Here is a 115,343-nt window from a genome sequence, read left to right as displayed (position 1 = left end):
ATCCGCCGCGCTTCCTGGCACGCACGCCGCACGGCTACCACGATAAGGCGCTGATCCGTCGCGACCTAGAGGATGCGGGTTTCTCCGACGTTGCGATCGAGACGACAGCCGAACAAAGCCGCGCATCCTCGCCGCGCCTTCCGGCCGTCGCTTATTGTCAGGGCACCGTTCTTCGCAGCGAAATCGAGGCCAGGGACGCTGGAAAACTGGACGCCGCAACCGACTACGCGGCATCCGCCATTGCCGACAGACATGGCAGTGGCGAAGTTGCCGCCAAAATCCAGGCGCATGTAATCATGGCTGTGGCCTAAATGTTGGTATGTCTGCCCTACGGTGATCGGGGCCTCGGCCTTGCCAGGATGGGATCAGGCGGGTCCGGCCGAAGCGGGAGGCGCCCGTCGATGGACGGTATTCAACATGGCCGACACGTTTGTCGTGTGCCGCATTGACAAGCCAATGCATGAAACCTAAGCACAGGCACTCAGGGCCGGGGGGCTTTGGCATGTCGAGGAGAGCTTCTTGAAAGGAATTATCCTTGCTGGAGGCAGTGGAACGCGTCTTTATCCGCTAACATTAGCAGTCTCTAAGCAAATTCTTCCCATCTACGACAAGCCGATGATCTATTATCCGCTGAGCGTGTTGATGCTCGCGGGAATACGAGAGATTCTGATCATTTCGACGCCTCGTGATCTGCCGGCTTTCCGTGCTTTACTCGGCGACGGATCGGACTTCGGGCTGGCACTGTCTTATGCCGAGCAGCCGCAGCCCAATGGCCTCGCGGAAGCCTTCATCATCGGCCGCGATTTCATCGGCAAGGACAGCGTGTCGATGATCCTGGGCGACAACATCTATTTTGGCGACGGGCTGTCGCAGCTTTGCCGCGCCGCGGCTTCGCGCCAGAGGGGGGCTTCGGTGTTCGCCTACCATGTCGAGGATCCCGAACGCTATGGCGTGGTGTCTTTCGACAAGGCGACCGGAACCGCGCTGACGATCGAGGAAAAGCCACAGAAGCCGAAGTCCAACTGGGCCGTCACCGGTCTCTATTTCTACGACAACGACGTCGTCGACATCGCCCCGACCATTCGTCCTTCGGCGCGCGGCGAGATCGAGATCACGGCGGTCAACAATGTCTATCTCGAGCGCGGCCAGCTCCATGTTCACCGGCTGGGCCGCGGCTATGCCTGGCTCGACACCGGCACCCATGACAGCCTGCACGAAGCCTCTTCCTTCGTGCGCACGATCGAGCACCGCCAGGGCATCAAGGTCGCCTGCCCGGAGGAGATCGCCTTCGAACAGGGTTGGCTGACGGCGGACATGGTGCTGGAGCGCGCGACCCGCCTGGGAAAGAACGAGTACGCCGCCTATCTGCGCCGGCGTGTCGCCGATCTTTCGGAGGGCTAGATGCTGGAGGTGAGATCCCTGGGCATCGACGGGGTGCTGGAAATCGTTCCGAAACGCCATGGCGACGCACGCGGCTTCTTCATGGAAACCTACAATGCCGAGCGCTTTTCGCGGGCCGGCATCGATTTGACGTTCGTGCAGGACAACCACTCCTATTCCGCTGCCCCGGGCGTCCTGCGCGGGCTTCACTACCAGCTTGCGCCGCGCGCCCAGGACAAGCTGCTGCGCGTCATCCGTGGCAGCATCTTCGACATCGCGGTCGATATCCGCCGCGCCTCGAAAACCTTCGGAAAATGGGTCGGCCTCGAAGTGTCGGCCGAAAAAGGCAACCAGATCCTGGTGCCAAAGGGCTTCGCGCACGGCTTCGTCACGCTCGTGCCCGACACCGAGGTCCTGTACAAGGTGACCGACACCTATTCGCCCGAGCATGACCGCTCGATCCGTTTCGACGATCCCGCCATTGGCATCGAATGGCCGTCGCTGGCCGGCGGGTTCCAGCTTTCCGACAAGGACCTCAAGGCGCCGACGCTGGCCGCGGCCGAGGTGTTCGCCTGATGGAGTGTGTGGTGCATAAGGACGGCGGCATGAATTTTCTGGTGACGGGCGGTGCCGGCTTCATCGGTTCGGCGGTATGCCGGCATCTGTGCGCCAACCCGGCCTACCGCGTGACCAATCTCGACAAGCTGACCTATGCGGGCAACCTGGCCTCGCTGCGGCCGATCGAGAATGTCCACAATTACAGCTTCGCCCAGGCCGACATCTGTGACGAGAGGGCGGTGCTCGATCTCCTGCGCCGCGACGATATCGACATCGTCATGAACCTCGCCGCCGAGAGCCATGTCGACCGTTCGATCGATGGGCCGGGCGCCTTCATCGAGACCAACATCGTCGGCACCTACAAGATGCTCAATGCCGCGCTCGAATACTGGCGCGGCCTGTCCGGCGACAAAAAGGGCCGCTTCCGCTTCCACCACGTCTCGACCGACGAGGTGTTCGGCGACCTGCCTTTCGACGGCGGCATGTTCGTCGAGGAGACGCCCTACGCGCCGTCCTCGCCCTATTCCGCCTCGAAGGCGGCCTCGGACCATCTGGTGCGTGCCTGGCACGAGACCTACGGCCTGCCGGTCGTGCTCTCCAATTGTTCGAACAATTACGGTCCCTATCATTTCCCCGAGAAGCTGATCCCGCTGGTCATTCTCAACGCGCTCGACGAAAAGCCGCTGCCGGTCTATGGCGCCGGCGCCAATGTGCGCGACTGGCTGTTCGTCGAGGATCATGCGCGTGCCCTGGAACTCGTCGCCACGAAAGGCCATCCGGGCGAGAGCTACAATGTCGGCGGCAATTCGGAACGCACCAACCTCGCCGTCGTCGAGACGATCTGCGACCTGCTCGACACCAGGCGTCCGCGCGCCGGCGGCAGGCGCTACCGCGAGCTGATCTCCTTCGTCACCGACCGTCCCGGCCACGACCGCCGCTACGCCATCGACGCCACCAAGATAAGCCGAGAACTCGGCTGGACGCCGAGGGAGAATTTCGACAGCGGCCTTGCCAGGACGGTGGACTGGTTCCTCGACAACAAATGGTGGTGGGGGCCGATCCGCGAACAGCGTTATGCCGGCGAAAGGCTGGGCGAAGCACGCAAGGTGGGCGCGTGAGGCTCCTCGTCACCGGACGCGACGGCCAGGTCGCGGCGAGCCTGCTGGGGGCCGGCCGCGCGGGCACGGAGGTCGTCGCCCTCGGTCGCCCGGAGCTCGATTTGGCAAGACCCGACACCGTCATCGACGCCATCGCGGCGGCGAAGCCCGATATCGTCGTGTCGGCCGCCGCCTATACCGCAGTCGATCAGGCCGAGGACGAGCCCGATCTGGCCTTCGCGGTGAACGCGACCGGTGCCGGCAAGGTGGCCGAGGCCGCGGCGCGGCTCGGTATTCCCGTCATTCATCTTTCGACCGACTATGTCTTCGACGGAACCAGGGCCGGCGCCTATGTCGAAACCGACCCGACGGCGCCGCTCGGTGTCTACGGCGCCTCCAAGCTCGCCGGCGAGCAGGCGGTAGCGGCCGCCAACCCGCGCCACCTGATCCTGCGCACCGCCTGGGTCTACAGCCCGTTCGGCAGGAATTTCGTGAAAACCATGCTGCGGCTCGCCGCCGACCGCGACGAGATTTCGGTGGTGGCCGATCAATGGGGAAATCCCACATCGGCGCTCGATATCGCCGACGCGATCCTGCATGCGGCCGCCATGCTGCACCGTGACAAGGACTTCGCCGCGTTCGGCACCTATCACCTGGCCGGCACGGGCGAGACCAACTGGAGCGGCTTTGCCCGTCATATCCTCGACACAAGCCTGAAGTCTGGTGGCCCCTGGGCGCGGGTACGGGATATCACCACGATGGACTACCCAACCAAGGCCCGCCGCCCCGCCAACTCCCGGCTATCGAGCGCGAAATTCGCGGGCGTGTTCGCATGGAACGCGCCGGACTGGCGGAAGTCGGCGGAGGAGGTAGTGCGCCGGCTGGTGGTTGACGAGACCAAACGGGCATTGACCGCATGAACAAGCATCCTATGCCTGAGCGGCAAGCTATTGGTGAGGGCGGATCGAAAGCTGGGATAGAGTCCAAGCGAGCCGAAGCACGGGACAGTTCACTTCGTGACCTGTACAAAGCCCATAGTGGCAAGGTTTCGGACAAATGGTCGATCTATCTTGAAACATACGACCGAATTTTCGCGCAATATCGAAACAGGCCTGTTCGAATTCTGGAAATTGGGGTCCAGAATGGTGGTTCACTCGAGATTTGGCGAAAATATTTTCCCAACGCGGAACTTATCATTGGCTGCGATGTGAATCCGGCCTGCGCAAATCTGGTGTTCGACGATGAGAAGATTTCGATCGTTATAGGTGATGCCAATACCGATGAGGTGGAACGGGACATCCTTGCCAGGTCGCCGAAGTTCGATATCATAATCGATGACGGATCGCATTTGTCGTCCGATATAGTGCGTTCTTTCGCTCGCTATTTCCCGCATTCCACCGATGGTGGACTGTATATAGCGGAGGATTTGCATTGCAGTTACTGGCAGAGGTTCGGGGGCGGCCTCTACGATCCGCTTTCCTCGATGTCGTTCTTTAAACGCCTGCTTGATGTGATCAACCACGAGCATTGGGGACTGAAGCGTCTTCGAGTCGATGTCCTGACCACCTTTGCGGACAGGCACAAAGCTACATTCGATGAAGCTTCTCTCGCTTCGGTTCATTCCGTCGAATTCTTGAACTCGCTTTGCATCGTAGCTAAGCGGCCAATTCAGGAAAATGTGTTGGGCGCGCGCCTTATGGCGGGCCTGACTGCGCTCGTCGAAGGAAGCATCATGCCCTTGGACGGCACAGTGAGCAGGCCAGCCGATGAAACCGAGAGCGTTTGGTCGCTGCGCGCAGCGACTATGGAAGAGGAAATTGGGACCAATCGAGAACTGATAAAACATCAGGCGGCCCATATAGTGGCGCTTTCCGATAAGATAGCAGTAGCGCGCGAACAGATTCGAGCCGATGAACTGGCTATCGCTCAGCAGAAGGCCGAAGCCATATTGAACATCGCGGAGATCAAAGTCTTGCAAGGAGAACTGTCCCTAGCGCACACGGTGAAGTATGCGCTTGAGTCGAAGCTGACAGAACATGAAGTCTTAGTTCAAGAATTCAAAGACTCAACGAGTTGGCGGATCACCGCACCGCTTCGAACGCTTTCGACGAATCTTAGGTGGGTGCTACGGAATTTAAGTCCGGCTCGGGTGCTGGAATGGTGGCTAAGCTCAGGGAAATAGGCTGAGTTGTTCCTTTCCATCAGCGGTGCTGCTCGCTTAAAGCCATCCAGTTGCGCACGGTATACTTGGCGTCGATGATATATATTAGGTCGAATTGGTATGATTGGAATTTACGGCTCAAACGGCTTCATTGGTCGGCATCTGCTGAGGCGGTTAGCTCAGAATGGTGTGCCTGTCCGTGCAGTGTCCAGGCGATTTGACCCCGAACTCTTGGGTTCACTGGGAGCGCGCGCCGAGTTCGTAGAGAGCGACTTTCGTCAGCCGATAGCCATGGCGTCCTCGCTGGAAGGAGTCGAGACAGTCGTGCAACTCATTTCGACCTCAAGTCCTGGAATGAGGAACGATCACACCATTGCTGATATCGAGGAAAACGTAGTTCCCCATGTCAAATTCCTACATACATGCCTGCAGGCTGGAGTGAAGCGTTATGTATTCCTGTCGTCCGGCGGGACAATCTATGGACCGGATGCACCGGTTCCGACGCCGGAAACATCTATGCTTAACCCGATCAACTCGCATGGTCTGACGAAGCTCATCGTGGAAAAATATATCCAGATGTACGGCCACGTCGACGGTCTAGACTTTGTAATCCTGAGATTGGCAAATCCCTATGGGCCTGGCCAAATCTTCCGCAAAGGTCAGGGCCTTGTTCCTATGCTGTTGGACCACTGGCGCAAGGGGTTGCCCATCCGCATATTCGGCGATGGCAAGGCTATGCGTGACTATCTCTACATCGACGATGTGATCGACGCGATAGAGGCGGCTCTGGCACTTCCTGGTGCGCCGCGCGCAGTCATCAATATCGGCAGCGGCGAGACGCGCTCCGTACTGGAAATAGTGGAGGCGATCGAGGGTTTGACGGGTCACATCTTCCAGCGCGAATACGTTGGGTCCAGAAGCACAGATGTCGATATCGCCAGCCTGGACATTTCCCTTGCGGAGGAGATGCTCGGGTGGCGACCCACCACTCCATTTAGCGAGGGAATACGAAACACCGTCGCGCTTGCGAAGTGAGCTTAGGCCGGGCAGTACTGAAAAAGTCGGTCGTGGTCTGTGCCGTCATCGAAGATGCTGTCGTGTTCGTGCGGCGATCCTTTGTAGGTTGTTCTTCGCGTCTCCTTTGCTCAAAGCTGCCTGGCTTGAGCGGGCGCCAAATAGCCACCAATGTGGCGCTGTCATTTGGGGGGGGCGATTGACAGGTCGAGTTGCTTGCCCTGAATAGGGTTGTCCAAACCCGAGACAGATTGGGACAATATGCCGAAGCTATTCCTTCACGTCGGCGCAGGAAAATGCGCAAGCACGTCGATTCAGTCATTCATTTTCGAGAATGCCACACGGCTAAACGAGTACGGCATTCTGGTCTCCGATCAGAGCCTTGTTTTCGGCTCCCGAGGCGATAACCCGATCTTCTTCTTTCAGGACTTAATCGATCGGAACGATCTCTCCGGTGAAGCCGTTTTGCGAGCTGTTGAAAGGCTCGGACGACACGATGGCCTGATCGCTGCAGAGAACCTAAGCAACCCTGTCGCCGCTCAGCTATTCAAAGAGGTTGCCCAGTACTTCGATATCCATGTTTTCCATGTCATTCGAAGGCAGGACGATTGGCTCTACTCATCCTGGAAGCAATGGTACTCTAAGACAGGGCAAAGCCTTGGGGAATACATCGACGCTGCGATCCAGCGAGGGGAGCCTGGGTTTGCAAAAACGGTCTCTGCATGGGCCCGCGTTGCGAAAACCGTGAAGACAATTACGCTCGACACCAAGCCATCTTTGAAAGTTGAAACCCTAAACTGGCTCGGCCTCGCCGATGATGGAGGCTATTCAGAGTTTCCGAGCGAGATGAACCCCTCCTTTGACTTCCGAATTATTGATCTTCTATCTCGCTACAGGACCGTTTACGACGACGCGCATGATCGGAAGATTGAGCAGTTCGTGTCCACCTACTCAAGGCTTGGCGTTTCGGAAAGGTTCAAGCTTACGGCCGATCTATCAGCAAAGATCATGGACCGCTTTTACGATGAGAACGTTTCGCTGCTGGGAGCCGAAATTGCCAGCAGCCTCTTGGCGGAAGGGCGCGGCGAACGAACGGCGGTTAGCGGGTTTTCTCAGACAGATGAGCATGATTTTGCTATTGCCTGCCTGCTGGAAGGCATGGGGCGCATGGCTGAGGAGATAGCCCAACTCAGGGCCGATTTGAACGCAGTACATAAACGCACCATCGGCAAGTGAGATAAAATAGGAGAATTCTTTTCATGCACGAAACACTTGACGAGATTGGCGGCCGCCACGGCACAGATAAGCGCTCGGACCAGAACAACTTCCTCAACTTCTACGATCGATTTCTCGGCCCGTTGCGCGAAAAACCGGTGAAGCTGCTGGAGATAGGGGTACTAGACGGCGACTCTGTTAGAACGTGGCAGGACTACTTTCGCAATGGCAAGATCGTCGGTGTCGATATTGACCCCGGCACCAAGGCACATGAGCAAGACAGGATACGAATTGAAATCCTCGATCAGTCAAAGGTTCAAGATCTCGATTTGCTAGTAGCCAAAGGGCCGTTCGATATCATAGTCGATGACGGTTCGCACGTCTGGACCCACCAGATCCTGACGTTTCAGAAGCTGATCGGCACCGTGACGCCAGGCGGCTTTTACATTGTCGAGGACTTGGACACGAGCTATGGGAAATATGTCCCTCACTATCATGGAGGGGCAACCGAGTCCGCAGCGGCCTACCTCCAAAGACTTGCTCGGCTTGTTGTAGGGCAGCGGGTTTTGAATTTGACCGAAGAGCCTGACGCATTCCAGCAGTCGCTTTTCCCAAGAATTGATTTTATCACCTTCTATCGTGGCGCCGCACTAGTCAGGTTGAAGGAATGATAGACGCGGCTGCTTAGTCTAGCTCGTCGTCCGTGAACAATGAAGTGGGTCAGGCTGCGCTGGATCTGGGGCGGCTTTGGAGTGCTGTGATGAGAAGCCACAAAAGCAGCCTGAACCATTTGATCAGGAGCGAGAAGTTGTAGCCGGCGGCGGCGAGGATGGCGTTGATGGCGTCGCCCTGTTCGCCGGCGAGGTAGTTGCGGCCCATGCGGTGCTCGGCCTTGATGTGGCCGATGACGGGTTCGACTGCCGATCGCCTGCGCATCTGACGCTTGATGGCAGGTGTGACGCGGCGCTTCTGGCCGGCGGTGAAGACCCTGAGCTTGTGGCTTTCAGGTGCGTTGTGGCCGCGACCGGGCAGTGCCTTAGCGTGCAGGGCGAACTGGCCGCCCTTCGAGCGTTCGAGCGTCGTGGCGATCGAGACCTTGACGCCGAACTCGTAAGGGGCATGCGCCTTGCCCTTGCCGATGCACTCGACCTCATGGGCGTGCAGGCTGTAGATTTTGCGGCCGCGCTGGCGCTGACGTTGCTCCAGAACCGCCGAGGCCTGGTAGAGCGGCCACTTGAAGCTCGCCTCGAGGTCCGTTTGGCCGGTGATCCGGCGGGAGATGTCGCGAATGGTGCGGCCGAGATAGGTCTTGAGCTTGCGCAGCGCCTTGTTGGCCCGCTTGAACTGCTTGGCGTGCGCGTAGCGCTGGTGCTTGATCAGCGCCAGCTTGCCGACCCGCACGTAGGTCTGGCGCAAATCGAGCCCCGCCTTCTTGGCCAGCCGCACCAGCCGCTCGCGCGCCCGATTGACGAGCTTGGCGTCGGTGGGGAACATCACGTTCTTCTTCGGCTGCACGGTCGTGTCGACGATCACCCGGCGCGTATCGGCCGGCTTCATCGCTCCGCTCTTGACCGCCACCGCCAGGCTTTCTTGCAGGAGCGCCGTGATCGGCTCCTCGCCCATGCGCTGGCGCCAGCGCGTCATCGATGAGCGCTCGAAGGAGAGCTCGTGGCGGAAGAACTCTTCACCGCACAGATACTGGAAGTAGGGGTTCTCCACCCAGCGGGCGCACAGCTCCTCGTCCGACAAGTCGAAAGTGTGCTTCAGGATCGCAAGGCCCGCCATCAGTCGCGTCGGCAAGGGCGGCATGCCAGGACCGTCCGAATAGACCGCGCCGAAACGCTCCTCCAGCACCGGCCAGTCGATCGCCTGCGCCAGCCGCACCAACTCGTGCTTCATGTTGATGATCTGATCGAGCCTGGAGCGGAACAGGTCCTGCTCTCCCGTCTCGCGCTTCTCGCGTGGCCTGGACATTCGCCGTCCCCTCGATTCGCCCGCCAAAACGAGTGAATCACGCATCGGCGCACAAGGGAATCGTCAAATCGAATTGCAAGAAAACGGCAACCAGACACCGCAAATGTTGCAACGCTATTCCCGCATTCCTCGCCGATTAGGAAACCAGATCAAAGCCTTGCGGATAGTTCACCGACGACTAGCTCGGTTACCTTCCGCGCTCGGTCCCTCAGGGTTTCACTGAATCAATACTATCGATACGTTGTCCGCTCTAATTCACGACTTTCTTCAGGAAATTAGAATCGGAATCCAATAAGTGCATAGTGTCGTTGTAGATGCGAACGTAGTCTTTTGCTACGCTGGATATGCTGTAGCGTTCTCCAAGTTTTTTTGCGCTTTTTGCGCACTTCTTGCGCAAGGTGTCTGACAGCATGTCTTCCATCGCGGTTTCCAGCAATTGGATGAAATGGTCGGTATCGCGCACTGGATCTATGATGAGGCCGCATGGAGGATGTCCATGAGGAGCCACCATGTGTTCTATCTCTCCCACCCGCGTGGATATGACCGGAGTGCCGGTCTGCATGGCCTGGATTATGCACAGAGGGAACGACTCGCCTCCAAAGCGGCTTGGGACGAGAGCCACATCACTGATCCGATAAAGTCCAGGAATTCTCGACTGGTAGCCGAGAAAGGTGATACCTGGTTCGGAGCCGTAGGTGCGTTGGTGATTGGCGGCTTGCTCGCCATCGCCGCACAGTAGCAGGTGTAGCTGCCGCTCGGGATGACGGTCCCGAAGTTTGATGAAAGCAGAAATCGACGCCCTCCAGCCTTTACGCAGTATTCCCCTCGCTACGAGGGTAAATACGACGGCATCGTCGGCTATTCCCATTTCCCGACGAGTCTGCGGAAAAGGCATGTCGTCACGAGGCATGCCGTTGCCAAGTTTAGTCAGCTTGGTTTCAGGAATGGACACCGCTCTGAAGGGCTCCAGGTTACGATCCGCCGTGTACACCCAATGCGTCACGTCCTTGGCGAAGCGTTTCAGAAAGTCGACGCTCAGATCCGCGCTCTCATATGATCCATGCAGGCTCACGACGTAAGGAATGCTGGCCGTAAATTTCATATGCTCAAAGAAGAATATTTCGAGAAGCGCCATATGTGAGTGGATCAGCGAAACTCCTGCCTCTGCCACGAAGCGATCTGCACCGGCTTCCGCTACCTGATCGGCATCATAAACTGCGATGGCGGGATTGAGTGACTCCATCATGTGCTGATTGATGTTGCTCATGTCCAGCGCGAGCATGGAAACAAGATGACCTTGGGCGTGCAATTCATTCGCGAGGTTGATTGGGAATAGCTCCCCGCCACCGGTATGAAAGCCTAGAAATGCCAACATGATGTGTGGGCGCTGGCGCTTGACCGTCAGGAGCGCGTGCCTGTCGACATGCAAGCTCAATGGGCCGAGCTTTTGCTCAAGTTCGAAGTGCTTGTATTGAAACTCCACCTTTGACACGAAGCGCTCGACGGTCTCGTTGGGCACACCCCATGTCTTGCGGAGTAGCAGCATCAGTCGATGATGTTCTTTATAGTAGTGTGCGCTCTTAAATGCACTGACCGAGGTGTTCCGCCCGTGCTGTCGAAAATACGCTACTGAGTTAGGTTCATAGGCGACGTTTCCACCGCCGGCCAAATGACAGTACAGAAACCAGTCGCCGAGCACCGAGAATGACTCTGCTTCCGCCCAGACTGCGGCCGGCAAGATCTGACGACGCCAGAGGCATCCGCCAACATTGGCTATCAAATTATTGACGCCGAACCCGTGGGTAAACCACTCTGATGCCGGACGGACCATCGACTCATTCCAGATGCCAGCCTCGGCACCCTCGCGGTACTGATCAAGGCCGGCCCGCGGCCTTCCGTTTTGATCGCAGAACTGAATGCGACCGAAGGCCAAGTTAACGCTGCGATCACGAAGATGTGGAATCAAACGCTCGACAAAGTCGGGTTCACAGAAGTCATCGCTTTCGCAGATCCAAATGATGTCGCCTTCGCTTTGTTCGATACCCTTGCGCCATTGGCGAAAGACGTTGCCAGAATTCTGCGCATTGAAAAGCGATCGCACGCGATCGGGGTAGAGGTCGCAGTATCGCTGGATGATTTCGCGACTTTTGTCCTGTGAACAGTCGTCGAGAATGAAGATGTCTATGTTTTCGTAAGTCTGTGACAGTATCGACTCCAACCGCTGGTCAAGAAAACGAGCATGGTTGTAGTTGGGAACTATGGCTGTGACCTTAGGTCGAATTCCGCTTCGCCCCAAGCGCCGTTTGTAGGACAGAGCCGTCCGCTTTTCCGCCTGGCCATGCAAGACGTAATGGATGAACGGATTGATCCCTGCCCGCGCTATATCGGGATAGCGTTGAAGGTAATATGAGACTGAGAAGTCGGCTGAAGGATCGCGGTGCTCTTTCCAGCCATGGGCAAGAAAATGCGAGAGCGCATCTACGCCTGACGCTGCAATGTCGGGGTTGTTTCGAAGGTAGAATTCCCGATCGAACGCACTCTGGATACGGGAAACAGACTGAGCCTCGAGCGTCTCGGTCAGTTCGGAGAAGCTGGTCGGGTTGGAGAGCTTACCTTCGCTGATCAACCTCGGCAGTCGCCTGACGCCCCTCGCGATAGTCGCGGGAGTCAATCGTCTTTCTCGGATGAGATGAAGCGCGCCGGTTGCCACTGATCGGAACTCAGCGGTTTTCTTCTTAAGCGCGCGTATTGGACGGGTCATGCGCCATGATGTGCTAACGTAAATAGCTTGGAGGATGTCACGTACCTGTTGCTCTTCGGAGCGGGCTGTATCACGTGCCTGCGATAACGCCCTGACCTGATCTTGAAGCTCGACGTTCTCCCTCGTGATCTGCGCGTTCACCTTGTCGTTGTCAGCTGTTAGCCGCTGGAGAAATTCGCGCTCCTGGTTGATTCGGGTTTCAAGTTCGGTCACCGTGCCTCTAAGTTCTTGAAGTTCCCTCAAAAGTCCAGCTTCACGTGTTGCCATTACGGCGGCCCGGTTCTCACCGTCGGCTATCAGTCTGGCAAGCTCGGTTCGCTGCAGGTCCGATTGGCGGCACAACTCCTCGAGCGAAGCAATACGGGCGTCGTTGCCCTCGATTTTTCCGGCCAACGCTTCCATCTCGTCTTGGCGTTTTGCCGCAAGCCGCTCCAAACGCTCGCGGTTGAACGTCTCGCGCTGCTGGCGTACTGCCATCTCCTCGAAAAGTGCATCGGCGAACACAGGTACGCCAGCATCCAGTGCCGCTTTGGCGCGATCAAGCACTACAAGCGCCGAGTCGACCGACTCTGGATGGGAGAGAGCAAGGAGCGACTGATAGGTCTCCCTGACCGCACTGCCGACAAGCGACCTGGGGATGAAATCTGCGGGTGAAGCGGCGTGATGCTGAAGACTCCGGCGCAAGTGCTGATTGATCAATTCTGAGGCGTGATCGCCAACGGGCCAGTTGATGCCGAGTGCGGTCGCGATCTCGTTTGCCACCGACGACCAGTCATCCATCAGTTGCTCGTAGCTGACCAACACCCGGTCCTTGCTGCGCGTCGAAGTTTCGGCGTCCAATACGTGCCGCAGCCAAACCAGCGCCCCATAATTCGCGCAGATCTGATCGCGGCGATCGAGAGATGCCAGCACCGAGAGGGGATTACGATGAATGAGCACAAATCGGGTGGCCACACCCATCTCGGCCAGGATCGATTCATAAAATGGTGCGAATCGGCAGATTCGCGGATCCTTGATCACGAATAGCGAAGCATCTCCGAACTCGGCTGCAATCGCTTCTTTGATAGCGCTTTTGTAATGCGCGAGCTTCGCCGCGTCCAGAGTTGCAGGGTCAAGGGCGCGCCAATCATCCCAACGACTCGACAACTCCGTCAGCATGCTGTCATTGATCTGCACCAGCCGCGCAGGTTCCCAGTGACCCGCCTCATTAGTCGGCGTAGCGTTGATCAGGTGGTGAGGTAGGGCGGCTCCCAAAAGACTCAATACGCGCGTGATTGCACTCGTCCCAGAGCGGTGCATGCCTAAAACGAGGATGCAAACACGCTTCGGTAGAGCCAAGGGGACCATGAACTATCTCCGCATCATCGAACGTTGCTCCAACGATGCCTTCCCCAAATGGCACCCGGCGCATCGTCCATTCGATATGTTCTTTAGACTGCCTATGCTAGTCGAATATCTTCTCATCCGCCCCCGAACGCGAAAATCTTGTAGAAAGATTCTGTGCGTCGGCCAAGGCGGAATGGCGCGCGCCAATAAGATTGTTTTTGCCCGTCATTTTCCGGAAGATACTGGGAAATCTAAAGCTTAGCCACCTTTCCGGCGCGCTTGACCGGCGCCGTCGTCAGCGATTCTATCCGACCGCTCTTGAGCGTCAGTTTCTTCGTGCATACACTTTGTATGAGTGCCTCGCTGTGGCTGGCCAGCACGATGATGCCGGCCTTTTCCGCCAGTTCGTCCATGCGCCTTTTGGCCTTCTCCTGGAAAGAGGCGTCGCCGGCGCCTATCCACTCATCCATCAACAGAATCTCGGGGTCAAGCGCGGTCGCCGCCGAAAAGGCCAGTCTGGCGGCCATGCCTTGGCTGTAAGCCTTGAACGGCAGGTCGATAAAGTCGCCAAGCTCGCTGAAGGCGATGATGTCCTCCATCTTCTCTTCGATCTCGGCTTCCGTCCATCCGCTGATTAACCCGCGCAGCACAATATTCCGGCGCCCGGTGGCCTCCCGTCGAAAGCCTATGTTGATGTTGAAGAGAGCGTCGACCTTGCCTTCGATCGCTATGCTTCCCCCGGAGGGTTCGTAGATTCCATAGAGCACCTTGAGAAGCGTGGTTTTGCCAGCTCCGTTCGGGCCGACAAGGCCTAACCGATCCCCGGCACGGAGTTCGAAACTGACGCCATCGAGCGCCTGCACGAACTGCTTTCGGCCCGAGCCCTCAATTCTACCGCCAGGCCCACCCACGCGCCGATCCGGAGCGGACAGAGTCAGCTTGTCGTGCAGCTTGTAAACAAGGCTGACATTATCCAGCTTGATAGAGACCATGGAAAAACTCAGATGAGGAAGACGACTTGTTTGCGATATCGGCCGAGCAGCAGCAATGCTATCGCCCAGGTAACCAAGGATGCCATGATGGTTACGGCGAAAGCATGGGCTGGAAATTCTCCATTTATGACCGGCAGACGGACGATCTCCAGGAAATAAGTGAAGGGGTTCCATTCGTAGGCATATTTCTGGACAGGGTCTTGGCCCTTGTTCATCCAGAAGACAGGCGTGAAGAACATGCCGACGCGCAGCAGGTTGCCAACGATGAACTGGCTGTCAGGGAAAAAGGCTCCAAGAAACGCGAAGACAGTGATGAGAGGGGGAGTGGCGAACAAGATCAGGAACAATCCTGCCAGGGACCACAGCCATGGCATGCCGAGATGGGAGCCGCTGAATACCAGAATGACAACGCAACCTACGATCGCATAGCCGGCCCTAATAATAGACTGCAAAGCCAGCCGCATTACATATACAAACAAAGGAAGCGTCGTGCCCTCGATGAAGCTCTCTTCACGTTGGAAGAGCGCCACGCTCATGGACATTACTTCCATCAGGTAGAACCACACCAGAAGGCCGATCGCGACATAGGCGGCATAACCAGCGGCATCCTTGCCTGCGGGCTGGAACACGAAAACAAACGTTCCCACAAAGGCGACGTAGTTGACCAAGAGCCAAAGCGGCCCGAGTGTCGTGCGTCTGTGCTGGTCGCCAATGTCTTCATGGGCCAGCGCGACCCAGACCCGGTGTAATTTCATGGCTTTTGAGATGTCGTCAAAAGCGCCGTTTAGTGCCGCAATCATAGCTGGGAGTGTCGCAATCTGTTGTTTCGGCGCATTATCCTTCGCTGGCCATAGCGAACCACCAAGCCCCTCTCTAATAGTCATTTCGATAGGCATATGGCAACGCATTGCGTCGTAACGAGGTCTAAAGCAGAGTCAACTGCGGCAAAACTGGACACATGCTGATGACGTGCGGTCGTTTGTAAGCAATGTCTAATGCCGGCCTCGCAGCAGTTTTCCGCGAATGGGCTTCATGCTTTCCGTTGACCACTCGTTCTCCACAAAAAAACATCTGGCTATGCCTCGCAGCCCGCAGTATGCGATACAGCAGGCGGGGGCCGGAGATGCTACTTGGGAAGTGTGACGGTCGCGAATGATTCTCGTGTTCACACTTTGCTGGTGGTTTCGCCGACAGCCTGGAGTTTAGTACTGCCTAATGAATACTTCCCTGGAAGCTGTGTTCGGACTGAGGCCGGGCATGCGGCGGGCCTTCATCATGGTCCAGGATGTGGTCATGGTCCTGGTCGCGGTCGCGCTCAGCCTTGTCCTGTCGCGATCGGATCTTTCGTTCGGGGCGCTCTCCACGGAGGGGCTTCTCACCTGGGCAAGCATCGTGCTCATCAGCCATCTTCTGTTCAGATATTGCGGCCTCTACACCACGGTCTGGCGCTTCGCCTCGACGCCCGATTTCTTCAACATCCTGAAGAGCTGCGCGATCCTGACATTCGTGCTCTACGCCGTTTCGCTGGCCGTGCGTTCCTTCCAGCCCGTCGCGGGCCTCAACGAGCGCCAGTTCATCGTCTTCCTGCTCGTCTCCTTCACCGTCATCTCGGCGCCCCGGCTGTTCTACCGCTTCCTGCGTGACGGCGCGAGCTGGGGTATTCTGAACGGCAAGGCCGACACGGCGCGGACCAAGCAGGCCCTGTTCGTCGGGCGGCTCGGCGAGGCCGACCTGATCATTCGTTTCACGCGCACGGCGCAGCCCGCCGAGCATTCCATCGCCGGCATCATGGCGACCGAGCGCGGCGCGCCGCTCGGCACGCGCATCCAAGGGGTTCCGGTGGTGGCGACGCGGCCGCGCCTGATCGATGTCCTGGAGGACTATGCGACCGGCAGCAAGAGCCTCGATCTGCTGATCTTCGGCAGCGGCGCCGAGCATGAGATCGAGGAATATTCCGAGCTTGTCCGCGTCGCGCGTCACGGCGACATCGGGGTCGTGCAGTTCGCGGGGCTTTCACAGGTGGGCCAGGAGGGCAAGCTCGTTCTCGATGCCGTCGAGATGGAAACGATCCTGCGCCGCCCGACGGTGCCGTCCGACATCGAGCGCATCGGCGCCTTCGTCGGCGGCAAGCGCGTCCTGGTCACGGGAGGCGCCGGCTCCATCGGGCGTACGCTGGTCAAGCGGTCGTTGGAGCTTGGAGCCGAGGCGGTGCTGGTCGCCGACAATTCTGAATTCGGCATCTTCCAGTTGAGCCAGTATGTCGACGAGAAGGACCATGACCGCCTCAAGGTCCGCATCGTCGATGTCGCGGACAGGCGCCAGATGACGCGCGTCGTCGCGGAGTTCAAACCCGACATCCTCTTCCATGCCGCGGCGTTGAAGCATGTTCCGTTGCTGGAGGAGAACTGGGAATCGGCCATCCAGACCAATGTTTTCGGCACGCTCGTCTGCGCCGAGGTCGCCGCCAGATGCGGCGTGGCGCAATTCGTCATGGTCTCGAGCGACAAGGCCGTCGATCCGACCTCCGTGCTCGGCATCACCAAGCGGGCCGCCGAACAGATCGTCAGCGCCTTGCATGGAACGCCGGCCGGCGAACCGGACGGGCGCCGCGCCGCCACCAAGTTCATCGCCGTGCGCTTCGGCAACGTCTTCGGCAGCAATGGCTCGGTGGCGACCATATTCCAGGCCCAGATCGAGGCCGGCGGGCCGGTCACCATAACGGACCGGCGCATGACGCGCTATTTCATGACTGTCGCCGAGGCCGTCGATCTCGTCATCATGTCGGCGGCCGATGCCGCGTCGCGGCCGGCCGACCAGGACTACGCCGTCTACATGCTCGACATGGGCAAGCCCGTGCCGATCGTCGAGGTCGCCGAAACGATGATCCGCATGGCGGGAAAAAGCCCCTATACGGACATTCCGATCCGCTTTACGGGCATCCGGCCGGGTGAAAAGCTCCACGAGACCCTGCACGGCGAAGACGAGGAATTGGTCGAGCTCAGCATTGCCAAGATCTTTGGCCTCAGCACCGATGTCGCGCGGTGGTCGGATGTCCAGGCAGCACTCGCGGCGCTGCAGCAATCCATGAAGAACCAGGACAAGGCGGCCTCGCTCACCATCCTGGCCGATCTCGACCGCGCGACGAAGACAAGGGCGAACGCGCAGCAGGACGCGGTCCCGAAGACGGCCGGGCAGGCGAGCTAAAGCAATTCCAGGAAAGTCTGTGTTTCGTGGCTCGGAAAACCTCGTGCGCAAGGCGTTTGACATCGGTGGATAAGACAGATCTGCGCATTGCGGTCCTGATGGCCACGAAGGACGGCGCCGCCTTCATCGACGAGCAGCTGCAGTCGCTGCTCGCTCAGTCCCATCCTCTGATCGACCTCTGGGTATCCGACGACGGCTCCGTCGATGGCACGGCTGCCATCATCGAAGCCTGGAAGCCCCGCTGGGCAAAAGGTCGGATAAATCTGGTGGAGGGGCCGCGGCAAGGCTTTGCCGCCAATTTCCGGTCGATGATCCTCGACCCGCGCATCGATGCGGATTGTTACGCCTTCAGCGATCAGGACGATGTCTGGGAGCCCGACAGGCTTGAAAGCGCCCTTGGCTGGATGCAAGCATTCGACGCGGCGCAACCGCTGATGTTCTGCTCGCGAACCGCGACCATGACCGAAACCGGAAGCCTGGTCGGCCATTCGCCGCTGTTTGGCCGTCCGCCGACCTTCCGCAACGCGCTGGTGCAGAGCATTGCCGGCGGCAACACCATCCTGCTCAACCGTGCCGCGCGCGATCTGTTGGCCAGGGCCTCCGCCCGCACCGGTTTCGTCAGCCACGACTGGTGGGCCTATCTTGTTGTCACCGGCGCCGGCGGCGTCGTCCGCTACGATCCGCGGCCATTGGTACGCTACCGCCAGCATGCGGCAAACCTGGTCGGCGCCAATGCATCGTGGCAGGCACGGATCTCGCGGCTCGGCCGCCTGTTCAAGGGCCAGTTCGCGGACTGGACCGATGTCAATCTTGCCGGCCTTGCCGTCAATCGCGATCTCCTTACGAAGGAGGCGCTGGCATGCCTCGACCTGTTCGCGAAAGGTCGGCAAGGCAGCCTTTTCCAACGCCTTGGCGCGCTGCGCAAAAGCGGCGTCTATCGACAGACTTTTGCCGGGACGCTCGGGCTCTATCTCGCCTTCGTGCTGCGTCGTATCTGAATATCGAGACGGCGTGGCGCGCTTGGTCAGGAAGGCGACCTCGTGCTACCGCGTGAAGCCCTGGCAGGGAGCCCTATCGGCCACTCATGAAGACAGACAAGAAAATCTTCGATCTCGCCGGTGCGGCTGTGCTGCTGGTGGCAACCTCTCCCATTCTGTTGCTTGCCATTCTTGCCGTCCGTGCATCGTCACCTGGCCCGGTGATTTTTTCCCAAACGCGGGTTGGCTGCGAAGGCGCGCTCTTTCGCTGCCACAAGTTGCGGACGATGTACCAGGGCACGCCATCCTTGCCCTCGCATGAAACCCCGGTGAGCGCCGTGACATCGGTTGGAAAGGGCTTGCGGAAATTCAAGCTCGACGAGTTGCCGCAGCTCTGGAATGTCCTGCGCGGTGAAATGAGCCTGGTTGGGCCGCGCCCCTGCCTGCCGACCCAGACGGAACTGATCGAATGCCGCAGGCGGCTGGGGGTTTTGCGGGCTCTGCCCGGGATGACGGGCTTGGCCCAGATCAGGGGCATCGACATGTCGAACCCGCAACTTCTGGCCGAAACCGATGCCACCTATCTCAGGACCGCGTCGTTCTGGCTCGACCTTCGGATCCTGTTTGGAACGCTTTATCGCGGCTGAGCTGCCGCGCTATCTCGGTCAGCCGCTCCAGCGTGCTGGTTTCCGGCGCCCAGCCTTGCGAGGCAAGCAGCGAAGGGTCGCATATCTGTGTCGCGGTCAGGCCATCCCAGACCGCCCGCTTGCCAAGCAGTAAGGCGGCCGCCCGCATCGGCCCGGCCGGCACTGTCATCAGGCGCGTCGGCCTACCGAAACCGCGGCGAAAGGCACCGATGATGGCAGCGACGGAAACTGGCGGCACGTCGCTGGCGGTATAGATCTGACGAAGCGGCTGCGAATGGCAAAGCAGATGCCACACCGCCCGTGCCGCCGATTGCGATGACAGCAGCGAGCGGTTTGCCGTCAATGCGCCTGTCGGCATCGGCAGAGCCGTATCGGCGAGCCGCATCAGCGTCGCAAGGTTTCCTTTCATGCCGATCCCGTAGACCGGAGGCAGCCGCAATATGGCGGCGTCGGTGCGGCCATGCGAGGCATAGGCGCCCAGCACCGCAATTTCCGCTTCGCGCTTCGAGCGCCCGTAGGCGTCTTGCGGTTCGGGGACCGTGTCTTCGTCGATCGCTGCGCTGGCACGCGCGCCGATCACGGCCCGGACCGACGAAAGATGGATGAACCGTCCGCTTGCCTGCGTGGCTGCGGCATGCGCCAAACGTGCGCTCAATTGGGCGTTGGCTGCCAGAAAATCGGCTTCGGTGGCATTGCCCTGGTCATTGTTCAGACCCGCGCAATGGACGATATCCGTAACGTCCCTGGTCAGCGCCAGGAAAGCCGCGGCCGGTGCATCGAACCCCGGCATCAGCACGGCGCCGGTCCCCGCATCTAGTCTCTCCGGCTGGCGGGAGGCGAGGCGAAGCTCGACACCGGCCTCACGAAGCCGATGGACCACTTGGCGGCCGATGAAGCCCGTCGCGCCCGTAACCAGGACTTTCATCGTCTCGCCCGGACCGGCTATTGGGCGACTGGCGGAGATGCCAGGCCTTCCACTGCTGGAGCGGCTTGGCCCTTCGCTCGTGACATCGCCTGGGTTTCCACAACTGGTGGAAGGGCTTGCCCTTCCACCAACGCAACCTGGCGCCCACAGGCAAGATATGTTCCCGACACCAGGAAGACCATGAAGACCGAGTCCAGAATGTCATGACCGATCAGGATGCCCGTCATTCCGGCGGTCAGATAGGTGATCACGACGGCGACAATCATGGTGGCACCAAACCGCTCGATCGGATCGGTGCTGTCGCGAAGGACCCGGGCGGCATTTCTGGCGGCAACCACAAAGATCGCTGCCAGCGTCACCGCACCCAGGATCCCGGCCTGCACCAAGGCGGTCAGGAAGCCGTTGTGGAAATGATTGAAACCTTCATCCATCCCAAACTGATCCTGAAAGCCCTGCTTGATCAAGAGCCGGGTGGCGCCCACTCCATGTCCGAAAAATGGCATCTCACGAAATGCCTTCAGCCCGATATCCCAAAGGGCGACGCGCGATCCCAAAGCTGTCGCGTAGTCACCGTGGGCCGCCAGCGCATCCCAGTCGGAGTGCAGAAATTCGACACGCCCCGCTATCGTCTGGAACCCGAAAACCGCGATCGTGACGGCGATCGCGGCCAGCAGCAAAAGCACGCGAACGGCGTTTCTACCTCTCAGCCTCTGCTGGTTGATCAGCAGAACGGCGATACCGGCAATCAGCAGTGCCAGCCAGACAATGCGCGTACCGGAGTAGACGATGGCGATCGTTCCGCCGAGTGCGGCGCAGATGAGGGCGATCCTGTATCTCTCTATGCCGGATAGTGCAGCGGCCACGCAGGTTACCACCGCAAGGCAGAGGACCTCAGCGAAAACGATCGCATTCCCGGCCCCGCCCTCGGCGCGTATACCAAGCCGATACTGCTGGTAGACCGCCAGCAGCAACGCGCCAAAACAGGCCGCCATGCTGGCTAGCACAATGATGCGGACGAGCATTGTCTTTTGCGAAATGCTCCAGGTCGAATAGGAGATGGGAAAAAACAGAAAGGTGATCAGCGGGATAAGATGCCGCGCGTCCTTGACGATCGCGTGGTTGACGAGGGACGCCAGGACATTGCTTGCGCAATAGGCATAGATCGCGATCGTCAGCGCCATCATCGCCCGGTCGACATTGAAGCGTCTTCTCTTCAAGGCAATCAACAGGACGGACCACAGGCCGCCCCCATTGAACACGAAGCTGACCACCGATCCCAGGACCGGAGGGGAAAAGAAGCAGAGAATGGAGAAGTAGATATTGATCCGCGAAGGCGTGAATTGCTGCCTTATGGATGAAAGCCGGTTCAATTTTCGGACCTGCTATCCAGAGGAATTTTATGCGGCACATCGTGTTTGGTCAAACCGAATGCGCTCGCCTCGAAACTGCCCCATGCTTCATCACGCACTTGCCCGCTCTCGAAAAGCGTATAGCGGCTGGGTCGCTGTTTCGATAGTGCGCCAGGATCGATTGCCGCCGAAATCCCGCAGTCGGGCCCAACTGACCCCTGCAGCGTCGCCGCAGCGTCCCTTACAGGCAATATTTTCCCTGCCTTTTCCCGGCCGGAGGGCTTTCAAGCAGAAATTTCCGGGTTTTGCCACAAGCATGGAAAATTCATTCCCGAACGGACTGCTGCCGGGCTCGTCTTGCATTGTTCTGGGCCGCGACGATCTGCTAGAACGCCCGCACGAAACACTTTGTCCAGAAGCGAAGCTTGAACCGGGCGCAAAAGGCTCGATGATTTGATGCAGGATCTTCTGTTGCAAGGCATGAGAGAACGCTCACGGTCCATGATATCAGCGCTTACGCATCTGCAGCGGCTTGAAGCCGAATCCATTCACATATTCCGCGAGGTCGCGGCCGCCTTCGCCAAGCCGGTCATGCTCTATTCCGTCGGCAAGGATTCGTCGGTGCTGATGCATCTGGCGATGAAGGCGTTCTATCCGGCCAAGCCGCCATTCCCCTTTCTTCACGTCGACACCACCTGGAAATTCCGCGAGATGATCGCATTTCGCGATCAGATGGCGCAGAAGTTGGGCTTCGACCTTCTGGTTCATGTCAACGAAGACGGCGTGCGCGACAACATCAATCCGTTCGATCATGGTTCGAACACCCATACCCATGTGATGAAGACCGTGGCGTTGCGCCAGGCGCTCGACAAATACGGCTTCGATGCGGCCTTTGGCGGCGCCCGTCGCGACGAGGAGAAGTCGCGCGCCAAGGAGCGCATCTTCTCTTTCCGCAATGCCCAACATGTATGGGATCCGAAGAACCAGCGGCCCGAAATGTGGAAGATTTTCAACACACGTATCGCGCAGGGAGAATCGATCCGCGTCTTTCCCTTGTCGAACTGGACCGAACTCGACATCTGGCAGTACATTCTGCAGGAAAACATCCCGATCGTACCGCTCTATTTCGCCAAGCAGCGGCCGGTTGTCGAACGCGATGGCATGTTGATCCTCAAGGACGATGATCGCATGAAGCTGCTGCCTGGCGAGGTCGTGGAGGACCGGTTGGTGCGGTTCCGCACGCTTGGCTGCTATCCGCTGACCGGCGCCATCGAATCCGACGCCGACACGCTCGAAGCCATCGTTGGCGAGATGCTGACGGCACGCACATCCGAACGGCAGGGTCGCCTGATCGACCGCGATGAAGCCGGTTCGATGGAAAAGAAGAAGCGCGAGGGGTATTTCTGACCATGCGCCACATCATGGCAAAAAGCCTCGCTCCCACGGACGGCGTCCGCGATTATCTGTCCGCGCAGGAGAAGAAATCGCTGCTGCGCTTCCTGACCTGCGGTTCGGTGGATGATGGCAAGTCGACGTTGATCGGACGCCTGCTGTCCGACACCAAGCAGATTTTCGAGGATCAGCTCGCCGCGCTCGAACGCGATTCGCGCAAGCACGGCACGACGGGCGACGACATTGACTTCGCGCTGCTGGTCGACGGCCTAGAGGCTGAGCGCGAGCAGGGCATCACCATCGACGTCGCCTACCGCTTCTTCGCCACGCCAAAGCGCAAGTTCATCGTCGCCGACACGCCCGGCCACGAACAATACACCCGCAACATGGCGACCGGTGCCTCGACCGCCGATCTGGCGATCGTGCTGATCGATGCCCGGCAGGGGGTGCTGCGCCAGACAAGGCGCCATTCGATCATCGCCTCGCTGCTCGGCATCCGCCACATCGTGCTGGCGGTCAACAAGATCGATCTCGTCGATTTCGACCAGGCGGTCTTCGACGGGATTGTCGAGGACTACGGACAGTTCTCGCGCGATCTCGGTTTCCAGACCATCGCGCCGATCCCGATGTCGGCCCGCTACGGCGATAACGTCAGCGCCCGCTCCCAAAACACGCATTGGTATTCCGGCCCGACGCTGATCGAGCATCTCGAAACCGTCTCGGTCGACGAAGCCACGGCCGAGTTGCCGTTTCGCTTTCCGGTTCAGTACGTCAACCGCCCCAATCTCGATTTTCGCGGTTTTGCCGGCACCATTGCGTCCGGTACCATTGCGCAGGGCGACGAGGTCGTCGTCGCCAAATCGGGCAAGTCCTCGCGTGTCAAACGCATCGTCGCCTACGGCGGCGATCTCAAACAGGCGGTGGCCGGCCAGGCCATAACGCTCGTCCTTGACGACGAGGTCGAGGTTTCCAGGGGCAACATGCTGGTTTCGCCGGCCGCACGGCCGCAGGTCGCCGATCAGTTCGCCGCCAACATCGTCTGGTTCGACGAGCACGCGCTTCTGCCGGGCCGGTCTTACATCCTGCGCACCGAGACCGATCAGACCAGCGCCACCGTCACCGACTTGAAATACCGCATCAACGTCAACGACTTTGCCCATGAGGCGGCCAAGTCGCTTGAGATGAATGAGGTCGGTATCTGCAACATTTCGACGCGGGCGCCGATCGCCTTCGATCCGTTTGGCGAGAACCGTACCACTGGCGCCTTTATCCTGATCGATCGCATCAGCAACGCCACGGTTGGCGCAGGCATGATCGTGCACTCGCTGCGTCGCGCCGAAAACATCCATTGGCAATCGCTCGATGTCGGCAAGCGCGTGCGCGCCGACATGAAGAACCAGCGGCCCGCCGTGTTCTGGTTCACCGGGCTTTCGGGCTCCGGTAAGTCGACCATCGCCAACCTGTTCGAGAGGAAGCTGTTCGCCACTGGCCGCCATACCTATATTCTCGATGGCGACAATGTCCGTCACGGTCTCAACCGCGACCTCGGATTCACCGACGCCGATCGCGTCGAGAACATTCGCCGCGTCGCCGAAGTGGCCAGGCTGATGGCCGACGCCGGGCTGATCGTCATTGTCTCCTTCATTTCGCCGTTCAGCGCCGAGCGGCGCATGGCCAGGGAATTGATGGCAGATGGCGAGTTCATCGAGGTGTTTGTCGACACGCCGTTCGAGGAATGCGCCAGGCGTGATCCGAAGGGCCTCTACGCCCGCGCGCTGAATGGCGAGATCAAGAATTTCACCGGTGTCGATTCTCCTTACGAGGCACCGGAGAAACCGGAGATCCATCTGAAGACGCTCGGCAAGTCGGCTGAAGAGATGGTAGATGCCCTGGAACACTGGCTGAACGAGCGTGACATTGCCGAAGACCAATATGACAATGGCGGCGGCATCTGACGACACGTCGATGCTTGAAATCTTCGAGCGGCTGGCGCTAGCCGCCGGGCGCGAGGTCATGCGTGTGTTTCACGCCGGCTGCGCGGTCGACAGCAAATCGGATTCCTCGCCGGTGACCGAGGCGGACCGCGAGAGCGAGAAGATCATTCTCGCCGGCCTGCGCGCGGAATTCCCCGACATTCCCTGCGTGGCCGAGGAGGAAGCGGCGGCCGGTGTCTTGGCGGGCGAACTTGGCGAGGCCTTCTTCCTCGTTGATCCGCTTGACGGCACCAAGGAATTCGTCAACCGGCGCACCGACTTCACCGTCAACATCGCGCTTGTCCGCCATGGCGTGCCGGAAGTCGGCGTCGTCTTCGCGCCATGCAGCGGCCGCTTCTTTTCCGGTCTGCCGGGCAGGGCGGAAGCCCTCGAAGTCGATGGCGACTACCAGATCGTTTCTCGCCGGCCGATTTCCGTGAGAACGGCCGCGACGCCGCTGGCCGTGGTTGCCAGCCGCTCGCACAATACCCCGGAAACCGAAGCCTATATTCGCGACCTTGGTGCCGCCGAAATCGTCTCGGTCGGTTCGTCGCTGAAATTCTGCCTCCTCGCCAATGGCGAGGCGGATGTCTATCCGCGCTTCGGCCGCACCATGGAATGGGACACGGCGGCGGGTGACGCGGTGCTGCGTGCCGCCGGCGGCACGACACGCACGCTGGACGGCAAGCCCTTGGCCTATGGCAAGCGTAACCAGGGCGATGACGAGGACTTCGCCAATCCGCATTTCATCGCCAGCGGCAGGATTGCAACCGGAGGACGTATCGAACGTTGAGGTGCCTCCGTCGATGACCTATCCTGTATCGGCGTTCCCTGAGTCGGTAGTTGAATGTCCTTTTTTCAGAAATGCCATACCGTCATTTTGGGCGGGTTTCCGGTATGGACCAGCAGTCGTGACGAAATAGTCCTTAGGATGTTGCTGGGCCTCTACGCCCTCTCTCCCGCCCTTTTCGTCTTCATCGAAATGTCTCCGACGGCCCTGGCACTTGTCGCGGGTGTCATGGGCGCTCTTGCCCTTTTGACGAAGGGTGCACGCTTTGGCCGGGCTACGACAGGCCTTGCCGTCACTCTGGCCCTGTTGTCCGGCTTTGTCCTGTCGAGCGCCCTGTGGTCGGTCAACCCGAGCCGCTCTCTCATGGCGGCGAAGGACGTCTTTGGCTACTCGGTCGCCGCCATCCTGCTGTTCGAGTGCATTCTGGCGCTTCCGAGCGCTCAACGCGACCGGCTCGCGCGGGTCTCATTGGTCGGCATGCTGATCGGCCTGGTGTCGGTGATGGGTTGGGAACTGTATTTTGCGTTTTTGACCGAAGATCCACGATTTGTGGGAAATGTTTTCACCCTCCACAAGATCACGGTCTACGGAGCTTTTTTTGCCGTCATATTTCTTACCCAGCCGAGGCTGGTCTGGAAGGGGCTCGCGGCTCTCTTTGCCGTGCTGACATTGTTCTACGGTCAATCGACCGGCGTCAATCTGGCGATTGTCTTCGTGGCGGCGATGTTTGTCATGCCCGCGAAATACCGCCAACACGCCTTGGTCGGATTCTTCGCCGTCTACCTGTCTCTTGCCCTGATCGCCCCCTTCGTCGTCTCGCCGCTGTTCGCCTACCTCAAAACGACGGGATTGCTGACTTTCTATCCAGGAACGTTCGCCGCGCGCCTTGATCTTTGGCAGATGATCTCGCCCCACATTGCGGAGCAGCCGTTTCTCGGCCATGGCGCCAATACGATGAGAAACGCGGTCGGGGTTGTCGTGAGTCCAACATATTATGCGCAGATGGATCTCCCAAGCGCACACAATATCGTATTCGATTTGTGGTACGAGTTGGGAGCGTTGGGCATCATTGTGTACGGGCTGCTCCTGGGAGCGATCATAAGAATGATCGGCGGTTTGAGCGGCCCCGGACATTTCATAGCCAGCAGCTACCTGATCATAGCTGTGGTCGAACTGTCGGTCGACCATCGGATCTGGTTGTCATGGGTGCTGGGCACTTTGGTCTTCACAGCGGGCATCTGCATATTGCAGTGCCGTTCCGTGACCCGGCCGGGAATGGAAGACCGGATCGCAAGACGCGCGGCGAGCTTCTCAAAATAACGGCGCGAAGCGCACGTCCTGCGCCCCGCCACCCTGTGCCGACGAGGTGTCGGCCTTCTGGTATCCGACGCCTATTCGGCCGCGGCCTGCGCCGAGTTCGAGCCGATATAGTTGCGGATCGTTTCGATGATCCGGTCTTGGTCGGTCTCGCTGAGATAGGGATGCATCGGCAGGCAGAGGATACGTTTCGGCAGGTCCTCCGAAACGGCAAGACCGGTCGGTGTGCGCGGATAGTCGCGATAGGCGATCTGCTCATGCAGCGGCTTGACGTAGTAGATGACAGACGGGATGCCCTTTTCGCTCAGATGCGCTCTAAGGCCGTCGCGTTTGGGCGTTTCGATCGCGTATTGCGCCCAGGCCGAGCGGCTGCCATCCAGGTTGCGGGCGGCGGTGACGATGTCGCCGAGGCCTTCTGCGTAGCGCTGGGCTACCACCTGCCGCGCCACCATTTCTTCCTCGAGGATAGCGAGCTTCTCGATCAGGATTGCCGCCTGCAGCGTGTCGAGCCGTGAATTGATGCCGACGCGGATGTTGTCGTACTGCGTCTCGCCCTTGCCGTGGAAAGCAAAGGAACGCAGCGCGTCGGCCAGAGCATCGTCATTGGTGAACATCGCGCCGCCGTCGCCATAGCAGCCGAGCGGCTTGGCCGGATAGAAGCTGGTCGAGCCGACATGGCCGAACGCGCCGCACATCCTGCCTTCTAGCGAGCCACCCATGGACTGGGCGGCATCCTCGATCACCAACAAGCCTTCGCGATTGGCGATAGCCATGATCGCCTCATAGTCGGCGGCAAGACCGAACAGGTCGACGGGGATGATCGCCTTCGGCTTCAGTCGGCCTTCCTTCTTGATGGCCGCGATCGCCGCCTCGAGGCTGGCGATGTCGATGTTGTAGGTCTTCGGATCGACATCGACGAAAACCGGCTCGGCCTTGGCCAGCGCCACCACTTCTGCCGTGGCGGCGAAGGTGAAGCTCGGCACGAACACCGCGTCACCTGGGCCGATGCCGGCGGCAAACAGCGGCAAAAGCAGTGCGTCGGTGCCGTTGGCGCAGGCAACCACGTGCTTGACGCCGACATAGGCGGCGAGCTTCTTCTCGAATTCGGCGACCTGGGGGCCAAGGATGTAGCGGCCATCCTCGACGACGTGGTCGATCGCGGCTTTCAGCCGGTCGCGGATTCGTTCGCGCTGCGCGCCAAGATCGATGAACTGCATGTCGGCCTCAATACCTGCCAATAACCGGCCCGCTGGTACCAGACTTGGCGCGGCTGAAAAAGCCGGCTGCGGACCGGGCATCGGGTGCAAGTGTCGCAGCCCGTTACCGTGTTTCGCCGGCGCATTGCCCCAAAAAGCCCGGAATCCGGGATTGGCGGTGCAATTCAGGCCATTTTTATCGCGGTTTTCCGGCGCATCGAAACATAAAGTGATCGCGCTGGAGAGTCGATCAGCCGATCTCGTGCCGCCAGGGCGGATTGGCGCCGGCTCGTGATACCGTCACGGCCGCCGCCTTGGCGCCGAGCGCCAAGGCCTTGCGGATGGCATCTTCGGACAGGCCGGAAATCGCGGCCTTCGTCAACAGGCCTTGCTCATGCAGGGAGGCAAGGATGCCGGCGTTGAACGTGTCTCCGGCGCCGACGGTGTCCACCACCTTCACCGTCTCCGGCATGACTGTGACACGGTGTTGCTTGCTGTAGCCAACGGCACCTTGGCTGCCATGCGTGACGACGATCAGCTTCGGGCCGCGGTCGAGCCAATTGCGCACGACATCCTCGTGCGAACCGGCTTCGCCGAACCAGTTTAGGTCTTCGTCCGACAGTTTGACGATGTCGGCCATCGCCATCATCTCCCGGATGCGTCCGAGGTGCTTGGCCTTGTCGGGGATGAAGTTCGGCCGGATGTTGGGATCGAGCATCATCACTCGGGCCTCATGCTCGCGCCGCATGAATTCCTCATAGGCCGAGCCAGCCGGCTCCGAGATCAGGCTGATGGCGCCGAACAGCATCGCCTCGATCTCGCCGCCGAGTTGCGGCAGGTCATCGATGGTCAGCATGCGCCCGGCCGTGTTCTCGTCATAGAAGGTGTAGGTCGCCTGGCCGTTGTTCAGCCGCACGAAGGCCAGTGTCGTCGGCCGGGGCGAGGTGTGCGCGTAGGTTGAACTGACCTTGCTTGCCCCGAGCGCCTCCCTGAACTGACCGCCGAACAGGTCCGACGACAGGCCCGAGAAGAAGCCGGCCGGCGCGCCGAGCCGGCCGAGCGCGATCGCCGTGTTGAAGACAGCGCCGCCGACATAGGGAGCAAAGGCCGGCTCACCCTGCGTGGTGGTGCGCGGCAGCATGTCGATCAAGGCTTCGCCGCAGCAGAGGATCATGGCTTCTTGGTCTCCGGCGGATAGATCACGCCCTTGCGGATGATGATGTTGGCGTAAAGCCGCGGCTCGCTTGTCGCGACGATGGCATGCGCAGATTTGACCCGTGCATAGAAGTCGGCGCCGGCCAGCGCAACCACCTTGCGGCCCGGCGCGCGTTTGGCGCAGATCGCCTCCATTTCACGATGGACAGGATCGGCAAGCGACGGATCGCCTTTCACCGAGGCGCGAAACAGCGCCTCCGGAACGACATCGTCGACCGGAAGCAGCGTAAGTACCGCGTCGAGTACGGGAATGAGGGCATGGCCGTCGGTCCGGATGAGGCGCCTTGCCTGGTCCTGCGCCGGATAGTTCCCGTCGACGAGGGCAATCTCGTCACCATGGCCCATGGCGCGCAATGTTGCCAGAAGCTCCGGACCAAGCAGCGCCGGAATCCCGATCAGCATTTCAGGCGCTCCTGGAGATCGTCGTCGAACCGATCAGGAAGCGTTCGGAAAGCGGCAGGCTGGCGCCGCCGAGCGCCCGGGCATGGATGCCCACGCTTCCCTCGCGGACAGCCGGAAGTTTCAGCCCTTCGCCGTCGATCGCGGCGATTGCCGTCACCACCGCCTCGACCAGCCTGTGGCGCACGGCCTTCGGCATCCAGCCGTCGATCACCGCGGCCTCGAAATCGATGACCGAGGACGCTGCGACGATGGCGTAAGCAAGCGCCTGCGAGGCGCTGGCGATCCACTCGTCGAGTTCGGCGCCGATCTCACCCCAATCCTCGGGTGAGGTCCACAGATAAGACGCCTCGACGCCACGCGCGTTGAGTGTTTTTTCGAGCATGGCGATCGAGGCCACGTCGATCAGCTGGGTCGGCTTTCCATCTGGCCCGGGCACGGGCATGGAGCCGAGCGCGCCGGCATTGCCGGTGGGGCCGCCGAAGAGCCGGCCGTTGAGCACGATGCCGCCGCCGGCAAAGGCGCCGATGTAGAAATAGACGAAGTCCCGTGCCGCGCCCGTCTGGCCGAAGACCAGTTCGGCGCCGCAGGCGGAGGTGGCATCGTTCTGCAGATAGACCGGAAAATCGCACTGCGCCTGGATGTCGCCCCTGATGTCGCGGTGGCGCCATTCGTCCATGACGTCGCGAGGCGCGCCGGCCGTGTCGGCCCAGTTCCACAGTTCGAATGGCATGGCGATGCCGAGTCCGGCAATGCGCTTGTCCTGCGTCGGTGTCAACTCGCCACGCATCGTCTTCATGCCCGCTGTGACGAACTCGACCGTCTCGCGTGGGGCAGGGTAGCGGTAGGAATGCTGCAGCATCGCGCGCACCTGCCCGAGGAAATCGATCAGCACGAGTTCGGCGCTGCGGCGGCCGATCTTGAGACCGATGAAGAAGGCGCCTTCGGGGTTGAGCGCCATGGGGATCGAGGGCTGGCCGATCTTGCCGCGCAAAGGCGCCTGGCGCACGAGCAGGCTCTCTTCCTCCAGTTCGCGCATGATGACCGAGACCGTCTGCGCCGAAAGTCCGGTCATGCGGGCGATGTCGGACTTCGCCAGACTGCCATGCTGGCGCACCAGCGAAAGCACCAGGCGCTCGTTATGGTCGCGCATGCCGCTCTGGTTGGTCCCGCGGTGAATGAGGCTCTCATTCGCTTCGGGCGAACCATGCCTCGCAGTGGCGGTCTCCACCCTGTTCCTCCCGTCGTTTCCCCGGCAATGCTTTTGGGCCAGAATGAGTGAAGCACGCAAGGCTGTCAATAATAAATAAGAGTGATTTAATTATTGACAGATGCCTTGGTCTGGTGTCTGTTTGATCGGGCATCCGCGCTGGGAGAAGTCGCTTGGATGTCGTACGGTGCCGGTTGGCCGGCATTCGAAAATGTTCCACTGGGAGGAAATCGTGACCAATACAAAATTGTTGAAGTCCACCGTTTTTGCGGCGGCCGCGCTGGGTCTGATGGCGTTCGCTTCGTCCGCATCCGCCGCTGGCGTCGGCGCCTGCCTGATCACCAAGACCGACACCAATCCGTTCTTCGTCAAGATGAAAGAGGGCGCGACCGCCAAGGCCAAGGAACTTGGCGTCGATCTCAAGACCTATGCCGGCAAGATCGACGGTGACAGCGAGAGCCAGGTGGCGGCGATCGAAAGCTGCATCGCCGACGGCGCCAAGGGTATTCTGATCACCGCCTCCGACACCAAGGGCATCGTGCCGACGGTGAAGAAGGCGCGCGATGCCGGCCTGCTTGTGATTGCGCTGGATACGCCGCTCGATCCGGTCGACGCCGCCGACGCGACCTTCGCCACCGACAATCTGGAGGCCGGCAAGCTGATTGGCGCCTGGGCGGCCGCTACACTGGGCGACAAGGCTAAGGACGCCAAGATCGGCTTCCTCGACCTGACCCCCTCGCAGCCGACCGTGGACGTTCTGCGCGACCAGGGCTTCATGATGGGCTACGGCATCGACGTGAAGGACCCCAACAAGATCGGCGATGAGACCGATCCGCGCATCGTCGGTCATGATGTGACGAACGGCAACGAGGAAGGCGGCCGCAAGGCGATGGAAAACCTTCTCCAGAAGGACAACACCATCAACGTCATCCACACCATCAACGAGCCGGCCGCGGTCGGCGCCTACCAGGCGCTCAAGGCCGTCGGCCTCGAAAGCCAGGTGCTGATCGTCTCGGTCGACGGCGGTTGCCCCGGCGTGAAGTCGGTCGCCGAAGGCGTCATCGGCGCCACCTCGCAGCAATATCCGCTGCAGATGGCCGCACTCGGCATCGAGGCGATCGCCGCCTTCGCCAAGGACGGCACCAAGCCGAAGCCGACCGAGGGCAAGAACTTCTTCGACACCGGCGTCAACCTCGTCACCGACAAGCCGGCCAAGGGCGTCAAGTCCATCGACACCAAGGAAGGCCTCGCCAAGTGCTGGGGCTGATACTGGCCTGACCGGAACAAAACCGATCGGCCGGGGGCTTGATCCCCGGCCGCATCGGGAGGACGATGCATCACTGTAAACGCGAATAATCCCGGCGGCAGACCGGAAGGCGTGGACGGCGTCAGCGCGTGGCTGAAGCCCTACGGGGAGGAAACATGGCTCAAGCTCAAGAATTCGAGAAGGTTCTCTCGGCCAGCGATACAAGCGTAGCCGCTTTCGACGATCACAAATCAGCCGTCAAGCGCATCCAGCATTTTCTGCATTCGACGCCGGCCGCGGTGCCGCTGATCGTGCTGCTTCTGTCGGTCATCATCTTCGGCATCGCGATTGGAGGACGGTTCTTCTCGTCCTACACGCTGACGCTGATCCTGCAGCAGATCGCCATCGTCGGCATTCTCGGGGCCGCGCAGACGCTGGTCATCCTGACCGCCGGCATCGACCTGTCGATCGGGGTGATCATGGTGATTTCGGCGGTGATCATGGGCAATTGCGCGGTCAGCTACGGCATGCCGAGCGTGCTCGCCGTGGCGATCGGGCTCGCCGCCGGTGCGGCTTGCGGGCTGCTGAACGGGCTGCTGGTCGCCTATATGAAACTGCCGCCCTTCATCGTGACGCTTGGCACCTGGAACATCGTCATGGCCACGAACTTCATCTATTCGGCCAATGAGACGATCCGCGACACCGACGTCGACAATCAGGCGCCGCTCCTGCATCTGTTTGCCCTGAGCTTCAAGGTCGGCACCGCGGTGCTGACGCTCGGTGTCATTGCCACGGTCGTGCTCGTGCTGGTTCTTTGGTACGTGCTCAACCACACCGCATGGGGCCGTCATGTCTACGCCGTCGGCGACGACCAGGAGGCGGCGAAGCTGTCGGGCATCCAGACCAAGAAGGTGCTGATGACGGTCTACGCCCTTGCCGGGCTGATCGCCGCTTTCGCGGCCTGGGTCTCCATCGGCCGTAACGGCTCGATCTCGCCGTCCGCCGCCGTCACCGACTACAATCTGCAGGCCATCACCGCGACGGTGATCGGCGGTATTTCTCTCTTCGGCGGCCGCGGCTCCATCCTCGGCACCTTGTTCGGCGCGATGATCGTCGGCGTCGTCTCGATGGGCCTCAACATGCTGGGCGCCGATCCGCAATGGAAAGTGCTGCTCACCGGCGTGCTGATCATCGGCGCCGTCGCCATCGACCAATGGATCAGAAAGGTTTCGGCATGACCCAGGAACCCATCCTCACCGCGCGCGGTCTGGTCAAGCGCTATGGCCGCGTCACCGCTCTCGACAATGCCGACTTCGACCTTTACCCCGGCGAAATCCTTGCCGTCATCGGCGACAACGGCGCCGGCAAGTCGTCGCTCATCAAGGCGATTTCCGGCGCGGCCGTGCCGGACGAAGGCGAAATCCGGCTTGAAGGCAAACCCGTTTCCTTCAAATCGCCGATGGAAGCGCGCGAAGCCGGCATCGAAACCGTCTACCAGAATCTCGCGTTGTCGCCGGCGCTGTCGATCGCCGACAACATGTTCCTCGGCCGCGAGATCCGAAAACCCGGCTTCGTCGGCCAGTGGCTTCGCATGCTCGACCGTCCGGCAATGGAAAAGCGCGCCCGCGACAAGCTCACCGAACTCGGCTTGATGACCATCCAGAACATCAGCCAGGCGGTGGAGACGCTGTCGGGCGGCCAACGCCAGGGCGTGGCGGTGGCCCGCGCCGCCGCCTTCGGCTCGAAAATGGTCATCATGGACGAACCGACGGCGGCACTCGGGGTCAAGGAGAGCCGCCGCGTGCTCGAACTGATCCTCGACGTGAAGAAGCGCGGCCTGCCGATCGTGCTGATCTCGCACAACATGCCGCACGTCTTCGAGGTGGCTGACCGTATACACATCCACCGTCTGGGCCGTCGCCTATGCGTCATCGACCCCAAGCAATACACGATGTCCGATGCCGTTGCCTTCATGACCGGGGCAAAAACGCCCCCGGAGGCAGCATTGGCGGCCTGAACTGCCAAGTTGCCGCAGGGTAAGCAGGCAGGGGTGTGCTCTAATCGATTGAAAACATGCTGCAATGCACTAGGATGGGCTGGGAGAAACGGTGAAAGCCGGTATGATCAGGCTAACCGAACGAGAGGCGATATGACATCCGGCATGACGATCGAAGCCCCCGCTCTCGACAATCCCGATCCCAAGACGCTCGCCGAAGAAGTCTTGATGTCGCTCAAATACCGGGTCGGCAAGGACACCACCGTCGCGACCCAGTACGACTGGCTGACCGCCTCGATCAAGGTCGTGCGCGACCGCGTCGTCGACCATTGGATGCAGGCGACCAAGGAAGCCTACGACCAGAAGGAAAAGCGCGTTTATTACCTCTCGCTCGAATTCCTGATCGGGCGTCTGATGCGCGACGCCTTTTCCAATCTCGGCCTGATGGAGAACATGCGTGAGGCGCTGTCGTCGCTCGGCGTCGATCTCGACCTGATCGCGGCGCTCGAGCCGGACGCCGCCCTTGGCAATGGCGGCCTTGGCCGGCTCGCCGCCTGTTTCATGGAAAGCATGGCGACCGTCGACATCCCCGCGCATGGCTACGGCATCCGCTATGCCAACGGCATGTTCCGTCAGGAAATCCATGACGGCTGGCAGGTCGAACTGCCCGAGACCTGGCTTGATCACGGCAATCCGTGGGAGTTCGAGCGGCGCGAGCGCTCCTTTGAAGTCGGCTTCGGTGGTTCGGTCGAATCGATCACCTCCAGGGAAGGTCGCCTCGAACGCCACGTCTGGAAACCGAGGGAGCATGTTCTGGCGGTCGCCTACGACACGCCGGTGGCCGGCTGGCGCGCCAAGCGCGTCAACACGCTGCGCCTTTGGTCCGGCATGCCGATCGACCCGATCCTGCTCGACAAGTTCAACGCCGGCGACCACATCGGCGCGCTGGCCGAAAGCAACAAGGCCGATGCGCTGTCGCGGGTGCTCTATCCAGCCGATTCCCACATGGCCGGGCAGGAACTCAGGCTGCGCCAGGAATACTTCTTCTCCACCGCTTCGCTGCAGGACATCCTGCAGCGGCATCTGAGCCAATATGGCGATCTCAGGTCGCTGCCCGACAAGGCGGCGATCCACCTCAACGACACCCATCCGGCGATCGCCGTGCCCGAGCTGATGCGGCTCTTGATGGATGTCCACGGCATGGATTTCGACCTCGCCTGGGATATCACCAAGCGCACCTTCGGCTACACCAACCACACGCTGCTGCCCGAGGCGCTGGAAAGCTGGCCGGTGCCGCTGTTCGAGCGGCTCCTGCCGCGCCACATGCAGATCGTCTACGCCATCAACGCGCAGGTGCTGCTCGAAGCCCGCGCCACCGATCAGTTCTCGGACGAGCAGATCGGCCGTATCTCATTGATCCAGGAGAATGGCGACCGCCGGGTGCGCATGGGCAATTTGGCCTTTGTCGGTTCGCACTCGATCAACGGCGTGTCGGCGCTGCACACCGAGTTGATGAAGGAGACGGTCTTCGCCGACCTCCACAAACTCTATCCCGACCGCATCAACAACAAGACCAACGGCATCACGCCGCGGCGCTGGCTCATCCAGTGCAATCCGGGCCTCACCGCGCTTGCCCGCGAGGCGATCGGCGACCGCTTCATGGATGACATCGAGGCGATCAAGGGGCTCGATCCTCTCGCCGACGACTCTGCCTTCCGCGAAAAATTCGCCGCTGTGAAGCGCCAGAACAAAGTGAGGCTTGCCAATCTGGTCGCCGATCGCCTCGGCATCAGGCTCGACCCTTCGGCGCTCTTCGACATCCAGGTCAAGCGCATCCACGAATACAAGCGCCAGCTCCTCAACATCCTCGAGGCGATCGCGCTCTATGACCAGATCCGTTCGCATCCCGAGCGCGACTGGATGCCGCGCGTGAAATTCTTCGGCGGCAAGGCCGCGCCCAGCTACCACAACGCCAAGCTGATCATCAAACTGGCCAACGATGTCGCCAGGGTGATCAACAGCGACCCTTCGGTGCGTGGCCTGCTGAAGGTCGTGTTCGTACCGAACTACAATGTCAGCCTGGCGGAGGTGCTGATGCCGGCCGCCGATCTCTCGGAGCAGATCTCGACCGCCGGCATGGAAGCGTCGGGGACCGGCAACATGAAGTTCGCGCTGAACGGCGCGCTGACCATCGGCACGCTCGACGGTGCCAATGTCGAGATCAAGGAGCATGTCGGCGACGACAACATCTTCATCTTCGGCCTGACCACCGAAGAGGTCGCCGAGCGGCGCAACAATGGCTATAGTCCGCGTGGCGTCATCGAAGCATCCTCCGAACTGGCGCAGGCGGTCGCGGCCGTTTCGTCGGGCGTCTTCTCGCCCGATGATCCCAATCGCTATCGCGACCTCATCAATGGCCTTTACGACACCGACTGGTTCATGGTCGCGGCGGATTTCGACGCCTATGCCGCCTGCCAGCGCGATGTCGACGCCGTTTGGCGCAACAGCCCGGACTGGTACGCCCGCGCCATCCGCAACGTCGCCCGCGTCGGCTGGTTCTCCTCCGATCGCACGATCCGCCAATACGCGAAAGAAATCTGGAACGTGCCGGTCTGATGTGATTGCATAAGGCCACGAACGATGGCTGCAAAAACAAACACTTGGTGCCCGGGGAGGGCGACCGCCTGATGAGGAAGCCGCGCGCGACCGCTGCGACAAGCGGGCCGGACGGACTGGCGCCAGCCAGCGATGTTGCGGCGATTGTCGCCGGTACGCACGGCGATCCCTTTGCGGTTCTCGGTGTCCAGGAAGCCGGCAAGAGCCTGTTCGCGCGCTGCTTCGTTCCGCACGCGCAGTCGGTCTCCGCCTATACGCTGACCGGCATCGAGGCAGGCGAATTGACCAGGCGCGACGAAGCCGGTTTCTTCGAGGGCAAGCTGTCGATCAGGAAGCGCCAGCCGCTCCGCTACCACGCGCGCAATGCCGGCGGCGACTGGTGGCTGACCGATCCTTATTCGTTCGGTCCGGTGCTCGGACCGATGGACGATTACTACATCGCCGAGGGTTCGCATCTCAGGCTGTTCGACAAGCTTGGCGCGCATGTCATCGAGCACGAGGGCGCCACCGGCGTGCATTTCGCGGTGTGGGCCCCAAATGCCAGGCGCGTCTCGGTGGTCGGCGATTTCAACGATTGGGACGGACGCCGGCATACGATGCGCGACCGTCGCGACACCGGCATCTGGGAGCTGTTCATTCCCGATATCGGTGCCGGCCGGCCCTATAAATACGAGATCATCGGTCCAGATGGCGTGAGATTGCCGCTGAAAGCCGATCCGTTCGCCTTCAAGTCGGAACTGCGCCCGGCAACCGCCTCGGTAACCGCGGTGCCGCCGGCGCATGCATGGGGTGACGAGGCACATCGCAATTACTGGCGCAACGCCGACCCTCGGCGCGAAGCCATCTCGATCTACGAGGTCCACGCCGGTTCCTGGCAGCTTCGCGACGACGGCACCTTCCTGTCATGGGATGAACTGGCCGACCGGCTGATCCCCTATGTGGTCGAGACCGGTTTCACCCACATCGAATTCCTGCCGATCTCCGAGCATCCCTATGACCCGTCCTGGGGCTATCAGACCACCGGCCTCTACGCGCCATCGGCCCGCTTCGGCGATCCGGACGGCTTTGCCCGCTTCGTCGATGGCGCCCACCGTGCCGGCGTCGGCGTCATCCTCGACTGGGTGCCGGCGCATTTTCCTGTCGATGAGCACGGTCTGGTCCATTTCGACGGCACCGCGCTCTACGAGCATGCCGACCCGCGCAAGGGCTTCCACCCGGACTGGAACACCGCGATCTACAATTTCGGCCGCCGCGAGGTGGTATCGTTCCTCGTCAACAACGCACTGTTCTGGGCGGAAAAGTACCATGTCGACGGTCTTCGCGTCGACGCGGTCGCCTCGATGCTCTACCTCGACTATTCGCGCAAGCAGGGCGAATGGATCCCCAACGAAAAGGGTGGGCGCGAAAACCTCGAAGCGGTCAGCTTCCTGCAGAAGATGAACAAGGAGCTCTACGGGCACCATCCCGGCGTCATGACCATCGCCGAGGAATCGACTTCATGGCCAAAGGTCTCGGCGCCCGTCCATGAAGGCGGACTGGGCTTCGGCTTCAAGTGGAACATGGGCTTCATGCACGACACGCTGGAGTATTTTTCCAAGGAGCCGATTTTCCGCAAGCACCACCACAATGAGCTCACCTTCGGCCTGACCTATGCCTTCTCGGAGAATTTCGTGCTGCCGCTCTCGCATGACGAGGTCGTGCACGGCAAAGGCACGCTGCTCGGCAAGATGGCTGGCGACGACTGGCAGAAATTCGCGACCTTGCGTGCCTATTACGGCTTCATGTGGGGTTATCCCGGCAAGAAGCTGCTGTTCATGGGCCAGGAATTCGCGCAGCGCCGTGAATGGAGCGAAGCGCGCGCGCTTGATTGGAACCTGCTCGATTTCCGCCCGCATCGCGGCGTCTGGCAGACGGTTCGCGATCTCAATTATCTCTACCGTTCACGACCGGCCTTGCATGGCCGCGACTGCGAGCCGGAAGGATTTTCCTGGCTGATCGTCGACGACAGCCAGAATTCGGTTTTCGCCTGGGTGCGCAGCGCTCCCGGCGGCAATCCGGTCGCCGTCATCTCCAATTTCACACCGGTGCCGCGCGACAATTATCGTGTGCCGCTACCGACAGCCGGCAAGTGGCGCGAGATCATCAACACCGACGCTACCGAATATGGCGGCTCCGGCATGGGCAATGGCGGCGTGGTCGAGGCAAGGGCGGAGGGCAAGAGCATCTCGGCAACGATGCTTCTGCCGCCGCTGTCGACGATCATGCTCGAACTCGCCGCCGACTGAACTCGTTAAGGCTGGTCAACGCATAAAGACGAGTAACTTGGGAGGGTATAAATGGCAGACTTGAAAAGAACCCAGCCGCTGGCCCGCGACGCCATGGCCTATGTGTTGGCGGGCGGGCGCGGCAGCCGCCTCAAGGAACTGACCGACCGGCGCGCCAAGCCGGCGGTCTACTTCGGCGGCAAGACGCGCATCATCGATTTCGCGCTCTCCAATGCATTGAACTCCGGCATCCGCCGCCTCGGCGTCGCCACCCAGTACAAGGCGCATTCGCTGATCCGCCACCTGCAGCGCGGCTGGAACTTCCTGCGGCCCGAACGAAACGAGAGCTTCGACATCCTGCCGGCCAGCCAGCGCGTCTCGGAAACGCAGTGGTATGAAGGCACGGCGGACGCCGTCTACCAGAACATCGACATCATCGAGGCCTATGGCCCCGAATACATGGTCATCCTGGCCGGCGATCACATCTACAAGATGGATTACGAGATGATGCTGCGCCAGCATGTCGATGCCGGCGCCGATGTCACGGTCGGCTGCCTCGAAGTGCCGCGCATGGAAGCGACCGGCTTCGGCGTCATGCATGTCGATGCCAAGGACAACATCATCGCCTTCGTCGAAAAGCCCGCCGATCCGCCCGGCATTCCGGGTAATCCGGAATTCGCCTTGGCCTCGATGGGCATCTACGTCTTCAAGACCAAGTTCCTGATGGAACAGTTGCGCCGCGACGCCGCCGAGCCGGGCTCCAGCCGCGATTTCGGCAAGGACATCATCCCCTATATCGTCACGCACGGTAAGGCGATCGCGCACCGCTTCACCAAGTCCTGCGTGCGTTCTACGGCCGAGAACGAGGCCTACTGGCGCGATGTCGGCACGGTCGATGCCTACTGGGAGGCCAATATCGATCTGACCGACGTGACGCCCGAACTCGACCTCTACGACCGCGACTGGCCGATCTGGACCTATGCCGAACTGAAGCCGCCGGCAAAGTTCGTCCATGACGAGGACGGCAGGCGCGGTTCCGCCGTGTCGTCACTGGTTTCGGGCGATTGCATCGTCTCGGGCGCCTCGCTGAAGAAGAGCCTGATCTTCACCGGCGCGCGCATCAATTCCTATTCGACGCTGGAAGAGGTTGTCATGCTGCCCGACGTTCATGTCGGCCGGAACGCAAAGTTGAAGCGCGTCGTCATCGACCACGGTGTAAGGATACCGGAGGGGCTGGTGGTCGGCGAAGATCCCGCGCTCGATGCCAAGCGCTTCCGCGTTTCGGAAAAGGGTATCTGCCTGATCACACAGGACATGATCAACAAGCTGTCACTTTAGGGTGTTTTGTGCATGTCGCAGTCCCAAAGCCGCTGCGCGGTTCCGGGCGACATGGACCAGGAGCGGATCGTTAAGCGCATGCATGTTCTGTCGGTCACGCCCGAAATCTTCCCGCTGATCAAGACCGGCGGGCTTGCCGACGTAACCGGCGCGCTGCCCATCGCCCTCGCGGCCAAGGGCGTGACCATGCGCACGCTCGTTCCGGGCTTTCCCATGGTGATGGGCGCCTTCAAGAAAAAGAGGGCCGTCTATCAGTACCCCTTGCTGCAGGGCGGCAAGGCCTCGGTCCACGCCGTCGAGGTCGCCGGGCTCGACCTCTTCGTGCTCGACGCGCCGCATCTGTTCGACCGCCCCGGCGGTCCCTATGGCAACGCCTCAGGCGCCGATTGGCCGGACAATTGGCGGCGCTTCGCGGCGCTGAGCCAGGCGGGCGCCGATATCGCCGGCGGCGCCATCTCGGGCTACCTGCCTGACATCGTCCATGCTCATGACTGGCAGTCGGCGATGACGCTGGCTTATATGCGCTACGGCAAAGCCGTTGGCATACCCTCGATGATGACCGTCCACAATCTCGCCTTCCAGGGCCAGTTCGGCGCCGGCATCTTCGGCGAGCTCGGCCTGCCGGCCGCGGCGATGGCGCTTGACGGCGTCGAATATTATGGCGGTGTCGGCTTCCTCAAGGCCGGTTTGCAGGCCGCCTGGGCGATCACCACCGTGAGCCCGACCTATGCGCAGGAAATCCGTTCGCCGGAATTCGGCATGGGCCTCGACGGTCTCATCAACATGCGTTCAAGCGATCTCCATGGCATCGTCAATGGCATCGACACCGCCATCTGGGATCCGGCAACCGACAAGCATCTGGTATCGACCTATACGGCCGAAACGTTGAAGGCACGCGCGCCCAACAGGGCCGCCGTCGAGGACCGTTTCGGCCTCGACCGCGACGGCAGCCCGATTGTCTGTGTCGTCAGCCGGCTGACCTGGCAGAAGGGCATGGACATATTGGCGACGGTGGTCGACGGCATCGTCGCGACAGGCGCCAGGCTGGCCATCCTCGGCTCGGGCGACGCCGGCCTCGAAGGCGCACTGCTGGCCGCGGCCGCACGCCACCGTGGTCGCATCGGCGTGGTCGTCGGCTATGACGAGGGGCTGTCGCACATCATGCAGGGCGGCTGCGACGCCATCGTTATTCCCTCGCGCTTCGAACCTTGCGGACTGACGCAGCTTTACGGCCTGCGCTATGGCTGCGTGCCGGTCGTCGCCCGCACCGGCGGCCTCGCCGATACCATCATCGATGCCAATGAAGCAGCGTTTGGCGCCGGCGTGGCGACCGGGTTCCAGTTTGCGCCCAACAATGGCGGCGCGCTGCTCCACGCCATCCGCCGGCTGGCCGACGCCTACGGCAGTTCAGCAACCTTCGAGACCATCCAGCGCCAAGGCATGAAGAGCGATGTGTCGTGGGATCGAAGCGCCGAAAAATACGTCGAACTCTATCGCCTGCTGCTTTCGAAAAGGGTTTCCTGAAGCATGATACGCACCGTCCCCACCAAGCCCTATTCCGACCAGAAGCCCGGCACGTCGGGACTGCGCAAGAAGGTGCCGGTGTTCCAGCAGGAGCACTATGCCGAGAACTTCATCCAGTCGATCTTCGACGCGCTCAACGGATTTGCCGGCAAGACCCTGGTGATCGGCGGCGACGGCCGCTACTACAACCGCGAGGTCATCCAGACGGCCATCGCCATGGCCGCCGCCAACGGTTTCGGCAAGGTGATGGTCGGGCAAGGCGGTATCCTGTCGACGCCGGCGGCCTCACATGTCATCCGCAAATACAAGACCTTCGGCGGCATCATCCTGTCGGCCAGCCACAATCCCGGCGGCCCGCACGAGGACTTCGGCATCAAGTACAATGCCGGCAATGGCGGCCCGGCGCCGGAAAAGCTGACCGACGCCATCTTTGCCAAGACCAAGGCGATATCGAGCTTCAAGATCGCCGACATCGATCCGATCGACATCGATACGGTCGGGACCGTCAAGGCTGCGGGCATGACCGTCGAGATCATCGATCCGGTCACCGACTATGCCGAGCTGATGGAGAGCCTGTTCGATTTCGATGCGCTGCGCAAACTGTTCAAGTCGGGCTTTCGCATGCGCTTCGACGCCATGCATGCGGTGACCGGACCCTACGCCAAGGAAATCCTCGAGAACCGCCTCGGCGCACCGAACGGCACCTGCCGCAATTTCAAGCCGTTGCCGGATTTCGGCGGTCATCACCCCGATCCCAACCTGGTCCATGCCAAGCACCTCTATGACGAGATGATGGGACCGGATGCGCCGGATTTCGGCGCTGCATCCGACGGTGACGGTGACCGCAACTTGATCATCGGCAAGGGTATTTTCGTCACCCCGTCGGATTCGGTCGCCATGCTCGCCGCCAATGCCCACCTGGCGCCGGGCTACAAGGACGGGCTGAAAGGCATCGCCCGTTCGATGCCGACGAGCGGTGCCGCCGACCGCGTTGCCCACAAGCTCGGTATCGGCATGTACGAGACGCCGACCGGCTGGAAGTTCTTCGGCAATTTGCTCGACGCCGGCATGGCGACGATCTGCGGTGAGGAAAGCGCCGGCACCGGCTCCAACCATGTCCGCGAAAAGGACGGTCTGTGGGCGGTGCTCCTGTGGCTCAACATCCTGGCCGCGCGCGGCGAAAGCTGCAAGCAGGTCGTCACCGAGCACTGGGCGGCCTATGGGCGCAACTACTATTCGAGGCATGACTATGAGGAGGTCGAGAGTGAGCGCGCCAATGCGCTGGTCGACGACCTCAGGGCCAAGCTCGGCTCGCTGCCGGGAACCAGCGTTCGTGGCCTGAAGATCGCCAATGCCGACGATTTTGCCTATCACGACCCGGTCGACGGCTCGACGAGCGAGCACCAGGGCATAAGGGTGTTGTTCGAAGGCGACTCACGCGTCGTCTTCCGCCTCTCCGGCACCGGCACTTCGGGCGCGACCCTGCGCGTCTATATCGAGCGCTACGAGCCGGATAAGGCAAGGCACGATCTCGACACGCAGGAGGCGCTCGCCGATCTCATCGCCGCCGCCGACGACATTGCCGGGATCAAGAGCCACACCGGCCGCAACAAGCCCAGCGTGATTACTTGAGGGTGGCGGATGAGGCCGTCCCTTCTCCCACAAGGGGAGAAGGGAAGGCGCGCGCATGACGTCGCTCGGCGCCACCATCACCCCCGAAGGCATCCGCTTCGCCGCATGGTCCTCGTCGGCCCGTCGCCTCTGGGTTTCGGTCTTCGACGAGCACGGAAATCGCGAACACGATCGCCTGGAGCTGAAGCCGGAAGGCGACGGCGTGCACGCACTCTTCGTCTCCGGCCTGACCGCGGGCGTGCGCTATGGCCTGCGTGCCGATGGGGACTATGCACCCGAGCGTGGGCTGTGGTTCGACCCCGACAAGCTGCTGACCGATCCTTACGCCGTCGAAATCGACCGGCCCTACGCCTATCACCGGCGGCTCGCCGCGCGGCGCTATGAGGGCGCCGACACCGCGTCGCTGATGCCCAAGACCGTGGCCAAGGCCTTGCCCACGGCTCCGCCGGTCCTGCCGCCGCTGTTTCGTCCGGGCGGCCTGATCTACGAACTGAATGTCCGCGCCTTCACCAAGCTCCACCCGGATGTGCCGGAAGAAACGCGCGGTACGATCGCCGCACTTGCCCATCCAGCCATCATCGAGCATCTGCAAAGGATCGGCGTCTCCGCTGTCGAACTGATGCCCGTGACGGCGTCGATCGACGAGCGGCATCTGCCGCCGCTGGGCCTAAGCAACGCCTGGGGCTACAATCCAGTCACCTTCATGGCGCTCGACCCTCGCCTGGCGCCCGGCGGTCTGAAGGAATTGCAGGACACGGTCGCCGTGCTGCGCCGGGCCGGCATCGGCACCATTCTCGACCTCGTCTTCAACCACACCGGCGAAAGCGACAGGCTGGGGCCGACGCTCTCGCTACGCGGCCTCGACAACCAGGCCTACTATCGGCACCGGCCGGATGGCGGACTGGTCAATGATACTGGGACCGGCAACACGATCGCCTGCGACCATCTGATGGTGCGGGAAATGGTGCTCGACACACTCCGTCATTTCGTGCGCCAGGCCGGCCTCGACGGCTTCCGGTTCGATCTGGCCCCGGTGCTGGGCCGGGTCGATGGCGCCTTCGATCCGGAAGCGCCGCTGCTGCGGGCCATCACCCATGATCCGCTGCTTTGCGATCGCGTGCTGATCGCCGAGCCTTGGGATATCGGGGCAAACGGCTATCAACTGGGCAATTTCCGGCCCCCGTTCCTTGAGTGGAACGATCGCTACCGCGACGATGTCAGACGTTTCTGGCGCGGCGATGCCGGCATGGTCGGTGCTCTCGCCACGCGCCTTGCCGGTTCGTCCGACGTGTTCAACGGGGCAGGGGAGCCAACAAGCCGCAGCGTGAACTTTATCGCCGCCCATGATGGCATGACGCTGGCCGACATTGTCACCTATGAGCGCAAGCACAACGCGGCCAATGGCGAGCAGAACCGCGACGGCCATAGCGAAAACCTGTCCTGGAACAATGGCGCCGAAGGCGAGACGGACGGCGTGGCGATCATCAAGGCGCGCTTCGACGACCACCGCGCGCTGCTCGCCACGCTGTTCGCCTCTCGCGGCACCATCATGCTGACAGCAGGCGACGAGTTCGGCCGCACCCAGAAGGGCAACAACAACGCCTATGCGCAGGACAATGCCATCACCTGGCTGGACTGGGCAGGCCGCGACCAGGCACTGGAGCGTTACGCGTCGGCGCTGGCGGAACTTCGCCAGGCGGTGTCGGCACTGTCGGGCACGCGTTTCCTGACCGGAGAACCCGAGGCTTCGGGCGTTCCCGACGTCGCTTGGCTGACCGAAACCGGTGAGCTGCTAGACGAGAGCGGCTGGAACGACTCCAGCCGGCATCGCCTCGTCATGCTGCTTGGCGGCGAGGATGGCAGGCTTGCCGTCATGATCAATGGCGACCGCCGCCAATGCGTCTTCACTTTGCCGGCGCGGGATGGCTTCCGGTGGCGCCCGGCAATCGAGACGCAGGCGATCGACCTCCTGCGCCCGCTGCCGGGCCGCAGCGTCAATTTCATGATCGAGCGCCGGACCGGAAACGGCGGCGCAAGGAGGGTTTTTGATGACCGGTGAGAATGTGGAGCAGGGAGCCGAGTGGTGGCGAGGGTGCGTCATCTACCAAGTCTATCCGCGCTCTTTCCAGGACACCACCGGCGATGGTAGCGGCGATCTCGGCGGCATCACGTCGAGGCTCGCCCATATCGCTTCGCTCGGCGTCGATGCCGTCTGGCTGTCGCCCTTTTTCAAGTCGCCGATGGCCGACATGGGCTATGATGTATCGGACTATCGCGACGTCGACCCGATGTTCGGCACGTTGGCGGATTTCGACGCGCTGGTTGCCGAAGCGCACAGGCTCGGCCTGAAGATCGTCATTGATCAGGTGCTGTCGCATTCATCCGACAAGCATGAATGGTTCATCGAAAGCCGCGCCAGCCGCGACAATGCCAAGGCCGACTGGTACGTCTGGGCCGACGCCAGGCCGGACGGCGGCGCGCCCAACAATTGGCTGTCGGTCTTCGGGGGACCGTCCTGGGAGTGGGACGCGACCCGTCGGCAATATTACATGCACAATTTCCTCGCCTCGCAGCCGGATCTCAATTTCCACAACCCGGACGTCCAGGACGCGTTGCTGGACACGGTGCGGTTCTGGTTGGAGCGCGGTGTCGACGGCTTCCGGCTCGACACGGTCAATTATTATGTCCACGACCGCTGGCTGCGCAGCAATCCGCCCTTGGCTTCGAGCGTTGCCGGCACCAACACAGAGACCAATACCTACCTCTATCAGGAGCATCTGTTCGACAAGACGCAGCCGGAAAACCTGGCGTTCCTCAAGCGCTTCCGGGCATTGCTGGACGAGTATGAGGGCCGCGCCGCCGTCGGCGAGATCGGCGATGAAGGCCGCTCGCTGCAGACGCTCGCCGCCTACACCTCCGGCGGCGACAAGCTTCAGATGAGCTACACTTTCGACCTGCTCGGTTCGCAGTTTTCGGCGGCGCATGTACGCGGCTGCGTCGAAGCCTTCGAGAGCGCGGTTGCCGACGGCTGGGTCTGCTGGGCATTCTCCAACCATGACGTGGTGCGCCATGTCAGCCGCTGGATACGCCCAGGTGGCGATCCCGACCTTATGGCCAGATTCTCGATCATGCTGCTCGCCTGCCTGCGCGGCTCGATCTGCCTCTATCAGGGCGAGGAGCTCGGCCTTGAGGAAGCGGAGCTTGCCTATGAGGATCTGCGCGATCCCGTCGGCATCCGTTTCTGGCCCGGCGTCAAGGGCAGGGATGGCTGCCGCACGCCGATGGTCTGGGAGGCAGGCGCCGACAATGCGGGCTTTTCTACCGCAAAACCCTGGCTGCCTGTGCCGGCAAGCCATCGCGCCCGCGCGGTCGATGTGCAGAACGGCGAGGAGCAATCGGTGCTGTCGGCCTACCGCTCGGCGCTCGCTTTGCGTAAACAGCACCCTGCGCTGGTCGGTGGGTCGATCAGCTTTCTCGACACCGAGGGCGACGTGCTCGCCTTCATCCGCGAGGGTGGCGGAGAAAGGCTGCTCTGTGTCTTCAATTTCGCCGGAGAGCCGGCGACTTGGCCGTTGCCTGAGGATATCGGAACTGTCGCGGCCGTCCTGGGCGGGACCACTTCCGTCGAGGAAAACGCGCTCTCGCTGCCTGCTCTCGGCTGCTTCCTCGGTCGGCTCGACTGATTGGCGCTTCGGTTGTGGCCAAGCGGTCCTACTGAACGAGCACTGCCCGTCCGCAGGTCGCACCGGTGACGCGCACGTCGGCCTGGCCGACACCGACGCCCAGGGCTGACAACACATTGTAGAGCAGGTCGTCGACGGGCGCCGTCACAGTGTTGAGCAGGGCCACCATTGCCGGTTTGACAGTTCCGAGCAGGGCAGTCACATCGATCCCAAGGCCAAGCACATTGGCCGAAAGCGACAGGTTGTTGACCAGCGACGTGGTGAGCGGCTGCGAGATGTTTCGCGTCGAAACGGTCTTCACCGTCTTGTTGGCGATGTCGGTCGCGTTGAAGGTCAGGGTCTGCGGGCTGTTGTTGGTGATCGCGGTCGCGGCCGAACCCATCACCTGAATCAACGGCATCAACAGCAGCTTAACATCGGCGATGTCCGCGTTCGTAAAGGTCTGAGGCTGGCTGAAGTCGGCGAAGCCCGAGGGATTGTTGCTGTTGGCCAGGTTCAACTGGGCAATGCCGGGGTGCGCGGCGATGGAAACGCTGATGCTGGACGGGCCTGTCGGGCACGTGATGTCGGTCAGCTTGGCCTCGGCATAGGCGACTTCCACGTTGAGCGGCAGATTGACGGCGAGCAGGCTGATGCCGCCGGCCAGGCCGGGCTGCCGATACCGACGGAGGCCGTCAGTTTGATACGTGTCTGGGCGGTCCGCACGACAGTGCCGATGCCATCGAGCGCCAGCCATGGCGAGGATTGGATCGGCTCCCCGATGGCGATGCTGAGCTTGGTGGAGAGCAGTCCCGGGATGGTGGCGCCGAGATCGACCGCGGCCTGGTTGGTGCCGTTGGCGAGTACGGCCGCCGCCGTCAGCATCCCCATGGCGCTTGCGTCCACGCCAAGGCCGGATGGCTGTTGCCCAAGGCCCAGGCTGCCGACGGAACCAAGGTCGACAAGACTGCTGAGCGGGATCTTGACGGTGCTGGTCGACTTGGTGGCGATAGTCTGCAGGGCGACCTTGGCGGTGTTGCCGAGGCCAGGAACATTGGCCATGGCCGTGGCGATCTGGCCGACGGTCGCCTTCGAGGCCAGAACGTCGGAATAGGTGCCGGCCGTGATGTTCAGTTGTGTGCCGAGCGCACTGACGAAGGAAAGCACGCTGACATCGGCCGAGATCAGCCCGTTGTAATCCATGACGCTGAGCGAGATGTTGCCGCCGAGAAGTCCGCTCAAAAGTGCGTTGAGGATGCCGCCATTGACGCTGAGCAATCTCGACCCGACCGAGAATGTCGCCTGCGGCGTCATGCTGGCGGTGGCTTGGGTGCCGATGACCGGAGTGGGAATCAGCGAGCTTGCGAAGTAGCGCTTGGGGATCTTCGCCAAGGTGACCCGGACGGCATTGTAAGGCGTCACGCCCGCCTGGAAGCGCTGGCCGACATTGGCGGTCGATGACGCATATCGGCCCTGCGTAACCGTCACCACCGTCTTCCCGGCGGCTGCTGGGATGGTCTGGCCCGAGCCTTGAACGACGACGCCCGGCATGCCGTTGTCGGTGAGCGTGGTGACGACCGCTGTGTTGACGTTGTTGATGTTCGAGGCGGCGGTGATCGCCGCCAGGTCGACCATCGCCTGGGCTTCCCGGCGCTCGGTGTAGATGGAGGCTTCATCTATGGCCACAGCTGCCAGCGCCAATGCTACCGGCGCGCTCAATGCGGTCATGACGGCGAAGTTCGCCTTCCTGTCTCCCATCATCGACCGTGCAAGCCGGCCGATGCCCTTGCCCGCCCGCTGCAGCATTCAGATACCCCCGACCCTGATCGTTGACTGACGGTTGATGGTCGTCCCTGGCATGGCTATGCCCGGGAACAGATTCCAGATCGGCAGGTTGCGGGCATCCTACGAGACGGACACCACGAATTGGCTTCCGTCGGCCACGCTGTCATTGGCCTGGTAGGTCAGTTTGCTGGCGTCCACGAAGGGGTAGCCGCCAGCGTTGTTGGCGAGATAGCTGGCCACGAGCGTCTGCCGCTCGGTCTGGTTCACCCCGGCAATGGCCGTCCGGGCGGCGTCGGCTGCAATTTGCTGGATCGAGTTAGCGGCGCCAAAATAGATGCCGTATGCAACCATTCCGAGCAAAATAAGGATGAAAAGCGGTGACAGCAGGGCGAACTCGACCGCTGAAGTTCCCGAATCGTCTGTTCGGAACTCGCGCCTTCGGACCCTGGAAATGAGGTTGTGAACCATGGCACCAGCATGCTCAAGTTCGCATGCAGAAAGCGGAAACTCCGGGTGCAACCAAAGGATGCGCTCGATTGAAACGCCTCTCTAATTTAGCCGTTGCTTCTGCGATAATGAGGATTGACTTAGGGTCAATCAGTACTCGGTTGAAAAGAGCTTACCTCCTGTCTAGTCTCCTGCCACCAGCCGTCGGAGGGAACCGGCGGCGCGCTCAAAGGACCAGACATCGGTTCCGGGGCGTCAACACGTAAAGGCGCGCCGATGGCAGCGCCGACAGGGAGAACTTCATGCTGAAAAACATGCTGAAGGCGACGGTATTCGCCACGACCATGACCTTGGCTGCCGGTACGTTCTTGACGCCAGCCTTTGCGGAGACCGTCTATAACAGGGGCACCTCCGCTGAATCGGAGTCGGTCGACCCACACAAGACCTCGACGGTCTATGAAGCCAACGTGCTGCGTGACCTGTTCCAGGGGCTGGTCATGCAGGATGAGAAGGCCAATCTCATTCCGGGCGCCGCCGAAAGCTGGACAGTGTCGGATGACGGCACGGTCTACACCTTCAAGCTGCGCAAAGACGGCATGTGGTCGGATGGCAGCCCGGTGACGGCGGACGACTTCGTCTACTCCTTCCACCGGCTCGAGGATCCGGCGACCGGCGCCGAATACGCCTCGATGCTGTATCCGGTGAAGGGCGCGGAGGACGTCAACACCAAGAAGGGCAAGCCGGAGGACATGGGCGTCAAGGCGATCGACGCCAACACCCTGGAAGTGACGCTGAAGGCGCCGACGCCGTACTTCCTGGAGATGCTGACCCATCAGGCGACCTATCCGGTCAGCAAGGCCTCGATTGAAAAGCTCGGCGCCGACTGGATCAAGCCCGGCAATCTGGTTTCGAACGGCGCCTATACGCTGGCCGAATGGGTTCCCAACGACCACATGAAACTGGTCAAGAATCCGAAATTCTGGGACGCCGCGACCGTCAAGTTCGACGTCGTCAACTACATCCCGACCGAGGATCGTTCATCGGCGATGAAGCGCTTCGAGGCCGGCGAACTCGACAGCTATGACGATCTGCCGACCGAACAGCTCGCCGACCTCAAGACCAAGTTCGGCGACCAGATCCATGTCGGGCCGTATCTCGGCACCTACTATTATGCGATCAAGACCGACAAGGCGCCGTGGAACAATCCGGAACTGCGCAATGCCATCTCGATGGCGATCGACCGTGACTTCATCGCCGAAAAGGTCTGGCAGAACTCGATGCTGCCCGGCTATTCGATGGTGCCCCCCGGCATCGAGGGCTACACGCCCGCAATGGCCAAATACGCCGACATGCCCCAGATCGACCGCGAGGACGCAGCCAAGAAGATCTTCGAGAAGCTTGGCTACACGCCCGAGCATCCGCTGAAGATGGAGATCCGCTACAACACCTCGGAAAACCACAAGAACACGGCAGTGGCGATCCAGGAGCAATTGAAGCCGCTTGGCGTCGACGTCACGCTGCTCAACACCGACACCAAGACCCACTACTCCTTCCTCGAGCAGAAGGGCGACTATGACGTGGCGCGTGCCGCCTGGATTGCTGACTACAAGGATCCGGAAACCTTCCTCGGCATCACACGCAAGGCCAGCGGCAACAACTATTCGAACTACAACAGCCCCGCATACGAAGCGGCAATGGACAAGGCCGCGGCCGCCGGCGGCAAGCCAGAAGAGCGCATGAAGGACCTCGCCGAGGCTGAGCGCATCCTCATCGACGATGTCGGCCAGATCCCGCTTCTCTACTACAGCTACCACGACATCGTTTCCTCGAAGCTGCATGGCTTCGTCGACAATGTCATGGACGTGCATCCGTCACGCTTCATCAGCAAGGACTGATCCCTGGCCAAGCCGCCGCGCAACCGAATGCGCGGCGGCGCTGGTTTGCCATCGCATCGGCCCGGGAAGCGGAATCGATTTTCGGAAGGTTCGGTGCGAGATTTGAAGGCTGGAGCGCAATCGTCCGAGTGGACGGGCGTGCTCCGGATCAAGCGGGGCACCGATGCTGCGATACGTATTCCGGCGGCTTTTGACCGCCATTCCGACGCTGTTCGTCATCGTGACGCTGGCGTTCTTCCTGATGCGCGTCGCGCCAGGCGGTCCGTTCAACCAGGAGCGGGGTCTGAGCCCCGAGATCAAGGCCAATCTTGAAGCCCAGTTCGGCCTCAACGATCCGCTCTGGCTGCAATATGTCCACTATCTCGGCAATCTCTTACGCGGCAATTTCGGCCCGAGCTACAACATGCCGGACTTCACCGTCACCGAACTGTTTGCCAAGGGCCTGCCCATTTCCGTCCAACTCGGCTCCTCGGCGCTGATCCTGGCGCTGCTGCTCGGCAGCGTGCTCGGCACCATTGCCGCGCTCAACCAGAACAAGCTTGGCGACTATACGGTGATCGCCCTGGCGACCGCTGGCAGCACCATCCCCACCTTCGTTATCGCGCCGGTGATCCAACTCGTCTTCGGGCTGACCTGGAGGCTGTTGCCGATCGGGGGATGGGGCGACGGCGCCTTCATCAACAAGATCGGTCCGGTGCTGACGCTTGCTTTGCCGCAGATCGCCATCGTTGCCCGCCTGATGCGCGGCTCGATGATCGAATCGCTGCGATCCCATCATATCCGAACGGCCCGCGCGCTCGGCCTCTCCGACTGGTCGGTGGTGGTCAAGCACGCGCTGCGCGGCGCCATCCTGCCGATCGTGTCCTTCACCGGCCCGGCGGCGGCGGCACTGCTGACCGGCTCGGTCATCGTCGAGACGATCTTCTCCATTCCGGGCGTCGGCCGCTATTTCGTCGACGCTGCGCTCAACCGCGATTACACGCTGGTGATGGGAACGGTGGTGGTGATCGCCATTTTCACCATCGTCTTCAACCTGATCGTCGACGTCATGTACGCGGTCGTCGACCCGAGGGTGCGCTATGACTGACATCGCAGCCACGGCTCCCGCCATCGTTGGTCGTTCGCTTTGGGGCGATGCCTGGGCGCGCCTCAAGGCCAACCGCGCCGCCATGTTCAGTCTCTACTACCTCGTTCTGATCGGGTTCGTCAGCGTCTTCGGCCCCTGGTTCGTGCCGCATCAATACACGACCATCTACGCCGACTATGTGCGCATGCCGCCAAGCCTGTCGGCCTACCCGAAGCCCGATATGATCGAGACGGCGCTCACCGAAGCGATCAAACGTATGCGGGTCGACATCAAGGAGTGGCATCAGGAGGGCAATCAGGTCTTCGTCACGGTCAAGTCGACCAAGCCGATCGACGACCGCAACATCCGCTACCTCGACCGGTCCGATGCCTTCGACGACACCAAGATCGAGAGCAAGTCGCCGGACGGCCTCGAAGTGACGATGAGCGCATCGGTCAAGCAGCAGTATTTCCTGTTCGGAACCGACAACACCGGCCGCGATCTCTTGTCGCGCACGCTGATGGCCGGGCGCATCTCGCTTGCCATCGGCCTGCTCGCGGGCGTCGTGGCGGTGGTGATTGGTGTGATCTATGGCGCCGCCGCTGGCTTTTCCGGCGGCAAGGTCGACGAGGTGATGATGCGCATCGTCGATGTGCTCTATTCCTTGCCGTTCATCTTCTTCGTCATCATGCTGGTGGTGTTCTTCGGCCGCAACTTCGTGCTGATGTTCCTGGCGGTCGGTGCGGTGCTGTGGCTGGACATGGCGCGCATCGTGCGCGGGCAGGCGCTGTCGATTCGCCGGCAGGAATATGTCCAGGCGGCGGAAGCCATGGGGATCGGCCAGCGCGGCATCCTGCTGCGCCATGTCATCCCCAACCTGCTTGGCCCCGTGGTGATCTACATGACGCTGCTGGTGCCGCAGGTCATCATCCTGGAAAGTTTCCTGTCGTTCCTCGGTCTCGGCATCCAGGAGCCGATGACCAGCTGGGGCGTGCTGATCTCGGTCGGCGCCAAGAACATCGGCACTGCCAACTGGCTGCTCCTGTTTCCCGCCTTCTTCCTCGTCTCGACGCTGTTCGCCCTGAACTTCGTCGGCGACGGCCTGCGCGACGCACTCGACCCGAGGGATCGATAAAGATGGGGATCGCTGACATGGCCACTCCCGAAACGATCCTCAGCGTCAAGGACCTGCGCGTCCGCTTCCGCACGCTCGATGGCGCGGTCGAGGCGGTGAAGGGCATCAACATCCACGTCAACGCGGGCGAAACCGTTGCCGTCGTCGGCGAATCCGGCTCCGGCAAGAGCCAGACGATGATGGCGGCGATGAGCCTGCTGGCCTCCAACGGCGAAGCGTCGGGCCATGTCGACTATCGCGGCCGAAACTTGCTCACAATGAGCAAATCCGAGCTGAATAAGGTCCGCGGCCGCAAGATCAGCATGATCTTCCAGGAACCGATGACCTCGCTCGATCCGCTCTATTCGATCGGCAACCAGCTGATCGAGCCGATCCGCCGGCATCGGGGCCTGAGCGCCACAGAGGCGCATGAAGAGGCGCTCAAGCTGCTGCGGCTCGTCCATATTCCCGATCCGGAACGGCGGATGAAATCCTATCCGCACGAGATGTCCGGCGGCCAGCGCCAGCGCGTGATGATCGCCATGGCTCTCGCCAACGACCCCGACATCCTGATCGCCGACGAGCCGACGACGGCGCTCGACGTGACCATCCAGGCACAGATCCTGATGCTTCTGGCCGAGCTGCAGCGCAAGCTCGGCATGGCGATCGTCTTCATCACCCACGATCTTGGCATCGTTCGGCGCTTCGCCGACCGGGTCTACGTCATGCGCCAGGGCGAGGTCGTCGAGGAAGGCGAGGCGGAAGCGATCTTCGCCAACCCCCAGCATGCCTACACCAAGATGCTGCTGGCGGCCGAGCCGACGGGAACCAAGGCGCCTCCGCCAGCCAACGCGCCCGTGGTGCTCGAAGGCAGGAATGTCGAAGTCACATTCAGGATCGGCGGCGGGTTTCTCGCCGGTGAACCGCTGATGCTGCGTGCGGTCGATCACATCTCGATCCGGTTGCAACGCAACCAGACCATCGGCATCGTCGGCGAATCCGGCTCGGGCAAATCGACGCTCGGCCGCGCCTTGCTGCGGCTGTTGCCGAGCGATGGGCTCATTCGGTTCGGCGATCGCGACATTTCCACGGCCGACCGGCAGCAGATGCGGCCGCTGCGGCGCCAGATGCAGCTCGTCTTCCAGGATCCCTTCGGTTCGCTGTCGCCACGCATGACCGTCGGCCAGGTCATCACCGAAGGGCTGCTGGTGCATGAGCCGAACCTTTCGGGAAAGCAGCGCGACCAGCGTGCGGTCGAGGCCCTGCGCGAAGTCGGGCTCGACCCCAACGCCCGCAACCGCTACCCGCACGAATTTTCCGGCGGACAACGGCAACGCATCGCCATTGCCCGCGCCATGATCCTGAAGCCGAAGATGGTGGTGCTGGACGAGCCGACCTCGGCGCTCGACCGCTCGGTGCAGAAACAGATCGTGGAACTGCTGCGCAAGCTTCAGGCCGACCACGAACTGTCTTACCTGTTCATCAGCCACGACCTGGCGGTGGTGCGCGCCATGGCCGATTACATCATCGTCATGAAGCAAGGCAAGATCGTCGAGGAGGGGCCGACCGAGGCCATCTTCAGCAACCCGCAAGCGCCTTATACGCAGACGCTGATGAATGCCGCGATCGACGCCACGCGATTCCGGTTGAGCGCGTGATAAGCCACTGTAGGTGAGGCCTGTTCGCTCAGCCGGCCGCGCACTTGCGTGCGCGTACGGCGACAGCGGCATCCTGCTGTCGCTTCAACTGGTCGATCCTGGCCGTTTCACGATTGGCGACCGCCATCTTCACGCTCGTTCCGCCAAGCAGCCAACGCGGCACGCTGGTGTTGGCGACCTTGCCGCGGGTGATCGCGGCTTGCGAGATGTCGCTCGCGTTGCTTCCCACGGCGCTGTTGAGCTCCGTGCAGGTCATGCTCTCGTATTTGGCCGGATCGGCCGCCCTGCCCATCGATGAGCATCCGGCAACAAGAGACATCGCAGCCAGAAGAACCGGTGCCGACCCTGTCGTCGAGATCAAATTCATGTCCGCGTCCGGTTCGCCGTTTTACCGGCTCCCTCATATTCATCGATCAAACTAGGGCCGATGCCCATTTCGTCAAAGTTTGAACGGCCGGCCAGTGCTCGCGCTCGGCCGTCTATTCTATTCAATGTCATCGAAATTATTATGCTGCTTCGGCGGCCAATCCGTTCACGGGGACACAACTGCCGCCGAGCACCATTTGGGCAATATCGGTCGCGTTCTCGTCGACATGGGCCGTCACCAGCACAATCCCTTCGCCGACGCTTCGACGCTCAGGCCTTCCGGCGGCCGCGAGCCAGGCTCCGAGCAACCCGCCGAGGACGCAGCCGCAGAACGTGCCTGTCAGGGCTATCGCCGACAGGCCGGTCGTAAAAGGATTGATGCCGTGGACAGCAAAAGCGGCCAGGCATGCCAGCAGCCCGGCGGCAGCGCCAAGCATGACGGCGGGAGACTTCAGGACACGGATTTCGTCGTGGTAGGGCCCGATGATGACGATCTGTACGCGAGGAACCCCGGCCGCCAAAAGGTTGCCGGCGATCCGGGCTGCTTCGGAATGGGAGTCAAAAAGCCTGCTGATTGTTGGCATGGTCATTCAGGGCGTGTCGTGTCCGTCAGCACGTCGATGACGAAGGATGCGGCGATCAGATCGTCGCCATCGATCCGGCCCTGACCGTCCTCCATTACGGCCGCGACCTTTTGGAAGGTCTGGATTTCGCCCTCGGTGATGCGCGCGTCGCGCATCCTGCTCCTGAGATCTGCCACTCGCAGCTGCAAGGCATCGGATCTTGCGTTGTCACGATTCGAGATTGTGGTGGTCATCCATTTCCGCTTCGTTTTGATGGCCCTCGCGCCCAATCAACCGAACTTGGGGCGCGAGCAAACGTTCCAGGGCTGGGCTTCGGTCTGGTGGGACGAGGGACTTAAGTCTTGCAGCAAGACGCAAGGTGCTTGCCGGCGCGGAGCCCGGACCGCGCATGAAGCGTGCGCGTGTAGCGTGCCAGGGAAAAGTCGTCTGGTGGCCAGGCTTGATCGAGAGCCGAGCCACCAGGCGGCGATCAGTAACCGCCGTTTTCCATTACCACCGGACGATGGTGGCGGTGAGTGGAGACGGAGCCGGTGACAACGACGGTATCTCGACGATGATGCCTACGCCCCTGGTCGTAGAAGGCGATGGTTCCGTGGTGACGGTGATGGAGCCGCTGGCCCTCCTCATTGATGATCCTGACGTGGTTATGATGTCGATGATGGGTCCTGATGACAACGTCAGCCTCGGCGGCCGAAGCCAGGGTGGGCAATCCCACCGAAAGCGCCAAAGCGCAAATGATCATTGTTTTCATTGCAATTTCTCCAATGCCTTGATTAGCCCTTCGTTGGATACAACTGCTGCTGATCTCTTTGGTTCCGGGTTTCGCGGGACAACCGGGACCTGGGGCAACGCGAAGGGCCGGCCATCGCATCGCGCGACCAGACCTGGAGAAAAATCGCAATATTCGGCGGTAGACTCCTGCGGTTCCTAGCTCAGGGATGATCGCGCCATTTCGAAATCCTGTCAGCGGCGGAACATTAGGTAAAACTAATGGTTTTATCTCGACAGCAGGCATCACGGTTTGAGGTCCGCTGAAGATCAGCAGGCAAAGGCTGATCGGCCCGCGTCCTCGGCCAGAGGCGCGGGCTCATCGAGCAACAGGAGAGAGATCATGAACAATATAATTTGGCTCGTGGGAGCGGTGGTCATCGTGATAGCGATATTGAGCTTTTTCGGCCTCCGCTAGGCGACGACGCACACCGCGCGCCCCGTCGGAGTGTGATCAGTGACAGCGAACGCCCCCGCGGATTGACCGGCACGATGGGAGGAACTTCGTTGCCCATGCGTCGTGAGAGGAAAGGGATTTCGTGTCCGTTTCCTGTCCCGAAGGAACAGGCATCAGCCCGGACCAGAGCTCTATCTCAGGTGAATCTAGGGTGGCGCCAGTCGGGATGCGCTAACACATTGTATTTTCTGGTCGGAGTGGCAGGATTTGAACCTGCGACCCCCTCGTCCCGAACGGGCGGGTTAGCCAGCAAAAGCCCGGATTTCCGCCATTTCTGATGGCGTCCGAAGGCCAATGTTCACGTTTATTTCCGGTATATCTGTGGGGTAACTGTGGGGTAGGCGGAAACGTTCTCCTTCTGTGCTGTAAGCATTCTGCCTGTGGTTTTGGGCAGGTTTCGCAACCGCGACTTGGAGACGATCGCCTCGGCGGCTTGGGCCTGAAAATCGGGGTGATGATGGCCATAAGTCTGAATGAGCACTTGAACGCTCATGCCGAGGTATCCGGCCGCCGCCCAGGGGTCGGAACCCTGCTGCATTAGCCAGGTAGCCGCCGTGTGGCGGAACACGTGCGGGGTGATATCGGTGCGGAAGACGCACCGGACGCTACCATGCGGTGTCGCAACCTCCTCGTACCAGCCCAGTCCGGCCGCCTCGACCACCGCGCGGAAGGCCTTCTTGATCGACTGCACCGGTTTGCCATTCCACTCGACCACATAGTCATGGGCGACCATGCGGCCAATGCTGGCGCTTTTTCCGCGGCCCTTGGTTTTGATCTCCAGCGGTGTGCTCGCCCAGCGGCGCACATGTGCCAAGAGGCGATCAGGCAGCCTGACGGGCGGTTGACGCTTTTTGGTCTCGCGGCGACCGCTGGCGCGGCGGTAGAAAACGCCGCGTTCGATGTCGACATGTCCCGCGCCTTCTGTTCTCCGGACGGCTGCGCCGCAGATCGCGGCGGAGCGCGTGCCAGTGTAGAGAGCGACCAGGATGAAGCGCGCGACGTGGCGTGCGGTGCGACGATCGCTTGGCCTTCCCTTCCACGACTGGCGCATGCGCCACGCGGCGCGAAGCAGGGCGGCTGCCTCGTCACGGGTCAGCCAGCGGTCGCGCGGTGCTGCTTTCGCGGGCAGCACAATTGCTGGCGCAGAACTTACATAGCCCTCCCGATGATAATTGTTCAGCGCCGCTCTCAAATCCTCCAGCTGACGCCTGGCGGCAGCGCCGTTGCCGTGTGCCTTGGCGTAATCGCGGCACATCTTGCCATCGATGTCGCCGATTTTTGTGTCGCCAAACCACGTTAGCACAACGATCAGCCGGTCGGCGGTTTCTTTCGGCTTGGCGTGCGACGGCGCGACGTCGGTAAGGTATACACTTACGGCGTCAGCTACCGGGACCGTGGCGGGATCACGACCGCGCTCGCGGGCCGGCCGATATTTTTCCGTGATGTGACTGGCGAGCCGCTTTTCAGCGCGTTCGCGGTCGCCAGTGCCGCCACAAGCGCTGATGAAGGTTGCGCCATCGCGGATGAACCAGCCGGCTGCGTTGCGCAGCTTTCCGTCCGCCCTTCTGCTTTCGGCACGCCAGACGAGGCGCGCCCCTTTCGACGTCCGCGGCATAGCTCTCTCATTTTTGCGATCGCCGCCAAAGTGACGTATTCCTTGCCTGCGATCAACTCTGTCTGAAGACGGCCAGCATCTCGTTCTTTTCGCAGACCTGCCGCCCCCATAGAGCCGTCCGGAAAGGCGATATCGGCAGCTATGTTGAGCCGTAGCGGCGTATCGTCGTCCAACTGCTCTTGGATCGTCATGGCTTGCCTTTCCGCACGCGCAGAAGAATTAAGCTGCGCGCTACTGTTGAGGACTATGCCTCTGCGATGGATCCGACACCGATCAGTAAGCCGCTCGATCGCGCGATCTGGCCGGCAGTCGACCCCGACCATTGGACAATCGCTCTCGACCCTTTGGCGAAGGGACCGGTCCGAGAAGACTTCTCACCGCGAGGCGATTATCTGACCGGAAATGTAAGGGCATGAGAGCGATCTGTGAACGGGATCAAATCGCTCGTGCGGTGATTGGGACCCTCTGGCGTTAAAAACGGCGGGATCCACCATGATGTGCGGGCAGTCTCGCGATGCGACGAGTGCCGGCAACTCAGGCCTCCGGCCTCATGAGGTGCCTCGGGGGTGGGCTCCCCTCCTGCTGGCGATTCCCGATCTTCGAAAATCGAGAGTGAGAGTGCGAGCGGTTTTTTCGTGACGGGTAGAGAGCCGGAGGAGAGGCCTCCGACGCCCGTCGCGGAGAACCGCGATGTCCTATCAAAGCAATCGAGCCCGCGTCGTTGCCGACCGGACCAACCTCTATGACGACATCACCAACAAGATTATCGCCGAGTTGGAGGCAGGTCGTTTCCCTTGGGTCCAGCCGTGGGGGACCGCCGCCGCGAAGGCGCCGCTGTGTTTGCCGAAGAACGCCAGCACCGGCAGAGCCTATAGTGGGATCAACGTGCTCATCCTCTGGGGCGCCGTCATCGAGCGCGCCTATCGGACGCAAAGCTGGCTGACCTTCCGACAGGCACAAGTGCTCGGTGGGAATGTCCGGAAAGGCGAGCATGGCACCACTATTGTCTATGCGGATCGCTTTATCCCGAACGATGAGAAGAAGCGCGCTGGCGAGACCGGCGAGGATGCCAGGGCGGTTCCATTCCTCAGGCGCTTCACTGTCTTCAACATCGAGCAATGTGAAGGTTTGTCCGAGGAAATGGAAGTTTTGCCGCCACTCCCGGACGCCGGATTGATCGAGCCTCGGCTCAAGGCGCTGATCAAAGGCACCGGCATCGAATTCCGTATCGGCGGGAACAATGCCTTTTATGTGCCGGCAAGAGACTGCGTTCAGGTGCCGCCCCCGCAAGCCTATTTCGAGCCGATCAACTGGCATCGCACAGCGCTGCATGAGCTTGGTCATGCCACAGGTCATGCCTCACGCCTCGCCCGCGATTTCTCCGGCTCCTTTGGGACGAAGAAATATGCGTTCGAGGAACTCGTTGCCGAGATCAACGCAGCTTTCTGCTGCGCCGCGCTCGGCATCGTGCCCTCGGTACGGCATGCTGACTACATAGGCTCTTGGCTCGAGGTGCTGCGAGAGGACAACCGCGCCATCGTGCGCGCCGCCAGCCAGGCCAGCAAGGCGGCCGATTGGCTTCTCAGTCACCTACCTGAGGATGGCGCGCTGCCGTTTGAGATGGATGCGGGTGACGACAGGAGAGCCGCATGATCCTGCTGTGCCCAGACCCTACACGAGCGCCTTCTCGCCAATGGCCACCGCCGCGAAGCGGACCACGTCCCGGCTGTCCGCTTCTTCAATCCGCTCGGCGCCGGCGCATGGCTCGCGACTGAACTCGACGAGGATGGCGACACCCTGTTCGGGCTGGCCGATCTCGGTTTCGGCTGCACCGAGCTTGGCTCCTTCAGCCTCTCGGAATTGCAATCGATCCGCCTGCCATTCGGCATGACCATCGAACGCGATCTCCTTTTTTCCGGCCGACACCCGATCTCGGTCTATGCGGAGGCTGCCCGCGTGACTGGGAGCATCCCGGAGGGCGAACGCATCCTGCACGCCGCTGCTGACGGCAGCGGCGTGACGGGTCAAGCCCGAAGGAAGGAGAGGAAGAGGATTGAAGGGATTTCGTGACGGGTTCAGGACCGAGAGAGAGGCTCTCGGCGCCCGTCGTGGAGAAACCCCGATGGCCACTGCCGTTCAAAAGATCACCCTGTCGCCCTCGCGCGACATTCCCTTCAACAAACTTGTTCTCGCCCAGACCAATGTCCGGCGCATCAAGACCGGCGTGTCGATCGAGGACCTTGCAGCCTCGATCGCTCGGCGCGGCCTGATCCAGGGCATCCACGTCCGTCCCGTTCTCGATGCCGATGGCCAGGAGACCGGCATGTTCGAGGTGCCTGCCGGTGGCCGCCGCTACCGCGCCCTGGAAATGCTTGTGAAGCAGAAGCGGCTCGCCAAGACCGCGCCCGTTCCCTGCGTTGTCGGCGATTCTTCCAGCGCGATTCTCGCGGAGGAGGTCTCGCTAGCTGAAAACATGGATCGCGCTCCGCTCCCTCCGCTCGATGCGTATCGCGCCTTCAAGGAAATGCGCGACAAGGGCATGTCAGAGGAGGAGATTGCTGCCGCCTTCTTCATCTCGGTCAACATCGTCAAGCAGCGTCTCAAGCTCACCGCCGTGTCGCCGGCGCTCCTCGACATCTACGCCGAAGACGGCATGACGATCGCCCAGCTCGAAGCATTTTCGGTCCACAACGATCATGCGCGGCAAGAACAGGTCTGGGAGGCAGTCAAGACCAGTTGGTCGAAGGAGCCATACCAGATCCGCCGCATGTTAACCGAGAACACCGCCCGTGCCTCAGACAAGCGAGCGGTCTTCGTGGGTCTCGCCGCCTATGAGGCAGCAGGCGGCGAAATGCTGCGCGACCTGTTCCAGTCGGATGATGGCGGGTGGTTGCAAGATGTGCCGCTGCTCGATCGTCTTGTCACCGAGAAGCTGCAAGTGATGGCCGACGAAATCGCCAACGAAGGCTGGAAGTGGATCGAAGTCGCGGTGAGCTTTCCCTATAGCACGGCGCACGGCTTGCGCGAACTCGATGGTACGCCGGTCGACCTCTCCGGCGAGGAGCAGGCAACGCTCGGCGCATTGCGTGACGAGTTCGGCATGCTGCAGTCGGAATATGAGGAGGCCGACGAGTTGCCCGATGAAGTCGACCAGCGGTTCGGTGAACTTGAAACCGCGATCAAGGCGTTGGAGACGCGCCCCGCCCGTTTCGACCCGGACGACATCGCGCGCGCCGGCGTCTTCATCAGCGTGGAATCGGACGGCTCGCTTCTCGTCGAGCGTGGCTATGTGAAGCCGGAGGACGAAGCCCCCGGTGCGCCGGAGGGTGACAACGGTCCCAGCGTCGAGGCAGGCAACGAACCAGCGGCGACGGGCCCGGTCCGGCGGTCCGTCATCACCATCGACGGTAGCCGACTGGCCGAGCCGGAAGATGACGACGACGATGGCATCAAGCCATTGCCGGATCGGTTGATCATGGAGTTGACCGCCGAGCGTACGCTGGCGCTGCGCGACAAACTCGCAAACGATCCGGCGGCCGCTTTTCTGGCTGTGCTGCACAAGTTCGTCCGTGACGTCTTCTCTCGCTACAAGTCGCAAGGCGTGGCGATGGAAGTCTCTGTCCGTGGCACGGTCTTCTCGGCCCAGCCTCCCGAGCTTCGCGATACACCTTACGCACGCGCGATCGATGGTCGCCACAAGGCCTGGGAGACCCGTCTCCCAGGCAACGTCGCCGATCTTTGGGATGCGCTTGCGGCGCTCTCGGTCCCCGAGCAAGCCGAGTTGTTCGCTCACTGCGCGTCCTTCGGCGTGAACGCTCTCTATGAAAGGGTCGATCGGTACGGCAACGGCGCGACTTCCGCACATGGCGTGCAGCAGCGACTTGCCGAGGCCGACCACCTGGCCCGCGCAGTCGGGCTCGACATGGTTGACGCCGGCTGGCGGCCGACGGTCGGCAACTATCTCGGCCGCGTCACCAAGGCGCGTATCCTCGAGGCCGTGCGCGAGGGGGAAGGCGAGGGCGCTGCCCAGCTGATCGACCACCTCAAGAAGGCCGATATGGCCAAGGAGGCGGAGCGACTCCTGGCCGACAGTGGCTGGCTGCCTGAACCGCTGCGGCTTGCCGAGCTCGATGTGGAGGCGGCCAATGCCAACTCGGGTAGCGAAGAAGAGCCATTGCCCGAATTCCTCGCGGGTGACGGCGAGGACGGAGTGACTGACGAGGAGGAACCGCAGCTCGACGCCGCCGAGTAGGCACAGCATCCTTGCAGATCGACTGCCCGGCACTCGGAAGAGCGCCGGGCATTTTTTGTGCGCGGACGATCAGAGTGAGAGTCAGGCCGTGACGGGTTTGAGCCCGTCCGGTCAGAGAGAGCGCCGGCGGGCTTTCCGTTATCGCTCTCCCGAGGGCCTTCCCAATGAACGTTTTGTTTCCGACGGCGACTGTCAATCCAGTTGCACCTGCTTCCCTGGCTTCCGATCCAGCCGCTGCCATATACGCGGCGGCGCTGCTTCTCCTTCCCCATCTCGAACGCGGTCAGCGTATCGACACAGCCGATTTGCGCGCCGCAATGGAAGCCTCATTCGGCCGGTCCGACGCAAGTGGCGCCTGGGACTGGAAGACCGCCTATGACGCCTGCGAGGCGGCGACCGTTCTCTTTCTTCGCAAATACGGAAAGTCGCTTCTACGCAAAGCCGGATCTCCGGCTTGCGCCTTGCCGCTTTTCGGGAAGATTGGCGAGCTTCTGCCCACACATACACGCCGCTCCGAGGAGAGCCAGGCGTTCCAGCAGTTCTCGACTCCGATCCCGTTGGGCTTCGCTGCTGTCGCCGCGGCGGCCATTACCCCCACAGACCGGGTACTTGAACCTTCCGCCGGCACCGGGCTGCTCGCCATCCTCGGCGCGGCCGCCGGCGGTTCGCTCGTTTTAAATGAACTCGCCGAGATCAGAGCCGGCCTTTTGTCGACCCTCTTTCCAGCCCTCACGGTCACCCGGTTCGACGCCGCCCAGATCGATGACCATCTCGATCCGGCGATCATGCCGACCGTCGTGCTCATGAACCCGCCATTTTCCGTGCTCGCCAATGTCAAGGGTCGTGCCGCCGATGCAGCCTATCGCCACGTCACTTCAGCGCTTGCCCGGCTTGCCGATGGTGGTCGCCTGGTCACGCTCACCGGTGCGAACTTTGGGCCGGAGACACCTGCCTGGCGTGACGCCTTCATCCGTCTCCAGGAGCACAGTCGGGTCGTCTTCACCGCTACGATCGGCGGCTCTGTCTACGCCAAGCATGGCACGACGATCGAAACGCGGCTGACTGTTATCGACAAGGTAGCTGCTGGCGATTCCTCTCTCTTTCCGGCCTCTGCCGGTCTTGCACCGGATGTCGCGACGCTGCTCGGCTGGATAGACGAGCATGTGCCTGCACGGCTGCCGGTCCCTGATCAGGCCAACGTCGTGCCCACCATCGCGACATCCCGCACCGTGCGCGGCTATCTCGTGCGCGACGCCGCTGTGCCGGCTCGTCCGCAACGTTCCAAACTCGCCGGCGTCGAGCTCGCCTACGAGACGGTGGACTGGACGCCTGACGAAGGAGCCCGCCTGACCGACGCGATCTATGAGGAATACGGATCGCAGACGATCCGCATTCCAGGCTCCCAGGCGCACCCGACCAAGCTGGTGCAATCCGCCGCCATGGCCTCTGTCGCACCGCCCAAGCCCAGCTATCGACCGACGGTTCCCAGCGAAATTCTGAAGTCGCTCTCCGAGGCCCAGCTCGAAACGCTGATCCTCGCCGGCGAGGCCCATGCGGGCTTTCTCGCCGGATCGTGGTCGGTCGACGATACATTCGATATCGTCAACGCCGCGCCGGAGGATGCGGAAGGGGCTGTGCGCTTCCGGCGTGGTTTCTTCATCGGGGACGGCACCGGCCTCGGCAAGGGCCGGCAAGCGGCGAGTATCGTTCTCGACAACTGGCTGCAAGGCCGCCGCAAAGCGGTGTGGATCTCGAAGTCGGACAAGTGCTTGAGGACGCTCAGCGCGACTGGTCGGCACTCGGCATGGAACGTCTGCTGGTCACCCCGCTGTCGCGTTTCCCTCGAGGCCGCCCCGTCACGTTGCCGGAAGGCATCCTGTTTACAACCTATGCCACGCTGCGCTCCGACGACCGCGGGGAGAAGGTTTCGCGCGTCAGGCAGATCGTCGAATGGTTGGGCTCCGAGTTTGAGGGAGTGATCATTTTCGACGAAGCGCATGCCATGCAGAACGCCGGTGGGGGCAAGGGAGAACGCGGTGATGTCGCACCATCTCAGCAGGGCCGCGCCGGCCTGCGTCTGCAGCACGCTCTGCCGGGCGCACGTGTCGTGTATGTCTCCGCGACCGGCGCCACCACGGTCCACAATCTCGCCTATGCCCAAAGGCTCGGCCTGTGGGGCGGTGAAGATCTGCCATTCTCCACCCGTGCGGAATTCGTCGAAGCCATAGACGCGGGCGGCGTGGCAGCGATGGAGGTGCTCGCGCGAGACCTGCGCGCCCTTGGCCTCTATACGGCACGCTCGCTGTCCTTCGACGGCGTCGAATATGAGCTGGTCGAGCACGAGCTGACGCCCGAGCAGCGACGCATCTACGATGCTTATGCCGGTGCCTTTGCCGTCATTCACAACCATCTCGATGCAGCCATGCAGGCCGCCAACATCACTGGCGACGGCGGCACCTTGAACCGCCAGGCCAAGTCAGCCGCACGCTCGGCCTTCGAAAGCGCCAAGCAGCGCTTCTTCGCTCATCTGTTGACATCGATGAAGACGCCGACGCTGATCAGCTCGATTGATCAGGACCTCGACGCAGGGCATTCGGCGGTCATCCAGATCGTCTCCACCGGCGAGGCGCTGATGGAGCGCAGGCTGGCCGAGGTCCCGACACAGGAATGGAACGACGTCCGCGTCGACATCACACCACGAGAATATGTCCTCGACTACCTCGCGCATTCCTTCCCGGTCCAGCTCTACGAGCCCTTCACCGATTCCGAGGGCAATCTGTCGTCCAGGCCGGTCTTCCGCGACGGCCAACCGGTGGAAAGCCGCGAGGCGGTCGCGCGCCGCACGGCGCTGATCGAGAAGCTCGCCAGCCTGCCAGCGGTCCCCGGCGCGCTCGACCAGATCGTCCAGCGCTTCGGCACGGATATGGTGGCGGAAGTGACGGGCAGGTCACGGCGCATCGTCCGGAAGAAGGCACGGCTCATGGTTGAGAGCCGCGCTGCCTCGGCCAATCTCGCCGAGACGCAGGCCTTCATGGATGACATGAAACGCGTTCTGGTCTTCAGCGATGCTGGGGGGACAGGACGCAGCTACCACGCCGACGTGTCGTCACGCAACATGCGGCTTCGCGTCCACTACCTGCTCGAGCCGGGCTGGAAAGCCGACAGGGCCATCCAGGGCCTTGGTCGCACGCACCGGACCAATCAGGCGCAACCCCCGCTTTTCCGGCCAATCGCGACCAATGTGAAAGCGGAGAAGCGCTTCCTCTCCACCATCGCTCGCCGCCTCGATACGCTTGGCGCCATCACGCGCGGCCAACGCCAGACCGGCGGACAGGGCCTGTTCCGGCCAGAGGACAATCTGGAATCGCACTATGCGCGCGATGCGCTGCGCCAGCTCTATCTGCTGATCGTACGCGGCAAAGTGAGGGGCTGTTCGCTGCAGCGGTTCGAGGAGACGACCGGCCTAAAGCTGATGGACGATAGCGGCATCAAGGATGACCTGCCGCCAATCACCACCTTCCTCAATCGGCTGCTGGCGCTCACTATCGATCTGCAAGATGTCCTGTTCGCGGCCTTCGAGCAACTGCTCACCGCCAAGGTAGAAGGCGCCATCGCCGCCGGCATCTATGACGTTGGGCTGGAGACGCTGCAGGCGGAGAGTTTCGTCGTCACCGACCGGCGCACGATCTACTCCCATCCGGGCACAGGCGCCGAAACGCAACTCCTCACCATTGCCCAGCGCCAACGCAATCGACCGACGTCGTGTGAGGAGGCTGTCGCCTATTGCGACGATCCGCGTTCCATTCTGCTCGTCAACGAACGCTCAGGACGCGCCGCTGTGCAGATTCCAGCGCCATCGCTCATGCTCGACGATGGCGAGGTCGAACGTCGCGTCCGCCTGATCCACCCGATGGAACAACACCATGCTTCCCTCCGCATGATAGAGGAAAGTCATTGGAATCGGGTGGACCGCGACACCTTTGCAACCGCTTGGAATGCAGAGGTCGCCAACGTCCCGGCGTTCTCCGATACGATCATCCACGTCGTCGCTGGACTGTTGCTGCCGATCTGGAAGCGGCTCCCGAACGAGTCGAGCCGTGTCTATCGGCTTCAAAGCGATGACGGCGAGCGCATCATCGGCCGCATGGTCTCGGCAGTTTGGGCTGCTGGCGCTCTCGCAACGGGTGTGAGTACACTGACGGCAGACGATGCCTTCAACGCACTGATCGATGGCCGCACGACGCTCGACCTTGCCGAAGGACTTCATCTGCGGCGTGTCCGCGTCATGGGCGCCAACCGCATCGAGCTTTCGGGCTTCACCGACGCCATGCGCGAGCGGCTCTCGGCCTACGGGCTCTTCCACGAGATCATTTCCTGGAAGCTACGCATGTTCGTTCCCACCGATGCCGCGGGACCCGTCATCCTGGACAAAGTTCTCAAGCGCTATCCGGTGCAGCGCATCAGCGAGAGGGAGGCAGCCTGATGCGCCGTCGCGATGCTTCCGAACTGGCATCTCGTCTCGGCCAACAGGCCGAGGCAGTTTGCAGCCACTATCTCTCCAACGGTCATCGCCAAGGCCGTTACTGGCTGGTCGGCGATGTGCGCAATACGCCGGGGCGGTCCATGTTTGTCCGCCTGAAAGGGCCGGTGTCCGGCAAGGGCGTCGCTGGGAAGTGGACCGACGCGGCAACTGGCGAGCACGGCGATCTGCTCGACGTCATTCGGGCGTCGTGTGGCCTGGTCGACTTCAAGGACGTCGCCGACGAGGCGCGCAGCTTCTTGTCGATGCCCCAACCGATGCCCGATCCAACTGAACGCAGAAGGCAATCAGTTCCTGCTCCTTCCGGCTCTGCCGAAGCGGCGAGGCGGCTGGTTTCTATGTCGCAGCCGATCTCACGGTCGCTCGTGGAGACGTACCTGCGTGGACGTGGAATAACCGCCTTGCACGAAACCGGAAGTCTTCGATTCCATCCGCGTTGCTACTACCGGCCCGACGTGGAGGCGCCGACCGAGATCTGGCCCGCGATGATTGCGGCCGTCACTGACTTGACAGGCAGGCTTACAGGCGCACACCGCACCTGGCTCGATCCGGCCGGTTTCAGCGAGGCCCATCTCGGCAGAGCACCGATCGACACTCCCAGGCGAGCCATGGGCGATCTGCTTGGACACGCGGTCCGCTTCGGCATCGGCTGCGATGTGATGGCAGCCGGTGAAGGCATCGAGACGATGCTGTCACAGCGTACGGCGCTGCCTTTCATGCCGGTGATCGCGGCCCTGTCGGCAGCACATCTGTCCGCCATCCTGTTCCCCGACACACTGCGGCGTCTCTACATCGCCCGCGACAATGATCCGGCGGGGGACGGAGCAGTGGCGACCCTTATCGAGCGCGCCAACGCGGCGGGGATCGAGGCGATCGTGCTGCAGCCACAGCTCGGCGACTTCAACGAGGATCTGCGTCTGCTCGGTCTCAATGCCCTCAGGGCAATCCTGCGGGTTCAGATCGCACCGCAGGACGCTGAACGCTTCGTGGCACGAACAGCGGCCTGACCGGGAGGGGGGCGAGCGCTGGCCCCGTCCCTGTCGATGGTCGCCACAATGGCCAGCTCCTTTGCCGGAAGACGACATCCCACGGCCTTCCAGAGGGCGATCGGCGCGCCGGTCGGTCCGGATTGGCAATGGCTGCGCCCGGTTATTTTCCGGCGCGCCGCAGAGCGCGCGTTCCATCGCGAACAAAATAGCCGGGCTTCGCCATCCTCCACTTCCGTTCCGGCCCTGCGCTGGCGCTGCGGGTGCAGATCCGGACCGTCCGTCGCCGTCGTCGCCATGAAGGCCGCGATGGACGCGACCGATCCCGGAAAGGAAGGCACATGAACGACCACCATGATACGGACTTCGAACCGCCGCACGCGTCATCGCCGACCGACCACGTCCTTCACGAACTACAACTTTACGGCTACCGTCCCTTCGAAGACGAACCCGATCCGCGCCCGCTCCCCGAGGGCCACGTCATCACTGCCAGCATCGCCGACATCTTCGACGCCCTCGTGGTGGCGATGGCCGACACACGCCTCGAACCCGACCTCGAGGAACTGCTCTGGGGCACGGTCAACCTATTCCATCGCGCAACCAACCGGATCGAACGCCAACTCGACGACAACGAACTCTCACAGCGGCGCCTGCAGCGCGAACAGGATGGATCCGAGGTCAAGTCCGTCGAACTTGAACGGCTCACCGCCCAAGGTCAGACGCTCCTCGAAACCCGCATTGCCTTCGAGCTGATGCGCGACCAGGCCGCCGAGCATTTCGAGCGACACACCCATTCGATCTGGCGGCCGCGTTCGGGCTCCATGGTCAGCCACCGCAATCTCACCGCGTCAATGATCGACAGCCGCGATTTCCTGGCCGCCAAGAAATTTGCTGACAGCCAGGCGCTCGTGCCTCCTGGGCCGAAGGTCGCCTTCACCGGTGGGCTCGACTTCAATGACCATCGCCTCATCTGGGCCAAACTCGATCAGATACACGCCAAGCATCCGGGCATGGTTCTGGTCCACGGCGGATCACCCAGGGGTGCCGAGTTGATCGCCGCCAAATGGGCTCACAATCGCAAGGTGCCACAGATCGCCTTCAAGCCTGACTGGACCAGGCACGCCAAGGCCGCCCCCTTCAAGCGCAACGACGCAATTCTCGACACGATGCCAATCGGCGTCGTTCATTTTCCAGGCACGGGCATTCAGGACAACCTCGCCGACAAGGCGCGCGGGCTCGGCATCCCGGTTATGAAATTCGGCGCCACTTGAGGGGTCGCGTCCTGCCAACCCCGCACGAGCCTTACCCGTCCGACTGAGCGCCCCGAGACAAGGTCTGGCGATGGCCCTTCCCGGCATGGCTGCGATGAATGCGAACTCTTGAGCTTGGAATTTCGTCTCGCCGGCTGGAAGCGGGGATCGCTCCCCGTGTTCATGGGCGCGATTCCTTGGTCCGGACCGAAGGCCTGACGCCATCAACCCGTAAAGGGTCGGACTACGCAAAGCGTGCCGCCGTTTCGGCTGCGCCTGCACGGTGATCGCGGCCCTCGGCCGGACACATCGGGCGCCTGTCACGCGGGGAGCGATCCCCGCTTCCAAACAGGAGCCGGATCGATGTCACTTGCAGAAGCCAACGCCTTCGCCTTCAGCCTCGCTACCAGCTTGATGGTCAGCATTGTCATCTTCCGCGCCGGCGATGGCACGCTCACCGTCGTGCCGGCGGACGAATATGACGGCGATACCTCGGAGATCGTCGGTGAAATCGACCCCTACGCGAGGTGAACCGGCGTGACCTCGCGGCTGCGGGAGACGTTGCATTGCGCTTCATGCCGCAATGTAGAACTCAGGGAGATGAGACTCCGCCAACATCCGCGCTGTTAGCCACCCCAAAACAGCTAAGTGAGTCGCGCCCTCGTCGTCCTGGGCGTGGCCAGGAGAAGGCTGGTTTCGCTGCCGGTAATGCCGGGGATCAGCCTGATGCGGCGCAGCACCGCATCGAAATCGGTCAGCGAGGCGGTGCCGAGTTCGACCACAAGGTCCCAGCGGCCGTTGGTGGTGTGAACGGTGGAGACCTCGGGAAAGCCGCCGAGCGCCCTGATGACGCGATCCGCGGCATGGCCCTCGATCTCGATCATCATGACGCCGCGCATCCGCTGGTCGACCGCATCGGCGCGCAGCACTACCGTATAGCCGATGATCTCGCCCGATCTTTCGAGCCGCTCCATGCGCGCCCGCACCGTCGCGCGCGAGACGCCCAGATCGACCGCGAGATCGGAAATGCTGCGCCGCGCATCATGCCGCAGCAGCGTCACCAGCCGTTCGTCCAACGCATCCATGATTGTCCATTTCGATCAAGTCATATGCGCAATACGGTAGATTGCTCTTGCCGAAATGCCAATTCTTCCTGTTCAAACCGCCAGGCAGCGGTGGTTCAATTGTCCAATCAATCGCGAGGGCGGAAAGAAATCATGCGCTGCAGGATCGTTGGCGCGCCGGTACAGGACGGTGCGGGCAGGATGGGATGCGAGATGGGGCCGAGCGCGCTGCGCACGGCGGGGCTGGTCTCAGTGCTGGCCGATCTTGGCCATGAGGTCGAGGACTGGGGCGCGGTCGAGAAGGCCGTGGCCCGCCCGGTGGCCCATGGTAACCTCGCGCTGAAGGCGCTGCCCGAGATTTCCGCCTGGACGGCGGCGATCGCCGAGACCGCCTATGCGGCTTCGCGCGACGCCATGCCGATCTTCCTTGGCGGCGACCACTCGATCTCCGCCGGCACCGTCTCCGGCGTGGCGCGCCGCGCCGCCGAGCGCCGCCGGCCGCTCTTCGTGCTGTGGCTCGACGCCCATCCCGATTTCCACACGCTCGACACCACCACCAGCGGCAATCTGCATGGCGTGCCACTCGCCTATGCGAGCGGGCAGGCGGGCTTCAAGGGCTATTTCCCGGATCTGCCTGAAGTCGTCGACCCGGCCCGCATCTGCGCCATCGGCCTGCGCAGCGTCGATCCGGCCGAGCGCCGCGCGATCACTGAAGCCGGCGTCACCGTGCACGACATGCGCGCCATCGACGAGTACGGCATCGCGCCGCTGCTGCGCGCCTTCCTGGCCCGCGTCGAGAATGAGAACGGCCTCCTGCATCTCAGCCTCGATGTCGATTTCCTCGACCCTTCGATCGCGCCGGCCGTCGGCACCACCGTTCCCGGCGGCGCCACTTTCCGCGAGGCGCATCTGGTGATGGAGATGCTGTCCGACAGCGGCCTGGTCTCCAGCCTCGACCTGGTCGAATTGAACCCGTTCCTCGACGAGCGCGGCCGCACCGCGACCCTGATGGTCGACCTCACCGCCAGCCTGATGGGCCGCCGCATTATGGACCGCCCGACCCGCAGCCATTCCGGGAGCCTCTGACCATGAGCCAGCCTTCGCGCCTTGCCATCGTCCCTTTCGTCAGCGTCGACCGCATGATGAAGCTGGTGCACGCCATCGGCGTCGAGCGCTTCCTCACCGAGCTCGCCGCCTATATCGAGAAGGATTTCCGCCGCTGGGAGCTGTTCGACAAGACGCCGCGCATCGCCTCGCACAGCCATGACGGCGTCATCGAGCTGATGCCGACCAGCGACGGCCGGCTCTACGGCTTCAAATATGTCAACGGCCATCCGAAGAACATGCGCGAGGGCCGCCAGACGGTCACCGCCTTCGGCGTGCTCGCCGATGTCGGCTCCGGATATCCGATGCTGCTCACTGAAATGACGATCCTGACGGCGCTGCGCACCGCGGCCACCTCTGCCCTCGCGGCCAAATATCTGGCGCCTAAGGGATCGCGCGTCATGGCCATCATCGGCAACGGTGCCCAGTCCGAATTCCAAGCCATCGCCTTCAAGGCGCTCACCGGCATCGACCGGCTGCGGCTTTACGACATCGACCGCCAGGCTTCGGAAAAATGCGCCCGCAACCTCGCCGGCAAGGGTTTCGACATCACCATCTGTTCGACCGGACAGGATGCGGTGGAAGGCGTCGACATCATCACCACGGTGACGGCCGACAAGCAGTACGCCACCATTCTCACCGACAACATGGTCGGCACCGGCGTCCACATCAACGCGGTCGGCGGCGACTGCCCCGGCAAGACCGAGTTGCATCGCGACATCCTGCTGCGCTCCGACATCTTCGTCGAGTTCCCGCCGCAGACGCGCGTCGAGGGCGAGATCCAGCAGCTCGACGCCGACCATCCGGTGACCGAGCTGTGGCAGGTGATGACCGGCCAGGCTGAGGGCCGCAAGGCGCCCGAACAGATCACGCTGTTCGATTCCGTCGGCTTCGCCACCGAGGATTTTTCGGCGCTGCGCTATGTCCGCGACCAGCTCCAGGCGACCGGCCTCTACGAGGAGCTCGACCTGCTCGCCGATCCCGACGAGCCGCGCGACCTGTTCGGCATGCTGCTCAGAGCAGCGATGCAGCCGGCGGCTTGAGCAGCGTCCTATAGGCAAGGTCAATCGCTCGCTCGGTGGTAGGGCCAGCTTCGTCGATTTATTGCCGCTCAAGCCGCCCATCGTCATCTCCTAATGCCGGCTTGATCAAAGAGCGGCTTGATCGCAACGGGCGACGAGATCGCAGAGATTGCGGCGAGGCGCTCGGCGCGTCACTGGCAAATGCGACTAGGAGGCCTGGAAGCTTCCCGTGGTTGATGCCGATCGCGCTCACGTGGCTTTCTCTCTGAAGTCGGACTCAAGGCAGCCTTATCTCCTCGCCCAATCCTGTCGTTACGAGCAACACCGATAGCGGTCTCTTCGATTGGTGTTTCTGGTCTGAAGGACAGCTTCGCCTCGGTCGCCTGTGACGCAACGGCACATCGCGACTTTCTTCCCCTGCCGGCTGCGCCGTCATTCCTCGCGCAACAACAAAGTCGCTCCCGTGCCGTCCTCCGCTTCGCTTCGGCCCTTGGTGCGCCGGCGATCGCCTTCGGCCTTGCGACCACCATCGAGACCGCAATGGTGCGGCTCGAAGCAGACAGGATCAAGGAGAACTATCATGGCTACCATCGGCACCTTCAAGAAGTCCGGCAACAACGAGTTCACCGGCGAAATCGTCACCCTCAGCGTCCAGGCCCGAGGCGTCCGCATTGTCCCCGAAACCCGCGCCAACGGCGAAAACGCCCCCAGCCACCGCGTCTTCGTCGGCCGTGCCGAGATAGGCGCCGCCTGGTCCAAGCAGTCCAACGAGGGCCGCGACTATCTCGGCCTCAAGCTCGACGATCCGAGCTTCACCGCCCCGATCTTCGCCAACCTCTTCAATGACGAGGACGGTGAGGGCTTCAGCCTGATCTGGTCCCGCCCAACCCGCCGCAACGCGGAATAGGGACCCCCATCAGAGGTTCCGCCCGGACCGTCCGGGCGGAACCTCACCCGCCAAATCAAAGCCGCGGAGACCCGGGCGGCGGCGATGCCGGCATAGCATCGTGTGATGCTCTCGTAGCGGCTCCGCAGCCACCGTGACATCTGTAAGAATTGTGTTTTACGTCTCGCCGGTGGGGGAGTGCACATCATGATTGAGCCGTTCGACGACACCGCGCCAACGGGCGACGAACTCACCGACTACGATCGCCGCCACATCAAGCTCTACATGCGCTTGTTTGACGCCGACGCCGACGGCGCCGATTGGCGCGAGGTGGTCAGGATCCTCTTCGGGATCGATCCGAAAGAGGAGCCGCGGCGCGCGCGACAGGTTCATGACAGCCATCTGGCGCGGGCGCGCTGGATGACCAGAACCGGCTACCGCCATCTCCTGCGCAAGACCGACACCTAGGGAACACCGACACCTAGGGAACATTGTCGCCCGGGTGATGCTGAAAAAGCATCACGCGATGCCTCTCCAGAGTCTTCCGCTAATCGCAATCGCCCGGAATCGATTCAGGCACGACTTGCAGCCTGATGAGGACCGCACGATGAAGCCGGATACGTCGCGTTGGCGGGACAACACCAGCTACGACTTCTTCGACAGCTTACCAGTCGAAGGGCTGGCCTGGGAGTGTCTGCGCCGTTGGAATTCGTATCAACGGTTCTACGTGGCGCTGGCCCGTTCGGGAGCAGAGACGCAGCCGTTTCCAACAGAAGCGCAGAAACGCTGGGGGTTGCGATTTCGCAGCTCGCCCCGACCTGTCCGCATTGATGCAAGACGTTCTGTGGTCGCCTCTTGCCGACCCCGCGGTGCTGGCCCTGGTGCCTTCACCGGATTTCCTGTCATCCGACCCTCCCATGGCGCTCACAGGGATCAGTGCTCGCCATGACAGTCCGCAGGGGTCGCACGCCATCCATGACAACTACATCGCAACACAGCTTCTCCTCTTTCCAGGCGGCGAAGCGAGTTGTCCCCGCGCGGCTTTGATACCGCTGGATTCCGAGACCTTGGGGCGGGTCGAGGCTCTGGTCCGTTTCTGGCGCGGCTATAGCAGGCGGCCTGTGCCACGCGATACGCGAATGACTGTTCAGCAGAGGCGCCGTCTGCGCTTGATGATGCGGGCCGCCGACGGTAGCACGAACGGCGCCAGCTATCGTGAAATCGCGAGCGCTTTCTATGGGATGGGGCGTGTTGCCTCCAATCCCTGGAAAACCTCGTCGCTTCGCAGCGCCGTGATCGGTCTGGTCAAGGGCGGAAAAGCCATGATCGCCGGCGGCTATCTGCAATTGCTGCGCCATCGCAAGCGCTCATAGCGCTCTCGGGGGTGGGAATATTGCGCCCCCCGATCGTCCCCATCCCCTGCGAAGCCGCCCTTCCGCCACAGTGGTCGCCGCCCACCGCTGAACACCAGCGGTTCTCAAAACCCTACGGAGGCTCGATACATGCGACCAGACCTAGCCGTTTTGCCGCCGCGCTTTCTGCGCACCAAGGAAGCTGCCGACTTCCTCAGCCTGTCGTCCCGCACGCTTGAGAAACACCGTACTTACGGCACCGGTCCTGGCTATCGCAAGCTCGGCGGCCGTGTCGTCTACGCCGTGGACGATCTCCAGGCCTGGGCTGAGCGCGGCGCGGTGACCTCCACTTCGGACCCACGCGGATCTGTGCTTCCGGCCAAGCGCCATCCATCAGCGGCGCCAACGCCTGCCGGACGGTTTGGGCGCTGACCTGAGCCGGCGCGAAGGCGCCGCGGGTCCACCACGCCGGCATCACTTCAGCAACCGCATCACGCGGCTCTTCCCCGCGAAATCAGGAGACAGCCAAATGGGCCCTGTCGTCGACTTCCGTTCAGGCCGATCGGTGATCAGCGCGATCGACGAAGACGGCTTGACCCACGTCGAATTGACGTGGGTCGAGAAGAAGATCGAGTACTGGATCCGCTTCGGTTCGGTCGCCCAGGAGAAGATTCTCGACCGCCACCGGCGCATTGTCTCGTTTCATTCTGGCACCGTTTTTGCCTTCGTTCGCTGGGCCGCGAACGACTTCGGGACGATCATTTCCCGCATCGACATCGTGCGCGCTGTTGCCGAAGGCGAAGCACACCAGACGCTGCCTTTCGTGCGACCTGGCGGCGACATCCTGCTCAGGTCTGAGGGCTGGCCCAGGGTGGAGCGGGTGTTGCAGATGATCGATGGCATCGAGCAACTCGGCATCGATCCGGAAGCGGTCTCGACTGATCACTGGCGCCATGTCCACAACCGATTGACTGCGGGACAGGAGCCACGCGCCTATACGTTGGATCTTCACCGCGCCCACTTGCTCCGGCGGCGGGTCCAGCCATGACGCGGCCCGCAATCTTCCTCGCGACGGTGCTGGCGACGACGGCCATGCTCTGTCCCGCGTTCACCGCGGTGTCGCCAAGGCTCATCTGGAACGCTTCAGCCAGCACGCCAATCGGCCTGTACATGATCGAAGGCGGGGTGCCGCTTTCGGCGAACGATCTCGTTGCCGTTGAGCCGCCCGAACCGCTCGCAACATTGCTTGCCGACCGTGGCTATTTGCCGAAGGACGTGCCGCTCATCAAGCACATCCTTGCGGTTTCAGGCCAAACCGTGTGCCGGAGAGAGCTGGTCATTTCAGTCGATGGCACCGACGTCGGTATGGCGCTCAAACGCGATCGCGCCGGTCGCGATCTGCCGGATTGGCATGGCTGCCGGCGCATTCCCGTCGGCGCCGTTTTCCTGATGAACAGCCATGTCCGCGACAGCTTCGACGGACGCTATTTCGGCCTCCTTCCCACCGATCACATCATCGGCCGCGCGGTTCCGCTGTGGACGGACGAGCAGAACGACGGCCGCTTCCAATGGCGTGCGCCAGCGCGGTGAGCGCGCCACTGGCGGTGCCCTCGGTGCCGTCTGATCGTCGCCGCGACAACAAAGACAGGAGACAAGAAATGCCACAGATCGGCGAGTTCATCAGCCATCAGACCGGGTATTCGGGACGAATCCGCACGCTCAGCCTGAACCTCGAGATTGCGATCGTCGCGGCCGAAGCGAACGAGACAGACAATGCGCCCGACTATCGTGTGCACGCCGGTGGCGAAGACGGCATAGCAATCGGCGCCGGTTGGAAACACTCCAGCGAAAAGGCGGGAGAGTTCATATCGCTGCAGATAGACGACCCGACTTTCGCGCAGCCCATCCGCGCCTATCTGTTCCAAAACGGCGCTGACAAAAAATCTTGGTCTTTGCAGTGGTCGCGTCTGCGTGACCGCGTCGAGAAGGACTAGGCGATGTTGGCGCGCCGTCGGCCGACGAGCCAATTGCGAACGCCTGTGTTGACTCGCGCTATCCGACGTTCAGCTCTGTTAGTGCTTGCCGGGCTCTGCTTCAACTGCGTCGTTCCCGCAATTGCACCGGCGCACAGCCCGCCAGTCGCCACGTCGACGGCGCGCGGTCCCTACGAGACCCACATAGCGGAAGCGGCGCGCCGCTTCCGCCTTCCAGCGGCCTGGATCCGTGCCGTGCTTGGCGCCGAGAGCGCCGGCGATCAACGCGCCACATCGCGCAAGGGTGCCATGGGTCTGATGCAGATTGTGCCCAACACCTGGTCCGACCTGCGCGCACGGTATCGCCTTGGCCGCGATCCCTACGATCCGCACGACAACATCATCGCGGGCTCGGCCTATATCCGCGAGTTGGTTGATCGCTATGGATCGCCCGGCTGGATTGCTGCGTATAATGCCGGCCCAGGCCGCTACGAGGCGTCGCTGCGGGGCAGGTGGCTGCCTCGCGAGACGCGTGCTTACGTTGCCGTCGTTGCATCCGCCATACTCAACGACGGTGCACCGAAAGCTCTCAGTCCGGCAGCCACAGCGCAGCACGGCTGGAAGGACGCTCCGCTCTTCGCCGTGCAGCCTGTCAGCAAGCCGGACGATGGTTCGATGCAGCTGGAGCGTTCCCGCAATGATCCTTCGAAGGCTGTGCCTACAGAAGGATTGGCTGACGCTACGCCGCGATCGACCGGTCTGTTCGCGCCGCAAGCGAGCGAAAGGTCCGCGCAGTGAGCTTCCTCAACGCGCCTCGCACCATTTTGTGCTCCAGAGTGCCATGGCGTGCGGGGAGGGGAGATGCAGGCAACACGACCGAGGGATGGCTAGATAAAAGCCCGCACATTGTGCACCGGCCGGTCGGTTGTTTTTGGGGGATTTTCAAGTGCCATGCGCACATTGCGACCGTTCGGCGCAATGTGCATCGAACGCCCAACACTTTGTATCCTCATCCTCTTTTCCACGTTGCAGGATAGCGGCATGGCCGATGAGCGCGAGCTTCGCATTCGACCCGGACGCATTCGTTCCAACCGCGGTCAAGCTGCGAGACCGTTCATCGCACAGGCACTGGCTGCGGCGAAGAAGGCCGGTGGAAGCATCTCCCGCAGCGGTCAAATCAGTCCTGGCAATCGATCCCGCTTCGGCCGAGGCCGGATCGCCAACGTCCAGGCCAACCGTTTGTTGACCGGCCGCTCGCGCGTGACAGTAATCAAGACCCGGGTGGTTCGTCACTCCGCACGCTCCGTGCCGCTGACCGCGCATCTCAGCTACCTGCGGCGCGAGGGCGTGACCCGTGAGAGGGAACAGCCCCGCATGTTCGGCCCCGAGACCGATGACGCGAACGTCAAGGAATTTGCCGAGCGCTGCGATGGCGATCGCCACCATTTCCGCTTCATCGTCTCGCCGGAGGACGCCACGGAAATGGCTGATCTCAAATCCTTCAGCCGCGACCTGATGAGGCAGATGGAGAAGGATCTCGGCTCGAAGCTCGATTGGGTCGCGGCAGACCACTGGAACACCGACAATCCCCATATCCATGTCATCTTGCGTGGCCGCGCCGATGACGGGCGGGATCTGGTAATCTCACGCGACTATATCAAGGAAGGCATGCGCGCGCGCGCTGCCGATCTCGTTACGCAGGAACTTGGGCCGCGTTCCGATCTCGACATCCGCCGCAATTTGCAGCGGCAGATCGAAGCCGAACGCTGGACCCAGCTTGACCGGCAGCTGCTCCGCGACCTTTCCCACACCGGCTTCATCAATCTTGCCCCATATGCTCATAGGCCACCCGACGAGTATCACGTGCAGAAGATCGGCCGCCTGCGCAAGCTCCAAGCCCTTGGACTTGCCGATCAGCTCTCGCCAGGCCAATGGGTGATTGACGAACGGGCCGAGACGACTTTGCGTGAGCTCGGCGAGCGCGGCGACATCATAAAGCGAATGCATCGCGCGTTGACCGAGCGCGGGATCGAGCGTGGTTCGGGCAATTATGTTTTGGCCGCCGAAAGCCTCGATACACCCATTGTCGGTAGGCTGCTCGATCGCGGTCTCGACGACGAGTTGAGCGGCACTGCTTATGCCGTGGTCGACAGCGTTGACGGACGCACGCACCACATCAGACTTGGCGATCTGGAGGCAACCGGCGACGGGCCGCCGGGGTCGATCGTCGAACTGCGCACGTTCGAGGATGCGAGAGGCCAGCGGCGGGTCGCGCTCGCCGTCCGCTCCGATCTTGGTGTGCAAGAACAAATCACGGCAACAGGAGCAACCTGGCTAGATCGCCAGGCCATCGCGCGCGAGCCTGCCGCCTTGAGCGCAGCCGGCTTCGGCGCCGAGGTTGATCAAGCCATGGAACAGCGGGCCGATTACCTGGCCGGCGAAGGCCTTGCGAAACGTCTCGGCGGGCGCGTCGTTTTCAGCCGCGACCTGATCGAGACGCTGCGCCGCAGGGAACTCGAACGGGTTGGTGAGAAACTTGCAGCCGAGACCGGCCAGCCCTTCAATCGCGCCGCCGGCGGTGACTATGTAGCGGGCGCCTATCGCCAGCGGATCGTCCTGGCCTCGGGCCGCTTCGCCATGCTCGACGACGGCCTCGGCTTCCAGCTCGTGCCGTGGACGCCCTCGCTCGAAAAGCATCTCGGCCAGCATGTCTCCGGTGTCGCTCGCGATGACGGCGGCATCGACTGGAACTTTGGTCGCAAAAGGGGACTCGGCCTCTAACGCATCCAAGAAAGGACCCTGCCATGTCCGCCACGAAAATCCTTTGGGGCCAGATACTCACTGTCTGCTTGATAGTGCTGTTGACGATCTGGACGGCGACGCAATGGACGGCATGGAGGCTGGGCTTCCAGGCCCAACTCGGTCCGCCCTGGTTCGAGTTCGCCGGTTGGCCCGTGTACTATCCACCCGCTCTGTTCTGGTGGTGGTATTTCTACGATGCCTACGCCGCTGACATCTTCGTGGAAGGCGGGTTGATTGCCGTGTCCGGCGGCTTCCTTTCGATCATTGTCGCGATCGCCATGTCGGTGTGGCGCGCACGCGAAGCCAAGAATGTCCAGACCTATGGTTCGGCGCGGTGGGCGGACAGGAAGGAGGTGGAGACTGCAGGGCTGCTCGGCGCCGACGGGGTGGTGCTCGGGCGCTATGACCGCCACTACCTCCGCCACGATGGGCCCGAGCATGTGCTGTGCTTCGCTCCGACCCGGTCGGGGAAGGGTGTCGGCCTGGTGGTGCCTTCGCTGCTAACCTGGCCGGGGTCGGCGATCGTCCACGACATCAAGGGTGAGAACTGGCAACTCACCGCCGGCTTCCGCGCCGTGCACGGTCGTGTGCTGCTTTTCGATCCGACCAATTCGAGATCGTCGGCCTACAATCCTCTCCTGGAAGTTCGCCGCGGCGAATGGGAGGTTCGCGACGTCCAGAACATTGCCGACATTCTGGTTGATCCGGAAGGCAGCCTTGAGAAGCGCAACCACTGGGAAAAGACCAGCCACGCGCTTTTGGTCGGCGCGATCCTTCACGTTCTTTACGCCGAGAAGGACAAGACCCTGGCCGGTGTCGCCGCCTTCCTCTCTGATCCGAAACGCCCGATTGAGACTACGCTGGCGGCAATGATGAAGACGCCTCTCGGCGAGGCGGGTCCACATCCGGTCATTGCGAGTGCGGCGCGCGAACTACTCAACAAATCCGACAACGAACGCTCCGGCGTGCTTTCCACCGCGATGTCCTTCCTCGGTCTCTACCGTGACCCCGTCGTGGCAGAGGTGACCCGGCGCTGCGACTGGCGGATCAGCGACATCGTGGGCGGCAAACAACCGGCAACGCTCTATCTTGTCGTGCCTCCCTCGGACATCAATCGGACCAAGCCGCTCATTCGTCTTATCCTCAACCAGATCGGGCGTCGCCTGACCGAGGACCTGCATACGAAGACCAGCCGTCACCGGTTGCTGCTCATGCTGGACGAGTTTCCGGCACTTGGCCGCCTCGACTTCTTCGAGTCGGCCTTGGCCTTCATGGCAGGCTACGGGCTGAAGAGCTTCCTCATCGCGCAGTCGCTGAACCAGATCGAGAAGGCCTACGGCCCGAACAACTCGATCCTCGACAACTGCCATGTTCGTGTGAGCTTTGCCACCAACGATGAACGGACAGCCAAGCGTGTGTCCGACGCGCTCGGTACGGCAACCGAAATGCGGGCGATGAAGAACTATGCCGGCCATCGGCTGTCGCCCTGGCTCGGACATCTCATGGTGTCGCGGCAGGAGACGGCCCGCCAGTTGCTGACCCCTGGAGAAATCATGCAGCTTGCCCCGACCGACGAGATCGTGATGGTGGCGGGCACTCCGCCGATCCGGGCGAAGAAGGCACGTTACTACGAAGATCCCCGTTTTCGGGACCGCGTCTTGCCGCCACCCGAACTGGCCCGATCCGAAAAGGGCGATCTTGACGACTGGACCCGATTGCCGGCCCCAACCAGCACAGAGGTTGCCGAAAGTGCAGGAACGCCCCCGCAGGACGACGGAGATCCAACGGAGTCCGAGCGGCGACTGCAACCCGAACTCAATCGTTCGCGTCCAGTAGAAAAAATGGCTCCGATCGACAATGAGTTCGAGGTCGAGCCGCCCGACGACAGCGACGACGACGAAGCTGTCCGCAATCGACGCCTGGCTCGCCTCATGCAGGGCGTGGCGCGGCAGGTTTCGCTCGATCCCGATGACGGCATGGATTTGTAGGCGCCATGACCAGTCGAAAGAAGAAAGTGCAGATCTCTGTCTATCTCGATCAGGCGGTCATGGGGATGCTTGCGGACTACGCGGCGCGGCGTGAACAGTCCCAGTCCATGATTGCGGAGGCCGCCATCGCGTCATTCCTGTCGCCGGATGCCGATGAGCGTCGCGAGGCGGCGATCGTCAAGCGCCTCGACCAGGTCGACAGGCGGGTCGCCCGGCAGGAGCGCGATATCGGCATCGCGGTCGAGACACTCGCCGTGTTCGTCCGCTTCTGGCTCGCGACCACGCCAGCCTTGCCGGAACCCGCCGCCCAGGCGGCCCGCGCCAAGGCGGCCGAACGCTACGAAGCCTTCGTCACGGCCTTGGGCAGGCGCCTGGCGAAGGGCCCGAAACTGCGCCAGGAGATTTCGGAGGACGTCAATCCGATCGACGACAATGGCATGCAATGAAGGGCGATGGGTGTCTTCGTCATCATCATGGCGGCCGGCACCGCGAAGGGCAACGTCGGCGACGATGCCGATGATGATGATCAGCACAACGATGAGCAAAGCTCGCAGCCGTGACGCCTTTGGTCATCGTCACGCCATCAACGCTGATTGTATCTACGTGGATCGAGGCGTTCGGTCGCTTTGCATTTCTTCTTTGCCGACTTGATCAACTTGCGTCAGCAAGCAAAAGCGCTCGCTTGCCTATTGCCGACCTGACTGACCCGACAAGCTGTTCGGGAAAGCCGCGCCGCAATTTGGAGATCACGGCCTCGGTCTGCTTCTCCGCGTTTGCGGCAATGTCTTCGAAAATCCTGCGCATGACGGGCGTCCCCACGCCCGCAATGTCAGCGGTCTGCATGAAGTGGCGGGGCATAATCTCATGCACCGAATAGTGCCGGCTCTTGCCGACTGACATTGCCAGCTTGAATTTCTTGCGGGGAATCTGTCCGGCATCAAGGCTGGGCTGCGCTGTCAGTACGTCGTAGAGGGGCGTCATGCGAAACCGTCCGCCAGGGCTGAGAAAGATACTGAAGTTCTTGGCATGGCCGTCGGTTGCGCCAATCAGCCAGAATATTATGCAAGCGCGCAAGAAGACGGCGATGTCGTCTTCAGGCGTGTCACTGCCCTTCAGAAGCTCGACAATCTGAGCGATGCCAGGACCGCCCTCGGACTGATATTTGCGCGTGGGCGGCACTGATAGCGCTTGGCAGATATCCTCCTGCGGCAGGCGCAGGAGGCGGCCGTCACGGGCCCACAGCCTGTCGAAGCGCTCGACGATCAGCGTGCGGCGCTCCCCGAAATCAGCGATCTCTGCCCGGGCCGCAGGAACGCCGAACGCCTCGAGCAGCTTGAGGCACAGATACTCGTTCTCAACGCTATTGGATAGGTCGATGCCGTTGGGCAACCGGCCGATCTGCGGTTTCAGGATGTGGGTGGTCGCGGCCGTGCCTATCGGCTTGAACCAGCGTCCGTCAGTGTGCAAGAGCGCCGTCTTTTCCTGGGCACCTGCGATCGAGATGCGGAAATCCTCGTCCTCGCCAAGACCGAGAGGAGCGGCAGCGAGGTTCTTGATCATCTCGGCGATCTCTCTGTTGCTGACCGGCTTGCCATCGCTGCTGCCGGTATTGCCGGGATCGATGCCATCGGGCAGAAACTGCAGCGCGCCGACGCAGTCATGACCGACGGCGGCGAGCATGCTGTAGGCGTCAGTGCCTTCCGCGCCGACGCGTTCGGCAACGCGCTTGCGGATGGCTTCATTGTCGGGAAGCAGGTTGTCGAAGACATTGATCACAGGCGCGCCGATATAGCGGTCCTCGCGCAAAGGGAGCGAGAGCGACACTGGGAAGGTGCTGCGCCAGTCCAGCCATTCGGCGGCGTATTGGAAGTCTATTGCGCCCGTCGGTTCTCTGCGCAGCACGCCCACCAGGCGCCCGTTCAGAAAGACGTTCAGCGGTGCGTGCACCGGCCGCCGCGCCATCAGAACAGATCCTCGATGTCAGCGGCGCTGCCTTTGCTGCGCGCGCGAACGACGAGCTCAAGATCGAGAGCGGAGAGAGCCGCCATCAACGTGCGGAGCTGCACCGCCGGCTCGCCGGCTTCGAGGCGGGACACCGTGCCTTGGCGCAGGTGGATCTGGTTGCCAAGCGCCCCTTGCGTGAGATCGGCTTGCCTGCGGGCGCGACGCAGGATGGCGCCGAGTTGCTTTTCATTGCGAGCGATCTGGTCGGTCATTGTAGCCTCCAAACACCTGCATACGCGATTGCGTATAAAATGTCAATATACGCGGTCGCGTCTAAAGCAAGAATATACGCGCTTCCGTATAAAATATGGATATACGCGATCGCGTATGGTGTTCGACAACGGCTCTCACGGAGCCACCTTGCGGCGGTCCCCTTGAATAGGAAGAATGAGCGAGGCGCGCGACAGCCGTTGTAGCCAGCCGGTCAAGGGTGGGCTTGGGTGTCCCACCCGCCCAACGGCTCATGCCTGTCGCCTCTCAACTCACCGACTCGACCGCAGAGGCGTTCTCAGGAGGGCGATAGCGGCACCGCCGTTCTCCTGTATTTGTACGCCACGCTACTACGGCGATGGAAACTTGTTGAACCGGCCCGATTTCTGGCTCTCTTGATCATCCCCGAGCGGGGACGGCCTGAGTGGTTCCCGACTGAAACGGGGACTTGGTCGTGGTTTCGCACAACAATTCCGAAGGTCGCGCGCGCAGTTCGCGCATGCTGCGCACAGCGCTCGGAGCCGAGATAACACGGCTCCTCGACGATCCCGCAGTCGTCGAAGTCATGCTGAACCCCGATGGCCGTATCTGGGTGGACCGCCTTGCGGAAGGTCTGGCCGAGACGGGAGAGGTGCTGTCCGCCGCCGATGGCGACCGCATCGTCCGTCTGGTCGCCCACCACGTCGGCGCGGAGGTGCATCCGCGCTCTCCGCGGGTCTCTGCTGAATTGCCCGAAACCGGAGAACGGTTCGAAGGACTTCTGCCGCCGGTCGTTGCCGCGCCAGCCTTCGCGATCCGCAAGCCCGCTGTCGCGATCTTCACACTCGAAGACTACGTCGCGGCAAGCATCATGACAGCCGACCAGGCGGCGACGCTGCGCGCTGCAGTTGCTGCCCGCGCGAACATCCTCGTCGCCGGCGGCACATCCACGGGCAAGACGACCCTGACCAATGCCTTGCTCGCCGAAGTCGCGAAGGGGGCCGATCGCGTCGTCATCATCGAGGACACGCGCGAACTCCAGTGCGCCGCACCCAACCTTGTCGCCATGCGGACCAAGGATGGTGTCGCCACGCTCTCCGATCTGGTCCGATCCTCAATGCGCCTGCGACCAGACCGCATCCCGATCGGCGAAGTGCGCGGCGCCGAAGCTCTCGACCTTCTGAAGGCATGGGGCACCGGGCACCCCGGCGGCATCGGCACCATCCACGCCGGATCCGGGATCGGGGCGCTGCGCCGTCTCGAGCAACTCATCCAGGAAGCCGTCGTCACTGTCCCGCGCGCGCTGATCGCCGAAACAATAGATTTAGTCGCTGTCCTGGCTGGACGTGGTCCCGCGCGGCGACTGACCGAACTCGCACGCATCGATGGGCTTGGACCCGACGGCGACTACCGCACCTCCCAAGCCACCCCGAACAACACAGGAGACAATTCATGATCCGCAAGCTTTCGCGCGAGCACCTGGCTACAGCGGCCACAAGCTTCATCGTCTTTCTCATGGCAGCCCCGGTCGCCAATGCCGCCGGTTCGTCGATGCCGTGGGAACAGCCGCTGGAGAAGATCCTTCAGTCGATCGAGGGCCCCGTCTCCAAGATCATTGCCGTGATCATTATCATCGTAACGGGACTGACCCTTGCCTTCGGTGATACGTCGGGGGGCTTTCGGCGGCTGATCCAGATCGTCTTTGGCCTGTCGATCGCCTTCGCGGCATCGAGCTTCTTCCTGTCGTTCTTCTCGTTCGGCGGCGGAGTTCTGATCTGATGGCAACCGCTTTCGAACAACTCGACGCGGTGCCCGGTTTCGTGGTTCCCGTTCACAGGGCACTGACCGAGCACATCCTGCTCGGTGGCGCGCCGCGCTCCATCGCAATTCTGAACGGCACACTGGCAGGCGCGGTTGGCCTTGGCCTGCGTCTGTGGCTGCTCGGTCTCATCATCTGGGCGCTTGGGCACTTCACGGCGGTGTGGGCTGCAAAACGTGATCCGCTGTTCGTGGAAGTCGGTCGCCGACATCTGCGCCTCCCCGCTCATCTATCGGTTTGAGGGTGCGGACATGATGAACCTTGCCGAGTATCGCCCCACCGTGAGCCGTCTTGCCGACTACCTGCCATGGGTTGCGCTCGTCGCACCGGGGGTGGTGCTGAACAAGGATGGGAGCTTTCAGCGAACCGCCAGGTTCCGTGGCCCGGATCTCGAGTCCGCTGTCGCGGCCGAACTGGTCGCGGTGGCCTCCCGTATCAACAACGCCGTCCGTCGCCTGGGTTCGGGTTGGAGCATCTTTGTCGAGGCGCAGCGGCACGAGGCAGCGATTTATCCCGAGAGCCAGTTTCCAGACCCGGCCTCTCGGCTGGTCGACGCCGAGCGCAAAGCCGAGTTCGAGGAGGAGGGGGTTCACTTCGTCTCCAGCTACTTCGTCAGCTTTCTATACCTGCCACCGGCGGAGGATGCGGCGCGCGCGGAAACGTGGCTATACGAGGGGCGCGAACAGTCCGGCATAGATGCCAACGAAATCCTGCGCGCTTTTGTCGACCGCACTGAGCGCGTGCTCTCCTTGCTCGACGGCTTCATGCCGGAATGCCGGTGGCTCGACGACAGCGAGACGCTGACCTACCTGCACTCGACTGTCTCGACGAACCGTCATCGGGTGCGCGTCCCGGAGACACCCATCTATCTCGATGCGCTGCTGGCCGACCAGCCGCTGACAGGCGGCCTTGAACCGCGCCTTGGCGACCAGCATCTTCGCGTGCTCACCATCATCGGCTTCCCGACCGCGACCACGCCGGGTCTGCTCGACGACCTCAACCGGCTCGCCTTTCCCTATCGCTGGTCGACGCGCGCAATCCTGCTCGACAAGACTGATGCTGCCAAGCTGCTGACGAGAATACGGCGGCAATGGTTCGCCAAACGCAAGTCCATTGCAGCGATCCTCAAGGAGGTCATGACGAACGAGGCTTCCGTGCTCGTGGACACCGACGCCGCCAACAAATCCGCCGACGCCGACATGGCTTTGCAGGAGCTCGGGGCCGACGTGGCGGGCATGGCCTATGTCACTGCGACCGTCACCGTCTGGGACGAAGATCCACGCGTGTCGCAAGAGAAACTGCGCCTTGTTGAGAAAGTCATCCAGGGTCGAGACTTCACGGCCATGGTCGAAACCGTCAATGCCGTCGACGCTTGGCTCGGCTCTTTGCCCGGACATGCTTATGCCAATGTCCGCCAGCCGCCCATCTCGACACTCAATCTCGCCCACATGATTCCCCTCTCTGCCGTGTGGGCGGGGCCGGAACGGGACGAGCACATCGGTGCGCCCCCCTTGCTCTACGGCAAGACCGAAGGCTCGACCCCGTTCCGGTTGTCCCTGCATGTCGGCGACGTCGGCCATACCCTCGTTGTCGGGCCAACCGGCGCTGGCAAGTCGGTGCTGCTCGCGCTGATGGCCCTGCAGTTCCGCCGTTATGCGCGAAGCCAAGTCTTTGCCTTCGATTTCGGCGGTTCGATCCGCGCCGCTACACTTGCCATGGGCGGCGACTGGCACGATCTCGGGGGCGAACTCACTGAAGGCACGGAAGCCTCGGTCTCCCTCCAACCACTTGCCCGCATACACGACACTTATGAACGCGCCTGGGCGGCCGACTGGGTCGTGGCAATCCTGGCTCGCGAGGGCGTTCCCATAACTCCAGATGCCAAGGAACATATCTGGACCGCCCTGACGTCGCTCGCCTCGGCGCCAGTCGAAGAGCGCACCATCACCGGCCTGAGCGTGCTGCTGCAGGCGAACGATCTGAAGCAAGCCCTCCGCTCCTATTGCATCGGGGGTCCCTACGGCCGGTTGCTCGATTCCGAGGCAGAACACCTTGGCGCGGCATCCGTGCAGGCGTTCGAGATCGAGGGTCTTGTCGGTACTGGAGCAGCACCTGCGGTTCTCTCCTACCTCTTCCACCGTATCGGTGACAGGCTCGACGGGCGACCGACTTTGCTCATCATCGACGAGGGCTGGCTCGCCCTTGACGATGAAGGTTTCGCCGGCCAGCTACGCGAATGGCTGAAGACGCTGCGCAAGAAAAACGCCAGTGTCATCTTTGCCACCCAGTCGCTGTCCGACATCGACAATTCGAACATCGCGCCTGCGATCATCGAGAGTTGCCCAACCCGGCTGCTGTTGCCCAACGAGCGCGCGATCGAGCCGCAGACTACAGCGATTTATCGCCGCTTCGGCCTCAACGACCGCCAGATAGAGATCCTGGCGCGGGCGACGCCGAAACGCGACTACTACTGCCAGTCCCGGCGTGGCAACCGCCTCTTCGAACTTGGCCTGTCCGAAGTTGGGCTAGCGCTTTGTGCCGCATCTTCAAAAACCGATCAGTCTCTGATCGCCCGCATCGCCGCCGAACACGGACGCGATGGCTTCCTCGCAGCCTGGTTGCGCGCCCGAAACGCCGGCTGGGCCGCTGACCTTATTCCCGACCTCTCCACTTCCGTAACGCAAGCTGAAAAGGAGCTCCAATCATGAATAGTCGTGGGAACCACGCGCGCGCAGTATTGCTGGCCGCCGCCGTATTCGCCTCACCGTTTGCGATCTCGCTGATGGCGACTGCGCCGGCACGGGCATTCATCGTCTTCGACCCGTCCAACTATTCGCAAAATGTGCTGACGGCGGCGCGATCGCTCCAGCAGATCACCAACCAGATCACCTCGCTGCAGAACCAAGCCCAGATGCTGATCAACCAGGGGCGTAATCTTGCGAGCCTGCCCTTCTCCTCCGTGCAGCAGTTGCAGCAATCGGTGCAGCGAACACAACAGCTCCTGAGCCAGGCGCGGAACATCGCCTTCGACGTCCAGCAGGTCGACAAGATCTTCCAGCAGCAATATGGCGGTGTCTCGCTCTCCGCGTCTGATGAACAACTCGTCACGGATGCGCGCTCGCGATGGCAGAATACTGTCGGCGGTCTTCAGGACGCCATGCGCGTGCAGGCGGGGGTCGTCGGAAACATCGACACCAATCGCACGCAGATGTCGGCGCTTGTCGGCGCCAGCCAATCAGCGGCCGGCGCGCTCCAGGCAACGCAGGCCGGCAACCAACTCCTCGCCCTTCAGGCCCAACAGCTCGCGGATCTCACTGCCGTTGTCGCGGCCAACGGTCGCGCCCAGGCACTGACCGAAGCCGAACGCGCCGCCGCCGCCGACCAGGGCCGCGAGCAGCGTCGCCGCTTCCTGATCCCCGGCTCTGGTTACCAGGCCGGCGATGCCAAGATGTTCAACCAGTGAGTTCAGGGCCATGGATGGCAGGACCCTCGCTCGCATCGTCGCCGTCGTCTTCGTCGCGGTGGCCGTCACGGCGACCGCGCTCGAGATGACCCGGAAGGAGAAAAGACCGGACAACGTCGCTCCACAGGCGCTGACTGCTTTGGCGCCGAACCCGCTCAGCGAGGGCCTTCGCCGCTGCCAAACCCTCGGTGAGGCTGCTTTGCGCGACAGCGCTTGTCTGCACTTGTGGGCCCAACAGCGTGACCGGTTCCTCGGGCTCAAAACGCCGTTTGCGAGCTCGGCGTCCGGGATGGCCACCTCGTCGGAGGCGCGATAGGCATGGGCAACACCGGGGTCATCGACCAATTCCTCGCCACCTTCACGCGCTACATTGACAGTGGGTTCGGTCTGCTCGGCGGCGAAGTCGCATTCGTCGCCACCACCCTGATCGTCATCGACGTGACGCTTGCCGCGCTTTTCTGGAGCTGGGGCACCGACGATGACATTCTCGCGCGGCTGGTCAAGAAGACGCTATTCGTTGGCGTCTTCGCCTACCTGATTTCCAACTGGAACAGCCTTGCCCAGATCGTCTTCGAAAGCTTTTCCGGTCTCGGCCTGAAGGCGAGCGGCACGGGCTTTTCCGTCCAGGACCTGCTTCGTCCCGGCAAGGTGGCGCAAACCGGCCTCGATGCGGGACGACCGCTGCTCGAGGCGATCTCGGGGCTGATGGGCTACGTGTCCTTCTTCGAGAACTTCATCCAGATCGCCTGCCTGCTGTTTGCCTGGGCACTCGTCCTGCTCGCCTTCTTCATCCTGGCCGTCCAGCTCTTCGTCACGCTGATCGAATTCAAGCTGTCGACGCTGGCCGGCTTCGTGCTCATCCCGTTCGGCCTCTTCGGCAAGACAGCTTTCATGGCCGAACGCGTACTCGGCAATGTCATTTCATCCGGCATCAAGGTGCTTGTGCTTGCTGTCGTCATTGGTATCGGCTCCACGCTCTTCAGCGAGTTCACCCAAGGTTTTGGCGGGGAGAACCCCACGATCGACCAGGCGATGGCGATCGTGCTGGCGGCTCTGTCATTGCTTGGTCTCGGTATCTTCGGCCCAGGTATTGCCAACGGTCTTGTCTCCGGTGGGCCGCAGCTTGGCGCGGGGGCAGCCGTCGGAACAGGGCTCGCGGCAGGCGGCATGGCACTGGTTGCCGGCGGCACTGCCGGCCTAGCGATGCGGGGCGGAACGGCTGCTTTGTCTGCAGCCCCATTGGCGGCTCGGAGCGGCTCGTTCGTCGCAGGTGGTGCGTCGAGCGCCTATACCCTGGGCTCCGCCGGCCAAGCCGGCGCCGCCGGCATCGCCTCCGGGCTGGGCGGTGTTGCAAGCGCTGGTGTGTCTGCTGCTGCCTCGCCGCTCAAGCGCGCCGCCGCGCGCGCCAGCCAATCGATGAAGTCGAGCTTCGCTTCCGGCGCAAATTCGGCCGCTGCGGCCACCGGTGGTTCATCGACCCTGGGGACCGTCGGAGGTCCCGCCGGAGCTGCCAACGATCCGTCGTTTGGCCGCGACGGCCAGGCCGGCGGCTCGGCCAAGAGCCCACCCGACTGGGCCAAACGCATTCAGCGATCCCAGCGCCTATCGCACGGCGTCCAGACCACAGCGCATGCCGTGCGCGCCGGTGAAGCCCATGGCAGCGGCACATCGATTTCTCTCTCCGAAGGCAAATGACCAATGAACATCTTTCGTCGATCCGCCGTTCACTACGGCAAGACCCCTCAGCCGGAGACGCCTTATCAGAAGGCAGCGCAGGTCTGGGACGAGCGGATCGGCTCTGCTCGTGTGCAGGCCAGGAACTGGCGCACGATGGCCTTCGGATCGCTGATCCTATCGGCTGGGCTCGCCTGCTCGGTTGTCTGGATGTCAGCCCGAGGGTCAGTCGTGCCGTGGGTAGTCCAGGTCGATGCGCACGGACAGGCGCAGACGGTCGCGCCGGCGACCGCCGACTACAAGCCGACCGATCCGCAAATCGCCTGGCATCTCGCCCGCTTCGTCGAGCAGGTTCGATCGATCCCGGCCGATCCGATCATCGTTCGCCAAGATTGGTTGCGCGCCTATGAATGGACGACCGACCAGGGTGCGGCGGCGCTCAATGATTATGCCCGTGCGAACGAACCCTTTTCCAAAGTCGGCAAGAGCCAAGTGGCGGTCGAGGTCTCCTCGGTCATCCGTGCCTCCGCGGATTCCTTCCGCGTCGCCTGGACCGAGCGTCGTTACGAAAACGGTCAGCTCTCCACTACGGAACACTGGACCGCGATCCTGACGATCGTGGTCCAGCCGCCGCATGACGCCGAACGGCTTCGGGTGAACCCGCTCGGCATCTACGTCAACGCCATCAACTGGTCGCGGGAGATGAGCCAATGAGCCTCGCGCTGCATGCTGTCGCATTTCCAGCTGTTCGTGGATCCGCACTCGCGTCGGTGTTCCTCTCGGGGTTCGTGCTCACGAGCTGTGCCACGCTCCAGAAGCCGCCACGGATTGCCTATGATGCCTACGTGCCGCCGTTGCCATCCGTCCCGGCAAGGACTGCCGAGGAGAAACCCAAGCCGCCGCACATTCCACCGGGCTGGACACCAACGCTTGGGGGGCGGCTGGCGATACGCCGACTGCGCGCGTCGAGAACGCCAACGCGGCCGCGCGCGTCCAGCCTCGACGCGAGGGCTATTACAACGCCATCCAGATCTATCCGTGGAGCGAAGGGGCGCTCTACCAGGTCTATGCCGCACCCGGGCAGATTACGGACATCGCGCTTGAGCCCGGCGAAAACCTGACTGGTAGCGGCCCGATCGCGGCGGGCGACACCGCGCGCTGGATCATCGGCGATACCGAGAGCGGCTCGGGCATGACCCGGCGCGTCCATGTGCTGGTGAAGCCCTCGCGCGCCGACATCATCACCAACCTAGTCATCACCACCGACCGCCGCAGCTACATGATCGAGCTGCGGGCGGGCGAAAAGCCTTACATGCCGGCAGTGGCATGGGCGTATCCAACTGGCCCGGCCAGCCAGCAGCAGAGCATGCCCGCAAGGCCCATGATCCCGGACCTTGCCGGGCGAAACTACCGCTATGGCCTCACAGGTGACACGCCGCCCTGGAAGCCGGTCGCCGTCTATGACGACGGCAGACGCGTCTACATCGAGTTTCCGCGCGGGATCGTGCAAGGCGAGATGCCGCCGCTCTTCGTCATCGGTCCTGACGGCGAAGCCCAAATCGTCAACAGCCGGGTCTACCAAAACATTCTGATTGTCGATCGCCTGTTCGGTGCGGCCGAACTGCGTCTTGGCAGCGGCAAACGGCAACAGACCCTGCAGATTGTCCGAAGCGACGGGATCAAAATGGATCGACTGCCTTGGATGCCAACTCCCAATTCAGTGTCGAAAGCCACGAGTGCACCGAGGCAAAGGGGAGGGGAGCAGTCATGACCGAGAACGAAACCGCCACTGCGCCGATGCGACTTCGCGCCGAGCCGCCGCGCGTGACCCGTCTGTCGCGCAAGGCGATCGCCGGCGTCGTCTTCGTCGCGTCGCTGGGCATCGGAGGCGCGCTGGTGTATGCGCTTCAGACGCGCGATAGAGACACCCACGGCGAGGAACTTTATTCGACCTCCAACCGGCAGCCGGCCGATGGGCTCGCCAACCTGCCACGCGACTACACCGGCCCCGTCCTTGGGCCGCCGCTGCCGGGCGATCTCGGCCGGCCGATACTAGATGCCCAGAACAAGGGGCAGGCCGTCGTGCCGCCGAGCATTCCAACACCAACGGTTGACGAGGCTGAACAACGCCGGCGGGCTGAAGAGGAGGCGGCCCGCACATCGCGTGTCTTCTTCCAGACAGAAGCCAGGTCTGGGGCTACAGCCGAGCCTTCGGGTAATGTCGCTACACCAGACCTCTCCGGTCTGAATCCCTCCGGACAAGCCCCGCAGGATCGCCAGCTTGCGTTCCTCAATGCGGCGACCGACCGCCGCACCGTCGCGGCGGACCGTGTCGTGCCTCCGGCGTCGCCCTATGTGCTCCAGGCCGGAGCCGTCATCGCCGCCGCACTCATCACAGGTATCCGTTCCGACCTCCCCGGCCAAATCACCGCGCAAGTGACAGAGAACGTCTACGATAGTCCGACCGGTCGGACGCTTCTTATCCCCCAAGGGACCCGCGTCATTGGCCAGTACGATAGCGGAGTCGGTTTCGGGCAGCGCCGCGTGCTGCTCGTCTGGAACAGGCTGATTTTCCCGGACGGCCGCTCGATTGTTCTGGAGCGCCAGCCAGGCGCGGACGGGGGAGGGCTACGCTGGCCTTGAGGATGGCGTCGACTATCACTGGGGGGAATTGTTCAAGGCGGCCGCACTCTCAACCATACTCAGTGTTGGGGCCGAGGCTGGCTCGTCCGGTCAGGAGAGCGACATCGTGCGCGCGCTGCGAAACGGGGCTTCCGACAGTGTCAGCCAGGTCGGTCAGCAGATCGTCCAGCGTCAGCTCGAAATAGCGCCAACACTAACGATACGACCAGGTTTTCCTGTCCGCGTCGTCGTTACGCGCGATCTTGTCCTCGAACCTTACGGTGGCTGAAATGGCCAAGTTGAAGCTCGCGCCTATTGCCGATAACAAACCGGTCAAAGTCTCGGTGGAATTGCCCGCTCGACTGCATCGCGACCTGACCAGATATGCGGAGATTCTTGGAGGAGAAGCTGGGCTCCCTTCTACTGATCCCCTGCGCCTGATCGTGCCCATGCTTGAGCGATTCATCGCCACGGATCGTGGCTTCGCAAAGGCCAAGAAGGAGCGCAAGGCTTAGTCCAAAGCGGTTATGAAGAACGATCAGCGCCGCGCGATGCAGCGTGTAGCGGGAGAACAGTCGGTGCGCTTTGCGCTATCGGGTGAAAAGCAGACAGGATCGCCTCGAGAGCGACTTCCAATGCGCTGGAAAAAACCCTGCCTTTCTGCCAGACCGCCACATAGTGGTAGAGTGCGGATGGCTCCGCCGGCTTTGCCCCCAGTTCGAACGCCGCATATTCACGGGCAATGATTTCGTTGGTGATGGAGACACCAAGGCCGGCCGAGACAAACCCGACTTCGTAACCATGGGAGTCGTATTCCACCAATATTTCCGGCTCAATGCCGGCGAACCGCAGCGCGTTGAAGTTCATTTGGTGCGATGCAAACTGAGGGTCGATGTCGACGATCTTTTCCCCCGCCAGGTCGTGCGCCTCGACACATGTCTTTTTTGAAAAACGGTGGTTGCGTTGGAAGATGCACACGTTGCGTGCCGAGCCGATTGGTGCCCATTCAAACAGCCGGGTATCCAGAGGCAGCCTTGAAATTCCGAGATCTGCCCGCCCAGATAGGATATGCTCACCCACCTGCTCATAATTGCCCGAAATTGACCGGACACTCGAAGCCGTTTTCGAACGGATAGTCGCCACGACCTTTGGCAATGTCACGAATCCGAAGACGGCGGGGGCGGCAATCGCGATCCGCTGTTTCTCATCGTTCTTCATTGCAAAAATTGACGCCTCCAGCCGATCCAGAGACGTCAAGGCTATTTCTACATTGCGCAGGAGTTCCCAAGCCTCCCGCGATGGAAGGATGCGGTTGGTTAATCTCTCGAAGAGTTTGAGACCGAGCGCGGTCTCAAGTTGCTTCACCTGCTGACTTACCGCAGGTTGGCTTATCCCGAGCGCAGCAGCTGCTCGCCTGGTCGATCCGGTCCGCAGCACCTGACGAAACACCTGCAATTGTCGGAGCTTCAGGCCGCTCTGCAGCAACTCCATCTTGCGCCCTTTTGCTGAGACCCTTCACCGGCCACGAAGCGAGTGGCAGATGATGGAGGAGACCGATCCCGTGCAGCGGGCCTAGCAGACGAAGTCGACACAATCTCTGTGTCGACTTCTCTGAGCGACCCACGCCGGCCTACGCGGCTGATATCTCTCTCAGCCAATCATTTACATATTATAGTTGATAAACTCAAAGTATGTAAGTCGCGATCTTCCGGCGCATGGATATGCGCAAATTGGTCGGCCGGAACTTCGCCCGCCTGCGTCGAGAAAAAGGCCTGACTCAGGAAGAGTTGGAAGCGCGTTCCGGCTTCAGCCAGCAATATCTCAGCGGTCTGGAACGTGGTCGCAGGAATCCAACGGTAATTACGCTTTTTGAGCTGGCACAAGCTCTTGGCGTCGATCACGTTGAGCTTGTCCGGCCCGATAATGAGCTGTGACTGAGACTGCTGTGAGGATGATATCTCTGGCCGGCACATGCCTGCCACTGGGCGGTATCAGAGGGCGCGTAACGCAACGACGCGAGAGCGCTGAGATTGCCTCCACGGGCTGCGCAGAGGCGGGCAAACGAGATGGCGTTTAATCTTTCGGGACCAGAGAGAAAGGAGCGCTCGTATAATCATTCGTTATAGAGCGAATGTTAAAAATTATAGATTGAATGAAAAAACAGTGCCGGTAATTTAGAGGGCAATCCTGGAAATTTATTGCAGGATACCCTTAGTTGATTTCGCATTCTTCGGTCACCAGACAGAGATGTGCCGCTGAAAGACGCGGCGCATATTGCGAGATTGCGAACCGATGGAAAAGCGCCATGGGCGGCTTTACTGCTCAATTTGCTGCCGCCGTCATGGTTACCGTGAGTCTTGCTCTTGTCAGCGGACTGCTCGGCACCGTAGTCGGTCTGCTGTTGGCCATCTCAAAGGGCACGCCTGCGGCCCGTTTCAAAAGTGTGGTGACGGCTTACACGACCGTGGTTCGGGGCGTTCCAGAGCTCCTCATTATCCTCCTCGTATATTTCGGTGGAACCACATTCGCCAGTAAGATCGCTGGCAGGTATGTAGAGGTGAACGCTTTCACCGCAGGGGTCATCGCGCTCACTGTGGTCTTCAGCGGCTATGCGACCGAAGTCTTCCGCGGTGCGATCGCGGCTGTGCCCGCAGGCCAGACCGAAGCTGCGAAGTCGCTTGGACTGAATGCTTGGCAGCGGTGGCTGCTCATCGTTGGTCCGCAGATGCTGCGGCTGGCGCTGCCCGCCTATGGCAATCTTTGGATATCGCTTTTCAAGGATACGGCGCTCGTCTCTGTCGTCGGGCTGAGTGATATCATGCGCGTTGCCTATATCGGCGCCGGATCCTTGCGCGCGCCGTTGACCTTCTACCTTGCGGCATCCGCTTTCTATCTCTCCCTGACGACGATCACCTTGCTGTCGATCCGCTTGGCGGAGCAGCGCTATCCCGCCTTTGACCGATAGAAGGGGGCTCTCATGAACTTCGGCTTGATGATCGACGCCTTGCTGGTTCTGCCCTCGGGCATCGGTCTCACCTTGACCCTGACAGTCGCGTCGCTGACGGCGGGATTTCTTCTGTCAGTGCCGCTGGCGTTCGCCCGTGCGTTTGGACGCCCGAGCCTGTCGTTCTCGGTGCTCGCCTACACCTACGCATTCCGTGGAACGCCCATGCTCGTTCAGCTCTTTCTGCTCTATTATGGTCTGAGCCAGATTGAGGCCGTGCGCGCCAGCATCTTCTGGGTGATCCTGCGAGACCCTTTCTGGTGCGCCCTTTTTACCTTTTCGCTAAACAGCGCCGCACACACTACGGAGATACTGTGCCGCGGTCTCCAGTCTGTGCCGAAAGGCGTCGTGGAAGCCGCCAGGGCGCTTGGCCTGAAACGCTTGCAGATCGCCCGCCTTGTCACCTTTCCGATCGCTTTCAGGATTTCGCTTCCGGCTTACGGAAACGAAGTCGTGGGCATGATCAAAGGATCCTCTCTGGCAAGCACGGTAACGCTGCTCGAGATAACCGGAATGACCCGCCAGATGGTGTCGGCCACGTTCGCGCCCTACGAGATATTCATCGTCGCCGGAGCGATTTATCTGGCGCTCACCTCGGCCGCAGTGAAAGCGACGCAGGTTCTGGAGCAACGGCTTTCGACCGACGGCACGCCGAAGCAACGACGCAGGGCGCGGTTCCGGCCAGCCTTGCCTGACCACGAGATCACGACACCCGTGCCGTGACGCCGCAGCCTTACGGCTTCCCACCCAAACCAAACGAAAGAGGTGCCTTATGCGCATGCCCCTGGCTATTGCCATTTCTGTCGCGTCCTTGCTCGCAGCACTCCCGGCCGGTGCCGAAAGTGAACGCGCGATATCCATCGCCACCGAGGGTGCCTCGCCACCCTGGGACGGGACAGATGCGAATGGCGAGCTCTACGGGTACGACGTCGATGTCGGTCGCGAACTTTGTAATCGAATGAAGCTCACATGCTCGTTCGTCGCGCAGGATTGGGATGGGATCATCCCGGCGCTGCTCGTCGGCAAGTATGATGTCATCATGTCGGGCATGGCGATCACCGAGAAGCGAAAGCAGCAGATCGCGTTCTCGATCCCCTACGCCAGTGGCTTTAATCAATTCATCGTGCGCAAGGAGCTTGGGCTCGACGCCGGTGACACCAAGCAGAAGGTCAACCTCTCGACCATTGGTGACAAGGAGAAGGCAACCATCGAGCGGCTCAGGTCGGTCCTCAGCGGCAAAGCCATCGGCGTCTTGCGGTCATCGAATTCGGAGGCTGTCGTGAAACAACTGCTCGGCGATGTCGTGACTATTCGTAGCTATGATAGCCTCGACAACCTGAAGCTCGACCTTACCGCAGGGCGCGTTGACGGCGCGCTCGCTGACTATTTCACATGGCGCGATTTCTTGGAGGCACCTGGTGCCTCGGTTGCGATGTTTTTTGGACCGGAATTGAACGGTGGTCTCTGGGGACCGGGTGTGGGCGCCGGCATGCGGAAAGACGATGCAGAGCTACTCACCAAGTTCAATGCGGCGCTCGACGCTGCCACCAAGGATGGCACGATCAAGGCGTTGAGCCTGAAGTGGTTCAAGATGGACATTTCTCCGGCCGTTTCACAGTAGCCGGACAATCGTCAAACACCGCCTTCGCACCTGCAGGACAAATTCCATGAAAGATCCATTTTGTGCGGTCGTGACCGGCCAATCATTAATCACACATGACATCCGCAATGTTCAAGACGAACGGTTCGCTGAGGTTGAACGCTTCTTACGGCAAGGTGACGTCGTCTTCACCAATTTCGAGTCGACGATCCTCGGCAAACATGGCGGTTGGCCGACCAAGGGCAAGTACTTCGGCTATTCCACAGCCGAGGTGCTGGACGCATTGCAAGCCGTCGGTTTCAACGCGCTTGCTCTGGCCAACAACCACGCATTCGATCTTGGCCCTTGCGGGGTTCTCGCGACGTTGGAGGAAGTCGAAGCACGCGGCTTCCTGCATGCTGGGATCGGGATCGACGAGACCGATGCCGCGAAACTCGGCCATCGCACTCTGGGAGCCCGCCAGGTCTCTCTTCTTGCAATGGATGCAGGCCCCGGTCCGGCCAACATGTATGCCGAGAACCGGACGGCTTCGCGTCCGGCTCGACCTGGCGTCAACCGACTCAAAACCGTTCGCAAGATCGGGGTGCCGAACGGCCATTTCCGAAGGCTGGCAAGGCTTGGCGATCACTTGCAAAGCTCGCATCTTGAAATCACCAACTACGCGCAGCCGGAGGATCCGCCCCAGATGGCGAGCGGGAAGGAGCTGAATTTCTACGGAACCGTTTTCACCCAAGCCGCTGACTTCAGCCGCTTGATCGAGATCGATCCGCAAAGTGCAGATATTCAACTGTCCGCCATCCGGCAGGCGGCTGCGAAAGGCGATTTTGTTATCGCCTATCTGCACCACCACCATTGGGAACCAGGTTGGCAGGACGTGCCGCGCTGGGTACAGGCCTTTGCCCGTATATGCATTGACGCCGGCGCAGACCTTTTCGTAAGCCACGGTGCTCCCGTTCTTCAGGCGGTTGAAATCTACAATGGCTCGCCAATCTTCTACGGTCTCGGAAATTTCCTCTTTCACGTCCATCCGGATGAGGGCGAATGGGATCCTCCGGAAGTCTGGCAAAGCCTTGTCGCCGCTTGCCGCTACGATGCGAACGGAACCCTCGAAGCCATAGACTTTTTGCCCGTCGTGATCGGCGAGGCAAATCGGCGCCACGGATCCGAAACAGGCGGATTGGTTCCCGTTCCCGCCGGCGGACACGTGGCGCGAGATATTCTCGAGGGTTTCGCAAGCCGCTCGCGTGCTTTCGGTATAGGGATCGAAACGTCCGGATGCTCCGGCAGAATAATTGTGCCGCCTGCACGCAAATTTGGCTGACGATTACCCAGAAACCTAAGGCCATGCACGGAGAATGGTCTTTTGGAGCATCGAAAGCATTGTTGAACCCGAAACGCTCGAGCCCTTTTAGTGTAGCGCCAAAGCCAAAGATCGGGCGTGACCCTCACCCTGCTGATCTTCACGTCGGCAGACAGATCGCGGCAGTTCGAGTACTGTCGGACGTATCGCAGGCTCAGCTTGCCCGCTCGATAGGCGTCAGCGTCCAACAGCTACAAAAATACGAGAACGCAAGGAATCGCGTCAGTGCGTCCATGATCTACGAGATTGGCAAGTCGCTGGGCGTCCCCGCCAGTCGCTTTTTCGAAGGTCTTTCGGAGGATGGCGAGACCGACTGTGAGGCTTCCCCTCTGCCACCCGATGAGCGCATTGGCTTCATTGCCAGCTCAGAAGGTCAGCGGCTGATCTTACGTTTCATACTACTGCCTCCACGGGTACGCGCCAGGTTATCTGCCCTGATCACTGCGATCGGGGAAGAATTGACCGTCCCTCAATGACGAATGACAGCGAAGGCTGGGTGCGGAAAGACTCATCGCCATCGCGCCAAAATTGCGCCAAGGGCGCCGGTGAATGTGATCTTTTCGCTGCTCGGTGAAGACGCCGTTTCCGGATCGCTGCTGCCGGGCAGTAAACGACCCCCCTTCCAACCATATACAATGGCCGACCGTCGCCGACTGGCCCGGAGGTGTTGACGACGAAACACAAAAGCCGCCACTCCAGGTTCGCCCTTTGTACCTCGAAAGTTGTCTAATTGCGATGGGGTCGTCAACCGTCTTTTAGGCGTTTCGACGGCGCTGCCGGTGCATGGTTGTCTACGCGGTCGACAGGAGTCGCCGCACGATGGGGCTTCGCGGGAGGAGCCTTCCAATGTCGCATACGCACGCCACTCAATCAGCGTGCAACTTTCGAGGCGGAATGACTCTGCCCACGTCCCGGCAGGGACGTCTCAAGCGCTCGGATGTTGAACGCTATTCACAAAAATCTCATGCTGCGACTCCTCCGAGTTGCCGATCGAAGTATGCACTGGTCTTGAGCATTGCGAGCATCGTCACAGCTAATTTGCGCGCAACGGCTACAGCAGCACGTTTGAAGCCAACCCTTTCCTTGAGTTTGAGCCCCCATGTCCGCAGGCAACTGGCAGCCGAACTGCGGGTCAGCATGACCGTCGCAGCTTCGTAAAGAAGGGTGCGCAAACGAGGATCGCCCCGCCTCGAGATGTGACCATCATAATCAATCTCGCCCGATTGGTAGCGGCGGGTTGTCAGGCCGAGCCAGGCACCGACGGAGCGAGATGTCTTGAAGTTGCTCGGATCTTCGATGGCCGCCGCAAAGGACGTTGCAACAGTCACACCGACGCCGGGGATCGACATGAGAATTTTACAGGTCTCGCTTTGGCGCGCATCCACAATGAGTTGACGGGCGAGATCGGCAGCGCGCATGCGAAGGCTGCACCACGCTTTCAGCAGTGGCAGGATAACAGGAGCCAGTTGCTCTTGGTCCGCAAGGAGGCGTTGGACATGCCTCTCGAACATGTTCCCCTTGCCCGCCGGCACGATTATGCCGAAGGTCTTCATGAGCCCGCGGATCTGGTTGGACAGCTCAGTGGTCATGCGAACCAGGCGGGCGCGGGCCCCGACCAGCGTGCGGGTCAGCATGCTGTCGAATCCCTTGACGCGTACTTCACGATAGAAGCCCACCTCCGCCAGATGCGCCAAACCATCCGCGTCGTTGGCATCGGTTTTATTGGGCGCCATATCGAGCGCAGCCTTGGCATGACGTGCATCGATGCAGATTGCCGGCAACCCCTCAGCGCGAAGCGCATGATAGAACCATACCGACAGGGGGCCGGTTTCGAACACGACGCGTTTCACGTCCGGCGCGCGCTTGTGAACAAGCTCGGCAATGAGCTTCGGATCAGAAGCACATTTGCCCCGCCAGACGCGGGCGCCGGCGCGTCGAATTGAGATTGCCGTCTCTTTCATCGAGACATCAAGGCCGATATAAAATCATCCATGGCTGCTCTCTCCGATAGTTGCCTGGGCCCGTGCGAATCGTGAGCCCGTACGTCCATCTTATCGGGGGAGCAGCCACCTCCCATTTGGGATTGGTTTCATGGGGCTTCGCTCCCGCAATTACCCCATGTCGCATAAAAAGGCAGTGTGGAATTCTGACGTTCAGTCGGAAGCCTCGCCATCACGGTGTCATCGAAGCCCTGGTGACGTCGGTCCGATAACGATCGACTGCTTGTTACAGAATACCATCGTTGCGGCCGAAACACGACCAGGCTATTGCTTTGGGGAGCCGATCCACCAGTGCGCGGACGTGTATGGCATTGTGATGGAACATTCGGCAGCATCCGCCCCGAAGGTAACTCGCGCGCAACGCCACATCTTGCAACATGGCCGTCCCTCCGTCAAAGTGGCGCCATGTCGGTATCGCAATCTGCAGCGGGGCGCGCACTTGCGCCGCGCCGCCACGATGAAATCCTGAGACGTCTCGCTGCAGTCGGCTCGGTCGGGATCACCGATCTGGCCAATTTCTTCCACGTGTCGCGGGAGACGATCCGCCGCGACCTGAAACATCTGGCCGATCGAGGTCAGCTCGACATCGTCCATGGCGGGGCCACGCTGTTCGAGGCGACCGAACCGGCGCTCAACGAACGCAGCCAGGAGAATGCGGCCGGCAAGGCCGCGATTGGTCGGACCGCGGCCGGCCTAGTTGAGGATGGCATGGTGGTCTTCCTCGATTCAGGCACCACCACACTCGCCGTTGCGCACGCTCTGGACCGCCGGCAAAGCCTGACGATCTGCACGACCAGCTTGTCGATCGCGCTGCATATGTGTCGCCAGCCCAATGTGCGCGTTCATATGCTTGGCGGTGAGATCGACCCGGCCGAAGAAGCGGCCATCGGTATCGATGCGCTGGAGGCGATCAGCCGCTTTCGCGTTGACGTAGCATTTCTTGGTGGCGGCGGGCTGTCGCCTGACGGCGAGGTCACCGACTTCACGCGCAACGGCGCCGAGCAGCGCTCGCGCATGGTGGCCACGGCCAGTAAGGCTTATTTCGTGCTCGACAATTCGAAATTCGGGCGTCTGACGCCGCTGCGCATTCCACGCTTCGAACTGGCGGCAGGCGTCATCGTGGATGTACCGCCGCCCTCCTCCACCATCGAGGCGCTGGAGCGCAAAGGGCCAAAGCTCATAGTCGGCACTTAATGTGATTATTTGTTGCATTTTGTGTTGATATCTGTGCCCCTTTAGTTATGTTGACCCCCATCACCTTTGGGAGATCGTTTCATCGTGGCGCAGGAATTCCCGACTCAGGCTCGAATCGTCATCGTCGGCGGCGGCATCATCGGTTGTTCGGTCGCCTATCATCTGACCAAACTGGGCTGGAGCGATGTGGTGCTGCTCGAGCAGGGGCAGCTCAGCGGCGGCACCACATGGCACGCGGCTGGTCTTGTCGGCCAGCTGCGCAGCCATTCCAACATGACCAGCCTGATCCGATATTCCACGCAGCTCTACAGCGAACTGGAGGCCGAGACCGGTCTTGCCACGGGCTGGAAGAATTGCGGCTCGCTGTCGGTGGCGCGCACTGCCGACCGCATGACGGTGTTAAAACGCACGGCCGCGTCGGCGCGTGCCCAAGGGGTCGAGATCGATGTCATTTCGCCCCGCGAAGCCGCCGAGCTGTGGCCGGTCATGGCTGTCGACGACCTCGTCGGCGCCGTCTGGCTGCCCGGAGACGGCAAGGCCAATCCGACCGATCTCACGCAATCGCTTGCCAAGGGCGCGCGCCATGGTGGCGCCAAGATATTCGAGCGGGTCAAGGTCATCGGCATCAATGTCAGGAACGGCGTCGCCTGCGGTGTCGAGACCGACCATGGCGACGTCGCCGCCGAGATCGTCGTCAATTGCGCCGGCCAATGGGCGCGCAAGGTCGGGCTGATGTGCGGCGTCTCGGTGCCGCTGCATTCGGCCGAGCATATGTACATCGTCACCAGCCGGATAGAAGGCGTGCATCCGGATCTGCCCGTCATGCGCGACCCCGATGGCTTCATCTACTTCAAGGAAGAGGTTGGCGGCCTGGTCATGGGCGGCTTCGAGCCGCATGCCAAGCCGTGGGGCATGAACGGCATTCCCGAAAATTTCGAATTCGCGCTGCTGCCTGACGACTGGGATCAGTTCGAGATCCTGATGGAAAACGCGCTGGTACGCGTGCCGCAGCTGGCGCAGGCCGAAGTCAAGAAATTCTACAACGGTCCCGAGAGCTTCACGCCTGACAACAATTTCCTCCTCGGCGAGGCGCCGGAGTTAAAGAATTTCTATGTCGGCGCCGGTTTCAATTCGATGGGCATTGCCAGTGCCGGGGGCGCCGGCAAGGCGCTGGCCGAGTGGATCGTCAACGGCGCGCCGACCATGGATTTATGGCCGGTCGACATCAGGCGCTTCGCCTCGTTCAACAACAATCCGCGCTGGCTGCATGACCGCGTCAAGGAGACGCTCGGCCTTCATTACGCCATGCCGTGGCCGAACCGCGAATTGGACAGCGCGCGGCCCTTCCGCCGCTCTCCGCTTTACGACCGGCTTGCTGCCAAGGGTGCCTGCTTCGGCTCCAAGATGGGCTGGGAGCGCGCCAATTGGTTCGCGGCACCAGGAGAGAAGGCCGAGAACGACTATGCCTTCGGCCGCCAGAATTGGCACGAGGCGGTGCGGCGCGAGATGAAGGCGACGCGTGAAGCCGTCGCTGTCTTCGACCAGACCTCCTTCGCCAAGCTTCTTGTCCAGGGCCGCGACGCCTGTGTCGTGCTGAGCCGCATATGCGCCGGCGACATCGATGTGCCGATCGGCACGTCGGTCTACACGGGCGTGCTCAACGTGCGCGGCGGTTACGAAAGCGATCTCACCGTGATGCGGTTGGGCGCGGAAAAGTTCCTCATCGTCACCGGTTCCGCGCAGGCAGTCCACGACGCCGACTGGATCGTCAAGAACATCCCGGCGGGCGCGCATGCCGTCCTGACCGACGTCACCTCCGCCTATGCCGTGCTCGCCTTGATGGGGCCGCGTTCGCGCGACCTCTTGGGCAAACTGTCATCGGCGGATTTTTCCAACACTGGCTTCCCCTTCGCCACCATCCGCGAAATCGATATCGGCTATGCCACCGCCTATGCCAATCGCATGACCTATGTCGGTGAGCTCGGCTGGGAACTGATCGTGCCGACCGAATTCGCCGTCGGAGTCTACGAGGCGCTGCATGAAGCCGGCAGGGAGTCCGGTCTGATCGACGCCGGCTACTACGCGCTTGATGCCCTACGCATCGAGAAGGGTTTTCGCGCTTGGGGCCGCGAACTGACGCCCGACATCAACCCGTGGCAGGCGGGGCTTGGCTTTGCCGTCGCGATGGACAAGCCGGGCGGCTTCATCGGGCGTGATGCGCTCGCCGCCGCGAAACCCTCGTCGGCACCGGCCAGGCGCATCGTGCTGTTCACAACAGACGATGCCGAGCCGATGCTGTGGGGCGGCGAATTGATCCTGCGCGACGGCAGACCGGTCGGCGAGGTCCGCTCGGCCGCTTATGGCCATACGCTAGGCCGTTCGGTGGCGCTCGGGCTGATCGAGCACGAAGCGGGCGTCGACGCCTCGTTCCTGAGCAGCGGTCATTTCGAGATCGATCTGGCCGGTGTGCGCCACACCGCCACGGCGCATCTGCGCAGCCCCTATGACCCGAGGTCGGAGCGGGTGAAAGCCGATGCGGTGGAGATCAAGGTCGCGGCCTAAAGCATTATCCCGAAAAGTGGGAACCGGTTTTCGGACGAGATCATGCTCAACTAATCCGCCGACATCGAGCGCGCCATGTCGAGAAAGGCGCGCACCAGCTTGCCGCCGCTGCGCTCGCGCAGGCAGATCAGCGCCTCGTCCATCAAGGTCTCGGGCGCGTCGATTGTGATCGGCACGAGCCGCGAATCCTGGCCGAATTCGGCCGCCGAGACAAAGCCGATGCCGGCGCCCGAGGCGACGATCTCGCGCACGGCCTCGCGGCCCTCGGCCTCGATGACCGGCCTGAGCTCGACCTTCGACGCAGCGGCCAGGTCTTCCAGCTTCTGGCGCGTCTTCGAGCCACGCTCGCGCATGACCAGTGATTCCTGCGCCAGCTGTTTGAGCGTCAGCGATTTCTTCCCCGACAGCGGATGGTCGATCGAGGTGAAGGCGATGATCGGCGTCGAGTTCAGTTTCAGCACCTCGAAGTCGCGCCCGGCAGGCACTTCGCCCAGCACGCCGATGTCGGCATCGTAGCTGTAGAGGCTGCTGATCACAGTCTCGGTGTTGCCGGCGCGCACCGAAACCTGCACGCCAGGATAGCGGGCCCGGAAGCTGCCGAGGATGTGAAGCAGATGGTGCGCTGCATCGGCCACGATGCGCAGCGTACCGGAACGCAGGGCGCGTGACTCGGTCAGGAGTTCGAGCGCCTGCTGCTCGGTATCGAACATGCGGTGGGTTATTTCGAGCAGTTTCTGGCCGGAATGGGTCAGCGTAACCTGCTTCTTGTTCCGGTTGAACAGCAGGACGTCATACTCTTCCTCGAGCTTGCGCACCTGGTCCGATATCGCCGGCTGGGTCAGGAACAGCGCTTCGGCCGCCCGCGAAAACCCACCGGAGATCGCCACCTGATGAAAGGCTCGCAGCTGAACGTAGCGCATCCTGTGTGCCTTTCGGGTCGCGAAGTCGCCTGCACTTTATCATAAGCCTCGGTAGTCAAAAGGCAGGAATAAACGATTCCTCTGATGCCTGGGATGAACTTCCTATGTTTCACAACCGCGTCATGAGCAGCATGCAGCCTAAGCCCATACGCTCAGCGTCTATCGTTCCAATCGATACATCGATACAAAATAACGATTTTACAAATATGTCGTCTGGGCCAACAATGGCGCCACATCAAAAGACCTGTCGGAGGACATCATGCTCGCCGAGACGAAATTTGCCGCGGAGCCGCTGGCCAGGCCGGCCCTGGGAGAGCCTTATCTTTTGACCCCCGGGCCGCTCACCACGGCCTATTCGGTCAAGCAGGCGATGCTGCGCGATTGGGGATCGTGGGACGGCGACTTCCGCGCCATGACATCAGACATGCGCCGCCGCCTGCTGGCGCTGACCGGCGACGCGAAAGGCGAGTTCGACTGCGTGCCGATGCAAGGCAGCGGCTCGTTCTGCGTCGAGGCGATGCTGGGCTCGTTCGTGCCCAGGGATGGCAAGGTACTGGTGCTGGCCAACGGCGCCTACGGCCTGCGTGCCGCACAGACCATGCAGTATCTTGGCCGCGCCTATACACTGATCGACAAGGGCGACTACTTGCCGCCGCGCGGTGATGAGGTGGCGGCCGCCCTCGAGGCCGATCCTGCGATCACGCATGTCATCGCCATTCATTGCGAGACCAGCTCCGGCATTTTGAACCCGGTCGCAGAGATCGCCGAGGCCGTCCATGCCAAGGGTCGCAAGCTGCTCGTCGATTCCATGAGCGCGTTCGGCGCCGTCGCGCTCGACGTCAACGAGATCCGCTACGAGGCAATGGTCTCGTCCGCCAATAAATGCATCGAGGGCGTGCCAGGCTTCGGCTTCATCATCGCCCGCAAGAGCGAGTTGGAAGCCGCCAAGGGGCGCAGCCACTCGCTGTCGCTCGACGTCCACGCGCAATGGGCGCACATGAACAAGACCGGCCAGTGGCGCTACACGCCGCCGACGCATGTCGTCGCCGCCTTCCTTGAAGCCTTGCGCCAGCACGAGGCCGAAGGCGGCGTCGCCGGCCGCGGTGCCCGTTATGTCAGGAACCGCGACGTCATGGTGGCGGGCATGCGCGAACTCGGCTTCGAGACGCTGCTTCGGGACCGCTGGCTGTCGCCGATCATCGTCACCTTCTTCAACCCCGCTCACACTAACTTCGCCTTCGATCGCTTCTATGAGTTGATGAAGGACAAGGGCTTCATCATCTATCCCGGCAAGCTGACGGTCGTGGATTCCTTCCGCGTCGGCTGCATCGGCCAGATGGACGAGCATGTCATGCGCCGCGTCGTCGAGGCGGCGGCGCAATCGCTTGATGAAATGGGCGTCGACACCGCCGCTCCACCCGCCGCGGCAATCGCCGAGCGTGCCAAACTCGCCGCCTGAAGCGGCCGATTTCGAGGATACCAGATGAACCAGATGTCTCCGATCAACGTCGCGGTCAACGGCCGCACCTACGCTTGGCCGCGCGTGCCGGCCATCGCCATTTGCCTTGATGGCTGCGAGCCGGCCTATCTCGACGAGGCGATCAAAGCCGGGTTGATGCCGGCCCTGGTCAGGATCAAGGAGAAGGGCACGGTGCGCTTTGCCCACTCGGTCATTCCGAGCTTCACCAATCCCAACAACCTGTCGATCGCCACCGGTCGCCCGCCATCGGTGCACGGCATCTGCGGCAACTATCTCTACGAGCGCGAGACCGGCAAGGAAGTGATGATGAACGACCCGCGCTTCCTGCGCGCGCCGACCATTTTTCAGGCCTTCTACGATGCCGGCGCCAAGGTCGCCGTGGTCACCGCCAAGGACAAGCTGCGTGCGCTGCTCGGCAAGGGCCTCGCCTTCGGCGAGGGCCGCGCGCTGTGCTTCTCGGCCGAAAAGTCGGACACCACCACCGTGGCCGAGCACGGCATCGACAATGCCTCGAAGCATTTCGGCCTGCCGGTGCCGGAGGTCTATTCGGCCGAATTGTCGGAATTCGTCTTCGCCGCCGGCGTCCAGCTGCTCAAGGAATTCCGCCCCGACGTCATGTACCTGACGACGACCGATTATGTGCAGCACAAATACGCACCGGGTGTGCCCCAGGCCAACGCCTTCTACGAGATGTTCGACAAGTACCTGACCGAGCTCGATGCGCTGGGCGCCGCGATCGTCGTCACCGCCGACCATGGCATGAAGCCCAAGCACAAGCAGGACGGTTCGCCCGACGTTGTTTACGTCCAGGACTTGCTCGACGAATGGCTGGGCAAGGACGCCGCGCGCGTCATACTGCCGATCACCGACCCCTATGTCGTGCACCATGGCGCGCTCGGCTCCTTTGCCACCGCCTATCTGCCTGATGGCGCCGACCAGGCCGACATCATGGCACGGTTGGCCAAGATCGACGGCATCATGCTAGTCGTCGACAGCCCTGATGCCTGCGAGCGTTTCGAGCTGCCGGCTGACCGCATCGGCGACATCGTGCTGGTTTCGACCAAGAACAAGACGATCGGCACCAGCGAACACCGCCATGATCTCGCGGCGCTGAACGAGCCGCTGCGCTCGCATGGCGGACTGACCGAGCAGGAAGTGCCGTTCATCGTCAACCGCGTGCTGCCGGACCTGCCGAACGAACCCACGCTGCGCAACTTCGACGCTTTCTACTACGCGACCATGGCGGCGGCGCTGGCTTAGGCTGAGCCAGATGTCGACCCCCACTCCATCGAGCTTCGAGTTCGACAGCCCTGGCTCCCTTCCTCTCCCTCCGGAGGGGGGAGGTGGCGCCGCAAAGCGACGGAGTGGGTGAAGCCATTGCCGAGGCGCGATGCCGCTGCCTCCGAAAAATCAACACGGCCCTCTGAGCGCCCGGAAACACCGACATGACCAAGCTTGACCCTGCCATCAAAGTTCGCCACGAGCCGATGCGCATTGCCGGCAAGAAAGTCGATGCCGACAGCGTGGTCGAGGTTCGTTACCCCTGGAACGACACCGTCATCGGCACAGTTCCGGCCGGCCGTGCCGAGCATGCCCGCCAGGCGTTCGAGATCGCCGCCGGCTACAAGTCGAAGCTGACGCGCTACGAGCGCCAGCAGATCCTGTTCCGCACAGCGGAAGCGCTGGCGTCGCGCCGGGAAGAAATATCCGATCTGATTACGCTCGAGCTCGGCATCTCCAAGACCGACTCGCTCTACGAAGTCGGCCGCGCCTATGACGTGTTCACGCTTTCGGCGCAGATGTGCATCCAGGATGATGGCCAGATATTCTCCTGCGACCTCACTCCGCATGGCAAGGCGCGCAAGATCTTCACCACGCGCGAGCCCTTGAAGGCGATCTCGGCGATCACGCCGTTCAACCATCCCCTCAACATGGTCTCACACAAGGTGGCCCCTGCCATCGCCACCAACAATTGCGTTGTGGTGAAGCCGACCGAACTGACGCCGATGACGGCGTTGCTGTTGGCCGACATCCTTTACGAAGCCGGCCTGCCGCCGGAAATGCTGTCTGTTGTGACCGGCTGGCCGGCCGATATCGGCAACGAGATGATCTCCAACGACAACATCGATCTCATCACCTTCACCGGCGGCGTGCCGGTTGGCAAGATGATCGCGCGCACCGCGGGCTACAAGCGTCAGGTACTGGAACTCGGCGGCAACGATCCGCTGATCATCCTCAACGATCTCTCCGACGAGGATCTGGCCAAGGCCGCCGATCTCGCCGTGGCGGGTGCTACCAAAAACTCCGGCCAGCGCTGCACGGCGGTCAAGCGCATCCTGGTCCAGGAGAGCGTCGCCGATCGCTTCGTGCCGCTGGTGCTGGAGCGGGCGAAGAAAATCCGCTTCGGCGACCCGATGGACCGCTCGACCGACCTTGGCACCGTCGTGCACGAGAAGGCGGCGGCATTGTTCGAAGCCCGCGTCCACATGGCTGCGGAGCAGGGGGCTGAAATCCTTTACAATCCGGGCCGCCAGGGCGCGCTGTTGCCGCCGATCGTCATCGACCGCGTATCGCACACATCCGAACTGGTTATGGAAGAGACCTTCGGGCCGATCATCCCGATCGTGCGCGCGCCGGACGATGACGAGGCACTGATCGCGCTGTCCAACTCGACCGCCTTTGGCCTGTCGTCGGGCGTCTGCACCAACTCGTTTCCCCGCATGCAGAAATACATCGCCGGCCTGCAGGTCGGCACGGTCAACATCTGGGAAGTGCCGGGCTACCGCATCGAGATGTCGCCCTTCGGCGGCATCAAGGATTCAGGTAATGGCTACAAGGAAGGCGTCATCGAGGCGATGAAGAGCTATACCAATGTGAAGACGTTTTCGCTGCCCTGGTCATGACCGGGCGCGACTGACGAACCCAAAACAGGGGGAGCGGCCGTCGCTCCCTCATTCGCGTTTCGGAGAGGGTTATGGCCGCGATATCCGAGCTTGTGCATACAGAGGGCGATTCCAACACCACGGCGGCGCGCGGCCGCTGGGATGCCGGCCAGGACGATCCCCGCATTCGCGGCCTGCTCGATCGCGACGCGGCCGCGTTCATGCACCAGAGCCTGTCCAGCCCCTGCCTTTCGACGATCGCCAAGGCCGAAGGCATCTGGATCGAGGACACAGCCGGTCACCGTTTCATGGATTTCCATGGCAACAGCGTGCATCACCTTGGTTACGGCCATCCCAGGTTGGTCGCCGCGATCAAGAAGCAGCTCGACGAGCTCTGCTTCGCGCCGCGCCGCTTCACCTGCGAGCCCGCTGTCGAACTGGCCGAAAAGCTGGCAGCACTTGCGCCCGGTGATCTCGGCAAGGTGCTGTTTACTACTGGTGGCTCGGACGCCATTGAGGTGGCGCTGAAGATCGCGCGCGCCGCGACTGGCCGCTTCAAAACAGTATCGTTCTGGGATGCCTTTCACGGCGCCGGCTTCGGGGCGGCGAGTGTCGGCGGCGAGGCGACCTTCCGCTCCCACATCGCCGGACCCATGATGACCGGCACCGAGCACGTCGCGCCCTGGGACGGCTATCGGTGCCCGTACGGCCACGATTCGCTGGAAGCATCCGGGCTCGCCTGCGCCAACATGATCGCTTACGTGCTCGGCCGCGAGCAGGATGTGTCGGCGGTCGTTGCCGAGCCGATGCGCGCGACGCCCAATCCGCCGCCGGCCGGCTTCTGGAAGCGGGTGCGCGAGGCCTGCGACCGGCACGGCACGCTCCTGATCTTCGACGAGATTCCGACTGGCCTCGGCAAGACCGGAAAATTCTTCGCCCACGAACATGACGGTGTGACGCCCGACATCGTCGTCCTCGGCAAATCGCTCGGCGGCGGCATCCTGCCGATCGCCGCCGTCATCGCGCGTCGCGACCTCGACGTCACCGGCGGCTTTGCCATCGGTCACTACACCCATGAGAAAAATCCGGTGACGACGCGTGCCGCGCTGACCACCATCGACATCATCCTGGAGGAGGGACTGGTCGAGCGCTCGGCCGAGCTTGGCCGGCATATGCTTGGACGGATGCAGGACCTGATGGCGCGTTCGTCCCATGTCGGCGATGTCAGAGGCAGGGGACTGATGGTCGGGGTCGAACTCGTCGAGGACCGCGCCTCGCGCCAGCCGACACGCGACCTCGCCGAACGTGTCTTCTATGCCTGCCTGGAACAGGGACTGAGCTTCAAGGTCAGCCAAGGCAATGTGCTGACACTCTCGCCGCCTTTGGTCATTTCGAAGACCGATCTCGACCGGGCACTCGACATCGTCGAAGCCGCGGTGTTGGCGGCCTGACCATGAAGGCCGTCCGCACAGACCGGGAACTCGAATGTCCTGGCATTGACGTCGGCTTGCTGGCGAAGGGCGTCGACCTGGTGACGCTGCCGGACGGTCTTCCAGAAACCGAGCTCATCGAGGCAGTTGCCGACGCCGACCTTCTCTTGATGTGCTACACGCCGATCACCGCGCGGGTGATCGATGCCGCTCCCAAGCTGAAGGGCATCGTCAAATATGGCGTCGGCATCGATGCCATCGACATCCCCGCCGCGATGCGGCGCGGCGTTCCCGTGGTCAACGTACCCGAATATGCCGAGGAAACCGTTGCCGAAGGAGCCTTCGCGCTGATGATCGCGCTGGCCAAGCGGCTGCCGGCGATCACGCAGGCAATGTCGCGCGACGGCTGGATCTGGCCCGAACAGCGCTGGCTGGGGCGAGACATTTCCGGCGCCACATTGGGGCTGGTTGGCTGCGGCAAGATTGGCCGCAGCATGGCGCGCATGGCCGGGCAGGGGTTTCACGCTCGGGTTCTTGGTTTCGATCCCTGCGTCGATGCGGCGACGATGCACGCCGCCGGCATCGAAAAGGTCGACGATCTCCAAGCCATGCTGCGGACCTGCGACTTCGTTTCCATCCATTGTGTGCTGAACGACAACACGCGCGGCCTGATCGGCCAAGCCGAACTCGCTTGCCTCAAGCCTTCCGCCATCATCGTCAACGTCTCACGCGGTGCGCTGATCGAGGAGACGGCACTGATCGAAGCGATCGTTGCCGGACGCATAGGCGGCGTCGGGCTCGACGTCTATTCGGTCGAGCCTTTGGCAAAGTCGGGCCATCCGATGAGCGCATTGTTCGGCCGCGACAATGTGATCCTCTTTCCGCATCTCACATTCTTCACGCACGAAGCGATGCGCCGGCTTGAAGAAGACACGCTCGCCCGCTGCTTCGAAATCCTCGACGGCCGTCCGGTGACAGTCCGCTCGTTCGATCCTCGTCTGCGGGCGCAGACGGCAGGCGTTTTATTCTCCTGATTATCCCAGCGTTTTAGGGTTCGGGAGCTTGCTTGGCATAAAGTCTCGAAGGCTCGAAATGCGTCCACGACGTGCGACAGTTCTGTGACAAATATCAGAGGAAGTTTGTCTGTCATAAAATAAATAGATTTTACTTATCGATCCCCAGTCATCAGAGTTGTCACAACGACGACATCCAATCGGCTCAACGTCCGGCAGAGACCGATGCCGATTGGTCCTAGTGCATCGCAGAATGTGCCTTAAATCAAAAGGGGAACTGGTCATGAAATCACGAAACGCAACCATGGTCGCGGCCTTCGCCGCGTTGCTCACTTCGGCCGCTCTCGTCGGACCGGCCCTCGCCGACGGCGTCGTCACCATCTATTCCGCCGATGGCCTGCATGATGGCAATGGCAGCTGGTACGAAACCGAATTCGCCGCCTTCACAAAGGCCACCGGCATCACCGTTCAGTATATCGAGGCAGGCTCGGGCGGCGTCGTCGAGCGCGTCGCCAAGGAGAAGTCGAACCCGCAGGCCGACGTGCTTGTGACCTTGCCGCCTTTCATCCAGCGCGCCGCCGTAGACGGCCTGCTGCAGGATTACAAGCCCGAAGCCGCATCCCAGATCGACGGTGGCACCGACAAGTACCGGCCGCTGGTCAACAACTACATGGACTTCATCTACAACAGCGCCGTGCTGTCGGAAGCGCCGAAGACCTACAACGACCTGCTCGACCCGAAGTTCAAGGGCAAGATCCAGTATTCGACCCCCGGCCAGGCCGGCGATGGCACGGCCGTCATGCTGCAGATCATCCATGCCTTTGGCGGCGAGGACGCCGGCTTCGCCTTCATGAAGAAGCTGCAGGACAATAATGTCGGCCCGTCCGCCTCCACGGGCAAGCTGACCGCGCTGGTCAACAAGGGCGAACTGCATGTCGCCAATGGCGATCTGCAGATGAACATGTCGCAGATGGCCGACAATCCGAACATCAAGGTGTTCTGGCCCGCTGGTCCGGACGGCACCCGCTCCACCTTCGCCTTGCCCTACGAAATCGGGCTGGTCGCCGGCGCGCCTAATGCCGACAACGGCAAGAAGCTGATCGACTTCCTGCTCGCCAAGGAAGCACAATCGACTGTAAGCTCGGTTGCGCTCGGCATGCCGGCCCGAAAGGACGTAAAGCCCGATGATGCCAACTTTGCCAAGGCACAAGAGGCGATGAAGGGCGTCACCATCTGGTCGCCGAACTGGGACGAGGCGCTGAGCAAGCTTCCCGACTACGTCAGGAAGTGGAACGAGGCGACCGGAAGCTGACACCCGAGGGCAGAAATCGGGAGGACCATGCCATGTCGGCCGCAGCCTTTACTGGTACCAGTGTCATGGACATCGACGCCGCGAAAATTCGCGGCGCCGGCTCCAACGTCCATTTCGACAAGGTCAGCGTCGCCTACGGCGCGCATGTCGTCCTGCACCCGCTGACCCTGGATATCGCGCCCGGTGAAATCCTGGCGTTGATCGGCCCGTCAGGCTCGGGCAAGACCACCGCCTTACGGGCCCTTGCTGGTTTCGTGCGGCCGGCAAGTGGCCGCATCCGCATCGGCGCCACCGATGTGACCGACCTGCCGCCCTACGAACGTGGCCTCGGCATGGTGGTGCAGAATTACGCGCTGTTTCCGCATATGCGGGTCGAGGACAACGTCGCCTTTGGCCTGCGGGCCCAAGGCGCCGACAAGGCGCTGATTGCCGAGCGGGTCAAGGATGCGCTCGGTACTGTCGACATGGCGACTTTTGCCCGGCGTTATCCG

The 115,343-nt window shown here is 61.9% G+C and carries 97 protein-coding genes and 6 pseudogenes (2 of these 103 only partly in view); 79 read left to right on the top strand and 24 right to left on the bottom strand.

The window, feature by feature from the left end:
• The 9 genes from FJ970_RS26165 to FJ970_RS26125 all read left to right on the top strand — a co-directional run.
• Nucleotides 1-311, top strand: the 3' portion of a protein-coding gene (locus FJ970_RS26165) for a class I SAM-dependent methyltransferase (RefSeq protein ID WP_140760981.1). 502 nt of this gene lie to the left of the window's left edge; the window shows 311 of its 813 coding nt (coding positions 503-813); the start codon falls outside the window, past its left edge; its stop codon occupies nucleotides 309-311.
• Between the two features lie 208 nt (nucleotides 312-519).
• Nucleotides 520-1,401: a glucose-1-phosphate thymidylyltransferase RfbA gene (gene rfbA / locus FJ970_RS26160; protein WP_140760979.1), complete on the top strand. Its 882-nt coding sequence runs from the start codon at nucleotides 520-522 to the stop codon at nucleotides 1,399-1,401.
• Nucleotides 1,402-1,956, top strand: coding sequence for a dTDP-4-dehydrorhamnose 3,5-epimerase (gene rfbC / locus FJ970_RS26155; protein WP_140760977.1), 555 nt, complete (start codon nucleotides 1,402-1,404; stop codon nucleotides 1,954-1,956). It begins immediately after the preceding gene.
• Between the two features lie 29 nt (nucleotides 1,957-1,985).
• Nucleotides 1,986-3,056 carry a dTDP-glucose 4,6-dehydratase gene (gene rfbB / locus FJ970_RS26150; RefSeq protein WP_140761116.1) on the top strand — a complete coding sequence of 357 codons (1,071 nt, stop codon included), beginning with the start codon at nucleotides 1,986-1,988 and terminating at the stop codon, nucleotides 3,054-3,056.
• Nucleotides 3,053-3,955 (top strand): dTDP-4-dehydrorhamnose reductase, encoded by a 903-nt coding sequence (gene rfbD / locus FJ970_RS26145; protein ID WP_140760975.1) that lies wholly within the window; start codon nucleotides 3,053-3,055, stop codon nucleotides 3,953-3,955. Before rfbB ends, rfbD begins: the two co-directional genes overlap by 4 nt.
• On the top strand, nucleotides 3,952-5,217 hold the full coding sequence (locus tag FJ970_RS26140) for a class I SAM-dependent methyltransferase (RefSeq protein ID WP_140760972.1): 1,266 nt from the start codon (nucleotides 3,952-3,954) through the stop codon (nucleotides 5,215-5,217). The genes rfbD and FJ970_RS26140 overlap by 4 nt, the downstream gene beginning before the upstream one ends.
• A 99-nt stretch (nucleotides 5,218-5,316) precedes the next feature.
• Entirely contained in the window at nucleotides 5,317-6,231 is a 915-nt protein-coding gene (locus FJ970_RS26135; RefSeq protein WP_140760970.1) for an NAD-dependent epimerase/dehydratase family protein, read from the top strand.
• A gap of 240 nt (nucleotides 6,232-6,471) precedes the next feature.
• Entirely contained in the window at nucleotides 6,472-7,446 is a 975-nt protein-coding gene (locus tag FJ970_RS26130; RefSeq protein ID WP_140760968.1) for a hypothetical protein, read from the top strand.
• A 23-nt stretch (nucleotides 7,447-7,469) separates the two neighbouring features.
• Entirely contained in the window at nucleotides 7,470-8,096 is a 627-nt protein-coding gene (locus FJ970_RS26125; RefSeq protein ID WP_140760966.1) for a class I SAM-dependent methyltransferase, read from the top strand.
• Nucleotides 8,097-8,145: 49 nt separating this feature from the next.
• On the opposite strand, the gene FJ970_RS26120 is transcribed toward FJ970_RS26125, so the two are convergent.
• The 4 genes from FJ970_RS26120 to FJ970_RS26105 all read right to left on the bottom strand — a co-directional run bounded on the left by FJ970_RS26120 (nucleotide 8,146) and on the right by FJ970_RS26105 (nucleotide 15,374).
• Nucleotides 8,146-9,399 carry an IS5 family transposase gene (locus FJ970_RS26120; protein ID WP_227791918.1) on the bottom strand — a complete coding sequence of 418 codons (1,254 nt, stop codon included), beginning with the start codon at nucleotides 9,397-9,399 and terminating at the stop codon, nucleotides 8,146-8,148.
• Between the two features lie 250 nt (nucleotides 9,400-9,649).
• Nucleotides 9,650-13,507 (bottom strand): glycosyltransferase, encoded by a 3,858-nt coding sequence (locus tag FJ970_RS26115; protein WP_140763058.1) that lies wholly within the window; start codon nucleotides 13,505-13,507, stop codon nucleotides 9,650-9,652.
• Between the two features lie 230 nt (nucleotides 13,508-13,737).
• Nucleotides 13,738-14,478 carry an ABC transporter ATP-binding protein gene (locus FJ970_RS26110; protein WP_140763055.1) on the bottom strand — a complete coding sequence of 247 codons (741 nt, stop codon included), beginning with the start codon at nucleotides 14,476-14,478 and terminating at the stop codon, nucleotides 13,738-13,740.
• A gap of 8 nt (nucleotides 14,479-14,486) precedes the next feature.
• Nucleotides 14,487-15,374, bottom strand: a complete 888-nt coding sequence (locus FJ970_RS26105) for an ABC transporter permease (RefSeq protein WP_227791917.1) — start codon at nucleotides 15,372-15,374, stop codon at nucleotides 14,487-14,489.
• Nucleotides 15,375-15,693: 319 nt separating this feature from the next.
• On the opposite strand from FJ970_RS26105, the gene FJ970_RS26100 reads away from it, so the two are divergent.
• The 3 genes from FJ970_RS26100 (at nucleotide 15,694) to FJ970_RS26090 (ending at nucleotide 19,306) form a co-directional block, all read left to right on the top strand.
• The gene (locus FJ970_RS26100; RefSeq protein WP_181178759.1) at nucleotides 15,694-17,682 is read left to right on the top strand and encodes a UDP-N-acetylglucosamine 4,6-dehydratase; all 1,989 of its coding nucleotides are present in this window, start codon (nucleotides 15,694-15,696) and stop codon (nucleotides 17,680-17,682) included.
• A 65-nt stretch (nucleotides 17,683-17,747) separates the two neighbouring features.
• A complete protein-coding gene (locus tag FJ970_RS26095; RefSeq protein ID WP_140763052.1) occupies nucleotides 17,748-18,680 on the top strand; it encodes a glycosyltransferase family 2 protein in 933 nt (310 codons plus the stop codon).
• Nucleotides 18,681-18,766: 86 nt separating this feature from the next.
• Nucleotides 18,767-19,306, top strand: coding sequence for a sugar transferase (locus tag FJ970_RS26090; protein ID WP_140763049.1), 540 nt, complete (start codon nucleotides 18,767-18,769; stop codon nucleotides 19,304-19,306).
• On the opposite strand, the gene FJ970_RS26085 is transcribed toward FJ970_RS26090, so the two are convergent.
• Together FJ970_RS26085 and FJ970_RS26080 are read right to left on the bottom strand one after the other, a co-directional pair.
• Entirely contained in the window at nucleotides 19,245-20,231 is a 987-nt protein-coding gene (locus FJ970_RS26085; RefSeq protein WP_140763046.1) for an NAD-dependent epimerase/dehydratase family protein, read from the bottom strand. The two genes, FJ970_RS26090 and FJ970_RS26085, sit on opposite strands and share 62 nt — an antisense overlap.
• A 17-nt stretch (nucleotides 20,232-20,248) precedes the next feature.
• Complete coding sequence (locus FJ970_RS26080) at nucleotides 20,249-21,601, bottom strand: O-antigen ligase family protein (RefSeq protein ID WP_140763043.1); 1,353 nt, start codon at nucleotides 21,599-21,601, stop codon at nucleotides 20,249-20,251.
• An 82-nt stretch (nucleotides 21,602-21,683) separates the two neighbouring features.
• Between FJ970_RS26080 and FJ970_RS26075 the strand changes: the two genes are divergently transcribed.
• The 5 genes from FJ970_RS26075 to FJ970_RS26055 are packed head-to-tail and all read left to right on the top strand — an operon-like array spanning nucleotide 21,684 to nucleotide 27,055.
• Entirely contained in the window at nucleotides 21,684-22,037 is a 354-nt protein-coding gene (locus FJ970_RS26075; protein ID WP_140763040.1) for a hypothetical protein, read from the top strand.
• Nucleotides 22,038-22,081: 44 nt separating this feature from the next.
• Entirely contained in the window at nucleotides 22,082-22,987 is a 906-nt protein-coding gene (gene cysD, locus FJ970_RS26070) for a sulfate adenylyltransferase subunit CysD (protein WP_140763037.1), read from the top strand.
• A 2-nt stretch (nucleotides 22,988-22,989) separates the two neighbouring features.
• Nucleotides 22,990-24,927, top strand: coding sequence for a sulfate adenylyltransferase subunit CysN (cysN, locus tag FJ970_RS26065; RefSeq protein ID WP_181178758.1), 1,938 nt, complete (start codon nucleotides 22,990-22,992; stop codon nucleotides 24,925-24,927).
• Between the two features lie 10 nt (nucleotides 24,928-24,937).
• Nucleotides 24,938-25,738: a 3'(2'),5'-bisphosphate nucleotidase CysQ gene (cysQ, locus tag FJ970_RS26060; RefSeq protein ID WP_181178762.1), complete on the top strand. Its 801-nt coding sequence runs from the start codon at nucleotides 24,938-24,940 to the stop codon at nucleotides 25,736-25,738.
• A 54-nt stretch (nucleotides 25,739-25,792) separates the two neighbouring features.
• Nucleotides 25,793-27,055 carry an O-antigen ligase family protein gene (locus tag FJ970_RS26055; RefSeq protein ID WP_140763027.1) on the top strand — a complete coding sequence of 421 codons (1,263 nt, stop codon included), beginning with the start codon at nucleotides 25,793-25,795 and terminating at the stop codon, nucleotides 27,053-27,055.
• A 71-nt stretch (nucleotides 27,056-27,126) separates the two neighbouring features.
• Here the strand turns inward: FJ970_RS26055 and FJ970_RS26050 are convergent, their stop codons facing one another.
• The 4 genes from FJ970_RS26050 to FJ970_RS26035 all read right to left on the bottom strand — a co-directional run bounded on the left by FJ970_RS26050 (nucleotide 27,127) and on the right by FJ970_RS26035 (nucleotide 31,093).
• The gene (locus FJ970_RS26050) at nucleotides 27,127-28,269 is read right to left on the bottom strand and encodes a DegT/DnrJ/EryC1/StrS family aminotransferase (protein WP_140763024.1); all 1,143 of its coding nucleotides are present in this window, start codon (nucleotides 28,267-28,269) and stop codon (nucleotides 27,127-27,129) included.
• A gap of 229 nt (nucleotides 28,270-28,498) precedes the next feature.
• Nucleotides 28,499-29,422: a carbohydrate kinase family protein gene (locus FJ970_RS26045; protein ID WP_140763021.1), complete on the bottom strand. Its 924-nt coding sequence runs from the start codon at nucleotides 29,420-29,422 to the stop codon at nucleotides 28,499-28,501.
• Complete coding sequence (locus FJ970_RS26040; protein WP_140763018.1) at nucleotides 29,419-29,865, bottom strand: RbsD/FucU family protein; 447 nt, start codon at nucleotides 29,863-29,865, stop codon at nucleotides 29,419-29,421. Before FJ970_RS26040 ends, FJ970_RS26045 begins: the two co-directional genes overlap by 4 nt.
• A gap of 1 nt (nucleotide 29,866) precedes the next feature.
• Nucleotides 29,867-31,093, bottom strand: a complete 1,227-nt coding sequence (locus FJ970_RS26035) for an ROK family transcriptional regulator (protein ID WP_140763015.1) — start codon at nucleotides 31,091-31,093, stop codon at nucleotides 29,867-29,869.
• Nucleotides 31,094-31,283: 190 nt separating this feature from the next.
• Between FJ970_RS26035 and FJ970_RS26030 the strand changes: the two genes are divergently transcribed.
• The 10 genes from FJ970_RS26030 to FJ970_RS25985 all read left to right on the top strand — a co-directional run bounded on the left by FJ970_RS26030 (nucleotide 31,284) and on the right by FJ970_RS25985 (nucleotide 47,371).
• Complete coding sequence (locus tag FJ970_RS26030; RefSeq protein ID WP_411908787.1) at nucleotides 31,284-32,339, top strand: sugar ABC transporter substrate-binding protein; 1,056 nt, start codon at nucleotides 31,284-31,286, stop codon at nucleotides 32,337-32,339.
• Between the two features lie 155 nt (nucleotides 32,340-32,494).
• The gene (locus FJ970_RS26025; RefSeq protein WP_140763009.1) at nucleotides 32,495-33,556 is read left to right on the top strand and encodes an ABC transporter permease; all 1,062 of its coding nucleotides are present in this window, start codon (nucleotides 32,495-32,497) and stop codon (nucleotides 33,554-33,556) included.
• Nucleotides 33,553-34,335, top strand: a complete 783-nt coding sequence (locus tag FJ970_RS26020; protein ID WP_015318692.1) for an ATP-binding cassette domain-containing protein — start codon at nucleotides 33,553-33,555, stop codon at nucleotides 34,333-34,335. Before FJ970_RS26025 ends, FJ970_RS26020 begins: the two co-directional genes overlap by 4 nt.
• 132 nt (nucleotides 34,336-34,467) lie before the next feature.
• On the top strand, nucleotides 34,468-36,930 hold the full coding sequence (locus FJ970_RS26015) for a glycogen/starch/alpha-glucan phosphorylase (RefSeq protein WP_140763006.1): 2,463 nt from the start codon (nucleotides 34,468-34,470) through the stop codon (nucleotides 36,928-36,930).
• A 71-nt stretch (nucleotides 36,931-37,001) separates the two neighbouring features.
• Nucleotides 37,002-39,215, top strand: coding sequence for a 1,4-alpha-glucan branching protein GlgB (gene glgB, locus FJ970_RS26010; RefSeq protein ID WP_140763003.1), 2,214 nt, complete (start codon nucleotides 37,002-37,004; stop codon nucleotides 39,213-39,215).
• A gap of 51 nt (nucleotides 39,216-39,266) precedes the next feature.
• On the top strand, nucleotides 39,267-40,532 hold the full coding sequence (gene glgC / locus FJ970_RS26005) for a glucose-1-phosphate adenylyltransferase (RefSeq protein ID WP_140763000.1): 1,266 nt from the start codon (nucleotides 39,267-39,269) through the stop codon (nucleotides 40,530-40,532).
• A gap of 78 nt (nucleotides 40,533-40,610) precedes the next feature.
• The gene (glgA, locus tag FJ970_RS26000; RefSeq protein ID WP_140763064.1) at nucleotides 40,611-42,056 is read left to right on the top strand and encodes a glycogen synthase GlgA; all 1,446 of its coding nucleotides are present in this window, start codon (nucleotides 40,611-40,613) and stop codon (nucleotides 42,054-42,056) included.
• A 3-nt stretch (nucleotides 42,057-42,059) separates the two neighbouring features.
• Entirely contained in the window at nucleotides 42,060-43,688 is a 1,629-nt protein-coding gene (locus tag FJ970_RS25995) for an alpha-D-glucose phosphate-specific phosphoglucomutase (protein WP_140762997.1), read from the top strand.
• A gap of 55 nt (nucleotides 43,689-43,743) precedes the next feature.
• Nucleotides 43,744-45,747, top strand: coding sequence for a glycogen debranching protein GlgX (gene glgX / locus FJ970_RS25990; RefSeq protein WP_140762994.1), 2,004 nt, complete (start codon nucleotides 43,744-43,746; stop codon nucleotides 45,745-45,747).
• A complete protein-coding gene (locus tag FJ970_RS25985; protein WP_140762991.1) occupies nucleotides 45,737-47,371 on the top strand; it encodes an alpha-glucosidase family protein in 1,635 nt (544 codons plus the stop codon). The genes glgX and FJ970_RS25985 overlap by 11 nt, the downstream gene beginning before the upstream one ends.
• 28 nt (nucleotides 47,372-47,399) lie before the next feature.
• Here FJ970_RS25985 and FJ970_RS25975 read toward each other — a convergent pair.
• Both FJ970_RS25975 and FJ970_RS25970 read right to left on the bottom strand, forming a co-directional pair.
• Nucleotides 47,400-49,156 (bottom strand): annotated as a pseudogene (locus tag FJ970_RS25975) (hypothetical protein).
• A pseudogene (locus FJ970_RS25970) lies at nucleotides 49,157-49,603 on the bottom strand (TadE/TadG family type IV pilus assembly protein).
• 281 nt (nucleotides 49,604-49,884) lie between these two features.
• Between FJ970_RS25970 and FJ970_RS25965 the strand changes: the two are divergent.
• From FJ970_RS25965 to FJ970_RS25950, 4 genes are all read left to right on the top strand, one after another.
• Complete coding sequence (locus FJ970_RS25965; protein ID WP_140762988.1) at nucleotides 49,885-51,477, top strand: peptide ABC transporter substrate-binding protein; 1,593 nt, start codon at nucleotides 49,885-49,887, stop codon at nucleotides 51,475-51,477.
• A 163-nt stretch (nucleotides 51,478-51,640) separates the two neighbouring features.
• Nucleotides 51,641-52,564 (top strand): ABC transporter permease subunit, encoded by a 924-nt coding sequence (locus FJ970_RS25960; protein WP_140762985.1) that lies wholly within the window; start codon nucleotides 51,641-51,643, stop codon nucleotides 52,562-52,564.
• Nucleotides 52,557-53,678 carry an ABC transporter permease gene (locus tag FJ970_RS25955; RefSeq protein WP_140762982.1) on the top strand — a complete coding sequence of 374 codons (1,122 nt, stop codon included), beginning with the start codon at nucleotides 52,557-52,559 and terminating at the stop codon, nucleotides 53,676-53,678. The genes FJ970_RS25960 and FJ970_RS25955 overlap by 8 nt, the downstream gene beginning before the upstream one ends.
• Nucleotides 53,679-53,695: 17 nt before the next feature.
• The gene (locus tag FJ970_RS25950; RefSeq protein ID WP_140762979.1) at nucleotides 53,696-55,315 is read left to right on the top strand and encodes an ABC transporter ATP-binding protein; all 1,620 of its coding nucleotides are present in this window, start codon (nucleotides 53,696-53,698) and stop codon (nucleotides 55,313-55,315) included.
• A gap of 28 nt (nucleotides 55,316-55,343) precedes the next feature.
• On the opposite strand, the gene FJ970_RS25945 is transcribed toward FJ970_RS25950, so the two are convergent.
• The 5 genes from FJ970_RS25945 to FJ970_RS25925 form a co-directional block, all read right to left on the bottom strand.
• A complete protein-coding gene (locus tag FJ970_RS25945; protein ID WP_318013008.1) occupies nucleotides 55,344-55,607 on the bottom strand; it encodes a hypothetical protein in 264 nt (87 codons plus the stop codon).
• A 214-nt stretch (nucleotides 55,608-55,821) separates the two neighbouring features.
• A complete protein-coding gene (locus FJ970_RS25940; protein ID WP_227791913.1) occupies nucleotides 55,822-56,271 on the bottom strand; it encodes a hypothetical protein in 450 nt (149 codons plus the stop codon).
• A complete protein-coding gene (locus FJ970_RS25935; RefSeq protein ID WP_140762973.1) occupies nucleotides 56,268-56,498 on the bottom strand; it encodes a hypothetical protein in 231 nt (76 codons plus the stop codon). Before FJ970_RS25935 ends, FJ970_RS25940 begins: the two co-directional genes overlap by 4 nt.
• A 236-nt stretch (nucleotides 56,499-56,734) precedes the next feature.
• Nucleotides 56,735-57,016 carry a hypothetical protein gene (locus tag FJ970_RS25930; protein ID WP_140762970.1) on the bottom strand — a complete coding sequence of 94 codons (282 nt, stop codon included), beginning with the start codon at nucleotides 57,014-57,016 and terminating at the stop codon, nucleotides 56,735-56,737.
• 778 nt (nucleotides 57,017-57,794) lie between these two features.
• Nucleotides 57,795-59,105 (bottom strand): tyrosine-type recombinase/integrase, encoded by a 1,311-nt coding sequence (locus tag FJ970_RS25925; protein WP_140762967.1) that lies wholly within the window; start codon nucleotides 59,103-59,105, stop codon nucleotides 57,795-57,797.
• 690 nt (nucleotides 59,106-59,795) lie between these two features.
• Between FJ970_RS25925 and FJ970_RS25920 the strand changes: the two genes are divergently transcribed.
• From FJ970_RS25920 to FJ970_RS25885, 8 genes and pseudogenes are all read left to right on the top strand, one after another.
• On the top strand, nucleotides 59,796-60,758 hold the full coding sequence (locus FJ970_RS25920; RefSeq protein ID WP_140762964.1) for an ArdC family protein: 963 nt from the start codon (nucleotides 59,796-59,798) through the stop codon (nucleotides 60,756-60,758).
• Nucleotides 60,755-61,175, top strand: a pseudogene (locus FJ970_RS25915) (DUF2958 domain-containing protein). Before FJ970_RS25920 ends, FJ970_RS25915 begins: the two are co-directional and overlap by 4 nt.
• Before the next feature lie 52 nt (nucleotides 61,176-61,227).
• Complete coding sequence (locus FJ970_RS25910; protein WP_227791912.1) at nucleotides 61,228-63,357, top strand: ParB/RepB/Spo0J family partition protein; 2,130 nt, start codon at nucleotides 61,228-61,230, stop codon at nucleotides 63,355-63,357.
• 164 nt (nucleotides 63,358-63,521) lie between these two features.
• A pseudogene (locus FJ970_RS25905) lies at nucleotides 63,522-67,840 on the top strand (strawberry notch-like NTP hydrolase domain-containing protein).
• On the top strand, nucleotides 67,840-68,904 hold the full coding sequence (locus tag FJ970_RS25900) for a toprim domain-containing protein (protein ID WP_140765846.1): 1,065 nt from the start codon (nucleotides 67,840-67,842) through the stop codon (nucleotides 68,902-68,904). Before FJ970_RS25905 ends, FJ970_RS25900 begins: the two are co-directional and overlap by 1 nt.
• Before the next feature lie 48 nt (nucleotides 68,905-68,952).
• Nucleotides 68,953-69,228 carry a hypothetical protein gene (locus FJ970_RS25895; RefSeq protein WP_140765844.1) on the top strand — a complete coding sequence of 92 codons (276 nt, stop codon included), beginning with the start codon at nucleotides 68,953-68,955 and terminating at the stop codon, nucleotides 69,226-69,228.
• On the top strand, nucleotides 69,225-70,154 hold the full coding sequence (locus FJ970_RS25890; protein WP_140765842.1) for a DUF2493 domain-containing protein: 930 nt from the start codon (nucleotides 69,225-69,227) through the stop codon (nucleotides 70,152-70,154). Before FJ970_RS25895 ends, FJ970_RS25890 begins: the two co-directional genes overlap by 4 nt.
• A 342-nt stretch (nucleotides 70,155-70,496) precedes the next feature.
• Nucleotides 70,497-70,664, top strand: a complete 168-nt coding sequence (locus FJ970_RS25885; RefSeq protein WP_181178855.1) for a hypothetical protein — start codon at nucleotides 70,497-70,499, stop codon at nucleotides 70,662-70,664.
• Between the two features lie 113 nt (nucleotides 70,665-70,777).
• Here the strand turns inward: FJ970_RS25885 and FJ970_RS25880 are convergent, their stop codons facing one another.
• Nucleotides 70,778-71,218, bottom strand: coding sequence for an Lrp/AsnC family transcriptional regulator (locus tag FJ970_RS25880; protein ID WP_140765945.1), 441 nt, complete (start codon nucleotides 71,216-71,218; stop codon nucleotides 70,778-70,780).
• Between the two features lie 132 nt (nucleotides 71,219-71,350).
• Between FJ970_RS25880 and rocF the strand changes: the two genes are divergently transcribed.
• The gene (gene rocF, locus FJ970_RS25875) at nucleotides 71,351-72,283 is read left to right on the top strand and encodes an arginase (RefSeq protein ID WP_140765943.1); all 933 of its coding nucleotides are present in this window, start codon (nucleotides 71,351-71,353) and stop codon (nucleotides 72,281-72,283) included.
• 2 nt (nucleotides 72,284-72,285) lie between these two features.
• Nucleotides 72,286-73,344, top strand: coding sequence for an ornithine cyclodeaminase (locus FJ970_RS25870; protein ID WP_227791911.1), 1,059 nt, complete (start codon nucleotides 72,286-72,288; stop codon nucleotides 73,342-73,344).
• A gap of 411 nt (nucleotides 73,345-73,755) precedes the next feature.
• Here FJ970_RS25870 and FJ970_RS25865 read toward each other — a convergent pair whose 3' ends face one another.
• Nucleotides 73,756-73,905 (bottom strand): hypothetical protein, encoded by a 150-nt coding sequence (locus FJ970_RS25865; RefSeq protein ID WP_181178824.1) that lies wholly within the window; start codon nucleotides 73,903-73,905, stop codon nucleotides 73,756-73,758.
• On the opposite strand from FJ970_RS25865, the gene FJ970_RS25860 reads away from it, so the two are divergent.
• From FJ970_RS25860 to FJ970_RS25805, 12 genes are all read left to right on the top strand, one after another.
• The gene (locus FJ970_RS25860; protein WP_140765233.1) at nucleotides 73,904-74,230 is read left to right on the top strand and encodes a DUF736 domain-containing protein; all 327 of its coding nucleotides are present in this window, start codon (nucleotides 73,904-73,906) and stop codon (nucleotides 74,228-74,230) included. The genes FJ970_RS25865 and FJ970_RS25860 overlap by 2 nt on opposite strands.
• Before the next feature lie 186 nt (nucleotides 74,231-74,416).
• The gene (locus tag FJ970_RS25855) at nucleotides 74,417-74,677 is read left to right on the top strand and encodes a DNA -binding domain-containing protein (RefSeq protein WP_140765236.1); all 261 of its coding nucleotides are present in this window, start codon (nucleotides 74,417-74,419) and stop codon (nucleotides 74,675-74,677) included.
• A 37-nt stretch (nucleotides 74,678-74,714) separates the two neighbouring features.
• Complete coding sequence (locus tag FJ970_RS25850) at nucleotides 74,715-75,158, top strand: transcriptional regulator domain-containing protein (protein ID WP_321575744.1); 444 nt, start codon at nucleotides 74,715-74,717, stop codon at nucleotides 75,156-75,158.
• Nucleotides 75,040-75,582: a DUF2285 domain-containing protein gene (locus FJ970_RS25845; RefSeq protein ID WP_140765238.1), complete on the top strand. Its 543-nt coding sequence runs from the start codon at nucleotides 75,040-75,042 to the stop codon at nucleotides 75,580-75,582. The genes FJ970_RS25850 and FJ970_RS25845 overlap by 119 nt, the downstream gene beginning before the upstream one ends.
• Before the next feature lie 129 nt (nucleotides 75,583-75,711).
• The gene (locus tag FJ970_RS25840) at nucleotides 75,712-75,993 is read left to right on the top strand and encodes a helix-turn-helix transcriptional regulator (RefSeq protein WP_140765240.1); all 282 of its coding nucleotides are present in this window, start codon (nucleotides 75,712-75,714) and stop codon (nucleotides 75,991-75,993) included.
• A 97-nt stretch (nucleotides 75,994-76,090) separates the two neighbouring features.
• The gene (locus tag FJ970_RS25835; RefSeq protein ID WP_140765242.1) at nucleotides 76,091-76,609 is read left to right on the top strand and encodes a DUF2840 domain-containing protein; all 519 of its coding nucleotides are present in this window, start codon (nucleotides 76,091-76,093) and stop codon (nucleotides 76,607-76,609) included.
• On the top strand, nucleotides 76,606-77,151 hold the full coding sequence (locus FJ970_RS25830; protein ID WP_140765244.1) for a S26 family signal peptidase: 546 nt from the start codon (nucleotides 76,606-76,608) through the stop codon (nucleotides 77,149-77,151). The genes FJ970_RS25835 and FJ970_RS25830 overlap by 4 nt, the downstream gene beginning before the upstream one ends.
• Nucleotides 77,152-77,219: 68 nt before the next feature.
• Nucleotides 77,220-77,555, top strand: a complete 336-nt coding sequence (locus FJ970_RS25825; protein WP_140765246.1) for a DUF736 domain-containing protein — start codon at nucleotides 77,220-77,222, stop codon at nucleotides 77,553-77,555.
• Between the two features lie 81 nt (nucleotides 77,556-77,636).
• Nucleotides 77,637-78,332 (top strand): lytic transglycosylase domain-containing protein, encoded by a 696-nt coding sequence (locus FJ970_RS25820; protein WP_227791910.1) that lies wholly within the window; start codon nucleotides 77,637-77,639, stop codon nucleotides 78,330-78,332.
• A gap of 243 nt (nucleotides 78,333-78,575) precedes the next feature.
• Nucleotides 78,576-80,315, top strand: a complete 1,740-nt coding sequence (locus tag FJ970_RS25815; RefSeq protein WP_140765250.1) for a relaxase/mobilization nuclease domain-containing protein — start codon at nucleotides 78,576-78,578, stop codon at nucleotides 80,313-80,315.
• A gap of 23 nt (nucleotides 80,316-80,338) precedes the next feature.
• Entirely contained in the window at nucleotides 80,339-82,324 is a 1,986-nt protein-coding gene (locus FJ970_RS25810; RefSeq protein WP_140765252.1) for a conjugal transfer protein TraG, read from the top strand.
• Nucleotides 82,325-82,329: 5 nt separating this feature from the next.
• Entirely contained in the window at nucleotides 82,330-82,770 is a 441-nt protein-coding gene (locus FJ970_RS25805; RefSeq protein ID WP_140765254.1) for a CopG family transcriptional regulator, read from the top strand.
• A gap of 205 nt (nucleotides 82,771-82,975) precedes the next feature.
• On the opposite strand, the gene FJ970_RS25800 is transcribed toward FJ970_RS25805, so the two are convergent.
• Nucleotides 82,976-84,286: a type II toxin-antitoxin system HipA family toxin gene (locus FJ970_RS25800; RefSeq protein ID WP_140765256.1), complete on the bottom strand. Its 1,311-nt coding sequence runs from the start codon at nucleotides 84,284-84,286 to the stop codon at nucleotides 82,976-82,978.
• Nucleotides 84,286-84,540, bottom strand: coding sequence for a helix-turn-helix domain-containing protein (locus FJ970_RS25795; protein WP_140765258.1), 255 nt, complete (start codon nucleotides 84,538-84,540; stop codon nucleotides 84,286-84,288). Before FJ970_RS25795 ends, FJ970_RS25800 begins: the two co-directional genes overlap by 1 nt.
• A 497-nt stretch (nucleotides 84,541-85,037) precedes the next feature.
• On the opposite strand from FJ970_RS25795, the gene trbB reads away from it, so the two are divergent.
• From trbB to FJ970_RS25740, 11 genes and pseudogenes are all read left to right on the top strand, one after another.
• Nucleotides 85,038-85,973 (top strand): P-type conjugative transfer ATPase TrbB, encoded by a 936-nt coding sequence (gene trbB, locus FJ970_RS25790; protein WP_140765288.1) that lies wholly within the window; start codon nucleotides 85,038-85,040, stop codon nucleotides 85,971-85,973.
• Nucleotides 85,970-86,296 carry a TrbC/VirB2 family protein gene (locus tag FJ970_RS25785; protein ID WP_140765260.1) on the top strand — a complete coding sequence of 109 codons (327 nt, stop codon included), beginning with the start codon at nucleotides 85,970-85,972 and terminating at the stop codon, nucleotides 86,294-86,296. The genes trbB and FJ970_RS25785 overlap by 4 nt, the downstream gene beginning before the upstream one ends.
• Nucleotides 86,296-86,577, top strand: a complete 282-nt coding sequence (locus FJ970_RS25780) for a VirB3 family type IV secretion system protein (RefSeq protein WP_140765262.1) — start codon at nucleotides 86,296-86,298, stop codon at nucleotides 86,575-86,577. The genes FJ970_RS25785 and FJ970_RS25780 overlap by 1 nt, the downstream gene beginning before the upstream one ends.
• Before the next feature lie 10 nt (nucleotides 86,578-86,587).
• Nucleotides 86,588-89,044, top strand: coding sequence for a conjugal transfer protein TrbE (gene trbE / locus FJ970_RS25775; protein ID WP_140765264.1), 2,457 nt, complete (start codon nucleotides 86,588-86,590; stop codon nucleotides 89,042-89,044).
• The gene (gene trbJ, locus FJ970_RS25770) at nucleotides 89,041-89,799 is read left to right on the top strand and encodes a P-type conjugative transfer protein TrbJ (protein WP_140765266.1); all 759 of its coding nucleotides are present in this window, start codon (nucleotides 89,041-89,043) and stop codon (nucleotides 89,797-89,799) included. Before trbE ends, trbJ begins: the two co-directional genes overlap by 4 nt.
• A 10-nt stretch (nucleotides 89,800-89,809) precedes the next feature.
• Nucleotides 89,810-90,115: a putative entry exclusion protein TrbK-alt gene (gene trbK-alt, locus FJ970_RS25765; RefSeq protein ID WP_140765268.1), complete on the top strand. Its 306-nt coding sequence runs from the start codon at nucleotides 89,810-89,812 to the stop codon at nucleotides 90,113-90,115.
• Nucleotides 90,116-90,117: 2 nt separating this feature from the next.
• The gene (gene trbL / locus FJ970_RS25760) at nucleotides 90,118-91,494 is read left to right on the top strand and encodes a P-type conjugative transfer protein TrbL (RefSeq protein ID WP_140765270.1); all 1,377 of its coding nucleotides are present in this window, start codon (nucleotides 90,118-90,120) and stop codon (nucleotides 91,492-91,494) included.
• Between the two features lie 3 nt (nucleotides 91,495-91,497).
• Nucleotides 91,498-92,187, top strand: coding sequence for a conjugal transfer protein TrbF (trbF, locus tag FJ970_RS25755; protein ID WP_140765272.1), 690 nt, complete (start codon nucleotides 91,498-91,500; stop codon nucleotides 92,185-92,187).
• Nucleotides 92,184-93,244, top strand: a pseudogene (gene trbG, locus FJ970_RS25750) (P-type conjugative transfer protein TrbG). The gene trbF and the pseudogene trbG overlap by 4 nt, the downstream one beginning before the upstream one ends.
• A pseudogene (locus FJ970_RS25745) lies at nucleotides 93,241-94,384 on the top strand (TrbI/VirB10 family protein). Before trbG ends, FJ970_RS25745 begins: the two co-directional pseudogenes overlap by 4 nt.
• Before the next feature lies 1 nt (nucleotide 94,385).
• Entirely contained in the window at nucleotides 94,386-94,610 is a 225-nt protein-coding gene (locus FJ970_RS25740; RefSeq protein WP_140765274.1) for a DUF2274 domain-containing protein, read from the top strand.
• 10 nt (nucleotides 94,611-94,620) lie between these two features.
• Here FJ970_RS25740 and FJ970_RS25735 read toward each other — a convergent pair whose 3' ends face one another.
• Nucleotides 94,621-95,586 (bottom strand): LysR family transcriptional regulator, encoded by a 966-nt coding sequence (locus FJ970_RS25735; protein ID WP_140765276.1) that lies wholly within the window; start codon nucleotides 95,584-95,586, stop codon nucleotides 94,621-94,623.
• Between the two features lie 224 nt (nucleotides 95,587-95,810).
• On the opposite strand from FJ970_RS25735, the gene FJ970_RS25730 reads away from it, so the two are divergent.
• The 6 genes from FJ970_RS25730 to FJ970_RS25705 all read left to right on the top strand — a co-directional run bounded on the left by FJ970_RS25730 (nucleotide 95,811) and on the right by FJ970_RS25705 (nucleotide 100,535).
• Nucleotides 95,811-96,029 (top strand): helix-turn-helix domain-containing protein, encoded by a 219-nt coding sequence (locus tag FJ970_RS25730; RefSeq protein WP_140765278.1) that lies wholly within the window; start codon nucleotides 95,811-95,813, stop codon nucleotides 96,027-96,029.
• A gap of 371 nt (nucleotides 96,030-96,400) precedes the next feature.
• Nucleotides 96,401-97,060 (top strand): ABC transporter permease subunit, encoded by a 660-nt coding sequence (locus FJ970_RS25725; RefSeq protein ID WP_140765280.1) that lies wholly within the window; start codon nucleotides 96,401-96,403, stop codon nucleotides 97,058-97,060.
• 12 nt (nucleotides 97,061-97,072) lie between these two features.
• Nucleotides 97,073-97,822 (top strand): ABC transporter permease, encoded by a 750-nt coding sequence (locus tag FJ970_RS25720; RefSeq protein WP_140765282.1) that lies wholly within the window; start codon nucleotides 97,073-97,075, stop codon nucleotides 97,820-97,822.
• Nucleotides 97,823-97,871: 49 nt separating this feature from the next.
• The gene (locus FJ970_RS25715) at nucleotides 97,872-98,720 is read left to right on the top strand and encodes a transporter substrate-binding domain-containing protein (protein ID WP_140765284.1); all 849 of its coding nucleotides are present in this window, start codon (nucleotides 97,872-97,874) and stop codon (nucleotides 98,718-98,720) included.
• Between the two features lie 46 nt (nucleotides 98,721-98,766).
• Nucleotides 98,767-100,020, top strand: coding sequence for a CapA family protein (locus tag FJ970_RS25710; protein ID WP_140765286.1), 1,254 nt, complete (start codon nucleotides 98,767-98,769; stop codon nucleotides 100,018-100,020).
• Nucleotides 99,975-100,535, top strand: coding sequence for a helix-turn-helix transcriptional regulator (locus FJ970_RS25705; protein WP_321575697.1), 561 nt, complete (start codon nucleotides 99,975-99,977; stop codon nucleotides 100,533-100,535). The genes FJ970_RS25710 and FJ970_RS25705 overlap by 46 nt, the downstream gene beginning before the upstream one ends.
• A 486-nt stretch (nucleotides 100,536-101,021) precedes the next feature.
• On the opposite strand, the gene FJ970_RS25700 is transcribed toward FJ970_RS25705, so the two are convergent.
• On the bottom strand, nucleotides 101,022-102,020 hold the full coding sequence (locus FJ970_RS25700) for an IS110 family transposase (protein ID WP_265336197.1): 999 nt from the start codon (nucleotides 102,018-102,020) through the stop codon (nucleotides 101,022-101,024).
• Between the two features lie 444 nt (nucleotides 102,021-102,464).
• Here FJ970_RS25700 and FJ970_RS25695 point away from each other — a divergent pair, with 444 nt between their 5' ends.
• A complete protein-coding gene (locus FJ970_RS25695; protein WP_140762534.1) occupies nucleotides 102,465-103,253 on the top strand; it encodes a DeoR/GlpR family DNA-binding transcription regulator in 789 nt (262 codons plus the stop codon).
• An 84-nt stretch (nucleotides 103,254-103,337) separates the two neighbouring features.
• Nucleotides 103,338-105,815 (top strand): GcvT family protein, encoded by a 2,478-nt coding sequence (locus FJ970_RS25690; protein ID WP_140762537.1) that lies wholly within the window; start codon nucleotides 103,338-103,340, stop codon nucleotides 105,813-105,815.
• Nucleotides 105,816-105,865: 50 nt separating this feature from the next.
• Here the strand turns inward: FJ970_RS25690 and FJ970_RS25685 are convergent, their stop codons facing one another.
• Entirely contained in the window at nucleotides 105,866-106,735 is an 870-nt protein-coding gene (locus FJ970_RS25685) for a LysR substrate-binding domain-containing protein (protein WP_140607447.1), read from the bottom strand.
• A gap of 259 nt (nucleotides 106,736-106,994) precedes the next feature.
• Between FJ970_RS25685 and FJ970_RS25680 the strand changes: the two genes are divergently transcribed.
• The 7 genes from FJ970_RS25680 to FJ970_RS25650 form a co-directional block, all read left to right on the top strand.
• Nucleotides 106,995-108,194: a 2-aminoethylphosphonate--pyruvate transaminase gene (locus FJ970_RS25680; RefSeq protein ID WP_140762540.1), complete on the top strand. Its 1,200-nt coding sequence runs from the start codon at nucleotides 106,995-106,997 to the stop codon at nucleotides 108,192-108,194.
• A 24-nt stretch (nucleotides 108,195-108,218) separates the two neighbouring features.
• Complete coding sequence (gene phnA / locus FJ970_RS25675) at nucleotides 108,219-109,475, top strand: phosphonoacetate hydrolase (RefSeq protein ID WP_140762543.1); 1,257 nt, start codon at nucleotides 108,219-108,221, stop codon at nucleotides 109,473-109,475.
• A 185-nt stretch (nucleotides 109,476-109,660) separates the two neighbouring features.
• Nucleotides 109,661-111,118, top strand: coding sequence for a phosphonoacetaldehyde dehydrogenase (gene phnY, locus FJ970_RS25670; RefSeq protein WP_140762545.1), 1,458 nt, complete (start codon nucleotides 109,661-109,663; stop codon nucleotides 111,116-111,118).
• A gap of 71 nt (nucleotides 111,119-111,189) precedes the next feature.
• Nucleotides 111,190-112,548 (top strand): aspartate aminotransferase family protein, encoded by a 1,359-nt coding sequence (locus tag FJ970_RS25665; RefSeq protein ID WP_140762548.1) that lies wholly within the window; start codon nucleotides 111,190-111,192, stop codon nucleotides 112,546-112,548.
• A gap of 2 nt (nucleotides 112,549-112,550) precedes the next feature.
• Complete coding sequence (locus FJ970_RS25660; protein WP_140762551.1) at nucleotides 112,551-113,561, top strand: C-terminal binding protein; 1,011 nt, start codon at nucleotides 112,551-112,553, stop codon at nucleotides 113,559-113,561.
• A 262-nt stretch (nucleotides 113,562-113,823) separates the two neighbouring features.
• Nucleotides 113,824-114,852: a 2-aminoethylphosphonate ABC transporter substrate-binding protein gene (locus FJ970_RS25655; RefSeq protein ID WP_140762554.1), complete on the top strand. Its 1,029-nt coding sequence runs from the start codon at nucleotides 113,824-113,826 to the stop codon at nucleotides 114,850-114,852.
• A gap of 32 nt (nucleotides 114,853-114,884) precedes the next feature.
• Nucleotides 114,885-115,343, top strand: partial view of an ABC transporter ATP-binding protein gene (locus FJ970_RS25650; RefSeq protein WP_140762557.1) — the 5' portion only. 687 nt of this gene lie beyond the right edge of the window; only the first 459 of its 1,146 coding nucleotides appear in the window; its start codon is at nucleotides 114,885-114,887; its stop codon lies off the right edge, out of view.

It is taken from the genome of Mesorhizobium sp. B2-1-8 (genome assembly GCF_006442545.2).
In the GTDB taxonomy this organism is placed as follows: domain Bacteria; phylum Pseudomonadota; class Alphaproteobacteria; order Rhizobiales; family Rhizobiaceae; genus Mesorhizobium.
This window is presented reverse-complemented; position numbering and strand designations above follow the sequence as displayed.

Coding starts and splice junctions, on each gene's coding strand:
- rfbC (WP_140760977.1), top strand. CDS start 1,402: ATGCTGGAGGTGAGATCCCTGGGCATCGACGGGGTGCTGGAAATCGTT.
- rfbB (WP_140761116.1), top strand. CDS start 1,986: ATGAATTTTCTGGTGACGGGCGGTGCCGGCTTCATCGGTTCGGCGGTA.
- FJ970_RS26140 (WP_140760972.1), top strand. CDS start 3,952: ATGAACAAGCATCCTATGCCTGAGCGGCAAGCTATTGGTGAGGGCGGA.
- FJ970_RS26135 (WP_140760970.1), top strand. CDS start 5,317: ATGATTGGAATTTACGGCTCAAACGGCTTCATTGGTCGGCATCTGCTG.
- FJ970_RS26130 (WP_140760968.1), top strand. CDS start 6,472: ATGCCGAAGCTATTCCTTCACGTCGGCGCAGGAAAATGCGCAAGCACG.
- FJ970_RS26125 (WP_140760966.1), top strand. CDS start 7,470: ATGCACGAAACACTTGACGAGATTGGCGGCCGCCACGGCACAGATAAG.
- FJ970_RS26120 (WP_227791918.1), bottom strand. CDS start 9,399: ATGTCCAGGCCACGCGAGAAGCGCGAGACGGGAGAGCAGGACCTGTTC.
- FJ970_RS26115 (WP_140763058.1), bottom strand. CDS start 13,507: ATGGTCCCCTTGGCTCTACCGAAGCGTGTTTGCATCCTCGTTTTAGGC.
- FJ970_RS26110 (WP_140763055.1), bottom strand. CDS start 14,478: ATGGTCTCTATCAAGCTGGATAATGTCAGCCTTGTTTACAAGCTGCAC.
- FJ970_RS26105 (WP_227791917.1), bottom strand. CDS start 15,374: ATGCCTATCGAAATGACTATTAGAGAGGGGCTTGGTGGTTCGCTATGG.
- FJ970_RS26100 (WP_181178759.1), top strand. CDS start 15,694: ATGAATACTTCCCTGGAAGCTGTGTTCGGACTGAGGCCGGGCATGCGG.
- FJ970_RS26090 (WP_140763049.1), top strand. CDS start 18,767: ATGAAGACAGACAAGAAAATCTTCGATCTCGCCGGTGCGGCTGTGCTG.
- FJ970_RS26085 (WP_140763046.1), bottom strand. CDS start 20,231: ATGAAAGTCCTGGTTACGGGCGCGACGGGCTTCATCGGCCGCCAAGTG.
- FJ970_RS26075 (WP_140763040.1), top strand. CDS start 21,684: ATGCTTCATCACGCACTTGCCCGCTCTCGAAAAGCGTATAGCGGCTGG.
- cysD (WP_140763037.1), top strand. CDS start 22,082: ATGATATCAGCGCTTACGCATCTGCAGCGGCTTGAAGCCGAATCCATT.
- cysN (WP_181178758.1), top strand. CDS start 22,990: ATGCGCCACATCATGGCAAAAAGCCTCGCTCCCACGGACGGCGTCCGC.
- cysQ (WP_181178762.1), top strand. CDS start 24,938: ATGCTTGAAATCTTCGAGCGGCTGGCGCTAGCCGCCGGGCGCGAGGTC.
- FJ970_RS26055 (WP_140763027.1), top strand. CDS start 25,793: ATGTCCTTTTTTCAGAAATGCCATACCGTCATTTTGGGCGGGTTTCCG.
- FJ970_RS26050 (WP_140763024.1), bottom strand. CDS start 28,269: ATGCAGTTCATCGATCTTGGCGCGCAGCGCGAACGAATCCGCGACCGG.
- FJ970_RS26045 (WP_140763021.1), bottom strand. CDS start 29,422: ATGATCCTCTGCTGCGGCGAAGCCTTGATCGACATGCTGCCGCGCACC.
- FJ970_RS26040 (WP_140763018.1), bottom strand. CDS start 29,865: ATGCTGATCGGGATTCCGGCGCTGCTTGGTCCGGAGCTTCTGGCAACA.
- FJ970_RS26030 (WP_411908787.1), top strand. CDS start 31,284: ATGTTCCACTGGGAGGAAATCGTGACCAATACAAAATTGTTGAAGTCC.
- FJ970_RS26025 (WP_140763009.1), top strand. CDS start 32,495: ATGGCTCAAGCTCAAGAATTCGAGAAGGTTCTCTCGGCCAGCGATACA.
- FJ970_RS26020 (WP_015318692.1), top strand. CDS start 33,553: ATGACCCAGGAACCCATCCTCACCGCGCGCGGTCTGGTCAAGCGCTAT.
- FJ970_RS26015 (WP_140763006.1), top strand. CDS start 34,468: ATGACATCCGGCATGACGATCGAAGCCCCCGCTCTCGACAATCCCGAT.
- glgB (WP_140763003.1), top strand. CDS start 37,002: ATGAGGAAGCCGCGCGCGACCGCTGCGACAAGCGGGCCGGACGGACTG.
- glgC (WP_140763000.1), top strand. CDS start 39,267: ATGGCAGACTTGAAAAGAACCCAGCCGCTGGCCCGCGACGCCATGGCC.
- glgA (WP_140763064.1), top strand. CDS start 40,611: ATGCATGTTCTGTCGGTCACGCCCGAAATCTTCCCGCTGATCAAGACC.
- FJ970_RS25995 (WP_140762997.1), top strand. CDS start 42,060: ATGATACGCACCGTCCCCACCAAGCCCTATTCCGACCAGAAGCCCGGC.
- glgX (WP_140762994.1), top strand. CDS start 43,744: ATGACGTCGCTCGGCGCCACCATCACCCCCGAAGGCATCCGCTTCGCC.
- FJ970_RS25985 (WP_140762991.1), top strand. CDS start 45,737: ATGACCGGTGAGAATGTGGAGCAGGGAGCCGAGTGGTGGCGAGGGTGC.
- FJ970_RS25965 (WP_140762988.1), top strand. CDS start 49,885: ATGCTGAAAAACATGCTGAAGGCGACGGTATTCGCCACGACCATGACC.
- FJ970_RS25960 (WP_140762985.1), top strand. CDS start 51,641: ATGCTGCGATACGTATTCCGGCGGCTTTTGACCGCCATTCCGACGCTG.
- FJ970_RS25955 (WP_140762982.1), top strand. CDS start 52,557: ATGACTGACATCGCAGCCACGGCTCCCGCCATCGTTGGTCGTTCGCTT.
- FJ970_RS25950 (WP_140762979.1), top strand. CDS start 53,696: ATGGCCACTCCCGAAACGATCCTCAGCGTCAAGGACCTGCGCGTCCGC.
- FJ970_RS25945 (WP_318013008.1), bottom strand. CDS start 55,607: ATGGGCAGGGCGGCCGATCCGGCCAAATACGAGAGCATGACCTGCACG.
- FJ970_RS25940 (WP_227791913.1), bottom strand. CDS start 56,271: ATGACCATGCCAACAATCAGCAGGCTTTTTGACTCCCATTCCGAAGCA.
- FJ970_RS25935 (WP_140762973.1), bottom strand. CDS start 56,498: ATGACCACCACAATCTCGAATCGTGACAACGCAAGATCCGATGCCTTG.
- FJ970_RS25930 (WP_140762970.1), bottom strand. CDS start 57,016: ATGAAAACAATGATCATTTGCGCTTTGGCGCTTTCGGTGGGATTGCCC.
- FJ970_RS25925 (WP_140762967.1), bottom strand. CDS start 59,105: ATGCCGCGGACGTCGAAAGGGGCGCGCCTCGTCTGGCGTGCCGAAAGC.
- FJ970_RS25920 (WP_140762964.1), top strand. CDS start 59,796: ATGTCCTATCAAAGCAATCGAGCCCGCGTCGTTGCCGACCGGACCAAC.
- FJ970_RS25910 (WP_227791912.1), top strand. CDS start 61,228: ATGGCCACTGCCGTTCAAAAGATCACCCTGTCGCCCTCGCGCGACATT.
- FJ970_RS25900 (WP_140765846.1), top strand. CDS start 67,840: ATGCGCCGTCGCGATGCTTCCGAACTGGCATCTCGTCTCGGCCAACAG.
- FJ970_RS25895 (WP_140765844.1), top strand. CDS start 68,953: ATGGCCAGCTCCTTTGCCGGAAGACGACATCCCACGGCCTTCCAGAGG.
- FJ970_RS25890 (WP_140765842.1), top strand. CDS start 69,225: ATGAACGACCACCATGATACGGACTTCGAACCGCCGCACGCGTCATCG.
- FJ970_RS25885 (WP_181178855.1), top strand. CDS start 70,497: ATGTCACTTGCAGAAGCCAACGCCTTCGCCTTCAGCCTCGCTACCAGC.
- FJ970_RS25880 (WP_140765945.1), bottom strand. CDS start 71,218: ATGGATGCGTTGGACGAACGGCTGGTGACGCTGCTGCGGCATGATGCG.
- rocF (WP_140765943.1), top strand. CDS start 71,351: ATGCGCTGCAGGATCGTTGGCGCGCCGGTACAGGACGGTGCGGGCAGG.
- FJ970_RS25870 (WP_227791911.1), top strand. CDS start 72,286: ATGAGCCAGCCTTCGCGCCTTGCCATCGTCCCTTTCGTCAGCGTCGAC.
- FJ970_RS25860 (WP_140765233.1), top strand. CDS start 73,904: ATGGCTACCATCGGCACCTTCAAGAAGTCCGGCAACAACGAGTTCACC.
- FJ970_RS25865 (WP_181178824.1), bottom strand. CDS start 73,905: ATGATAGTTCTCCTTGATCCTGTCTGCTTCGAGCCGCACCATTGCGGT.
- FJ970_RS25855 (WP_140765236.1), top strand. CDS start 74,417: ATGATTGAGCCGTTCGACGACACCGCGCCAACGGGCGACGAACTCACC.
- FJ970_RS25850 (WP_321575744.1), top strand. CDS start 74,715: ATGCTGAAAAAGCATCACGCGATGCCTCTCCAGAGTCTTCCGCTAATC.
- FJ970_RS25845 (WP_140765238.1), top strand. CDS start 75,040: ATGCAAGACGTTCTGTGGTCGCCTCTTGCCGACCCCGCGGTGCTGGCC.
- FJ970_RS25840 (WP_140765240.1), top strand. CDS start 75,712: ATGCGACCAGACCTAGCCGTTTTGCCGCCGCGCTTTCTGCGCACCAAG.
- FJ970_RS25835 (WP_140765242.1), top strand. CDS start 76,091: ATGGGCCCTGTCGTCGACTTCCGTTCAGGCCGATCGGTGATCAGCGCG.
- FJ970_RS25830 (WP_140765244.1), top strand. CDS start 76,606: ATGACGCGGCCCGCAATCTTCCTCGCGACGGTGCTGGCGACGACGGCC.
- FJ970_RS25825 (WP_140765246.1), top strand. CDS start 77,220: ATGCCACAGATCGGCGAGTTCATCAGCCATCAGACCGGGTATTCGGGA.
- FJ970_RS25815 (WP_140765250.1), top strand. CDS start 78,576: ATGGCCGATGAGCGCGAGCTTCGCATTCGACCCGGACGCATTCGTTCC.
- FJ970_RS25810 (WP_140765252.1), top strand. CDS start 80,339: ATGTCCGCCACGAAAATCCTTTGGGGCCAGATACTCACTGTCTGCTTG.
- FJ970_RS25805 (WP_140765254.1), top strand. CDS start 82,330: ATGACCAGTCGAAAGAAGAAAGTGCAGATCTCTGTCTATCTCGATCAG.
- FJ970_RS25800 (WP_140765256.1), bottom strand. CDS start 84,286: ATGGCGCGGCGGCCGGTGCACGCACCGCTGAACGTCTTTCTGAACGGG.
- FJ970_RS25795 (WP_140765258.1), bottom strand. CDS start 84,540: ATGACCGACCAGATCGCTCGCAATGAAAAGCAACTCGGCGCCATCCTG.
- trbB (WP_140765288.1), top strand. CDS start 85,038: ATGCTGCGCACAGCGCTCGGAGCCGAGATAACACGGCTCCTCGACGAT.
- FJ970_RS25785 (WP_140765260.1), top strand. CDS start 85,970: ATGATCCGCAAGCTTTCGCGCGAGCACCTGGCTACAGCGGCCACAAGC.
- FJ970_RS25780 (WP_140765262.1), top strand. CDS start 86,296: ATGGCAACCGCTTTCGAACAACTCGACGCGGTGCCCGGTTTCGTGGTT.
- trbE (WP_140765264.1), top strand. CDS start 86,588: ATGATGAACCTTGCCGAGTATCGCCCCACCGTGAGCCGTCTTGCCGAC.
- trbJ (WP_140765266.1), top strand. CDS start 89,041: ATGAATAGTCGTGGGAACCACGCGCGCGCAGTATTGCTGGCCGCCGCC.
- trbK-alt (WP_140765268.1), top strand. CDS start 89,810: ATGGATGGCAGGACCCTCGCTCGCATCGTCGCCGTCGTCTTCGTCGCG.
- trbL (WP_140765270.1), top strand. CDS start 90,118: ATGGGCAACACCGGGGTCATCGACCAATTCCTCGCCACCTTCACGCGC.
- trbF (WP_140765272.1), top strand. CDS start 91,498: ATGAACATCTTTCGTCGATCCGCCGTTCACTACGGCAAGACCCCTCAG.
- FJ970_RS25740 (WP_140765274.1), top strand. CDS start 94,386: ATGGCCAAGTTGAAGCTCGCGCCTATTGCCGATAACAAACCGGTCAAA.
- FJ970_RS25735 (WP_140765276.1), bottom strand. CDS start 95,586: ATGGAGTTGCTGCAGAGCGGCCTGAAGCTCCGACAATTGCAGGTGTTT.
- FJ970_RS25730 (WP_140765278.1), top strand. CDS start 95,811: ATGGATATGCGCAAATTGGTCGGCCGGAACTTCGCCCGCCTGCGTCGA.
- FJ970_RS25725 (WP_140765280.1), top strand. CDS start 96,401: ATGGGCGGCTTTACTGCTCAATTTGCTGCCGCCGTCATGGTTACCGTG.
- FJ970_RS25720 (WP_140765282.1), top strand. CDS start 97,073: ATGAACTTCGGCTTGATGATCGACGCCTTGCTGGTTCTGCCCTCGGGC.
- FJ970_RS25715 (WP_140765284.1), top strand. CDS start 97,872: ATGCGCATGCCCCTGGCTATTGCCATTTCTGTCGCGTCCTTGCTCGCA.
- FJ970_RS25710 (WP_140765286.1), top strand. CDS start 98,767: ATGAAAGATCCATTTTGTGCGGTCGTGACCGGCCAATCATTAATCACA.
- FJ970_RS25705 (WP_321575697.1), top strand. CDS start 99,975: ATGCTCCGGCAGAATAATTGTGCCGCCTGCACGCAAATTTGGCTGACG.
- FJ970_RS25700 (WP_265336197.1), bottom strand. CDS start 102,020: ATGAAAGAGACGGCAATCTCAATTCGACGCGCCGGCGCCCGCGTCTGG.
- FJ970_RS25695 (WP_140762534.1), top strand. CDS start 102,465: ATGTCGGTATCGCAATCTGCAGCGGGGCGCGCACTTGCGCCGCGCCGC.
- FJ970_RS25685 (WP_140607447.1), bottom strand. CDS start 106,735: ATGCGCTACGTTCAGCTGCGAGCCTTTCATCAGGTGGCGATCTCCGGT.
- FJ970_RS25680 (WP_140762540.1), top strand. CDS start 106,995: ATGCTCGCCGAGACGAAATTTGCCGCGGAGCCGCTGGCCAGGCCGGCC.
- phnA (WP_140762543.1), top strand. CDS start 108,219: ATGAACCAGATGTCTCCGATCAACGTCGCGGTCAACGGCCGCACCTAC.
- phnY (WP_140762545.1), top strand. CDS start 109,661: ATGACCAAGCTTGACCCTGCCATCAAAGTTCGCCACGAGCCGATGCGC.
- FJ970_RS25665 (WP_140762548.1), top strand. CDS start 111,190: ATGGCCGCGATATCCGAGCTTGTGCATACAGAGGGCGATTCCAACACC.
- FJ970_RS25660 (WP_140762551.1), top strand. CDS start 112,551: ATGAAGGCCGTCCGCACAGACCGGGAACTCGAATGTCCTGGCATTGAC.
- FJ970_RS25655 (WP_140762554.1), top strand. CDS start 113,824: ATGAAATCACGAAACGCAACCATGGTCGCGGCCTTCGCCGCGTTGCTC.